This window comes from Bifidobacterium sp. LH_449 (assembly GCF_056356755.1).
This window is the reverse complement of record NZ_JBKEUV010000001.1, coordinates 115344-230686: the sequence shown is the minus strand read 5'-3', so window position 1 is coordinate 230686 and position 115343 is coordinate 115344. Positions and strand designations below refer to the sequence as shown.

General features: G+C 62.5%; 86 protein-coding genes, 2 tRNA genes, 1 other RNA gene and 1 pseudogene (2 of these 90 cut by a window edge). 64 read left to right on the top strand and 26 right to left on the bottom strand.

Going from position 1 to position 115343, the window contains the following annotated elements; all coding sequences use genetic code 11:
* From AC1AX7_RS00945 to AC1AX7_RS00895, 11 genes are all read left to right on the top strand, one after another.
* A protein-coding gene (locus AC1AX7_RS00945; protein ID WP_476508229.1) for an ABC transporter permease crosses the window boundary here: on the top strand, positions 1–91 show its final stretch. 866 nt of this gene lie to the left of the window's left edge; 91 of the gene's 957 nt are visible here — the last part of the coding sequence; the start codon falls outside the window, past its left edge; it ends in the stop codon at positions 89–91.
* 17 nt (positions 92–108) lie between these two features.
* Entirely contained in the window at positions 109–2319 is a 2211-nt protein-coding gene (locus tag AC1AX7_RS00940) for a dipeptide ABC transporter ATP-binding protein (RefSeq protein WP_476508228.1), read from the top strand.
* Between the two features lie 294 nt (positions 2320–2613).
* Positions 2614–4401 carry an ABC transporter family substrate-binding protein gene (locus AC1AX7_RS00935; RefSeq protein WP_476508227.1) on the top strand — a complete coding sequence of 596 codons (1788 nt, stop codon included), beginning with the start codon at positions 2614–2616 and terminating at the stop codon, positions 4399–4401.
* 180 nt (positions 4402–4581) lie between these two features.
* Entirely contained in the window at positions 4582–5442 is an 861-nt protein-coding gene (locus AC1AX7_RS00930; protein WP_476508226.1) for an exodeoxyribonuclease III, read from the top strand.
* 101 nt (positions 5443–5543) lie between these two features.
* Positions 5544–6383, top strand: a complete 840-nt coding sequence (locus AC1AX7_RS00925; protein ID WP_476508225.1) for a DUF3710 domain-containing protein — start codon at positions 5544–5546, stop codon at positions 6381–6383.
* Between the two features lie 3 nt (positions 6384–6386).
* Positions 6387–7109 (top strand): DUF3159 domain-containing protein, encoded by a 723-nt coding sequence (locus tag AC1AX7_RS00920; protein ID WP_476508224.1) that lies wholly within the window; start codon positions 6387–6389, stop codon positions 7107–7109.
* Positions 7109–8377 carry a class I SAM-dependent RNA methyltransferase gene (locus AC1AX7_RS00915; RefSeq protein ID WP_476508223.1) on the top strand — a complete coding sequence of 423 codons (1269 nt, stop codon included), beginning with the start codon at positions 7109–7111 and terminating at the stop codon, positions 8375–8377. Before AC1AX7_RS00920 ends, AC1AX7_RS00915 begins: the two co-directional genes overlap by 1 nt.
* Positions 8374–8943: a sugar ABC transporter substrate-binding protein gene (locus AC1AX7_RS00910; protein WP_476508222.1), complete on the top strand. Its 570-nt coding sequence runs from the start codon at positions 8374–8376 to the stop codon at positions 8941–8943. Before AC1AX7_RS00915 ends, AC1AX7_RS00910 begins: the two co-directional genes overlap by 4 nt.
* Positions 8944–9017: 74 nt before the next feature.
* A complete protein-coding gene (locus tag AC1AX7_RS00905) occupies positions 9018–11528 on the top strand; it encodes an HAD-IC family P-type ATPase (protein ID WP_476508391.1) in 2511 nt (836 codons plus the stop codon).
* 120 nt (positions 11529–11648) lie between these two features.
* The gene (gene acnA, locus AC1AX7_RS00900; protein ID WP_476508221.1) at positions 11649–14357 is read left to right on the top strand and encodes an aconitate hydratase AcnA; all 2709 of its coding nucleotides are present in this window, start codon (positions 11649–11651) and stop codon (positions 14355–14357) included.
* Positions 14358–14550: 193 nt separating this feature from the next.
* Positions 14551–16659, top strand: coding sequence for a GmrSD restriction endonuclease domain-containing protein (locus tag AC1AX7_RS00895; protein ID WP_476508220.1), 2109 nt, complete (start codon positions 14551–14553; stop codon positions 16657–16659).
* 123 nt (positions 16660–16782) lie between these two features.
* On the opposite strand, the gene AC1AX7_RS00890 is transcribed toward AC1AX7_RS00895, so the two are convergent.
* The 3 genes from AC1AX7_RS00890 to AC1AX7_RS00880 all read right to left on the bottom strand — a co-directional run bounded on the left by AC1AX7_RS00890 (position 16783) and on the right by AC1AX7_RS00880 (position 19715).
* Entirely contained in the window at positions 16783–17421 is a 639-nt protein-coding gene (locus AC1AX7_RS00890; protein WP_476508219.1) for a sugar O-acetyltransferase, read from the bottom strand.
* An 81-nt stretch (positions 17422–17502) separates the two neighbouring features.
* The gene (locus AC1AX7_RS00885; RefSeq protein ID WP_476508390.1) at positions 17503–18195 is read right to left on the bottom strand and encodes a response regulator; all 693 of its coding nucleotides are present in this window, start codon (positions 18193–18195) and stop codon (positions 17503–17505) included.
* A gap of 1193 nt (positions 18196–19388) precedes the next feature.
* Positions 19389–19715, bottom strand: coding sequence for a hypothetical protein (locus tag AC1AX7_RS00880; RefSeq protein WP_476508218.1), 327 nt, complete (start codon positions 19713–19715; stop codon positions 19389–19391).
* 260 nt (positions 19716–19975) lie between these two features.
* On the opposite strand from AC1AX7_RS00880, the gene AC1AX7_RS00875 reads away from it, so the two are divergent.
* Complete coding sequence (locus AC1AX7_RS00875) at positions 19976–20833, top strand: DUF5067 domain-containing protein (RefSeq protein WP_476508389.1); 858 nt, start codon at positions 19976–19978, stop codon at positions 20831–20833.
* A 106-nt stretch (positions 20834–20939) separates the two neighbouring features.
* Here the strand turns inward: AC1AX7_RS00875 and AC1AX7_RS00870 are convergent, their stop codons facing one another.
* Both AC1AX7_RS00870 and AC1AX7_RS00865 read right to left on the bottom strand, forming a co-directional pair.
* Positions 20940–21800, bottom strand: a complete 861-nt coding sequence (locus tag AC1AX7_RS00870) for a Bax inhibitor-1/YccA family protein (protein WP_476508217.1) — start codon at positions 21798–21800, stop codon at positions 20940–20942.
* A gap of 183 nt (positions 21801–21983) precedes the next feature.
* A complete protein-coding gene (locus AC1AX7_RS00865; protein ID WP_476508216.1) occupies positions 21984–22724 on the bottom strand; it encodes a GTP pyrophosphokinase in 741 nt (246 codons plus the stop codon).
* A 198-nt stretch (positions 22725–22922) separates the two neighbouring features.
* Between AC1AX7_RS00865 and miaB the strand changes: the two genes are divergently transcribed.
* On the top strand, positions 22923–24377 hold the full coding sequence (gene miaB, locus AC1AX7_RS00860; RefSeq protein WP_476508215.1) for a tRNA (N6-isopentenyl adenosine(37)-C2)-methylthiotransferase MiaB: 1455 nt from the start codon (positions 22923–22925) through the stop codon (positions 24375–24377).
* A complete protein-coding gene (gene miaA / locus AC1AX7_RS00855) occupies positions 24361–25386 on the top strand; it encodes a tRNA (adenosine(37)-N6)-dimethylallyltransferase MiaA (protein WP_476508214.1) in 1026 nt (341 codons plus the stop codon). Before miaB ends, miaA begins: the two co-directional genes overlap by 17 nt.
* Before the next feature lie 95 nt (positions 25387–25481).
* Here the strand turns inward: miaA and AC1AX7_RS00850 are convergent, their stop codons facing one another.
* Entirely contained in the window at positions 25482–26276 is a 795-nt protein-coding gene (locus tag AC1AX7_RS00850; protein WP_476508213.1) for a Fic/DOC family protein, read from the bottom strand.
* Positions 26277–26389: 113 nt separating this feature from the next.
* Between AC1AX7_RS00850 and AC1AX7_RS00845 the strand changes: the two genes are divergently transcribed.
* From AC1AX7_RS00845 to AC1AX7_RS00815, 7 genes are all read left to right on the top strand, one after another.
* A complete protein-coding gene (locus tag AC1AX7_RS00845; RefSeq protein ID WP_476508212.1) occupies positions 26390–29359 on the top strand; it encodes a DNA translocase FtsK in 2970 nt (989 codons plus the stop codon).
* Positions 29360–29480: 121 nt separating this feature from the next.
* The gene (pgsA, locus tag AC1AX7_RS00840; RefSeq protein WP_476508211.1) at positions 29481–30170 is read left to right on the top strand and encodes a CDP-diacylglycerol--glycerol-3-phosphate 3-phosphatidyltransferase; all 690 of its coding nucleotides are present in this window, start codon (positions 29481–29483) and stop codon (positions 30168–30170) included.
* A 56-nt stretch (positions 30171–30226) separates the two neighbouring features.
* Entirely contained in the window at positions 30227–30742 is a 516-nt protein-coding gene (locus tag AC1AX7_RS00835; protein ID WP_476508388.1) for a CinA family protein, read from the top strand.
* Between the two features lie 98 nt (positions 30743–30840).
* The gene (locus tag AC1AX7_RS00830; protein ID WP_476508210.1) at positions 30841–31356 is read left to right on the top strand and encodes a helix-turn-helix domain-containing protein; all 516 of its coding nucleotides are present in this window, start codon (positions 30841–30843) and stop codon (positions 31354–31356) included.
* Positions 31357–31400: 44 nt separating this feature from the next.
* Positions 31401–31634: a DUF3046 domain-containing protein gene (locus AC1AX7_RS00825; protein ID WP_476508209.1), complete on the top strand. Its 234-nt coding sequence runs from the start codon at positions 31401–31403 to the stop codon at positions 31632–31634.
* A 253-nt stretch (positions 31635–31887) separates the two neighbouring features.
* Positions 31888–33075, top strand: coding sequence for a recombinase RecA (gene recA, locus AC1AX7_RS00820; protein ID WP_476508208.1), 1188 nt, complete (start codon positions 31888–31890; stop codon positions 33073–33075).
* 5 nt (positions 33076–33080) lie between these two features.
* On the top strand, positions 33081–33761 hold the full coding sequence (locus tag AC1AX7_RS00815) for a regulatory protein RecX (RefSeq protein WP_476508207.1): 681 nt from the start codon (positions 33081–33083) through the stop codon (positions 33759–33761).
* Here the strand turns inward: AC1AX7_RS00815 and rnpB are convergent.
* Positions 33755–34122: RNase P RNA component class A (gene rnpB, locus AC1AX7_RS00810), an RNA gene on the bottom strand. The genes AC1AX7_RS00815 and rnpB overlap by 7 nt on opposite strands.
* Positions 34123–34144: 22 nt before the next feature.
* Positions 34145–36019 (bottom strand): DUF5696 domain-containing protein, encoded by a 1875-nt coding sequence (locus AC1AX7_RS00805; protein ID WP_476508206.1) that lies wholly within the window; start codon positions 36017–36019, stop codon positions 34145–34147.
* Positions 36020–36206: 187 nt separating this feature from the next.
* Between AC1AX7_RS00805 and hpf the strand changes: the two genes are divergently transcribed.
* Together hpf and secA are read left to right on the top strand one after the other, a co-directional pair.
* On the top strand, positions 36207–36872 hold the full coding sequence (hpf, locus tag AC1AX7_RS00800) for a ribosome hibernation-promoting factor, HPF/YfiA family (protein ID WP_476508205.1): 666 nt from the start codon (positions 36207–36209) through the stop codon (positions 36870–36872).
* An 880-nt stretch (positions 36873–37752) separates the two neighbouring features.
* Positions 37753–40677, top strand: a complete 2925-nt coding sequence (gene secA / locus AC1AX7_RS00795; protein ID WP_476508204.1) for a preprotein translocase subunit SecA — start codon at positions 37753–37755, stop codon at positions 40675–40677.
* Between the two features lie 201 nt (positions 40678–40878).
* On the opposite strand, the gene AC1AX7_RS00790 is transcribed toward secA, so the two are convergent.
* Positions 40879–41445 (bottom strand): hypothetical protein, encoded by a 567-nt coding sequence (locus AC1AX7_RS00790; RefSeq protein WP_476508203.1) that lies wholly within the window; start codon positions 41443–41445, stop codon positions 40879–40881.
* Positions 41446–41495: 50 nt separating this feature from the next.
* Here AC1AX7_RS00790 and AC1AX7_RS00785 point away from each other — a divergent pair, with 50 nt between their 5' ends.
* Positions 41496–42215, top strand: a complete 720-nt coding sequence (locus AC1AX7_RS00785) for a lysophospholipid acyltransferase family protein (RefSeq protein WP_476508202.1) — start codon at positions 41496–41498, stop codon at positions 42213–42215.
* 155 nt (positions 42216–42370) lie between these two features.
* On the opposite strand, the gene AC1AX7_RS00780 is transcribed toward AC1AX7_RS00785, so the two are convergent.
* Together AC1AX7_RS00780 and AC1AX7_RS00775 are read right to left on the bottom strand one after the other, a co-directional pair.
* Positions 42371–44644 carry a protein kinase domain-containing protein gene (locus AC1AX7_RS00780; RefSeq protein WP_476508201.1) on the bottom strand — a complete coding sequence of 758 codons (2274 nt, stop codon included), beginning with the start codon at positions 44642–44644 and terminating at the stop codon, positions 42371–42373.
* Positions 44645–44772: 128 nt separating this feature from the next.
* Complete coding sequence (locus tag AC1AX7_RS00775; RefSeq protein ID WP_476508200.1) at positions 44773–45849, bottom strand: polyprenyl synthetase family protein; 1077 nt, start codon at positions 45847–45849, stop codon at positions 44773–44775.
* A 194-nt stretch (positions 45850–46043) separates the two neighbouring features.
* On the opposite strand from AC1AX7_RS00775, the gene AC1AX7_RS00770 reads away from it, so the two are divergent.
* From AC1AX7_RS00770 to AC1AX7_RS00750, 5 genes are all read left to right on the top strand, one after another.
* Positions 46044–46739 carry a DUF4192 domain-containing protein gene (locus tag AC1AX7_RS00770; RefSeq protein WP_476508199.1) on the top strand — a complete coding sequence of 232 codons (696 nt, stop codon included), beginning with the start codon at positions 46044–46046 and terminating at the stop codon, positions 46737–46739.
* A gap of 177 nt (positions 46740–46916) precedes the next feature.
* Positions 46917–48251 carry an RNA polymerase sigma factor gene (locus AC1AX7_RS00765; protein WP_476508387.1) on the top strand — a complete coding sequence of 445 codons (1335 nt, stop codon included), beginning with the start codon at positions 46917–46919 and terminating at the stop codon, positions 48249–48251.
* Positions 48252–48256: 5 nt separating this feature from the next.
* Positions 48257–50536, top strand: coding sequence for a DNA gyrase/topoisomerase IV subunit B (locus AC1AX7_RS00760; RefSeq protein ID WP_476508198.1), 2280 nt, complete (start codon positions 48257–48259; stop codon positions 50534–50536).
* A gap of 84 nt (positions 50537–50620) precedes the next feature.
* On the top strand, positions 50621–51820 hold the full coding sequence (locus AC1AX7_RS00755) for an MFS transporter (protein ID WP_476508197.1): 1200 nt from the start codon (positions 50621–50623) through the stop codon (positions 51818–51820).
* A 79-nt stretch (positions 51821–51899) separates the two neighbouring features.
* A complete protein-coding gene (locus tag AC1AX7_RS00750; protein WP_476508196.1) occupies positions 51900–56624 on the top strand; it encodes a DEAD/DEAH box helicase in 4725 nt (1574 codons plus the stop codon).
* 28 nt (positions 56625–56652) lie between these two features.
* Here AC1AX7_RS00750 and AC1AX7_RS00745 read toward each other — a convergent pair whose 3' ends face one another.
* On the bottom strand, positions 56653–59379 hold the full coding sequence (locus AC1AX7_RS00745; protein ID WP_476508195.1) for a DNA gyrase/topoisomerase IV subunit A: 2727 nt from the start codon (positions 59377–59379) through the stop codon (positions 56653–56655).
* A 142-nt stretch (positions 59380–59521) separates the two neighbouring features.
* Between AC1AX7_RS00745 and AC1AX7_RS00740 the strand changes: the two genes are divergently transcribed.
* Positions 59522–60826: an alkaline phosphatase family protein gene (locus AC1AX7_RS00740; protein ID WP_476508194.1), complete on the top strand. Its 1305-nt coding sequence runs from the start codon at positions 59522–59524 to the stop codon at positions 60824–60826.
* Positions 60827–60884: 58 nt separating this feature from the next.
* Here AC1AX7_RS00740 and sepH read toward each other — a convergent pair whose 3' ends face one another.
* Positions 60885–62015: a septation protein SepH gene (gene sepH, locus AC1AX7_RS00735; protein WP_476508193.1), complete on the bottom strand. Its 1131-nt coding sequence runs from the start codon at positions 62013–62015 to the stop codon at positions 60885–60887.
* A 162-nt stretch (positions 62016–62177) separates the two neighbouring features.
* Here sepH and AC1AX7_RS00730 point away from each other — a divergent pair, with 162 nt between their 5' ends.
* From AC1AX7_RS00730 to AC1AX7_RS00720, 3 genes are all read left to right on the top strand, one after another.
* Complete coding sequence (locus tag AC1AX7_RS00730; protein ID WP_476508192.1) at positions 62178–62471, top strand: DUF4193 domain-containing protein; 294 nt, start codon at positions 62178–62180, stop codon at positions 62469–62471.
* Entirely contained in the window at positions 62471–62959 is a 489-nt protein-coding gene (gene dut, locus AC1AX7_RS00725) for a dUTP diphosphatase (RefSeq protein WP_476508191.1), read from the top strand. Before AC1AX7_RS00730 ends, dut begins: the two co-directional genes overlap by 1 nt.
* Before the next feature lie 107 nt (positions 62960–63066).
* Positions 63067–65385 (top strand): RelA/SpoT family protein, encoded by a 2319-nt coding sequence (locus AC1AX7_RS00720; RefSeq protein WP_476508190.1) that lies wholly within the window; start codon positions 63067–63069, stop codon positions 65383–65385.
* A 101-nt stretch (positions 65386–65486) separates the two neighbouring features.
* Here the strand turns inward: AC1AX7_RS00720 and AC1AX7_RS00715 are convergent, their stop codons facing one another.
* Both AC1AX7_RS00715 and AC1AX7_RS00710 read right to left on the bottom strand, forming a co-directional pair.
* Positions 65487–66233, bottom strand: a complete 747-nt coding sequence (locus tag AC1AX7_RS00715) for a carboxylesterase family protein (RefSeq protein ID WP_476508189.1) — start codon at positions 66231–66233, stop codon at positions 65487–65489.
* A 46-nt stretch (positions 66234–66279) separates the two neighbouring features.
* Positions 66280–67139 (bottom strand): annotated as a pseudogene (locus AC1AX7_RS00710) (aldo/keto reductase).
* 142 nt (positions 67140–67281) lie between these two features.
* Between AC1AX7_RS00710 and AC1AX7_RS00705 the strand changes: the two are divergent.
* Entirely contained in the window at positions 67282–67767 is a 486-nt protein-coding gene (locus AC1AX7_RS00705) for a MerR family transcriptional regulator (protein ID WP_476508188.1), read from the top strand.
* Between the two features lie 109 nt (positions 67768–67876).
* A complete protein-coding gene (locus AC1AX7_RS00700) occupies positions 67877–68503 on the top strand; it encodes a flavodoxin (protein ID WP_476508187.1) in 627 nt (208 codons plus the stop codon).
* Between the two features lie 126 nt (positions 68504–68629).
* On the opposite strand, the gene AC1AX7_RS00695 is transcribed toward AC1AX7_RS00700, so the two are convergent.
* Positions 68630–69166 (bottom strand): peptidylprolyl isomerase, encoded by a 537-nt coding sequence (locus AC1AX7_RS00695; protein WP_476508186.1) that lies wholly within the window; start codon positions 69164–69166, stop codon positions 68630–68632.
* A gap of 358 nt (positions 69167–69524) precedes the next feature.
* Between AC1AX7_RS00695 and AC1AX7_RS00690 the strand changes: the two genes are divergently transcribed.
* On the top strand, positions 69525–69878 hold the full coding sequence (locus tag AC1AX7_RS00690; protein ID WP_476508185.1) for a pyroglutamyl-peptidase I family protein: 354 nt from the start codon (positions 69525–69527) through the stop codon (positions 69876–69878).
* Between the two features lie 226 nt (positions 69879–70104).
* Here the strand turns inward: AC1AX7_RS00690 and AC1AX7_RS00685 are convergent, their stop codons facing one another.
* Positions 70105–70950, bottom strand: coding sequence for a Cof-type HAD-IIB family hydrolase (locus tag AC1AX7_RS00685; protein ID WP_476508184.1), 846 nt, complete (start codon positions 70948–70950; stop codon positions 70105–70107).
* Between the two features lie 321 nt (positions 70951–71271).
* Between AC1AX7_RS00685 and AC1AX7_RS00680 the strand changes: the two genes are divergently transcribed.
* From AC1AX7_RS00680 to AC1AX7_RS00595, 18 genes are all read left to right on the top strand, one after another.
* A complete protein-coding gene (locus tag AC1AX7_RS00680) occupies positions 71272–72138 on the top strand; it encodes a MetQ/NlpA family ABC transporter substrate-binding protein (protein WP_476508386.1) in 867 nt (288 codons plus the stop codon).
* Between the two features lie 112 nt (positions 72139–72250).
* Positions 72251–73471: a methionine ABC transporter ATP-binding protein gene (locus AC1AX7_RS00675; RefSeq protein WP_476508183.1), complete on the top strand. Its 1221-nt coding sequence runs from the start codon at positions 72251–72253 to the stop codon at positions 73469–73471.
* A gap of 145 nt (positions 73472–73616) precedes the next feature.
* Positions 73617–74216, top strand: coding sequence for a methionine ABC transporter permease (locus AC1AX7_RS00670; protein WP_476508385.1), 600 nt, complete (start codon positions 73617–73619; stop codon positions 74214–74216).
* A gap of 111 nt (positions 74217–74327) precedes the next feature.
* Complete coding sequence (locus tag AC1AX7_RS00665; protein ID WP_476508182.1) at positions 74328–76025, top strand: NAD+ synthase; 1698 nt, start codon at positions 74328–74330, stop codon at positions 76023–76025.
* 194 nt (positions 76026–76219) lie between these two features.
* Positions 76220–78595, top strand: a complete 2376-nt coding sequence (gene pflB, locus AC1AX7_RS00660; protein WP_476508181.1) for a formate C-acetyltransferase — start codon at positions 76220–76222, stop codon at positions 78593–78595.
* Between the two features lie 299 nt (positions 78596–78894).
* A complete protein-coding gene (gene pflA, locus AC1AX7_RS00655) occupies positions 78895–79776 on the top strand; it encodes a pyruvate formate-lyase-activating protein (protein WP_476508180.1) in 882 nt (293 codons plus the stop codon).
* A gap of 216 nt (positions 79777–79992) precedes the next feature.
* Positions 79993–80562, top strand: coding sequence for a DUF3000 family protein (locus tag AC1AX7_RS00650; RefSeq protein WP_476508179.1), 570 nt, complete (start codon positions 79993–79995; stop codon positions 80560–80562).
* 52 nt (positions 80563–80614) lie between these two features.
* Positions 80615–81832 carry an HRDC domain-containing protein gene (locus AC1AX7_RS00645; protein ID WP_476508178.1) on the top strand — a complete coding sequence of 406 codons (1218 nt, stop codon included), beginning with the start codon at positions 80615–80617 and terminating at the stop codon, positions 81830–81832.
* A 53-nt stretch (positions 81833–81885) separates the two neighbouring features.
* Entirely contained in the window at positions 81886–83265 is a 1380-nt protein-coding gene (gene tig / locus AC1AX7_RS00640; RefSeq protein ID WP_476508177.1) for a trigger factor, read from the top strand.
* Positions 83266–83421: 156 nt separating this feature from the next.
* A complete protein-coding gene (locus AC1AX7_RS00635; protein WP_476508176.1) occupies positions 83422–84804 on the top strand; it encodes a chloride channel protein in 1383 nt (460 codons plus the stop codon).
* A gap of 33 nt (positions 84805–84837) precedes the next feature.
* Positions 84838–85461 carry an ATP-dependent Clp protease proteolytic subunit gene (locus AC1AX7_RS00630; protein WP_476508175.1) on the top strand — a complete coding sequence of 208 codons (624 nt, stop codon included), beginning with the start codon at positions 84838–84840 and terminating at the stop codon, positions 85459–85461.
* A gap of 1 nt (position 85462) precedes the next feature.
* Positions 85463–86164, top strand: a complete 702-nt coding sequence (locus tag AC1AX7_RS00625) for an ATP-dependent Clp protease proteolytic subunit (protein ID WP_476508174.1) — start codon at positions 85463–85465, stop codon at positions 86162–86164.
* A 95-nt stretch (positions 86165–86259) separates the two neighbouring features.
* Entirely contained in the window at positions 86260–87591 is a 1332-nt protein-coding gene (clpX, locus tag AC1AX7_RS00620; RefSeq protein ID WP_476508384.1) for an ATP-dependent Clp protease ATP-binding subunit ClpX, read from the top strand.
* Between the two features lie 185 nt (positions 87592–87776).
* A tRNA-Arg gene (locus AC1AX7_RS00615) sits at positions 87777–87850 on the top strand.
* A gap of 48 nt (positions 87851–87898) precedes the next feature.
* A tRNA-Arg gene (locus AC1AX7_RS00610) sits at positions 87899–87972 on the top strand.
* 287 nt (positions 87973–88259) lie between these two features.
* The gene (locus AC1AX7_RS00605; RefSeq protein WP_476508383.1) at positions 88260–89444 is read left to right on the top strand and encodes a MalY/PatB family protein; all 1185 of its coding nucleotides are present in this window, start codon (positions 88260–88262) and stop codon (positions 89442–89444) included.
* A 186-nt stretch (positions 89445–89630) separates the two neighbouring features.
* Positions 89631–91022: a Na+/H+ antiporter NhaA gene (locus AC1AX7_RS00600; protein ID WP_476508173.1), complete on the top strand. Its 1392-nt coding sequence runs from the start codon at positions 89631–89633 to the stop codon at positions 91020–91022.
* A 43-nt stretch (positions 91023–91065) separates the two neighbouring features.
* Entirely contained in the window at positions 91066–91773 is a 708-nt protein-coding gene (locus AC1AX7_RS00595) for an LOG family protein (protein ID WP_476508382.1), read from the top strand.
* A 124-nt stretch (positions 91774–91897) separates the two neighbouring features.
* Here AC1AX7_RS00595 and AC1AX7_RS00590 read toward each other — a convergent pair whose 3' ends face one another.
* The 7 genes from AC1AX7_RS00590 to AC1AX7_RS00560 all read right to left on the bottom strand — a co-directional run bounded on the left by AC1AX7_RS00590 (position 91898) and on the right by AC1AX7_RS00560 (position 100280).
* Positions 91898–92569 carry an O-methyltransferase gene (locus tag AC1AX7_RS00590; protein ID WP_476508172.1) on the bottom strand — a complete coding sequence of 224 codons (672 nt, stop codon included), beginning with the start codon at positions 92567–92569 and terminating at the stop codon, positions 91898–91900.
* 24 nt (positions 92570–92593) lie between these two features.
* A complete protein-coding gene (locus AC1AX7_RS00585; RefSeq protein ID WP_476508171.1) occupies positions 92594–93523 on the bottom strand; it encodes a succinate dehydrogenase/fumarate reductase iron-sulfur subunit in 930 nt (309 codons plus the stop codon).
* Between the two features lie 65 nt (positions 93524–93588).
* Positions 93589–95451 (bottom strand): FAD-binding protein, encoded by a 1863-nt coding sequence (locus AC1AX7_RS00580; protein WP_476508170.1) that lies wholly within the window; start codon positions 95449–95451, stop codon positions 93589–93591.
* Entirely contained in the window at positions 95448–97097 is a 1650-nt protein-coding gene (gene dprA, locus AC1AX7_RS00575; protein WP_476508169.1) for a DNA-processing protein DprA, read from the bottom strand. Before dprA ends, AC1AX7_RS00580 begins: the two co-directional genes overlap by 4 nt.
* The gene (locus AC1AX7_RS00570) at positions 97094–98620 is read right to left on the bottom strand and encodes a YifB family Mg chelatase-like AAA ATPase (RefSeq protein WP_476508168.1); all 1527 of its coding nucleotides are present in this window, start codon (positions 98618–98620) and stop codon (positions 97094–97096) included. The genes dprA and AC1AX7_RS00570 overlap by 4 nt, the downstream gene beginning before the upstream one ends.
* The gene (locus AC1AX7_RS00565) at positions 98620–99057 is read right to left on the bottom strand and encodes a YraN family protein (protein WP_476508167.1); all 438 of its coding nucleotides are present in this window, start codon (positions 99055–99057) and stop codon (positions 98620–98622) included. The genes AC1AX7_RS00570 and AC1AX7_RS00565 overlap by 1 nt, the downstream gene beginning before the upstream one ends.
* A 350-nt stretch (positions 99058–99407) precedes the next feature.
* On the bottom strand, positions 99408–100280 hold the full coding sequence (locus AC1AX7_RS00560; RefSeq protein ID WP_476508166.1) for a PfkB family carbohydrate kinase: 873 nt from the start codon (positions 100278–100280) through the stop codon (positions 99408–99410).
* Positions 100281–100627: 347 nt separating this feature from the next.
* On the opposite strand from AC1AX7_RS00560, the gene AC1AX7_RS00555 reads away from it, so the two are divergent.
* From AC1AX7_RS00555 to AC1AX7_RS00545, 3 genes are all read left to right on the top strand, one after another.
* Complete coding sequence (locus AC1AX7_RS00555; protein WP_476508165.1) at positions 100628–101941, top strand: O-acetylhomoserine aminocarboxypropyltransferase/cysteine synthase family protein; 1314 nt, start codon at positions 100628–100630, stop codon at positions 101939–101941.
* 203 nt (positions 101942–102144) lie between these two features.
* A complete protein-coding gene (locus AC1AX7_RS00550; RefSeq protein WP_476508381.1) occupies positions 102145–103008 on the top strand; it encodes an ABC transporter ATP-binding protein in 864 nt (287 codons plus the stop codon).
* 14 nt (positions 103009–103022) lie between these two features.
* Complete coding sequence (locus tag AC1AX7_RS00545) at positions 103023–105674, top strand: ABC transporter permease (RefSeq protein WP_476508164.1); 2652 nt, start codon at positions 103023–103025, stop codon at positions 105672–105674.
* Between the two features lie 155 nt (positions 105675–105829).
* On the opposite strand, the gene AC1AX7_RS00540 is transcribed toward AC1AX7_RS00545, so the two are convergent.
* Both AC1AX7_RS00540 and AC1AX7_RS00535 read right to left on the bottom strand, forming a co-directional pair.
* Positions 105830–106594 (bottom strand): response regulator, encoded by a 765-nt coding sequence (locus tag AC1AX7_RS00540; RefSeq protein ID WP_476508163.1) that lies wholly within the window; start codon positions 106592–106594, stop codon positions 105830–105832.
* Between the two features lie 88 nt (positions 106595–106682).
* Positions 106683–109220, bottom strand: a complete 2538-nt coding sequence (locus AC1AX7_RS00535) for a sensor histidine kinase (protein ID WP_476508162.1) — start codon at positions 109218–109220, stop codon at positions 106683–106685.
* Between the two features lie 266 nt (positions 109221–109486).
* Between AC1AX7_RS00535 and AC1AX7_RS00530 the strand changes: the two genes are divergently transcribed.
* The 7 genes from AC1AX7_RS00530 to AC1AX7_RS00500 form a co-directional block, all read left to right on the top strand.
* Positions 109487–110836, top strand: a complete 1350-nt coding sequence (locus tag AC1AX7_RS00530) for an alpha/beta fold hydrolase (RefSeq protein WP_476508161.1) — start codon at positions 109487–109489, stop codon at positions 110834–110836.
* A 59-nt stretch (positions 110837–110895) separates the two neighbouring features.
* Entirely contained in the window at positions 110896–111708 is an 813-nt protein-coding gene (proC, locus tag AC1AX7_RS00525) for a pyrroline-5-carboxylate reductase (RefSeq protein ID WP_476508160.1), read from the top strand.
* 75 nt (positions 111709–111783) lie between these two features.
* On the top strand, positions 111784–112878 hold the full coding sequence (gene ychF, locus AC1AX7_RS00520) for a redox-regulated ATPase YchF (protein WP_476508159.1): 1095 nt from the start codon (positions 111784–111786) through the stop codon (positions 112876–112878).
* A 236-nt stretch (positions 112879–113114) separates the two neighbouring features.
* Positions 113115–113750, top strand: coding sequence for a haloacid dehalogenase-like hydrolase (locus AC1AX7_RS00515; RefSeq protein ID WP_476508158.1), 636 nt, complete (start codon positions 113115–113117; stop codon positions 113748–113750).
* A 24-nt stretch (positions 113751–113774) separates the two neighbouring features.
* A complete protein-coding gene (locus tag AC1AX7_RS00510; protein ID WP_476508157.1) occupies positions 113775–113984 on the top strand; it encodes a zinc ribbon domain-containing protein in 210 nt (69 codons plus the stop codon).
* 96 nt (positions 113985–114080) lie between these two features.
* On the top strand, positions 114081–115058 hold the full coding sequence (locus AC1AX7_RS00505) for an AEC family transporter (protein WP_476508156.1): 978 nt from the start codon (positions 114081–114083) through the stop codon (positions 115056–115058).
* 49 nt (positions 115059–115107) lie between these two features.
* Positions 115108–115343 carry the 5' end (the start) of a LysR family transcriptional regulator gene (locus AC1AX7_RS00500; RefSeq protein WP_476508155.1) on the top strand. It continues 589 nt past the right edge of the window, so 236 of the gene's 825 nt are visible here — the first part of the coding sequence; its start codon is at positions 115108–115110; its stop codon lies off the right edge, out of view.

Genomic DNA, 115343 nt, shown 5'->3' with positions numbered 1-115343 from the left:
CTTGCTGACCTTCAGCCTGCAGCTGATCGGCGACGGCCTGCGTGACGCACTCGACCCGAACTCCGCAGCAAGCGGACAGGTATCCGCCTGATGTTCAGAAAGACGACTATGAGCAAGAAGAACAAGAACAAGGTCACCGAAAGCATCCTCGCGCATGCCAGCGGTGAAATCGTGCGTGACGACATTCTGAAATACGAACTGCTGGAAGGCCATGGCCCGAAGGGCGCCCCGCAGGGCGATCCGATCATGCAGGTCCGTGACCTGCATGTCTCCTTCGCCACCGAAGCCGGCGTCTGCCGTGCCGTGCGCGGCGTGAACTTCGACCTGTGGCGTGGCCGTACCCTCGGCATCGTCGGCGAATCCGGTTCCGGCAAGTCCGTTACCGCATTGAGCCTGATCGGCCTGCTTGACGACAACGCCAAGGTCGAAGGCTCCATCAAGATGAACGGCGTCGAGCTGGTCGGCCGCTCCGACGAGGAGATGAGCACCATCCGCGGCGAGAACATCGCCATGGTTTTCCAGGATCCGCTGTCCGCATTGACCCCGATGTTCAGCATCGGCGATCAGATCGCCGAATGCCTGACCACGCATCATCCGGACATGACCAAGCAGCAGATTCACGACCGTTGCGTCGAACTGTTGGAACTGGTCGGCATCCCGCAGCCGGAAGAGCGTCTGAACAGCTTCCCGCACCAGTTCTCCGGCGGTATGCGCCAGCGTGTGATGATCGCCATCGCCATCGCCAACGAGCCTGATGTGATCATCGCCGACGAACCGACCACCGCTTTGGACGTGACCATCCAGGCCCAGATTCTTGACGTGCTGGCCAAGGCCCAGAAGGAAACCGGTGCCGCCGTCGTGCTGATCACCCACGATTTGGGTGTTGTGGCAGGTGCCGCCGATGACATTCTCGTCATGTATGCGGGCCGTCCGGTCGAACGCGCCAGCATCGACGATATTTTCGAAAAGCCGTCAATGCCGTACACGATGGGCCTGTTGGGCGCCGTTCCGAAGCCGCATGTCGCGGCCAATCAGCGCCTGGTGCCGATTCAGGGCAATCCGCCGTCGCTGGTTGATATTCCGAAGGGCTGCCCGTTCTCTCCGCGATGTCCGTTGGCGACCCCGGAATGCTCCATGGCCGAGCCGGAATTGTCGTTGGTCGATGAGACCCAGGGGCATCTGGCTTCCTGCCGTCGTCTCGACGAAATCATCGGCAAGAACATGAAGTATACGGACGTCTTCCCCATTCCGGACTTGCTGCCCGCCGAGTGGGCCGATGTACCGCGCGACCAGCGCCCGGTGACGTTGGAAGTCGAGCATCTGCGCAAGACCTTCCCGTTGACCGGCAAGGGCCTGTTCCGTCGCACTGTGGGCCGCGTCGCAGCCGTCGATGACGTCACGTTCAAGATTCGTCAGGGTGAAACCTTGGCTTTGGTGGGTGAATCCGGTTCCGGCAAGTCCACCACGCTGATGGAGATCATGAACCTGATGAAGCCGGAAGACGGCAAGATCGTCGTGCTCGGCCATAATCTGGCCGAGATGAAGAGCAAGGCCGAACGCAGGGCGCTGCGCAAGGACCTGCAGATCATCTTCCAGGATCCGATGAGCTCCCTCGACCCGCGTATGACCATCTATGACGTGCTCGCCGAGCCGTTGAAGGTCCACAAGTGGAGCAAGGAGCAGATCAACAAGCGCATCGCCGAATTGATGGACCTGGTCGGCATCAACCCCGACTATGTCGATCGTTTCCCGTCGCAGTTCTCCGGCGGCCAGCGTCAGCGTATTTCCATCGCGCGTGCTTTGGCCACCGATCCGAAGGTGCTGCTGCTCGATGAACCGATCGCATCCCTCGACGTGTCGATTCAGGCTGGCGTGATCAACCTGCTCGAAGACCTGCAGGCCAAGCTCAAGATCTCTTACCTGTTCGTCGCGCATGATCTGGCGGTTATCCGCCACATCTCCGATCGCGTTGCGGTCATGTATCTGGGTCAGGTCGTCGAACTCGGTGAAACCGAAGACGTCTTCAGCCATCCGCGTCACCCGTACACCCAGGCGTTGCTGTCCGCCATCCCGGTGCCGGATCCGCGTATCGAACGTACGCGTAACCGCATCATTCTCAAGGGTGATCTGCCGAGTCCGGCGGAACACCATCCGGGATGCCGTTTCGCCTCCCGCTGCCAGATCAAGCTCACGCTGAGCCCTGAACAGCAGAAGATGTGCGAAGGTACGCGACCAGTGTTGAAGTCCGACGCACAGAATCCGACGGAGTACGCCTGCCACTTCCCGCTGGATGTGACCGAAGACTCCAAGCCGTTCTAAACGCGCGCGATTGACCATAATGTAAAGGTCCTGCAGATTTTTTATCTGCAGGACCTTTTGCGTATACGCCGTTGCGGGCGGTTTTCTGCTGTTTATCTGCAAATATTACGATTCGGTTACGAAGCCTGAAGCTTCGTTTCGCAATTCCCTGTAATATCGCCTGTTTCTCGATGTGGACAAAAAAGACGGAGACGTAAACACGAGGTGTACAATCTCCTTCCAGTTGCTTTTACAACTAGGAGAGATTTGGCATGCGCAACTCATGCCAAGCAATCGAGAGGAACGCATTTCATTATGCAGAAGAACATGCGTAAGGCCCTTGCGCTGATCGCTTCCGCCGCAGCGGTTGTTTCGCTTGCGGCTTGCGGCGGCAACGGCAACGACACCGCAACCGACAACAGCACCACGTACACCACCGAGCCTCAGGAAGGCACCCCGACCAGCTACACCGGCACCCTGCCGATGCCGGAGACGGACAAGGCCTACAACAATCCGCAGGATCGCGAAAACCTGAAGCAGGGTGGCACCCTGAACATGGCCATCTCCGAGATCGGCCCGGATTGGAACAACTTCAGCGCCAACGGTGGCACCACGTACATGTCCGGCCTGTGGAACCTCTACATGCCGTTCCTGTGGGACTATGCGGTCGATGGCAGCACTGCCACCCCGAACCCGAACTATCTAACCTCTGTGGAACTGACCTCCGAGGATCCGGAAGTCGTCACCTACACCATCAACCCGGACGCAACCTGGAATGACGGCACCCCGATCACGTGGAAGGACTTCTACTCCACGTGGAAGGTCAACAACGGCGAATCCGAACTGCTGACCCCGTCCATCACCTTTGGCTATGAGTCCATCGCCAGTGTCGAACAGGGCGAGAACGAGAAGCAGGCCGTCGTGACCTTCTCCGAGCAGGTCTACCCGTATGAGGCCGTTTTCCAGCGTCTGTACCCGTCCATGGCGTATGACGAGAACGATATGGAGAAGACCGCCGACACCTTCGCTCAGGGCTGGCAGAACGACCCGCACGCCGACGAATGGGGCGCAGGCCCGTACACCGTCAAGAGCGTGTCCGATTCCGAAGTCATCTTCGTGCCGAACGACAACTGGTGGGGCGACAAGCCGCTGCTTGACCAGATCAGCCTCAAGCAGATGGAAGACTCCGCTATGATCAACGCCTTCAAGAACGGTGAGATCGACATCACCGTCGGCGGCCTGAACTCCGACAACCTGGCCACCGCCAAGTCCGTTGAGGGCGCCTACATCCGTCGTGCCTACGATTCCGGCGTGTCCACCTACACCATCAACACCAAGTCCGAGAACGCCAAGGACCTTGCCCTGCGTAAGGCTTGGGTCCAGGCTGTGGACCGCTCCACCCTCGCTCAGATGAGCTTCGATGGCCTGGAATGGGAAGAGGAAGTTCCGGGCTCCGTCATCATTCCGCAGTTCCAGAGCGGCTATGAAGACAACATGCCTGAGGATTCCGGCTACTCCACCGAGAACGCCAAGAAGACGCTCGAGGACGCCGGCTACACCATGGGTGATGACGGTTACTATCAGAAGGATGGCAAGACCGCCGAAATGACGTACACCACCTTCTCCGACTCCGCCCGTACCAAGGCAAGCGCCCAGGCCATGCAGAAGATGGCCAAGGACGCCGGCATCAAGATCAACATCGACATCAAGGCCTCCAGCGAATTCTCCAATACCGTCACCTCCGGTAGCTGGGACATCATCGGCCTCGGCTGGGGTGCTACCGATCCGTTCGGTTACTCCTCCAGCTCCTACCAGCTCTATGGCTCCGACTCCAGCTCCAACTATGGCTACATCGGTTCCGCCGACGTCGATGCCAAGCTGAAGGAAGTCACCAAGACCGCCGACACCAAGGCCGCCATCGAACTGTTCAACGAAGCCGAGAAGGAATATATGGAGAACTACGCCCAGATTCCGATCTCCAACGGCGTGCTGATCTATGCCGCCAAGGAAGGCCTGGCCAACATCGGCCCGGCTGGCTACTCCGCTGAATCCAGCCGTACCGGCATCCCGGTCCACTCCGAGAACATCGGCTGGGAGAAGTGAGTTCGCTCGTTACCCGGTAACGACTGAATAACCTTCCTTCAAGACCCGTCGCCTACAAGGCGGCGGGTCTTTTCTTATTGCGTCTGCGCATACCGCGCATGTGTGCCTCCTACACGCGCCGCAGTCATTGCACGAAATGCACATGTATACGGTATCGGGCCGCTGGTAGTCTCATACCACATGAGCATCACCATCACCACGTCAAACGTCAACGGCATCCGAGCCGCAAAGCGCAAGGGCATATCCGCATGGGCCGGCGCCAGAACGCCGGACGTGTGGTGCATGCAGGAAGTGCGTGCGCCGCAAACCGAAATCGACCCCATCGTCGGCGAGCTGGCCTTCGAATACGTCACGGCGGGGAAGATCGCGGCTCCCGACGAATTGGATTCCTTGAACGAAGTCTGCCGCGTCAAAGGCCGCGCGGGTGTCGCATTGCTTTCCGACCTAGCCATCGAAGAACGCCGCTACGGCCTTCCCGGTCTCGAAGAAGACGTCGACTCCGGCCGCTGGATTGAAGCGGATGTACGCACGCCGCAAGGCTATCTCATCACCATCGCCTGCGTATACGTACACGCCGGCAACACCGACGACCCGGTCAAAATGGAACAAAAATACCGCTTCCTCGACACCATGCTGGTACGTATGGGCCAGTTGCGCGACGAAGCGGCCAACGGAGGTCGTCAAGCCCTGCTCTGCGGCGATTTCAACATCGCACACACGCCACTCGATATCAAAAACGCGAAATCCAACGAAAAAAGCGCCGGCTTCCTGCCTGAAGAACGCGCCTATATCGACCGTTGGCTGGGCGAATACGAATTCGTGGACGTGATGCGCAATCTCGCCGGCGACATCCAAGGCCCGTACACATGGTGGAGTCAGCGCGGCCGTGCCTTCGATAACAACACGGGTTGGCGCATCGACTACCAGTTCGCAACACCGGAATTGGCGGAAAGCGCCCGCGGATTCATTATCGATAAAGCTCCCACCTATGATGCGAGATGGTCGGATCACGCGCCGCTGACCATCGAATACGATGTGTGAGCGACATCAATTCAGTGACGTTCCGTGACGTGCCTTCCAGCTGTTATTAAGCGAAGGTGTTAGGCTAGTCAACGATTGTAACCGCGCAGAAACGAGGAAACATGGGATTGTTCGGATTCGGGAAAAAGAAGAAGCACAACGACGACGCCGTCGTTGAAGACTCCAAGCAGGCCGACGAAGTCGTCGACACCGCCGCCGACGAGCAGGAAGCGGCACAGGAAGCCGAGCTGCCGCAGGCCAGCGCAGTATACGAAGGCCGCGGCGACGAGCGCGGCCCGTGGGATGTGAAGGACGAGAACGTTCCGGACTACGACGAATACCTCGACATGGGCGCCTACTACCTGCCGTTCCTGCAGGGCATCGGCCTGCACGTCAAGGCGAACCGCGCCACCCGCCAGGTGCTCGGCACCACCATCACCTACGGCGCTTCCAGCCTGGAAATCGAAGCTTTCGCCGCTCCGAAGACGATGAGCCTGTGGGATGACGTGCGCTCCGACCTGAGCGGTGCCAACGACAAGGCCGAAGAACGCGAAGGCGTGTTCGGCACCGAACTGATGCTGCCGGTTACCGTTAAGGGCGGCCGCAGCGTGATGACGCGTATTGTGGGCGTGGACGGCCCTCGTTGGATGCTTCGCGGCATTTTCTCCGGCAAGGCCGCGCTGCTGCCGGACGACCCGGAGACCCAAGCGCTGAACAAGTTCTTCGCCGATATCGTTGTGGAACGCGGCGAAGAACCACTGGCTCCGCGCGATCTGATTCCGATGCATCCGCCGGTCGCCCCAGCACAGCGCAAGGCCATGGCCGCAGCCGCCGAACAGCAGGAAAACGGCGAAGGCACCATGCAGATTCCGGACAAGCCGAAGGGCCCGTTCGATTCCGACCAGCAGACCGAAGTCAAGACCACGCTGTCGCGCGGCCCGATGTTCTCCGAAGTACGCTGATCCATGACATCATCAACGCAACCAACACAGCCGGCGAAACGCACCGGATTGAATGCTTTGACCGGTGCCGGATCGGATGACGATTTTTCCATTATCGAAGCGATAGGCGGCCCGCGCGGCGTTATCGAATCAATGCTGCCGGGCGTACTGTTCGTGGTGATGTTCGTCATCACCTCCGACGTGCAGCTCACCGTTATCGTATCGGCTGTGTTGGCGGTGTTGCAGGTGATTATTCGCCTGCTGCAACGCCAATCGCTGATGGGCGCATTAAGCGGCCTGATTGCGGTCGGCATCTGCCTGGTATGGGCATGGCAAAGTCATGAAGCCCGCAATTATTACATGTTCGGATTCCTGACCAACGCCTTCTATATTGCGCTGCTTACGGTTTCACTGTTGGCACGCATTCCCGGCCTAGGATTCATGGTTGAATTCCTGCGCACCATGCCAACCGAACATTTTGGCGCATGGCTGCGCGGCTGGAAGTCCGATCGTGCGCTGTACCGCGCATATCAGATCATCACCGGCCTGTGGATCGGCGTATTTTCGCTACGATTACTAGTACAGGTGCCGCTGTATCTGACCGATCAGGTCGGATGGCTGGGCACTGCACGATTGCTGATGGGCATTCCCTTCTGGGCCTTGGCCATTTGGGTGTCTTATCTGATTATCGCCACACCGCTGCATAGGCATAAGCAGCAGGAGGCGCGCGTGGAGGAGAGCGAATAATGGAAGCGACCATTCGTATTGAACGGTATGCCGATCAGGGCCGATGCGTCGGCCATATCGACGGGCGTGTGGTATTCGTGCGTTTCGCGTTGCCGGGAGAACTGGTGCGCATTGTTTTGGATGAACCGCATGACCGCGAAGATCGCTTCTGGACCGGCGAAGTGGTCGAAGTCATTGAAGCCAGCGAAGACCGCGTGGAACCGGTATGGCCTTTGGCGGGCCCCTTGGCGGCCGGCGGTGGTGTCGGCGGCGCCGACCTGGTGCATGTCAGCCTTGAAGGCCAGCTCAAATGGAAGTCGATAACCGTCTACGAGCAGATGCAGCGTTTGGGCCATGTCGATGTGGATGTGCCGATTGAACGCATGCCGGGCGATATTGAAACCGATGGTCTGCATTGGCGTACCCGCATTGAAATGATCGTCGACGACGAAGGCCGCCCGTCGATGCGCCGCCGCGGCTCCCACGTGCGCGTGCCGATTGACACGATGCCGTTGGCCAGCGAAGCGCTGCTGAGCGTGGCCGAACGCGAACACGTGTGGGATGGCGGTTTTACGCCGGGATCCCAGATTCGTCTGTCTGTTCCGGAGCCTCGCGACGAAGCCCACGAGGTGGGCGACAATTACGCGATGCTGGTCGACGGTGAATTGCGCGCCGGCAGCGAATTGCTCACCGAACGCGTTACCGTGGGGACTCGCGAATACGAGTACAATGTTGACCCTGCAGGCTTCTGGCAGATGCATCGTCAGGCGCCGCTCGCATTGCCGAATCATGTGCTTTCCTTGGTGCAAGGCGAATTGGATGGCCTGGTCAACGCTTGCGTGTGGGATCTGTACTCCGGTTCCGGCCTGTTCACTTTGCCGTTGGCCACGCAGGCCGCGGAACGTGTGCGCATGCTCAGCGTGGAAGGCGGTCGCATCGCCGTGGCGAACGCGGTGAAGAATCTGCGCCGCCTGAATTTGGACAATGTCGACGCGCGCGTCGGCGACGTGTCGAAGGTGCTGGCGAATGTGCGCAATGATCTGGCGCATCCGGACGTCGTCGTATTGGATCCGCCTCGTGCGGGCGCCCGCGCCAAAGTGTGCCGTCAAATCGCCGAAGCCGGCGCATACTCGATCGTGTACATCGCCTGCGATCCGGCCAGTCTCGCACGCGACACCGGCACCCTATGTTCGCTTGGATACGAAGTCAAGGACGTACGCGCCTTCGACATTTATCCGATGACGCATCATGTGGAAACGGTGGCCCTGTTCAGAAAGACGCAGCGATGAGCGCACGTCGTGCGGCGGCATTGCTGCTGACGACGGGAATGCTGATTGCAGCCTCGTCCTGTACGCCTGCCGGCAGAGCCGTTGGCGATACGCAGGATGAGGCTGATGCGATTGTTCATGACGGTCTTGATTATGGCGATGCGATTGTCGGTTTGATCGGATCCGAATATACCGACACGGATCGCAGCGTCCTCGCAGCATGCGACAGCGTCGGATTGAAGCCGATATATGTGCCTGTGATTGACGTTAATGATGCTGACGCCGCCGCACAGCAAGGCGTTAAGGATTTGTCGCATCGTCAGGCCGACGTTATTGTCGTTACATCCATTGATGCATCGCATGATATGCAAGGCTGGGATGAGGCGTTGCGCACTGCGCGTGAAGCCGGCGTCCCCGTCGTATTGCTCAATCCCGTATCGTCACCGGACAATGAATTGCTATATGCGGCGACGTTGACCATTGACAATCAAGCGTCGGAGTCGACGTCGATTGTCGAAGCGATTATGACGGTTGCCGACGATGATCCGCATGAGCGGAACATTACAGTATCCACTATGCGTGAATAATCGCAGATATCGTCCGATAACGCGGATAATGACGGTAGGCTGTGCATATGGGAACAAGCGAAACGACAACATCCATGCCGGCAATGGCCCAATACGGGTTGCGTGACGACGACGTGCGCGCCCGCGTCGAAGCCGGGCAAACCAATCATGTCAAGGATTCTTCGTCGCGTTCGCTGGTGGATATCGTTCGCGAAAACGTGTTCACGCTATTCAACGGCATTATTCTCGGCGCGATGCTGCTTGTTCTTTTGACCGGATCATGGAGGGATTCGGTTTTCGGCTTTGTTGTTATCATCAACACCGGCATCGGCATCGTAACCGAACTGAAGGCGAAGCGCACACTTGACAAACTGTCGATTCTGGTCGCCTCTACATTCCTGGTCCGCCGTGAAGGCCGCGATATCGAAATACCAGGCAGCCAAATCGTACTTGATGATCTGATGTGGATTCGCGCTGGGGAACAGGTTCCGGTGGATGCGCAGATTATCGAAACCTGGGGTTTGGAATTGGATGAGTCGATGCTGACCGGCGAATCCCGCACAGTGCGCCACAAAGCAGGCGAAACCATTTATTCCGGCTCCACCGCAGTATCCGGCATGGCGTTCGTCCGCGTCACCGCAGTCGGCGAGCACAGTTATGCGGCCACCCTGACCGCGCAGGCGAAAGTGTACAAGAAAACCATTTCCGACCTGAACAAGGGCATCAATACGATTCTTAAATTCATGACGATTCTGGTTATTCCGCTGTGCATTCTGCTGATCCTTTCGCAAATGCATACGGTCGGCGGTTGGGCGTACGCCATCGAAACCGGCCAATGGCGTGATGCCGTCGTCTCCGCCGTATCCGGCGTGGTCGGCATGATTCCGGAAGGCCTGGTGCTGCTCACCTCGCTGAATTTCGCTTTGGCGGCGATCCGGCTCGCACGCCAGAACACGTTGGTGCAGGAATTGGAATCCGTCGAAACGCTGGCCCGCGTCGATTGTCTGAATCTTGATAAAACCGGCACCATCACCGACGGCGGCATCGCATTGACCGATGTCGTCATCCTCACCGACGCCACCGATACTCCCAGCGACGACGCCATCGCAACGGAACGCGCCACCAAACAAGCGCTGTACGATCTGTCCAACGAATCACAGCCGAATGCAACAGGCGAGGCGATTCTGGAAGGCCTGCGCGCCGCCGGCTTCGGTCCCGGCGCAGTGCAGGCGCGTATCCCATTCTCTTCAGCCCGCAAATGGAGCGCCGTCATCGCCGAAAACGCCGTATGGTATATGGGCGCGCCGGAAGTGATTGTGGCGGCATTGCAAGGCAATCACAACGCACTGTTGAATCATGTCAACGAATATGCCGAAATCGGCAATCGTGTGCTTCTGGTCGCACATTGCACGCTGCAGCAGGCCGGCATTATGCAATCCGGCGATATCGAGAAATTCGGCGACAATCCGATGCTGCCGGCCGAAGCAACGCCAATCGCACTGGTGTTGTGTGCCGAACGAATTCGCTCAGATGCAAAGGACACCCTCGCATGGTTCCGCGAACAGGGTGTGCGCTGCCGCATTATTTCCGGCGACAATCCAGTCACCGTTGGTGCAATCGCGCGCAAAGTCGGCCTTGTCGGCGAGCGTGATCCGCAGATTATGGACGCTCGCACACTGCCGGAAGGCATCGTCGAATTGGCCGAAACCTTGGAACATGTCGACGTGTTGGGACGCGTGCTGCCGGAACAGAAAAAGGCGATTGTTGATGCACTGCACCTGAGCGGACATGTGGTTGCAATGACCGGCGACGGCGTCAACGATTCACTGGCCATAAAAGAAGCCGATCTGGGCATCGCCATGGGCAATGCCGCGCCCGCCACCAAAGCCGTTTCCCAAGTGGTGCTGGTCGATTCGAAATTCTCCCACCTGCCCGACGTTATGGCCCGCGGCCGCCAGGTTATGGCGAATATGGAACGCGTCGCCAGCCTATTCCTGACCAAAACCGTGTATTCCGCGCTGATTTCGCTTGGCGTGGTGCTCACACAAATCCCATACCCGTATCTGCCACGGCATATCACCTATGTGGGCGCCCTGACCATCGGCGTGCCGGCCTTCGTGCTGGCGCTTGCGCCGAACACACGCCGCTATATTCCGGGATTCCTCAAACGCGTCGTCCGCTTCGCGCTACCCGGCGGCATCGCGATTGCAGTGTCGACATTGCTTACGGCATGGCTGCTGCCTGAGGTGATGGACTGGAACGTGTTCGATTCGAACGCCGACCTGCTTGATCTGCGCTCCACTGTGGCCATCGTGCTGTTCGTGCTTGGCATATTCGTGCTGGCACGCGTCGCCACGCCGTTACGCTCCTGGCGTGGCGCATTGGTGGCGGTGTTTGCGGCCGCTGGCATCATCGGCATGTTCATTCCGTTCGTCGCGGATTTCTTCGCGCTGCAGGTTCCGAGTGGGCGTGTGCTCCGGGCCACGGCGGCGGCGCTGGTGATTTCCGCGATTGTGTTCGCGGCCTGCGTCATCGCATTGCCGAAGGCGGTTCATGCCGTCACCGACCGAGTCGAGGAATGGATGAATCGTCGGGCAGGCCGCTAAAGGCGTGGGGCAGTATCTCACATGACAAACAGACACGCCAGAGGTCTCTTTGCAAACGGGTAACGTTGGCGGCGGATAATCTCACGATATTGTCCATCTCTGAGCTTGGAAGGGAGCAGCATGTCCATGCGCGACGACCGACTGGCGGTATTGAACGCTGCCGGCAAGGACTATCGTTACTATGCAATCGCAGGCCTGCCCGGCATCGAACACCTGCCGTATTCGTTGAAGGTGCTGGTTGAAAATCTGATTCGCAATATTGATGGCGCCAATATCACCGACGATCATGTGCGCGCGCTGCTCGATTGGGATCCTGTAGCACAGCCGAGCCATGAAATCCAGTTCACGCCGTCACGCGTGGTTATGCAGGATTTCACCGGCGTGCCGTGTGTCGTCGATCTGGCCACCATGCGTGACGCCGTCAAGGCGTTGGGCGGCGATCCGAAGGTGATCAACCCGCAGGTCCAGTCCGATATGATCATCGACCACTCCGTGCAGATCGACCGCTACGGCATCGCCGACGCACTGGAACAGAATATGGACATCGAATATCAGCGCAACGGCGAACGCTACCAGTTCCTGCGCTGGGGCCAGCAGGCATTCGACAACTTCCGCGTCGTGCCGCCGGGAACGGGCATCATCCACCAGGTCAATATCGAATACTTGGCCAAAGTCGTGATGACAAAGAACGAGTCGGATGATGCCACGCCATTGGCATATCTTGATTCCTGCGTCGGCACCGACTCTCATACCACCACCGTTAACGGTCTGGGCGTACTCGGCTGGGGCGTGGGCGGCATCGAAGCCGAAGCGGCTATGCTCGGCCAGCCGATCTCCATGCTGGTGCCGCGCGTCGTCGGATTCAAGCTCACCGGTTCCATTCCGGAAGGCGTCACCGCCACCGACGTGGTGCTGACCATCACCGACATGCTGCGCAAGCATGGCGTTGTCGGCAAGTTCGTGGAATTCTACGGCGAAGGCATCGCCTCCGTGCCGCTGGCCAACCGTGCCACCATCGGCAACATGAGCCCGGAATTCGGCTCAACTTGCGGTATTTTCCCGATTGACAACGTCACATTGGATTATCTGCGACTGACTGGCCGCTCCGACGAACAGATCGCATTGGTCGAAGCGTACGCCAAGGTCAACGGCCTGTGGGGCGACGCTTCTGACCCGGATTACGTCGAACCAAGCTATTCCGAATACCTGGAGCTCGACCTGAGCACGGTCAAGCCGTCCATCGCAGGCCCGAAGCGCCCGCAGGACCGCATCGAACTGAGCCAGGCCAAGCAGGTTTTCGAAGAAACCCTGCCGTCCTACACCACCGACGCCACCGCAACCGAACCGGTTGCCGTTTCCACCGACTTCCGTGGCGACTTCGAACTGAGGAACGGCGATGTGGCCATCGCCAGCATCACCAGCTGCACGAACACGTCGAATCCGTCCGTCATGATCGCGGCGGGCCTGATCGCCCGCAACGCCGTCGCCAAAGGCCTGAAGCCCAAGCCGTGGGTCAAGACCTCGCTGGCGCCCGGCTCCCAGGTCGTCGCCGACTATCTGAAGGCCGCCGGTCTGCAGGACGATCTGGATGCGCTCGGCTACCAGCTGGTCGGCTTCGGCTGCGCCACCTGCATCGGCAACTCCGGCCCGCTGCTGCCGGAAATCTCCGAAGCCGTCAACGCCAACGACCTGACCGTCACCGCGGTGCTCTCCGGCAACCGCAACTTCGAAGGCCGCATCAGCCCGGACGTCAAGATGAACTATCTGGCCTCCCCGCCGCTGGTCATCGCCTACGCGCTTGCCGGCACGATGGATTTCGATTTCGAAACCCAGCCGCTCGGCGCCGACGCCGACGGCAACGACGTGTATCTGAAGGACATCTGGCCTACCAACGGCGAGGTCGAAGCCGTGGTGAACGGCACGGTCAACCGCGACATGTTCCTCAAGGATTACGCTTCCGTCTTCGACGGCGACCGCCGTTGGCGCGGGCTCGACGTGCCGCAGGGCGAACTGTTCGCATGGGACGATGCCTCCACGTATGTGCGCCGCCAGACCTTCTTCGACGGTATGAGCGCCGAACCCGAGCCGGTGCACGATATCGCCGGCGCCCGCGTGCTCGCCCTGCTGGGCGATTCGGTGACCACCGACCATATCTCCCCGGCCGGCGCGTTCAAGGCGTCCAGCCCGGCGGGCCGGTATCTGACCGAACGCGGCGTCGAGCAGAAGGACTTCAACTCCTACGGCTCCCGCCGCGGCAACCATGAGATCATGGTCCGCGGCACCTTCGGCAACATCCGCCTGCGCAACCAGCTGCTCGCCTCCGTCGGCGAGGAGGTCACCCCCGGCGGCTTCACCTACGATTTCATCGCGGACGAGCCGACGACGATCTACGAGGCGTCCCGCGACTACATCGGACATGATGTGCCGCTGGTCGTGCTGGCGGGCAAGGAATACGGCACCGGCTCGTCGCGCGACTGGGCCGCGAAGGGCACGGCGATGCTCGGCGTCAAGGCCGTCATCACCGAAAGCTTCGAACGCATCCACCGTTCGAATCTGATCGGCATGGGCGTGCTGCCGCTGCAGTTCCCGGCGGGCGAATCCTATGCGTCGCTGGGCCTCGACGGCACCGAAACCTACGACATCGCCGGCATCGAAGCGCTGAATTCCGGCAGGACGCCGGAAACCGTGCAGGTGACCGCCACCCGCACGGACGGCAGCACGGTGGAATTCGACGCGGTCGTACGCATCGACACCCCCGGCGAAGCGGACTACTACCGCAACGGCGGCATCCTGCAGTATGTGCTGCGCAATCTGATGAAACGACGCTGATGAAGCGCCGCCGAAGCGATGCCGGGCCGACGGCATCGCGCAACAAGCCGGGCCCGTCTCCCATGGTCTACACTGGAAGGCGGGCCCGGCCCGTATCCGTCGTGACGGAACCGCGACGGATCGGCATACGCAGGACGACGGCCTGTCGAACGGATGCCGTTCGTCCGTTTCCGCGACAGATGAAGGGGATCATATGGCAATCAGCGCATCGGAAAAGCCATTGGGAAAAGTGCTGACGTCGGATTATCGCTTTACGATTCCCTCATTCCAGCGCGCCTACACATGGCAGGCCGAGAACATCGTGCAATTGGTCGCGGACATCCAGGACGCCTGCGCCACCCCCGAAATCCCGTATTTTCTGGGATCCCTGATTCTCGTGCATGACGGCGGCGCCAAATACCAGGTCATCGACGGACAGCAGCGGCTGATCTCGCTGTCGATCATCATCGCGGTGCTGCGCGAGCTTGAACAGGATCCCGAACTGGTGCGCCTGCTGAACGAGCTGATTTTGGAGCCGGGCGACAGGCTGCGCGGCATCACCGCCGAACCGCGTCTGCGACTGCGCGACAGGGATACGGAATTCTTCCGCGAATACGTGCAGGAGGGCGATCTGGAAGGCCTGTTCGATTTGCGCGACTCCGATATCGAAACGAATGCGCAGCGCAACATCGCCGTCAACGCGCGGCAGACCTATGACGCGCTCGCCCGCATGAGCGAGGAGGAACGTCGCGGCTTCGCCTCATATCTGGTCAATCAGGTGATGCTGGTCATCGTCGTCACCGACGACCTGGCCGGAGCGCATCGTATCTTCGACGTGATGAACATGCGCGGCGTGCCGCTGACCGCGTCGGACGTGTTCAAGGCGAAATCGATGGCGGCGCTGTCTCCCGCCGCCCGCAGCGCCTACGCTTCGCGCTGGGACGACATCATGGATCCGCTCGGCGACGATCCGCAGCGTACGGAGACCTTCTTCGCCTGCCTGCATCTGATCGTGTCGCATCGCATCGCCTGCTCGCAGCTGCTGGCCGAATTCGAAAACGACGTGTTGAAGCCGTATTTCGCCAAACAGAACGTCATCGGATTCATCGACGAGGTGCTGGCGCCGTATGCGAACGCATGGCGCATTCTCGAACGTCCTTCCGAAACGACCCTGCCGGACGACGTCGTCGCGCGGCTGGTCGCGTTGAACGATTACCAAAGCGACGATTGGAAGCCGGTGGCCATGTGGGCGCTGGTCCATTCGATCCGCAATCTGGGCGAGCCCGATGTCGTCGTGTTCTCCCGTCCGGGCGTGCATACGCCGGGCGCGAAGCATCGCGGCGAATCCGGCTATCCGATGCAGCTGCATGACGTGGACCGCCTGAACGAAATCCTGACCGCATTGGAACGCGTCACCGGCATCGACACGTTGAACAGGCAGGGCGCCATGCAGCGCCGTACACGTGCGGCCAGCGCCATCCGCGATTTCGACAAAGGCCTCACGTTGGCGCAGGCCAACGGCATGCATGTCAGCGACGACGACCGTCGCGCCGCGCTCGCGCATCTGCGCGGAGAACTGCAGGCTTCGCCGGCGTTGAAGCGTCTGCTGCTGGTCCGTGCGAACGAACAGAAGGCGGGATACCGCATCACGCGCCCGCGCAGCCTCAACGCGCTGCCGATCATGCCGCAGAAGGTGAAGGCCGATTCCGCGTTCGCCGCATGGCCGGAGTCCACGCGCGACTATTGGGCCGACCGCATCGGCAATCTGGTGCTCAGCCAGGCCAATGAAGGGCAGTTGGAGGGATTCTCCGGCTATGCGCAGCGTCGCGAACGCATGCTGATGTCGGCGAGCTCACGCAGCTTCCCGCTGACCGCGCAATTGGAGGACATCGCCGAAATCACGCCGGAGACATTGCAGTGGCGCCAGGATGAGACGGTGCGGCTGATCGCGGAGTATTGGAATATCCGCTATGACGCCGAACACGTCGATCTGTCGACGTTGAGCGAGGAGCACCTGACGCGGAAGGTCGCCGTGAAATCGCCGAATTCCAAGCGTGTGACGATTCTGCAGGTCCTCAAGGCCGGCCTGCTGATTCCGGGGGAGACCCTCGTGTGGGAGCGTCCCCGAAAGGGCGAACGCTGGGTGGCGACGGTGACCGCGGAAGGCCGTCTGCGTCTTGACGACGGCAGCGAATACGCGTCGCCGACGGCGGCCGCCCGCGCCGTGGGCGGATCGAACGCCGGCCTGAATGTATGGAGGCGTACGTCCAACGGGCAGAAGCTGAGCGACATCTGGAAGACGTACCGTATGAAGACCGTGTGACGGCCCGGCCCGGGGCATCGACGAAAAAGGCCTGTCCGACCGGAGCCATATGACGCCCCGGGCGGACAGGCCTTTTCCGCGCTTTCGTCCATCGGCGGCGCCGCATGCGCCGCCGTCTTACGGTCAGGCGGTGACGCCGTCCTTCCATGCGCGGTATTCCGCGGCCTTGGCCTGCCAGTGATCGCGGTCCTCGTCGGTGATGGGACGGATGACGCGGCAGGGGTTGCCGACCGCGACGCTATGGGAGGGGATGTCCTTGACGACGACGGAGCCGGCGCCGATCACCACATCGTCGCCGATCGTCACGCCGGGGGCGACGACGACGTTGCCGCCGAACCAGACGTCGTTGCCGATGGTGATGGGCAGCGCGCCCTCCAGCTGAGCGTTGCGCACGTCGGCGTCGATCGGATGGTACGGCGTGTACAGGCCGACGCGCGGTCCGAAGAATACGTTGTCGCCGATGGTGATGCGGGCGACGTCCAGGAAGATGCAGTCCATGTTGGCATAGAAGTTCTTGCCGATGAACGTGTTGCATCCGTAGTCGCAGTTGAACGGCGGTTCGAGGAACGAGCCTTCGCCCAATGCGCCGAACAGTTCCTTGAACAGTGCGGCGCGCTCGTCGAACGCGTCGTAGGCGGAGGTGTTGATGGCCTGGACGAGGCGGCGTTTGCGCATGTTCAGCCGCTGCAGCTCGCCGTCGGCGGCGACGTAAAGCTCGCCGGCCGCCATACGGTCCTTCTCTGATGCGTATGTGGTTTCCATACGAATATCAAAGCGTTTTTCGCCGGATGACATGCCGACATGATGACATCGTTTGCAAAAATCCGGATGCGGCGAAGGCTTCTACGATGATCGCGGCAGGTCGGCGCGTTCCACAAGACGCGCCATCTGCACGCGTCCCATGCATAATTTGTCGGATGCGGACGACAGGTGCGCCTTCGCGGTGCGTTCGGAGATGAACATATGCTGTGCGATCTCGGCGTTGGTGAAGCCTTCGGCGGCGAGCAGCACCGCTTCGCGCTCGCGTTCGGGCAGGGCGTCCAACAGGGCGCGCGCCTCGTCGCGGCGCGATTGGGGGCGTTGCCTGTTGAGGTCTCCGATAAGCTGGCGCTGGCTGGAGGGATTGAATTGCGGGTCGCCCTCGCATACGCCGATGATGCGCCGGATGATGTCTTCAGGGGCGTCGGTCTTCGACACGAATCCTTCGGCGCCGGCCTCGACGGCTTTTTCGACGGTGTTGCGTGGACTGAGCGAGGTGAGGATAAGCACATGCGGGGCGTGGGGGAGCGCGCGCAGCCGCCGCGTCGCTTCGATGCCGTCCATATCCGGCATGGCGATGTCCATCAGCGCCACGTCCGGCTGCTCGTCCTTCGCGTGGGCGATCGCGTCCCGCGCATTCGTCGCGGTGGATGCGACGACGACGCGTCCCTCGGAATAATCGGTAAGAATAAGACGCATCGCCTGACAGATCATCGGATCGTCATCAACGATGCTGACCGTTATCGGCTTGCTGCTCTCTCCTGGCACGCGTCCCATTGTAGCCGTCCGACGGCGTGCCCGGAACGGCGGCTTCGGCGTCGGTCCCGTCCGGGGAGGCCAGCCACGGCAGGCGGATTTCCAGATGGAAGGTCGCCCGATCGTCGCAACCGTATCGGCATGTGCCCTGCATCTGCTGCACCCTCGCGGCAAGCCCGGGCAAACCGTTGCCGCCGGTTTCCGCCTGCTTCCGCGCGGGGACGCCCCCTCACGGTCCGCGTCACCGTTCGGCGACGCCGTCGGATTGCTGACGTGAATCAGCACTCCCCGCTGAGGCGACGCGTCGATCTGCAGGGCCACCGGCGTACCCGGCGCATGACGCCGCGCGTTCGTCAGACCTTCCTGCACGGCGCGATATGCGATTTTGCCGATGCGCTCATCCAGGCCGCCGAGTTGCCGGATGTCGATCCACGTGTCGATGCCCATGCCGGCGGCGCGCGCGTCGCCGATCAACGTTTCCAATGATTCGCGCGTCAGCGACGTCTCATCCGACGGCGCCAGCTGCAGGCGCGCCTGTTCCGGATGCCGTAGCATATCGATGATGCCGTGCGCCTCGTCCAATGCGCCGGCGGCCTGCCGTCGGATGTCGCGCGCGGTCAGGGCAAGGGACTGCGCGTCGCTGCGCCAATCCCGGGACGTTTCATCGGCTTCGTCCTCGTCCTGCGCCGCAGCGTCGATGGAGGACGCCAATTTTGACGCCTGCGTCTGCAGCGCGCTCGCGTTCAGGGCCAGCAGCGACAGCGAATGCGCCAACGTATCATGCGCCTCCGCGGCAATGGCGTCCGCCAGATGCTGGTTGTTCAGATCGTCCTGCAACACCGCCGCATGGTCGGCGGCGGCGCCGGCCTTCGCCTGCGTCGTCTGCAACGTCGCATGCGAACGAATATGCAGGCCGGCCAGCGTCGCGATCGCCGTCATCGCCAACGCCGCGACGATGGCGGTTACCGTGATGGTCGTCTCATCGGCCATCATCGCCAGCCCGGGCTCTCCCACGCCTCCCGTATCGGGAACGGCGAAGATCTCATGCCACAGCGAGGAGCCAGCGGGCTGCAGCGCATCACGCACCTGCGAAAACAACGTCGTCGCGGCCCCGACGATGATCGTGCGGAACGTTACCGTCTTGCCCGCGCGGCGTGCCAGCAGCGCCGTCATCGCCATCAGCGCCAGCATGGAATCGAACGGAAACAGCAGCGTCAACGCCACGGACGCCCAAAAACCGTCTGCGGGCATGCGGAACGCGCCACCAGCAGCATGCCCGAACACAAGGCCATGAACGTGCCGAACACCATCCACAGAAAATACGGATGGTTCTCGGGCACGCTTTGCGCATGAAACGACAACTGCACAAGCGACATCACGCTGGCGCACGGCACCATGACCGCGGTGCACCACTGGCGTGTGCGCACCGGCACTTCCACCGTATGCTCGACCGACGCCGCGGAATGCGCGGAAGGCGCGGAACGGTCCGGTCCGTACGGCTTCGCTGCGAATGGCGGCATGGAGGGCCTCATATTGCTCATAGCAACCATTATCGGCATGCGCCGGCGTCACGCCATTGTCCATCAGGGCGTGTTCCGACCCGCGCCCATGCCCGATAGGGCAGGAAAGCATGGCCGTTCGTCCACTGTCGCGTTCGGGCCGCCCGCCATATATTCGAAGGCATGACGCCATTCCCGGCGCATCATGGCCCGCGCCATGCACCCAAACGCTATGTCCCGAGTTTCCGAACATCACGAAAGCATAGCGGAGAGCATAACGGAGAAGGAAGAACAACATGACCATGCCCAACAACCAGTCCGGTTCGCCGACGCAGCCGAACGCCCCGCAGGAAACCGGCATGCCGATGCAGCCGGGCGCGCCTCGGCGGGAGCCCGCACAACCGGATCCGCAGCAGCCACGGCACATCACGATATGCGGCATCATCGGCCTGGTCCTCGGCATAATCGCATTGCCGCTGAGCTTCATCCCGATCATCAACAACATCGCCACGGTCCTGGGCTTCATCGGCGCGGTCCTCGCGATCATCGCCCTGGTGGGCACCTTCCGCGGCAAAAAGCAGGGCAAGGCGCTCGCCGTCGTCGCCGCGGCGCTGTCGGTGCTGTCCATCGTGATCACGCTGGCGATGCAGCAGGCCGCCGTCGACGCCATCGACGAGGCGGTGAACGGCAATGCGATCAGCCGGCAGGATACGCAGGATGATGCACAGAACGCCGACGACGCCGCGACCCCGGGTGACGCCGCGCAATCCGACGGCGCCTCCGGCATGCAGGACACGGAAGGCGATCTCGCCAATACGCATGTCGCGATCACGTCCGCGGCGCGCAGCGACAATGATTATGAAGGCCGGCCCACCGTGCTGGTGACGTATACGTGGACGAACAATTCCGACCAGAACGCGTCGTTCCTGGGCGTGCTGCAGGCTTCGGCCTTCCAGAACGGACAGGAACTGGAAATGGCCGTATACGGCACCGATCCGGCCGGATACGATTCCGGCTCCTCATATGCCGAACTGCAACCGGGAGCGACCGGTACGGCGACGATCGGCTACGTGTTGAAGGACGATTCGCCGGTCGATGTGGAACTGGCGGCGCTGTTCTCCCTTGACGACGCCAAGGTCGGCCACACCTTCGAGCTGTGACGGGCTTGCGGCTCCGCCATGGCGAAGCCGCATGACAATGAAAAGGCCCGCACAAGCGTGACGCTTGTGCGGGCCTTTTCATTGTCATGGTTCGGCGGCCGCGCGACTATTCGCGATTGCCGAGCATCTGCAGCAGATACAGGAACATGTTGATGAAATCGAGATACAGGTTCAGCGCGCAGACGATCGAGATCTTCCGGATCATCTCCGGGCCGGCGGAAGCATACTGCTGGAAGGCCGCGCGCGTGAACTGCGCGTCATGGACGGTCATGCCGGCGAACAGGACCAGCCCGAGCGCGGAGATCAGCATCAGCGCGGTGTCGCCGGGGAAGAAGATCATCAGCACCACCTGCGCGACGATCAGCACGATCAGGCCGACCAGCAGGATCGGGCCGGCTTTGAGCATGTCGATCTTCGTGGTCATGCCGAACATCGTCAATGCGAAGAAGAAGCCTGCGCACAACGCCAGCGCGATGCCGATCGTGCCCAGGTCATAGGCGCTGAAGATCGTGCTCAGCGTCACGCCCATCAGCGCGGCATAGACATAGAACATCGCGCGGGCGGCGCCGACGCTGATCCTGTGGATGCGGGCGCTGAGCGACACCGCCAGCACGATCTGGATGATGGCGAAGCCCCAGATGCCGAGGACGCCGGCCGTCTGGATGAACGCGATATACAGGCCGCTGACCTGCGTCGCGATCGCCACCACGGCGGTCAGCAGCAGGCCGAGCGTCATCTCTCCGTAGGCCTTGGTGACGGATACGCGCTGGGCGCGCTCGTAGGCGTACGCGGTCTGCGCGTCGATGGCCGGAGCCGCCGCGACGTAGCCGTACTGGCCGTTCTGCTGGAACTGGCCGTAGGACTGCTGGCCGTAAGGCTGCTGCGCATTGTACTGATATTGATATTGGCTGTCGTTGAAGCCGTTGCCGGGGCCGTTGTCGCCCCGGGGCTGCTGTCCGAATGTCATGGTTGCTCCTTGATCTGCCGGCGGGCCGGTATCCGTGCGTCTCATCGTAGACGATGAAGGTCGGGAAAACCGGTGAAGACCGGCGTCCTATGCCGTGGGCGTCACGGTGCCGCGGCGCCCGTGTGGTTTTCGTTTCCGTCCGTTCCGCGTCGGAATCATGCGGAATGCTTCGACGCGAAGGAATCAGTGGTCCGCTTTCGGCGCCTCGCCGACCTGCGGCGCGCCGTTGATGTCGCGGTGGATGTTCTGCATCTGCGTCTCGATGTTCTGCAGGGACCGGGCGCAGTCGAGCAGCGTCTGCGAATGCTCGGCGAGCTTGTTGTCGGGCAGGTCGGTCTTGTAGCGCAACGCATGCTCGAGGCTCGCCCAATAGTCCATGGCGATGGTGCGGAACTGCACTTCGACCGGCGTGTAATGCGCGCCGGAGGACAGGAACACCGGGACCGCGTAGATGACGTGCAGCGAACGGTAGCCGTTCTGCTTCGGATTCCTGATGTAATCCTTGACCCGCAGCACCTGGATGTCGCTTTGCGCGGACAGATAGTTCGATACGGAATACACGTCGTCGCGGTAGTTGCAGATGACGCGGATGCCGGCGACGTCGAACAGGTTGTCGCGTATGGAAGTGATCTCCAACGGCAGGCCCTTGCGCTGCAGCTTGCCGAAAATCGATTGCGTGGACTTCAGCCGGCGCTCCATATGATGGATCGGATTATGCGAGAAGCGCACGCGGAATTCCGAATCGAGAATCTCCAATTTGGTGCTGATCTCATACATCGCACCCTCATACACCTGCATCAGATCGATGAATTCGGTGATCTGCTCGTTGGAGAACATATGACCGCCTTCGGCCATGCCTCTGAGCCTTGCCGAAAGGTCCGTGGTATTGATGCGGCTTTGTCTGTCAAGTATCACATTGCCCATATTAGCCAACATGCTGCTGATAAACTGGGAAAAAGCTGGGTCGCGGATGATTCCGCATGGTTTCGGACGGCCGTCCGACGGTTTTCGGCGACCTTCCGGCGGGCCCGAAAGGCCGGGGACGACGCGATGCGTCCCGGCGGATATGGCGACGGTAGGGGTGGAGTCGCCTGTACCGCCCCTGACGTTAGCATGGGACGCATGAATGAAGACATGATGACCGAGGACGAACGCGCCTCGAAACCGGGTGAACACGTCGAAGGCGCCGCCCCGCTGCGTGGCAAAGGCGTATACCACATCCACACGCTCGGCTGTCAGATGAACGTGCATGATTCCGAACGCATCGCGGGCGTTCTGGAGGAGGACGGCTATGTTCCCGCCACCGAGAAGCAGGTGGCCGACAAGGACATCGACCTGATCGTCATGAACACATGCGCGGTGCGGGAGAACGCATCCGAACGCATGTACGGCACCGTGGGCCTGTGGGCGGATATGAAGCGCAGCAATCCGAACCTGCAGATCGCGGTGGGCGGATGCATGGCGCAGCTGGACCGCGAGAAGATCGCGAAGAAGGCGCCGTGGGTCGACGCCGTGTTCGGCACGAAGAACATCGGCTCGCTGCCCCGTCTGCTCGACCAGGCGCGTCTGGAGGGCCGCGCGCAGGTCGAAGTCAAGGAGAACCTCGGCTATTTCCCCAGCCAGCTTCCCACCGTGCGCGCCTCCAAGGTGTCGGCGTGGGTGGCGATCTCCGTCGGCTGCAACAACACCTGTACGTTCTGCATCGTGCCGACCACGCGAGGCAAGGAGCATGACCGCCGTCCGGGAGACATCCTCGCCGAGATCCGGCAATGCGTGGACGAGGGGGCCAAGGAGGTCACGCTGCTCGGCCAGAACGTGAACTCCTTCGGCTACGGCATCGGCGACCGTTTCGCCTTCTCCAAGCTGCTGCGCGCCTGCGGCGACATCGAAGGCCTGGAACGTGTGCGTTTCACCTCGCCGCATCCGGCGGCCTTCACCGATGACGTCATCGAGGCGATGGCGCAGACCCCGAACGTCATGCATCAGCTGCATTTCCCGCTGCAGTCCGGCTCCGACCGCATTCTGCGCGCAATGCGCCGTTCGTACCGTGCCGAGAAGTTCATGACCATTCTGGGCAAGATCCGCGAAGCGATGCCCGACGCGCAGGTCTCCACCGACATCATCGTCGGATTCCCGGGGGAGAGCGAGGAGGACTTCCAGGAAACCCTTCGCATCGTGGAAGAGGCCCGTTTCGCCTCCGCCTTCACGTTCATCTATTCGCCGCGCCCCGGCACGCCCGCCGCGACGATGGAACAGGTGCCGCATGAAGTCGCGCAGGACCGTCTGGAACGTCTGGTCGCATTGCAGGAGCGCATCACCGAAGAGAATCTCAAAACCTTCGAAGGCCGCGACGTCGAAGTGATGATCACCGGAACGCAGGGGCGCAAGGACGCCGCGACGCATCGCTACACCGGCCGCGAACGCACCGGCACGCTGGTGCACATCGGCGTTCCGGAAGGCTGTCCGGCGCCGCGGATCGGCGATTTCGTCACCGCGACCGTCACCCATGCCGGACGTCATAATCTGATCGCCGACCCCGATCCGAAGAACGGCCAGACCTATGACATCCGTCACTGAGCGTTCCCCGATGCGCGACGCCTCGCCGGCGCCGCGCGTCGTCAGCATCGTCGGGCCCACCGCATCAGGCAAAACCGGTCTCGGCGTCGCCATCGCAAAAGCCCTGGCGGCGCGCGGCGAGGCGGCGCAGATCGTCAATGCCGACACCTATCAGATGTATCGCGGCATGGACATCGGCACCGCGAAGGCCACCGCCGAAGAACAGGCCGCCGTGCCGCATCATCTGATCGACGTCATCGATCCCGACGACACCATGTCGGTGGCGCGCTTCCAACGGATGGCGCGTGAGTGCATCCATGATCTGCGGTCACGCGGCATCCGTCCGATCCTGGTCGGAGGATCCGGTCTGTATGCGCGCGCGGCCATCGACGACATCTCCTTTCCCGGCACCGATCCGCAGGTGCGCGCGCGATTGGAGGAGCGTGAACGCACGGAAGGCGCCGGAGCGTTGTTCGACGAACTGAAGGCGAAGGATCCCGAAGCGGCGTCCCACATGGATCCGCGCAATCCGCGCCGCACGATACGCGCGCTTGAGGTCATCGAAGTGACGGGCCAGCCGTATTCGGCGAACCTGCCGCGATACCGGTATGTGATTCCGACCGTGCAGATCGGCCTCGACCTGCCGCGTGAGGAACTGGACCGCCGCATCGACATCCGTACGCGGCGCATGATGGACGAAGGATTCGTCGAGGAGGTCGAACGCATCCGCCCGTATCTGGGCACCACCGCCGCGCGCGCATTGGGCTACCAGCAGGTCATCGACCATCTGGACGGCCTGCGCGACCTGGACGAGACATGCGCCGACATCGCGCAGAAGACGAAGCGTCTGGCCCGCAAGCAGATGGGCTGGTTCGGCCGCGACCCGCGCATCCACTGGCTGCAGGCGTTGAATCCGAAACTGCTCGACAACGCGCTGGCCATCATCGAACATGCGGATGCGGGCGACTACGACGCCATCGACGCGCATGCCGACGAATACGTCCAGCATCATCTGGGCGATATCGGCTGAAACCGATCGGACGGGCGATGCGACCGGCCGGATCCGAAGCGGACGATAACGCTGTTCGGATCCAACCGATTCCGTAATCGGGCAGGTCTCCGCAATCAGTGCGCGGGCCCTTGATCCCAGCCGGCGATCAGGAACACACGTGTGGGATTCACGGGCCTCACGATGGAGACGAACAGGCGCTCGAAGCCGCTTGTATCCCCGCGATACGCCGCATGCTTCGCCTCCTTGTAGCCTTCGCGCGTCACCGGGCCCCAATCGAGGTCCCAGCCGGCATCATGCGCAAGACGGGAGGCGAATATGCGCAGCGTCATCGCATTGCCGCCGCGGAAAGGATGCAGATAGCCCAATTCGTCATAGACCGTGGCGAGCCCATGCACGAAATCATCGCGGTCCAGACAGCGCAGATTGCGTTTGTCGGCCAATTCCAACGCGATGTTATGCGCGCCGGTCTCAATGAGCGAAGCGGGGAAGAAGGCCTCCGGATCATGGGCGCGCCGCTTGTCGTCGGTGGCCTGACGCGTCGTGTCCGATACGCGCAGGCGCCCCGCATCGGCGAACACGCCGTCGAACAGGCCCCGATGAATCGCGGTCAGCTCGTCCAGATCGCCCGACATGCGCCATCGGCGTTCCGCCAGCAGCACCGTACGCGCGAACACGCTGGACGCGTATAGCGTCGCATGATCGTCAAGACTGCCGTCGGCCAGCTTCGCGATCGACGAAGCCAGTCGGGCGACCTCATCGTCGGCCGTCTCGATCAGCGCCCTCACATCGATGTCGCCATGTTCGTATCGCGTCGCGGCGAGCATCGTCGCTTCGCCCGGGGTCATCGCTTCCAATGCGCAGTTCTTCAAAGCGAATGCGACTGCGCTCGCACGTTCGGCTGGTGTCATGTTCCCATGGTAGCCGCAATCGACCGCGCCGGCGGCATGACGTGTCCGGCCGGCGAAACGTGTTGCGGCGGGCCCGATGAAAATAACCACGGTCGGGTAGAATCTAAGCCGTTATGGCACAAACAACATCGTCGCGAAACACGAAATCCTCGAATGCGGGCGCACCCAGGCGTTCCACGTCGGCCAAGGCCGCGAAACCCGCCGCCTCCGTGCAGCCGGACCATGAGCCGTGGTGGAAGAAGACCCTGCTGGCCGTACCGCGCGCATTGGGCGGCATGGTGCGGTCCGTCACCGGATCGGGGCGGTACGACCCCGCCTATCGGCGCGATGGCCTGTGCTTCATCATGCTGGTGTGCGCCGTGTTCTTCTGCGCGTCGGAATGGTTCCGCGTCGATGGCGCGATCAGCGTGTTCCTGCATGGCCTGGCGTCGGGTCTTCTGGGCGTGATGAGCGTCGTGCTGCCGGTGCTGCTTGCCATCGTGGCCATTCGTCTGATGCGCAATTCCGGTAAGGAATCCGGCAATTCCAGCGTGGTGTCCGGCTGGTTTCTGCTGCTGTGGTCGGTGTGCTCGATCATCGACGTCGTCATCGCGTCGGACGTGCAGGGCTTCGACATCGCCGTCCTGCAGCAAGCGGGAGGATTGCTGGGATTCGTGCTCGGCTCCCCGCTGGCCTGGGGACTTTCAAAAGCGTTTGCGATCGTGGTCTTCGTCGTCGTCGCGTTGTTCGCGATGCTGCTGATCACGCGTACGCATGTGACCGAGATCCCCGAACACCTGTCCGCGGCGCGGGAGCGTCTCGGCATCGCGCATGACGCGCGCGACGCCGAGACGGGGAACGTGAAGGCGGCCTCGGATGACGAGACCGTGCAGTTCCCGAACGAAGTGCGTATGGGCGACGAGACGCTGTCCTTCGCCGAAGGCGTGCCATCGCATGACGGCTCCGATGAGGACGGGGATCGGCGGATCGAGGCGCGTAAGCCGGGACTGCTGGCCCGCCTGTTCGCGAAGCGGCGCGGGGGGCGCGATGACGCGCAGGATCCCTCGTTGGACCGGTATGCGGGCGACGACCCGTTCGCGAATGCGGCAAGCCGGCATGGTGACGCCGCGGAAACGTCGCTGCTGGATACGGCGCAGCCGGGCGGGCGTGTGGTGTCCTCGGCCGGCGGCAATGCGTATGACGTCGCGGGACGGTCCGCCGCCATCGCCGCGGCTGCCGGCGCCGCGGGGCGTACGGTCGCCTCTTCGCCGCGAACGGCGTCGTCGGCGTCCGCGACTTCGCCGGACGCCGCATCGGACGCGGCGTTTGCCGGAGCCGCCGACGGCCGCACCAGGATGATGCCCGCCGGCGGCATGACGGGCGCCGATGCGCCGGTGCCGTCCGAAGCGCTCGGCGACGACCCCTGGGGCGCCATCGCCGAAAACGGCATGGTCGATGAGGCCTCGTCGATGATCGTCGACCCCGCGACCGGCGAGATCCTCGATGAGGCGGCCGGCGCATCGGCCGTTTCCCTGCAAGGCGTCGGGGCTCCGGCCTCGGGTCCGGGGATCGAAGCGCCGTATCGGCTGCCGGACCTGGGCATGCTGGCCAAAGGCATGCCGCATGCGACGCGCACCCCGGCCAACGACAACGTGATCCGTGCCCTGACTTCGACCTTCCAGCAGTTCAACGTGGACGCGAAAGTCGTCGGATTCCTGCGCGGACCTTCCGTCACGCAGTATGAGGTCGAATTGGGACCGGGCGTCAAGGTCGAAAAGGTCACCAATCTGCAGAAGAACATCGCCTATGCGGTGGCCAGCTCGGATGTGCGCATCCTGAGCCCGATCCCGGGCAAATCGGCCATCGGCATCGAAATCCCGAACGTCGACAGGGAAATCGTGCATCTGGGCGACGTCCTGCGCTCCGACAAGGCGGTGGGCGACGCCAACCCGATGCTGGCCGGCATAGGCAAGGACGTGGAAGGCAAATTCGTCACGGCCGATCTGACCAAAATGCCGCATCTGCTGGTGGCCGGCGCCACCGGCTCCGGTAAGTCAAGCTTCGTCAACTCGATGCTGACCTCGATCATCATGCGCGCCACCCCGGAACAGGTGCGCATGATCCTGGTCGACCCCAAGCGCGTGGAATTGTCGGCGTATGCGGGCATCCCGCATCTGCTGACGCCGATCATCACCGATCCGAAAAAAGCCGCGCAGGCCCTCGAATGGGTGGTCAAGGAAATGGACGCGCGCTACAGCGACCTCGAATTCTTCGGATTCAGGCATGTCAAGGACTTCAACGAAGCCGTGCGCGCCGGCAAAGTGCATGCGCCCGCAGGCTCGAACCGCAAGGTCGCGCCGTATCCGTATCTGCTGGTCGTCGTCGACGAAATGGCGGATCTGATGATGGTCGCCAAAAACGATGTCGAAAGCTCCATCCAGCGCATCACGCAGCTGGCGCGCGCCGCCGGCGTGCATCTGGTCCTGGCCACGCAGCGCCCGTCCGTCGACGTCGTCACCGGCCTGATCAAAGCGAACATCCCATCCCGACTGGCGTTCGCGACATCGTCCGCCACCGATTCACGGGTCATTCTCGACACCACCGGCGCCGAAACGCTGATCGGACAAGGCGATGCGCTGTTCCTTCCGATGGGGCAGGCCAAGCCGATCCGCGTGCAGGGCGCGTGGGTGAACGAGTCCGAAATCCGCAAGGCCGTCGAATTCGTGCGCACGCAGCGCAAGCCGCATTACCGCGAGGACATCGAACAGATGGCCAAGGAGGCGGAGAAGCGCGCGGTCGAGCCGGACGAAGACATCGGCGGCGACATGGACGTACTGCTTCAGGCGGCCGAACTGGTCGTCAGCACGCAGTTCGGCTCCACTTCGATGCTGCAACGCAAGCTGCGCGTCGGCTTCGCCAAGGCCGGTCGACTGATGGACCTGCTGGAATCACGCGGTGTCGTCGGCCCCTCGGAAGGCTCCAAGGCCCGCGAAGTGCTGGTGCAGCCGCAGGATCTGCCGCAGGTGCTGGCGTTCATCCGCGGCGAAACCACGTCGTTGACCTCCTCGGCTTCAAGTGAAGGCGACGGCGTCGGGGAAATCTGACGTTTTCCGTGATTCCGCCGGCGATTCCTGCCTGCTATAGGCGGATGGCTTGGCGGATGCTCGGGCGGATGACGGGGGAGCCGTCATCGCAAGGTAGGGTTATCGAGGTAACGTGAACGGTATGGAAAAGCAAACAGAACGTAAATCATCGCTGCTTGATGGCTGGAATGCGCCGCCGAATCTGGTCACGTATTCGCGTATCGTGCTGGTCGTGATCTTCCTTGGCCTGTACATCGCCGCAGGCCCGTGGGGCATCGGGTCGCCCGACGATCCCGATACCGGCAAGCTGCCGCTGCGCTGGGCTGCGGCCATCATCTTCATCATCGCCGCATCCACCGATAAGCTTGACGGCTGGATGGCCCGCAAATACAATCAGGTCACCGAATTGGGCAAGCTGATGGATCCGATCGCCGACAAGCTGCTGATCTGCGGCACGCTCATCGTGGCGGCGGCCTTCAACGAATTCGGCAATATCGTGGTCGGTTGGATCGTGACCGCCCTGTTCGTGATCCGTGAACTCGGCATCACCATAATGCGTTTCTTCGTCATCGATACCGGCGGCAAGGTGATTGCGGCCTCGCAGGCCGGCAAATACAAGACGCTGACGCAGTGCGTCGGTCTGGCGGGCCTGCTGCTGCCGGTGTGGTCGTTCGACATCCGTCAGACCACGCCGCTGTGGATGACCGGCTATTACGCGCTCGTCTATATTCTGATCTACGTGGCGCTGGTGCTGTGCCTGTATTCCGGCGCGGAATATCTGATCGGCGTGTTCGGGCCCCGCAATGCGGCGAAATCGAAAGCCGGGAACTGATATCGAGGATCGAACGGCATAACATGCAATCCGAACGGACGATGACGGCCGAAGCCATGCGCGCGCAATGCGACGCGATGGCTTCGGCCTTTCTTGAAACCTGTGTGAAACGCGATTGGAAGATCGCCTGTGCTGAATCCCTTACCGGCGGCCTGCTGGCGGACGCGTTCATCCGCATTCCCGGCGCTTCCAGGGTGATGCTCGGCTCGGCCGTCACCTATGACATCGCCGCGAAGGCGTCGGTATTGGGCGTGGACGCGGATCTGCTGAGGCGCGAAGGCGCGGTGCATCCCGAAGTGGCCCGTCAGATGGCGGCCGGAACCGCGCGGCTGTATGCCCAGCCGGAATACGGGGGCGGGATTCTGGGCCTGTCCACCACGGGGGTCGCGGGTCCCGGCCCCGACGGCGACAAGCCCGCCGGACTGGTGTATGTCGGCGTGTGCATGCCCGAGGGTGCCGCTTGCGGGGCGGAGCCTCATGTTGAGGCCCATGAGCTTCGTCTTCATGGCGACCGCGAGCTTGTCCGGTTGGGTACGGTATTGCGCGTTTTGCAAATCGTCAGCGTATTGTGAGCGTATTCACAGGAATACTTTTCTTCTGGCCGGTGTTGACCTAGTTAGGAATGGCAAGGCGACAGTGCAGAGCACGAACCGATCAGGAGGGTATCCGCATGGACATGATGACGCTCACCAAGGAACAGGCTGAAATGCAGCAGAAGGCGGCGGCCGTCTCACGTCCCGCCCCCGCGCGTATGCGTGAATTGACGCCGGCCCAGCGGCGTGCCGTGATGTTCGCCCAGCAGCAGGTGCTGCGTGCAAGGGCCGCCAGGAAGGCGAAGGACGAGCGTCAGGCCGCGTTGAGCCGCATGTGGCAGGAAGAGGATTCCGACGTGGCATCGACGCGTGCGGCCGCGCCCCGTCGGACCGAAACGGCGACGGAGCAGAAGGACATGTCGTTGCGTGAGGCGATCGGCCGTGTCCTGCGTGATCTGCGCACCCAGGACCATAAGACGCTGCGCGAGGTCAGCGAGAAGGCCGGCGTGTCGCTCGGCTATCTTTCCGAAGTCGAACGCGGGCAGAAGGAGGCCAGCTCCGAGCTGCTGTCGTCGATCTCCAAGTCCCTGGGGCTGAGCACGGCCCAGATGCTGCGCAAGGTCGCCGATTATCTGGATGAGGTCAAGGCGTAGGGGAAGGCGCCAAGGTGCACGGCGCGCGTGTACACTACGGTGTCATGCGTGAACGTGAATTCTGGGAATTGCTGGAAGAGGTCTTCGGCCGCGTATACGGCCGGAGCCTCGCCAGCGATCAGCGGTTGGACCGTCTTGAGGGGATGACGGTCGTCGAGGCGCTGGCCGCGGGGGAGGAGCCCCGCGTGGTTTGGAACGTGCTGTGCGATCAGATGGACGTTCCGGACTCTCGGCGTTGGGGAAGCGACCATGCCGCGCCTCCGATGCCGGTGCGCTGAATGCGAAACACGCATATTCGAACAAATGTTCGCATCATGATGTATGGTTATCCACAACGGAACCACGCATGCCGATGCGGAGTGAACCGGAGCTTGGGTCGCAAGGCCTGAAAAGCCAACGGTTTTGCGTTCTCGGCGTGTCGAAATGGCGTCCATTCGACCACATGTGCCCTCCGGGCTTGCCGATTCGGCGGCTTTGGCCATACGGTTGGAATGCAGTCATTGGCAGGCGTTCATCATGAAGGAGTGAAGCATGGCACAGCAAGGCGCCACGGCAAAGGAAGCAGCGCAGAAAACCGGTGCACCGGCCATCGACCCCCGTCGGCAGGCGGCGTTGGAAACGGCGCTGGCGCAGGTGGAGAAGAGCTTCGGCAAAGGCTCTGCCATGCGCTTGGGCGATAGGCCCGAACAGAATGTGGAAGTGATCCCGACCGGTTCCCTCGCGCTTGACATGGCATTGGGAATCGGCGGCGTGCCTCGCGGCCGAATCGTTGAGGTATACGGTCCGGAATCCTCCGGCAAAACGACGTTGGCGCTGCATATCGTCGCCAATGCCCAGAAAAAGGGCGGGGTGGCCGCCTTCATCGACGCGGAGCACGCGCTCGATCCGGTGTATGCGCGCAAACTGGGCGTCGACACGGACTCCCTGATCGTCTCCCAGCCCGATAACGGCGAGCAGGCGTTGGAGATCGCGGATATGCTGATCCGTTCGGGCGCCTTGGACGTCATCGTCATCGATTCGGTTGCGGCGCTGGTGCCGAAGGCGGAAATCGAAGGCGAAATGGGCGACAGCCACGTCGGCCTGCAGGCCCGTCTGATGAGCCAGGCGCTGCGCAAGATGACCGGCGCGTTGGCTCAGGCGAATACCACAGCCATTTTCATCAACCAGCTGCGCGAGAAGATCGGCGTGTTCTTCGGCAACCCCGAAACCACGACCGGCGGCAAGGCGTTGAAGTTCTACGCGTCCGTCCGTATGGACATCCGTCGCGTCCAGACCCTGAAGAACGGCGACGAGGCCGTCGGCAACCGCACCAAGGTGAAGGTCGTCAAGAACAAGATGGCCCCGCCGTTCAAATCCGCGGAATTCGACGTGTTGTACGGCGAAGGCATCTCGCGCGAAGGCTCGGTGCTTGACATGGCGTTGCAGGCCAACGTCGTCAAGAAATCCGGCTCCTGGTTCACCTATGAGGGCGACCAGCTGGGGCAGGGACGCGAGAATGTCCGCAAGTTCCTCAAAGACAATCCCGCCATCACCGAAGAGCTTGAGAACAAGGTCAAGGCGGCGTTCGGTCTGATCGAGATCCCGGACCAGTTGGCCGAAGGCGGCGACGATGCGGGAGCGGCCGATAAGGCTGCGGACGATGCGAATGCTGCGGGAACGGCGGAGCCGGCGAAGACCGCCCGAGGGGCCGCGAAAACCGCTGACGCCTCGAAGTCCTGAGCATCATGATCGACGCGGAGGAATTCATCGGGCGTCATGCACCCGTGATCATGGCGGATGAGGATCGCCGCATGGCGCAGGCCGTTGGGCCGGAGCGGGCCGCCATGCGGAAGCGTCCTGTTCCGCATGGCGGCATGGCGGACGGAAAACCTTGCCTGAACGGGGACGATGCGCCGGCTTCTGGCGTTCCGTCGACGGCGGACGATACGGCCGACGGAACGGACGATATCGACGCCTGCCGTGAAGCGGCGCTGCGGCTGCTTGACGCCGCGCCCAGACCGTCAGGCGCGTTGCGCGATCGGCTGCTGTCGAAAGGCTATGCGGAAGAAACCGTCGACGAAGTCATAGAACGGCTGATCAGGGTGCAGCTGATCGACGATGAGGCGTATGCGCAATCGGCGGTGCGGTATTGCTGCGGTCGTCTGATGGGGCGCCGCGCCACGATGATGGAACTGACGCGTAAGGGCGTCAGCAGGAATCTTGCCGAACGCGCCTGCATGCAGGCGCAGGAGGCCGGGGCCTTCGAAGATGCGGCGTGGGAATTGGGTCGGAGAATCGCGCGCAAAACGGCTGGTCTGGATCCCAAAGTGCGCAAGCGTCGTTTCTGGTCCGCCGGAGGGAGAAAGGGCCATGACGGGGAAACCCTGAGCCGTGTCGCGCGATGCGTGCTCGAAGAAAGTGAGTGAGACCTCCGATACCCCGGGTTCTGTCATACCGTAAACGGTATGGATGGCCATCCATCTCGACCTGACGTTACCGCCAGGCTCTAGCAGCCTACCCGAAGGCATTGGGCGAGCAGCCCTCAAACGCCTTCTGCTTGGCCTTGCTCCCGATGAGGCTTGCCATGCGGCCCGCTGTTACCAGAGGCCCGGTGGTCTCTTACACCGCCGTTTCACCCTTACCGGCCCGAAGCCGGCGGTCTGTTCTCTGTTGCGCTATCTCTCAGGTCGCCCTGGGCGGACGTTATCCGCCATCGTGCTCTGTGGAGCCCGGAAGTTCCTCAATCGCATCGCAAGCGATGCAAATCGCGGCCATCTGGAGGTCTCAGACAACACAGTATACACATGCCCTAGTCGATGGAGTATGTCTGGGCGGCGAAATCAACGGTGACGCTTGTGCCATCGGCGAATGTGGAACGCTGCACCGCGGTGTCGCCGCCAACGAATTCAAAATCCGTCATCTCCAGCATGCCGACGCGCTTGTGCAGCGCGCACACCGTGCGGCAGCGTGCGATATCATCGATCAGATCGTGCTGCGCCGCATCGCCCAAATCGCCGTCGACGCCGGCATATGCCGCGTCTCGGATCAGATACGGGGCGCCGCCGTTGAGCAGGGCATACAGCATGTAGTCCTCGCCGCCGGCGACCCGATCCATCATCCACGGTTCGATGACGCAATCATGGTAGACGAGATTGTGCAACGGCACAGGAACGCCTTCGCGCGGGGCGTTCGGATCGCGCATCTGAAAATCGTACGGGGCGTAATGGCAGAACACCAATGACGGCATCGCCCAATCCGACACCTCCTCGGAAGAGGTGAGAACGCCTTGCGACAGCAGCCATTCGAAACAGCGGCCACGCATCCGCAGGCATTCCCTCCGGCTCATCCGATGCTCCGGCGCGAAGCACTCATCGCCCTCATTGCAGGTGAACACGTCAAGATACGTGCAATCCAGGTCTATGTCGTGTTCGGACAACGCACGGTAGTTGCGTTTGACATAATCCGGCGCCAGCATCGCGCACAGATAGCTTTGCCTGCCGCCGGCCCACATCGCATGCTGCGGAATGGAACCGTCCGCCAAACGCACGGCGTTTCTCTCGTCGAAGCTGGAGGCGCGGAAATGATAGTCGCGATATTGGTCGTGCAGGCCGAACATGAAACCGCAATCATGCGCGGTGTCGACCAGCGACTTCAGCCCGTCCCATCCGCCGGCCTCACGGCAGGCGGGCAGGACGTCGGGATGTTCGTTGTCGTAGCCGGGCTCGCCCCAACCGTCAAGGTGCATGAACACATTGTCGACGCCCATGCCGTGCAGCTCCCGCAGCTGCTGTGCGCGCTCGGCGAACGTCGCCAGTCGGCTGTTGCGCTCCGGATGCCCTGCGTCATACATGCGCGAGTCGGGTCGTACTGCGGTTTTGGCGCCGACATGCATCCACATGCGGCCGGTCAGATCGGCGACGCTCGGATTGCGTACGGCCTTCTCCCTAAGCGTGCGCAACAGGCCACGCTCATCGGCCCAACGGCGGTAGGTTTTCGCGACGGACGTGACGTTGGCGTCGTCAATCAGCGTGAAGCGGATGGCACGACGGTAATCCATTCGGCCCAACGACGGCTCCAGCCAAATGCCGATATGCGTGTAGGGACCGCCCTGCGGATGTTCGATGCGGTATCCGGCGTTCCACGGCGTTTCGCAGATCGCGATATAGCCGTCTCGGCCGCGCATCTGCGCGAACCAAGGCATATAGCCGCCTTCGGTTTCGAAACGTCCTCCGAACGGAATATCGGATACCGCGACGGGCCAGTCGTTGGGAATCATCGTGCCCTGGCAATGCGTGATCAGCGTGCGCCAATCATTGCGCGCCTCGTCGAAAGACATCGGGCCGGGCCAGCGTACGGCGGCGACGTCAAGTCCGGATTCCTCCAGTGGGATCCATTCGAATATGACGTCGCCGGTCGTCGCTTCGACGCTGATCGACGTCGAAAAGGCGTAAGGCGTGCCGTTGAAGCCCCGGAATGTGGAAATCATGGAAACGCCGGTGCCGGTCTGGCGCCGCTCATGCGTGATGGCGTCCGCGTCCAACCATCGTATGCTGCCGCCGTCGGCAAGTTCGATACATGGAACGAACTCGCTCATCGTGCGCCAAGACACGCCATTGCGCTCCAATGCGACGGCGAGCGTGTCCTCGTCGTACTCCACGGTGGTATCGCTTGCTACGCAACGCATTCGAGTCCCCCTCCCGGCTTGCCGGCTCGGCCATGCACGCCTGCATGACGATGAAGTTTCCTGTTTTCCGCGATTCCTATCGGCGAAAACACAATATGTCTACTACAATAAAACGTACCCGGTCAGCGAAGACGCTGGAAGGGACGCACATAGCGGTTCAGCCGCTTGAATATTTAGGGAGGTCCACATGGAAATCGTCGTTACTGGACGTCATACGCAGATCAAGCAAAGGTTCCGTGACGTTGTCGAAGGGAAGATGAATCGTGTGACCGCTATCGCCCCGGATGCGCAGCGCGTGCAGATCGTTCTGTCGCATGAGGGCAACCCGCGCCAGGCGGACACCGCCAAGCGCGTGGAGATCACCGTTATCGCAGGCCGTACCGTCGTGCGCGCCGAGGCCTCCAGCACTGACGAGTTCAGCGCGCTGGATATGGCTCTCGACAAGCTGACGCTTCGTCTGCGCCGTACGCGCGATCGCCGTAAGGACCACCGCCGCGGCTACACCAATCCGGTGCCGGTCGACATGGGCGTCGTGGAGCCTGTTGAAGAAGAGGAGCCGATCGTCGAGGACGAGCCGAACAACAGCCCGCAGGCCGCGGTCGCTTCCGATCTCGGTCCCGGTGAATCGGTTGAAGTCCAAGTCGGCGACACTCCGATCGTCATCCGCCGCAAGCTGCACATCGCCGAGCCGATGAGCATCGATGAGGCGCTGTATGAGATGGAGCTGATCGGACACGACTTCTTCCTGTTCGTCAACAAGGAAACCGGCCGCCCGTCCGTCGTCTACCACCGTCATGGTTGGAGCTATGGCGTTTTCGAAATCGATACACCGGAAAACGTGAAGAAGGGATGACGGGCCGAGGCTTGCCCCGCTGACCCGTCAAATGGCCCGCACTGCACAGTGCGGGCCATTTTTCATGCGTGGACCTTCTCTTCCTCGTGCGGTCTTATATGCGTGGGCCAATCCGTGTTGGTTCTTCATGCGTCGGTTCTATATGTATCGGACCTTTATGTGTGGGCCTATATGCGGTCCTATAGGCCGTGGGCTTTTATGCGCGGGTGTGTGCGAAGTGGGGGTATGTACGGGCTTTTATGTCGTGGCTTACATGTTGCGGGCCTATATGCGGGGCTTTGTAATGCGGGCTCTATGCGCAGGCCTTTCATGCCGGGTGAGCGTCGTCCCGCATAAGGCTTTCTTCCGTCGCGCATGTCCCTCCGTCCCCTTGCGCTGCCTTCCTCTGACGCTTTTGACCGCGGACTCCGGCGTGTTGCGGTCAAAAGCGTCAGTGGGTGGTGTGTGTTTGTGGTTTGCCGATGGCGGGCGGTCTCCTTCTTGACGGTTTTGGTCGCGGATCCCGGCGTGTTGCGGTCGAAACCGTCAATCGTGGTGGTTGAATCCTGTGTTCCACCGCCCTTCTTTGACGCTTTTGACCGGTGTTCTCGGCGTGTTGCGGTCGAAACCGTCAATCGTGGTGGTTGAATCCTGTGTTCCACCGCCCTTCTTTGACGCTTTTGACCGGTGTTCTCGGCGTGTTGCGGTCAAAAGTGTCAATTTGGGGAGGTGTCGAGCGGGATGCGGGAGGAAGGACGATGCGGTGAAAGGTGGCGTGAGGCAAAGAGAAAGGGCGTTGCGCGAAAATTACGTAATTAGGACGGTATTTACCGGCTGATGGCTCGAGGCTCCGGTAATCTCTTATACGGAAACACTCGAAATCATATTCAAGGGAGCGAATGTGGTAGATATCGTTGACAAAGCCCTGCGCATGGGCGAAGGTCACCAGATCAAGAAACTCGAAGGCGTAGCCAAGGCCGTCAACGACCTGGAGGACGAGATCTCCTCGATGAGCGATGAGGAGCTCAAGGGCCAGACGGGCAAGTTCAAGCAGCGCATCGACAACGGCGAAAAGCTGGACTCCATCATGCCGGAAGCTTTCGCCACGGTCCGCGAAGTGTCCAAGCGCACGCTGGGCCAGCGCCACTTCGACGTGCAGCTTATGGGCGGCGCCGCCCTGCACTGGGGCAACATCGCCGAAATGAAGACCGGCGAAGGCAAGACCTTGGTCGCGACCCTGCCAAGCTATCTGAACGCGCTGGAAGGCAAGGGCGTCCACGTCGTCACCGTCAACGACTATCTGGCCAGCTACCAGAGCGAGCTGATGGGCCGCATCTACCGTTTCCTCGGCCTGAACGTCGGCTGCATCCTGACCGAGCAGAAGCCGGCCGAACGCCGCAAGCAGTACAACGCCGACATCACCTACGGCACCAACAACGAATTCGGCTTCGACTACCTGCGCGACAACATGGCATGGGAGAAGTCCGATCTGGTGCAGCGCGGCCACCACTACGCCATCGTCGACGAAGTCGACTCCATCCTCATCGACGAGGCACGTACCCCGTTGATCATCTCCGGTCCGGCCGAAGGCGACGTCACCCGCTGGTACCGCACCTTCGCCAAGCTGGTGTTGAAGCTCACCCGCGAAGAGGACTACGAAGTCGATGAAAAGAAGAAGGTCGTCGGCATCCTCGATCCGGGCATCGCCAAGATCGAGGACTTCCTCGGCATCGACAATCTGTACGAGCCGAGCAACACCGCCCTGATCGGCTATCTGAACAACGCCATCAAGGCCAAGGAACTGTTCCTGCGCGACCGCGACTATGTCGTCACCCACGGCGAAGTGCTGATCGTCGACGAACACACCGGTCGTATCCTGCCGGGCCGCCGCTACAACGAAGGCCTTCACCAGGCCATCGAAGCGAAGGAAAACGTCGAGGTCAAGGCCGAAAACCAGACCTTCGCCACCATCACCCTGCAGAACTACTTCCGTATGTACGACAAGCTCGCAGGCATGACCGGCACGGCCGAAACCGAAGCCGCCGAATTCATGGGCACCTACAAGCTCGGCGTGTTGCCGATCCCGACCAACCGTCCGATGGTCCGCGTCGATCAGGACGATCTGATCTTCCGTACCAAGCGCGAAAAGCTCGCCGCCATCGTCAAGGATGTGGCCAAGCGCCACGCCAAGGGCCAGCCGGTGCTGCTGGGCACCGCCTCCGTCGAATCCTCCGAAGTGGTCTCCTCGCTGCTTGATGTGGCCAACATCCCGCATCAGGTGCTGAACGCCAAGCAGCATGAGAAGGAAGCCGCCGTCGTCGCGGTGGCCGGCCGTAAGGGCGCCGTCACCGTCGCCACCAACATGGCCGGTCGAGGCACCGATATCATGCTCGGCGGCAACGTCGAATTCCTCGCCGACGCCAAGCTCAAGTCCGAGGGCTATTCCCCGGAGGACACTCCGGAAGAGTACGAGAAGCGTTGGCCGGGCACCTTGGCCGAAATCAAGGAGCAGGTCAAGGACGAACATGAAGAGGTCGTCGAGCTCGGCGGTCTGTATGTGCTGGGCACCGAACGCCACGAATCCCGCCGTATCGACAACCAGCTGCGTGGCCGTTCCGGCCGCCAGGGCGATCCGGGCGAATCCCGCTTCTACCTGAGCCTGGAAGACGATCTGATGCGCCTGTTCAACACCCAGCTGGTGGCCCGCATCATGGCCAAGGGCATGCCGGAAGGCGAGCCGATCGAGGCCAAGAGCGTCTCCAAGGGCGTGCGCACGGCGCAGAAGTCCGTCGAATCGCGCAACTTCGAAATCCGTAAGAACGTGTTGAAGTACGACGATGTGATGAACAAGCAGCGTACCGTCATCTACGCGGAACGCCAGGCCGTGCTCAAGGGCGAAGACGTCCACGAGGACATCCTGCGCTTCATCGACGATACGGTCAGGAGCTACGTCGTCGGCGCCAACAAGGGCTCCGATAAGCCGAAGGATTGGGATTGGGACGGCCTGTTCAAGGCGTTGAAGTCCATCTATCCGATCGCCGTCGAGCAGGAAGCGGCAAAGGATGCGGTTTCCGCGCTCAAGGGCGAGAAGGCCGTCGACGCGCTGGTCGAACTGATCGTCGCCGATGCCAGGGAACAGTACAACGAGATCGAAACGAAGCTCGGCGAAGAAGGTCTGCGCCAGCTCGAACGTCGCGTCGTGCTGGCCGTGCTCGACCGCAAGTGGCGTGAGCACCTGTACGAGATGGACTACCTCAAGGACGGCATCGGCCTGCGCGGCATGGGCCAGCGCGATCCGCTGGTCGAATACCAGCGTGAAGGCTACCAGATGTACAACTCCATGATCGAGGCGATCAAGGAGGAGACCATCCAGCTGCTGTTCCACATCGATATCGATCGCGTGGCCCAGACCGAGGATCTGGACACCGAATCCGATGAGGACAAGGCCGTCGAATCCGCAGAAGCCGAAATGGGTCTTGAAGGCCATGCGACCGCAGTCAAGGCCGAGGCGGAAGGCGAAGAAACTGCCGAAGCCGCCGACGAGGCCAAGGGCGAAGATCCGCAGGTCTCCGAAGAGGAGCGCGAAGCCATCGCCGAATCCGCCAAGGCTTCCGAGGCCGGCGAAGCGACCTCGTCCATCGTCGGCCCGGCTCCGATCAGCCACGCCGAAGGCAAGGTGCCGAACGCCAAGCGTCCGAAGAGCGAGGAGCTGCACTCCCCGTGGGCCGACGGCCGCACGTTCCCGGGTACCGGCAAGAACGCCCAGTGCCCGTGCGGTTCCGGCCGTAAGTACAAGATGTGCCACGGTCAGAACGAAGAGGCCTGATCGCCTCAGAGCAGGCCTCGATGCCGAAAGGGTGCCGGAAAACGCCGCAACGGCTTTGCCAGTAGCGGCATCGTCCGGCACCCGAGATAAGGCGCATCAATGAGGGCGGCTCGTCCTTCGCCGATATCGGCGAAGGACGAGCCGCCCTCATCCATATGCCGGATGTGCCATATGGCAATCACATGCATATTCGGTGCGGCGTCATACGCGTGCGCCGTCGTCGAACACGTCATCGCGCGTCTGCGTGTGCCCCTTATGCTTCGCCAGCAGTCCGGCGCCGCCGATCAGAATGCAGATGCCGGAAACCGTTCCCAGGATTGCGGCCAAAGCGGGGAAGAACGCCGAAGCGATGACGCCGGCGACACCGATGACCAGCAATCCCCAAAACAGCGCTTTGGCCGCCGGAACATGGCCGATCTTCGGATTCGGCGGCACGAAGTCGTCGCCGTAACGGTCCATCACATCGTCCGTGTCCAGCCAGCTCGATCCGGTGAAATCGCGGGGGCCCTTGCGCCTGAAATCATCGGTGAACGTGCCGCGATCCAGGTCGTTGACGGAAAGCAGCGCTTCCTTCTCCTTGCGCTGCGCATGCTTTTCGAAACGCTTCGCATTGCGTGACTGCGCGACATGCCGCAGGTCATCGGCATGCTCCTGCTCGAATCGGGCCCAAGCCGCATCAAAATCGTTCTGCCCGGCGCCTTCATGCCCGGAACCTGATTGGAAGCTTGGCTGTTCGTCATTGGCGTTGCTATTGTTGAGCTCAGTCATACATACCACTGTAGCCAGATGGCATGCCATCCGACGGGAGGACCGAAAAGATGCTGTATTGGTTTTTCGTGAAGGGGTTCGGCTTCATCGCCATTCATCGGATGAAGCCCACTGCGAAGGGATTGGAGAACATCCCTCGCGAAGGGGGAGCGATTATCGCGGCCAACCATCTTGCCGTCATCGACGATGCGCTGCTGCCGCTGACGTGCCCGCGCATGATCCATTTCATGGGCAAAGCCGAATACTTCGAAGGCAAAGGCATCAAAGGCAGATTCAAGAAATGGTGGTTCACTTCCGTGGGCGTGTTCCCGGTGGACCGTTCCGGCGGCTCCAAATCGTTGGGCGCGCTTGCGCATGCACGTGAGATTCTGGAGGACGGCCACCTGTTCGGCATCCACATCGAAGGCACCCGCAGCCCCGACGGACGCCTGTACAAGGGACATACCGGCGCCGCACGTCTGGCGTTCGAAACGGGATGCCCGATCATCCCGACGGCGATCATCGGCTCGCGCGAACTGCAGAAGCCGGGACAGGTCATTCCGGGCAAGGGACATACGACCGTCATCTACGGTAAGCCGATCCCCGTCGAACGCAAGACCGCCGACGAGATCACGCATCAGGATCTGCGCGAGCTGACCGACCGCGTGACGATGGAGATTCGCCGCATGTCCGGCCAGGAATATGTCAATGAGTATGCGCAGAAGGTCAAGGAGCAGCTGAAGGCTCAGGCCGCGGCGCAGGATGATGCGCACAAGCCGGCGCAGCGGTAGGCGCGGTAACCCGATAGGCGGTAGGCGGATATGCCGACGATCGCCGCCGCATGGCATATGTTTCGACGTGTGGATTTCGGCATCGGAATCCACGCGTCGAATGGTTTCAGGGCTGTGTCGTGCCGCCTGCCGCACAGCCTCCGGCGTTTCGGGAATCAGACGATCGTCAACGTCAGCACTGTCGCGTTGCCGTCTTCGTCACGAAGCCGCACGGTGCCTCCGTCGGATACGGACGAGCCGTTGTAGTCGATGTCGCGCACGGTGCCGAACAGGCCGCCCAGAATCTTATTGGTCTGCACCTTGAATCCGAGCTTCTGCAGCTGTTTGGTGACCTCGCCCTCCTGTTTGCCGACCAGACCGCTCGGGATCGTGGCCGTTTCCGGTCCCTTGGAGACGACGACGTCGACAGAGTCGCCCCAATGCAGCTGGGCGCCGCTGTTCCGCGACGAGGAGATCACCTGACCGGCCGGAATCGCGTCGTCGAACGCTTCGCTCCAGTTGGCCTTCAATTTGGCTGCGTCCAGCATCGCAGCCGCTTCGTCACGCGTCACGCCGACGATCTGCGGCATCGCCACAGGCATCGGGCCTTTGGACAATGTGACGGTGATCTGCGCATTATGATCCATCGTCGTGCCCGGATCGACGGAAATGCTGAGCAGTGCGCCTTGCGGAACGGTTTCGGAGAAGTCGTCGCCGGTCTCGTCATGTCTGATGTTGGTGAAGCCGGCGGCGGCCAATGCGTCAAGCGGATTCCTGCCGTTGTCCGAATCCGTGTCGGTGATGTCGTCCGGCACGGTGGCCTGCCGTATGCCCTTGGAGATGGTGACGGTGACGGCGCCGTCGTTGTCGGTGATGCGGTCGCCGACGTTCGCCGGATCGGTGGAGATGACACGCCCCTCGTCGATGGTGTCGCTGAACGCTTCATGCGTCGTGTACGCGATGTTCGACACTTCCAGCGTGCTCTTGTAGTCGGACCAGTCGACGTCGGTGATGACGCATGCGGTGTCTTGCCTGCAGGTCAGATCCGTCGGCTGCGGCATCAGCGTGTAGCTGCCGGGGCCGAAATAGTGCCACCATGCGAAGCCCGCAACGCCGCCGGCGACAAGGACGCCTGCGATCGCGGCGATGACGATCTTCCCCGTACGCCCGATGCCGAAGCGGGACGTTGCCGTTCGCGTCGCCCCATCGTCGTCCGATACGGCCGTAAGATCGATCGCTTCGGTCGTCCGCGGCGCCGTCTGCGCGGACAGGATCCGCGTTTCCTGATTATCGGTCGCCTGATTGTCGGTCGGTGCGGCCGATGGTTCGTGCGGCGGCAGGGGAACGGTGTTCAATAGCGTCGGCGCGTCGTCGGGTGCGAGCACGGATGTCGCGGTCGCAGTGGTCTGCGCGATTGCGGTCGTATCGCCGGCCGCATCATCGGCTACGGTGTCGGTCGTGGCGTTGATTGCGGTATTGATCGCGGCGTCGGCCGCGATACCGGCGATGCCGGCGGCTCCGGACACGTTATCGACGGTGTCGTAGGAGCGTGCGGGATCCGACGTCTCCGGCTCCTTGCGGTAGTGCCATGCGTCCATCGGCAGCTTCGCCATGATTCCATGCAATTCGTCGCGCGCCGCGATCGCATCCGCCGGGCGGGCGTCCACCGAGCGAGCCGTCAGATGCGCGATGAAGCCGGCCATGCCCGCATCGATGCCGGGGCAGAACGTGGCGACGGACGGCACGTCCTCGTGGACATGTTTGAACACCAATGTCACCGGATTATCGGAGACGAAAGGAACGGTGCCGGTGAGCATCTCCCATGCCATGATGCCGACGGAGTAGAGGTCGCCTTGGGGGACCGCCTGATTGTTTTCGATCATTTCCGGCGCCAGATAGGCCGCCGTCCCCAGCAGCATGCCGGTCGAGGAAAGCGTGGCCTGGGACACGGCCCGGGCCAGACCGAAATCGGTGATCTGCACGCGGCCCCGGTCGTTGAGCAGGATGTTTTCCGGCTTGATGTCACGATGCACGACGCCGACGCGATGCGCCGCGGCCAGGCCATCGATGATTTCGGCGATGATGCGCAGGGTCTCGCGCACGCTGAACGTGCCCTGCTCGTTCATTTCATGACGCAGATTCACGCCATGGACGTATTCCATGACAAGATAGTCGAGCCCTTCGAATTCCCCGGTGTCGTACACCTGCACGATGTGCGGATTGGCGATCGCCGCGGCGGATTTCGCCTCACGGTGGAAACGTTCGACGAACTGGTCGCGATGCGGGCCTTGCGCCAGCTGGGTATGCATGATCTTGATGGCGACGATGCGTTCCAAACGTTCGTCTATGGCCTGGTAGACCGTGGCCATGCCGCCGTCCGCGATTTTCTGGGTAATGCGGTACCGGTTCTCGATAATCAGCCCTTCGGGGGCGTTTGCGGCTTCACTCATGGTTGTGCGTACGGTTCCTTAACGGGTTCTCGCGAATTGTCGTTCTGTCTTTCCAGCACCAAGTTTACAAGTCATGCTGCCTAGCGGACCGCGGTTCTGCCATATCCGGCCGTATATCCACATAAGGATTACGCCAGCACCGTTTCCGGGATGAAGCGACGGCAGGCTTCAATCAGCCTGTCTTCGGCCTCCCCCTCGTATGCGGATCCGATGCGCCGCACGGTGGACTGCCATAGCGCGCCGATGCGTTCGTATGACCGGGCGACGGCACCGGTGTCGTTGAACAGTTCAATGGCACGGGCGACCTGTTCGTCGCTGCGCTCGTCCTGCTCCCAGAATTCCAGAAGTTCGGCGCGCTGCGCGCCGTCGGCCGCCTGCAATGCGTCGGCGAGCAGTACGGTGCGTTTGCCTTCGCGTATATCGCCTCCCACCGGCTTGCCGGTGGCGTTGCTGCTGCCGACCACATCAAGCAGATCGTCGGCCAGCTGGAAGGCGAGGCCAAGCGGCTGCCCGATGGACAGCGCGTCGGCGCGGGCCTGCCGCGCGGGCAGACCCGCCGCCAGCAATCCGAATTCAACCGGCGCGATGGTGGTGTAGCTTGCCGTCTTCCATCGGAAGACGTTCAATGATGATTCCGCCAGCTGCCGCGGGTCGTCCATGGAGGACATTTCGATGGCCAGATCGAGCACCTGTCCGATTTCGACTTCGCGATGCATCGTCACAAACGCCTTGTTCAGCGCGGCTGATTGCGGCAGCGCGGACGCCGCCTGCTGCGCGATCAGCACGCTGGCGGTGGCCAGCATGTCGCCGAGCATGATGCCCAACCCGTTGCCGATGGCGTCGTTATGCATGCTCTGCGACAGCACGCGATGCGCGGAGGGGCGCCCCCGACGCAGCGGCGAATCGTCGATGATGTCGTCATGGACCAGCGCAGCCGTCTGGAACACTTCGATGCCGCATGCGAAATCCAGCATGGCGTCGCGATATGCGGGCGCGTCATGCCGGGCGAAGATATCGAATACGTCAAGGGCGAGCCGGGCGCGCAGCCGCTTGCCGCCCTCTCCGGAGGCGATCGCCTGCGCGGCGACGTCGTCGGCGATGCGCGCGCATACCGGGTCGGTCGGTTCTTCGTCGATCGACATGAAATCCCCGACAAGGTCACGGATTCGCGTTTCGATGCGTGCAAGGTCATTCGAACTGGTCATAGAAACAGTTATCCACAGCCTTTCGACAAGAGGAAAACATAATGGTTGCAACGCTTTTGAAGGCTGCGGGCGCTCACGAAACGCCGAGGGCGCGTCCATTCGACCACAGGGGCGGGAAACCTGCGGGTGTTTCGCTCTGATGGTGCATAGTGGAAGGAAACGTGGGCGAGGGGCGTGGAAATGTCAAGGAGGACATGATGCAGGATATGAGAGTGAAGCGATTCCGGTGCGACATGCCGCCGGATGATGACGAATCGCGGTTTGAGCCGATGAGCGAGACCGACCTGAACCGGCTGCGTGATCGTTTCCGAAGGGACTGTCGGGAATTCGGGGCGGGAAAGGCCTGCGCGCAGTGGGCCGAAGGCCCGCTGGACGAGTGGCTGGCCGGCCTTGAGCGCAGGCCCGACGCCGCCGAATGGGCGTTGGGCCGTGCCACGGTCGGTGCGCTGGCGGTGGGCGTGAACGAAGTGTATGCGATCCGCGACGCGATGATCATGTCGATGATCGTCGGACCGGAACGCTGCCCGAAGTCATTGCTGATGGATTTTGCGGCTCGTCCTCATGTGCCGCGAATCGTCGGCCGGATGGATGAATTGCTCAATCTGGCGTTCGAGGAGGGCGTCGGCGGGAAGGTCGAGCGCCGGTGCCTGTCCGGAATCGTCATGCTGAAAGACATGATTCATGTGGTGCCGGAGCGTTTCCAGGTGCATCCGTTGGCGATGGCCGCGTACGGTTTGTGGTGGCTGGGCGATGATCAGGCCGCGATATACGCGTTGCACGCGTTGTCGCTTGACGACGATTGCTCGTTGGCCGCCATCGTGTTGGGCGCGGTGGACCGGGGAATCCGTCCGTCAAGACGCGGCGGATGCGGGGAAGGCGACGACGGTTGACGTCGGTCGCTTTTGCGTCGGCTTTTTATGATGGCATTCGGGAATAATCGTCCTTGCAAGATGGTTTACTCCAATAGTTAATGATTTATACTTGCCAGAAGTGTGCTTATATGGTATGCGTCCCGACAGGTTCATGCAGGAGGAGTAAGTTTGGCCACCAAGAAAACCACGGCAGCGATGGAACAGACTGATACCGAAAAGACGACCTCCGCCAAAAAGCCGGCCACCCGTAAAACCGCGACGAGGAAGGCATCCAAGCCGGCGTCCCGCACCCTCGAAGGGAAGAAGGACGCCATCGAGCAGGAGGATTCCCTCGACGACGCCAATCTGCTTGACGATGACGATAAGCAGGCGGATGAGGACGGCCTCGACGATTTCGACGCCGATCTTGACGATATGGACGGCGTGGAAGACGACCTGGATGACGACGACGCGGATTCGATGGATTCCGAGCCCGAGGAAGACGAGGATGAGGAAGACAAGCCCAAGGAACCCGAGACCCCGAAGGAGAAGGGCGCTTTCGTCGTGCGGGACGATGACGACGACGACAATCTGACCCCGTCCGGCAATCCGAAGCGTCGCGTCATCGCCGCCGGTGCCACGGCCGATCCGGTCAAGGACTACCTCAAGCAGATCGGCCGGGTCAGCCTGCTGAACGCCGAGCAGGAGGTGGATCTGTCCGAACGAATCGAAGCCGGCCTGTACGCCCAGCATCTGCTGGATACCGAAGGCGATCAGCTGGAGTTCAAGCGCAAGCGTGAGCTCAAGTGGGCCGCGGCCGACGGCAAGAAGGCCAAGGACCATCTGCTGGAGGCGAACCTTCGTCTCGTGGTGTCCCTCGCCAAGCGCTATACGGGCCGCGGCATGCTGTTCCTCGATCTGATCCAGGAAGGCAATCTCGGTCTGATCCGCGCGGTCGAGAAGTTCGACTGGAAGAAGGGCTTCAAGTTCTCCACGTATGCGACGTGGTGGATCCGCCAGGCGATCACCCGCGCCATGGCCGACCAGGCGCGTACGATCCGCGTGCCTGTGCATATGGTCGAAGTGATCAACAAGCTTTCCCGCGTGCAGCGTCAGATGCTGCAGGATCTGGGCCGTGAACCCACGCCGGACGAGTTGGCGCGAGAGCTCGACATGCCTGTCGAGAAGGTGCAGGAAGTGCAGAAGTACGGCCGTGAGCCGATTTCCCTGCATACTCCTCTGGGCGAGGACGGCGATTCCGAGTTCGGCGATCTGATCGAAGACACCGATGCCATCGCGCCGTCCGACGCGGTCGCATTCTCCCTGCTGCAGGAGCAGTTCAGGCAGGTTCTGGAAACGCTGTCCCCACGCGAGGCGGGCGTCATCAAGATGCGTTACGGCCTTGAGGACGGCCAGCCCAAGACGCTGGACGATATCGGTCGCGTGTATGGCGTGACGCGTGAACGCATCCGTCAGATCGAATCGAAGACCATGTCAAAGCTGCGCCACCCGTCTCGTTCGCAGACGCTGCGCGACTTCCTTGACCAGTGAGGATTATGGCAGACAAAGAGAACTACGGCGCAGACAGTCTTACCGTTCTTGAAGGTCTGGACGCTGTCCGCAAGCGCCCGGGCATGTATATCGGCACCACCGATAGCCAGGGTCTGATGCACTGCCTGTGGGAGATCATCGACAATTCCGTCGACGAGGCTCTCGCAGGCGCATGCGATCACATCATCGTGACGCTGCATGACGACGGTTCGGTCGAAGTGGCCGATAACGGTCGCGGCATTCCGGTGGACATCGAGCCGAAAACCAAGTTGACCGGCGTCGAAGTCGTATTGACCAAACTGCATGCCGGCGCGAAATTCGGCAACTCCTCATACAATGCGGCCGGAGGCCTGCATGGTGTGGGCTCGTCCGTGGTCAACGCGTTGAGCGCCCGACTGGACATCGAGGTCGACCGCGACGGGAAAACGCATCATATGGCCTTCCATCAAGGCCATCCGGGCGTGTATTCCGATGCCGATCCCGCGCATCCTTCGCCGGATTCGCCGTTCAAGCGCACGCGCAAGAACCGTCCTACCGAGCTTGAGATCATCGGCAGGGTCTCGCCGAAAACCACCGGCACCCGCATCCGCTACTGGGCCGATCCGGAGATCTTCAACGACACCGCGCGTTTCAGCTACGAACAGCTGATCGATCGCGTACGCCAGACCAGCTTCCTTGTGCCGGGCCTGCGCATCACCGTCATCGATGAGAACGTGCCGGAAACCGGCGACGAATCGATCGACGAGATGCTGGAAACCGACATGCCCATCCAGGCCTTGTCCGAAGACGACGGCGCCGTCGACGGCGATACCGTCGAAGCGTCTTCGTCCGGGACGGGCGGGTCGGCGGAATCCGTCGAAAACGTCGTCGATCCCGATGCCGCCTCTCGACCCGATCATGCGCGCGTCGTGGAATTCCTGCATACCGGCGGCGTCAGGGATTTCGTCGACTTCCTGTCCAGAGGCGAAGCCGTATCCGATATCTGGCGCATCACCGGCGAAGACACGTATGAGGAGGAGACGCAGGCCGTCGGCGAAAACGGCGAATTGCATGCCGTCAACGTGACGCGCGATTGCAACGTCGACATCGCCATGCGCTGGGTCAACGGCTACGACACCGTCATTCGCAGCTTCGTCAACGTCGTGGAGACCCCCGGCGGCGGCATGCATGTGGACGGTTATCTGCTGAGCCTGACCAAGCAGGTGCGCAAGGCCGTCGAAGACAATGCGCGCAAGCTGAAGGTCAATCTCAAGGACGCGAACATGCGCGTCGAACGCGATGACATCATGGCCGGACTGGTGGCCGTCGTGACGGTGCGCATCGCCGAACCGCAGTTCCAAGGGCAGACCAAAGACGTGCTCGGCACCGCGCAGGTCAAGCCGATCGTCACACGCATGACCGACCGCCAATTCGGCGAGATGATCTCCGGCTCCAAACGCGGATTCAAGGAACAGTCCGGCCGTGTGCTGGAGAAGATCGTCGGCGAGATGCACGCCCGCATCCAGGCGCGTAAGACCAAGGAGGTCACGCGACGCAAAAACGCGTTGGAATCCGCTTCGATGCCGCCGAAACTGTCCGACTGCCAGCCGGGCAACGACGATGTGGCCGAACTGTTCATCGTCGAGGGCGATTCGGCGTTGGGCACGGCCAAAGCCGCACGTAATTCCGGCTTCCAGGCGCTGCTGCCGATCCGAGGCAAGATCCTGAACGTGCAGAAGGCGTCGCTCAGCCAGATGCTGTCGAATAAGGAATGCGCGGCCATCATCCAGGTGATCGGCGCGGGTTCGGGCGCGAGCTTCGACATCGACCAGGCGCGGTACAACAAGGTCATCATGATGACCGATGCGGACGTGGACGGCGCGCATATCCGCATTCTGCTGTTGACGCTGTTCTACCGGTACATGCGTCCGCTGATCGAGCACGGCCACGTGTATGCGGCCGTGCCGCCGCTGCATCGCATCGCGCTGACCGGCTCTCATAAGGGCGAATACATCTACACGTATTCGGATGATGAGCTGGCCGGCAAGCTGGCCGATCTGGATCGCATGCGCATCGGCTACAACGCCGATATCCAGCGTTACAAGGGTCTGGGCGAAATGGACGCCGACCAGCTGGCCGACACCACGATGGATCCACGCACGCGCATGCTGCGGCGCATCCGTATGGAGGACGCCGAAGAGGCGAGCCGCATCTTCAGCCTGCTGATGGGCGATGACGTGCCGCCGCGCAAGCAGTTCATCGTCGACAACGCCGACGATTTCGACCGTTCCAAGATCGACACGTGATGGTTCGGCGAGGCTGATTACCGTTTGGTAGCTATTGATGGTTAAATAGTTGCGGAAGGTAAGAAAACCTGAAAGGTGACTCTTATGGTGAATCTGCTGCTCGCCGTCATCTATTTGGCCTTCATCAGCCTCGGCCTGCCCGACGCCATGCTGGGCGCCGCCTGGCCGCCGATGAGCCAGGATCTGAACGCCGACGTCTCCTGGGCCGGCGGCATTTCGATGACCATCGCCGTCGGCACCATCATCTCGGCGTTGCTGAGCGACCGTATGACGTTGCGCTTCGGCGCAGGACGCGTGACCGCCGTATCGGTCGGCATCACCGCCGCCGCGCTGATCGGCTTCTCGTTCGCGCCGAACTACTGGGTGCTGATACTGCTCGCCATTCCATATGGCCTGGGCGCGGGCGGCGTGGACGCCGCGCTGAATAATTACGTCGCCATCCATTACGAAAGCTGGCATATGAGCTGGCTGCACTGCATGTGGGGCGTCGGCGCGCTGATCGGCCCCTATGTCATGGGGTACGCGCTTTCCTCCGGCCAAGGATGGCCTTGGGGCTATCGCTATATCGGCATACTGCAGATCGTGCTGACGGCGTTGCTGATATTCAGTATGCCGTTGTGGAAAACCCGTGACAAGGCCGATGCTGATTCCGCCGCGACGGGGAAGTCGGAGGGGCAGGCTGCCGTCGAACCCCGTAAGCCGTTGGGGCTCAGGGGCGTGCTTGCCATCCGTGGCGCAAAGGAAATCCTGTTGATGTTCCTGTGCTACTGCGCCATCGAACAGACGGCGATGCTGTGGGGCAGCAGTTTCATGGTGCTCGGACACGGCATTGACGAAGTGACCGCAGCCCGTTGGGCCAGCCTGTTCTGCATCGGCATCACGGTGGGGCGCGCGCTCAGCGGCTTCCTGACGATGCGTTTGAGCGATCCCGCGATGATCCGCCTCGGGCAGGCGCTGATACTGATCGGCGTGATATCGATGTTCCTGCCGCTGCCCGGCAATGTAGGCGTGCTGGCCGGGTTGATGATCGTCGGGCTGGGATGCGCGCCGGTGTATCCGTGCATCATTCATTCGACGCCTGCCTACTTCGGCGAGGAGAATTCACAGGCGATCGTCGGCGTGCAGATGGCGTTCGCCTATCTCGGCACATTGCTGATGCCGCCGTTGTTCGGCCTTATCGCGCAGTACATCAGCATCGATCTGTTCCCGGTGTATCTGCTCGTCTTCCTGGCGTTGATGATCGTCATGCACGAAATGCTTCGCCGGAAGCGTGCGATGGCATGATGACCGAGGCCGCCTTCAACGGGGCGGCCGTTGTTTTCCGGCGTTTCGCTCGTCTGACCCACATGGGATAATCGAACATATGTACGAATGTTTGAATGTGTTTTCGGAGCCCACCCGGGAATGGTTCAGGCATGCGTTCGACCGGCCTACCGAAGCGCAGTCTTTGGCGTGGCCGGCCATCCGCCAGGGGCAGAACGTGCTGGTGGTCGCGCCCACCGGTTCGGGCAAAACGCTTTCCGCATTCCTTTCGGCGATTGACCGTCTGATGGTCGATGACGCCGGCCGTTCCCGTCCCTCGGACGAGCGTTCCGCTTCTGGCCGTCGTAAGACGCGCGGCGTCAGGGTGCTGTACATATCCCCGTTGAAGGCCCTGGGCGTCGACGTCGCCAAAAACCTGAACGTTCCGCTGGAGGGGATCGCGGCACGATGCAAGGCCGAAGGCGTCGGCGCGCCGGATATCCGCGTGTCCATACGCAGCGGGGACACCACGGCGAAGGAACGGCGGGCCATCGTCTCCCATCCGCCGGACATCCTGGTCACCACGCCGGAGTCACTGTATCTGATGCTCACCTCGCAGGCCCGCCGCATACTGTCCACGGTGGAAACGGTCATCGTCGACGAAATCCACTCGTTGGCGGGAGGCAAACGCGGCGCGCACCTGGCGGTAAGCCTTGAACGACTGGAATCCTTGGCGGGGCGCAGCGTCCAACGTATCGGACTGTCCGCCACCGTCAGACCGGCATCCGAAGCGGCGCGTTTCCTGGCAGGGGACAGACCTGTACGCATCATCGACCCGGGAACGCGTCCGGCCATGCATATCGAGGTCGTTGAACCCGTGCGGCATATGCGCGACCTGCAGTCGACGAACGTGAAACACCGCAGCGGCGGCGTGGACGGAGAACGGCCCGGAACGCCGCATATCACCGGAGTGACGCCGGCGATGCGGCGCGCCGCGCAACGACGACAAACATCCTCCAAGGATTCCATCGACATGGTCGGGGCCGCAGGGGACGGCGTTTCCGGATCGGTATGGCCGCAGGTGGAAAGCGATATCCTTGACAGGATCCTGGCCCACCGCACCACGCTGGTGTTCGTCAATTCGCGTGGCATCGCCGAAAAACTGACGGCGAAACTCAATGACCTGTATGCGCAACGTTGCGGTGGAGGTCCTGGCGCATCGCAGGAGCGAAGCCAGCGCCATTATCATTGCGCATCCGGGCCCACCACCGCGATGGTCCCCTCGCATGACCGGGACACGACGATCGCCATGGCGCATCATGGCTCCGTATCGAAAGACCGTCGCAAATACATCGAAGACAGCCTGAAACAAGGGCGTCTGCGCTGCGTGGTGGCCACCAGCAGCCTTGAATTGGGCATCGACATGGGCTCGGTGGATCTGGTCATCCAAGTGGCGCCGCCATTGTCGGTGTCCTCCGGCCTGCAGCGCGTCGGACGTGCTGACCATCATGTCGGCGGGGTCTCTCATGCGGTGCTGTATCCGCTGACGCGCGCCGATATCATCGCTGCGGCCTCCAGCGTCGAAGGCATGCTGTCAGGGCTAATAGAGCCGCTGCGCATCCCCTCATGCCCATTGGACATATTGGCGCAGCAGACTGTGGCCGCGGCCTCCTTGGACGATCTCGAAGCGGACGCATGGTATGGTCTGGTCCGCAGATCAGCGCCGTTCCGAGGTCTCGACCGCGGCATATTCGACCGTGTCGTCGGCATGCTGACCGGTCTCTACGATGATGAGGAATTCTCCGCGTTCAGACCGCCCTTGATGTACAACGAGAAGGACGGCGTCATCTCCGCCCGTCCCGGCGCGCAGCGTCTTGCGGTCACCAGCGGCGGCACCATACCGGACAGGGGCCTGTATACGGTGGTCCTGCCGGAGGGGGAAGCGGGCTCCGGACCGCGACGCGTAGGCGAACTGGATGAGGAGATGGTGTATGAATCGCGTGTGGGCGACATCATCACCCTGGGTACGTCCACATGGCAGATCCAGCAGATCACCCGAGACCGCGTCATCGTCACGCCCGCTCCGGGCCGTAGCGCACGACTGCCGTTCTGGCATGGCGAGGGCAATGGCCGCGATTACGGATTCGGATGCCTGACGGGCCGCTTCATCCGTGAAATCAGCGCAGGATTGAACGAACGGCAATTCGACGACAAGACCCGGAAACGTTTGACGGAAGACGGCCTGGACCGCAACGCCATCGATAATCTGGGCGCAGTGCTCGGCGAGCAGCGCGCCTCCACGACGGTGATCCCCGACGACCGGCATATCGTCGTCGAACGATGCCCGGACGAGGAAGGCGATTGGCGGATCATCATCCACACGCCGTTCGGCCGCCGGGTGCACGAACCATGGGCGCTGGCCATTAACGCAAGGCTTAGGCGGCGCTACGGGTTCGACGGTCAGACGTACGCCGCCGACGACGGCATCGTCCTGCGGCTGCCCGACGGCGATGCCGACATCGCATTGCACGACATGGTGATTTTCGAACCCGACGAACTGCGGCGCACCATCGAGGAACAGGTCGACCAAACCGTGCTGTTCGCCGCGCGATTCCGCGAAATCGCCGCACGGTCGCTGTTCCTGCCGCGAATGAACCCCGGGAAACGTGTGCCGTTATGGCAGCAGCGTCTGCGAGCCGCGCAGCTTCTGGCGGCGGCGCACACCAAACGTGATTTTCCTCTGATCCTGGAAACGATGCGCGAATGTCTGCAGGACGTATACGATCTGCCATCATTGAACGAAGTCATGCAGGCGTTGGCGACGGGAACCATCCATCTGGTCGAACGCACCACGCGGATCCCCTCGCCGTTCGCGGAATCCCTGCTGTTCGGCTATGTGGGGGAGAAGCTCTACCAGTATGACGTGCCGCAGGCGGAACGCAACATGCATATGCTTTCCGTCGACCCGCGTATTTTGGAAAAGCTTCTTGGCGTCACCGACCTGTCGGGCGTACTCGACCCCAAGGCGATCGAGGAGATCAGCGACGAGGTCGGCAGGCGGAGGTTCTGGAATGAGCTGGCCGCAGACGATATCGTCGGGCGAGTCGCCCGATATGCGAAAACGCATGGGCCGTTCACCGCCGATGCGATGATCGCCGATCTGGGCGTTGACGCGGTGCAGGCGGTGCATGCCCTTGACGATATGAAACGGCAAGGAACGCTGCTCTACGGCTCCTTCCTGTCGGCATCGTCGGACGAACCGGGCCCCGGCGCCGCAGACGGTCAATGGCTGCACAGGGACGTGTTCGGACGCATCCGCGCTCGCTCGCTTGCCATGACGCGTAAAGCCATCCAGCCTGTCGGCATGCGGGAATACCAACGGTTCCTGATCGGAAAGCAGGGCATAGGTCCTACCGGCGGCGAAGCCTATGAGGGCGCGCAAGGCGTGATGCGCGTCATCGAACAGCTTGAGGGCATGTGTTTCCCCGTCTCCGTATGGGAACGATCCATATTCCCCGCACGGGTTCGGGACTACAGTCCGATGATGCTGGACGAACTGCTCGCATCCGGGGAGGCGCTGTGGATCGCAGGCAATGACGACGGCAAAACCGCCGCCAGCGGGCGAATCGCCTTCCATCCCGTCGATTCGCCGCTGATCGCCGGCGAAAGGACCTGCATGCAAGGCGCGGGCGTATCCCCGACAGGCGGGGAGGGGGACGGGAGCGGAAACGGGAAGGGCGATGCGACGCCGGCCATACAGGACGCCATCATGTCCGTGTTGGAAAAGGGCGGCGCCTTTCCCGCGTGGCAACTGTCCGATTCGGCATGCCGTTTCTTCATCGGTCATGCCGAACCGCAGATCGACGAGGAAACCGGTGAGATCCTGTACCCGACGTGGTCGGAGAGTCTGTTCGAACAAAGCCTGTGGCAGTTGGTCTGGCAAGGCAAGGTGACCAATAGTTCGCTTGCAGCGATACGCGCTGTGGAACAGCCCGTGAAACCAGTGCGTAGTTCGTCCCATATGTCCTACCGGTCGTCGCGTCGCCGATCGCGGACACGTAAACCGGCATCGGCCACGATGAGCGGACTATGGTCTGCGGTAAACGGCCATAGTGCGGTCCAAAGCGAGGAATCGCCCGCAACCGGACGGACGCGGGCGGTCGAAGGGCATGCCTCATCGGCAATGGGCGAGACGTCGTCGGCGATACCGCACTCATCGCGGCCTGCAGCTGCTTTTGCATCGACGTCCCAAGCCATGGCGTATGTCGAAATACTGCTGGACCGCTATGGTGTCATCGCGCCGCAGCTGGTCGACGCGCATTTCGTGCCGGGCGGCTTCTCCTCCGTATATCCTGTGCTCGCCGGCATGGAAGAACGCGGCATGCTGGTGCGCGGCATGTTCGTCGAAGGCCTGTCCGCAACGCAATTCGCATATCGGGAAACGGTGGACGCGCTTCGCGACGATACGCAAAGGCGCGGCTCGTCCGCGATCATGCTGGATTCAACCGACCCGGCAAATCTGACCGGCTTGGCGACCGGCTGGCCCGACCGTGGCGCGGACGGCGGCAAACCCATGCGTAAGGCCGGCAATTTCGTTGTTCTGGTCGACGGCGGGCCGGTATTGTATGCGGCCCCACGCTCCAGAAAGATCACCGCGTTCGTCGATGACGAAGCCACGCTTGGCGCGGCCTGCCGCGAATTGGCGTATGCGCTGCCGCGCCGGCATCAGGGCGGCGTCACCTTCTCGCAGATGAACGGCGTGCCGCTGACGCAGCGCAGCGAATACACCCGCATCCTGCATGCGGCGGGATTCCTGCCATGCCCGCAAGGCATGAAACTGTACTGACGATCGCTTTGCGGGCATGCGGCGCATATCAGCCGGCGAAGGCGATGGGCGCATCCAATTCCGTTCCGGACCCGTCGCGGCGCATATCCGGCTCCGGCAGCGCAACAGGATTGCCGGAACTCGTCGCCGCATTGATGGGGTAGAGGCCGACATAGGCGAAGATCAGCGTATTCTGGCCCTTCAGGAAACGTTGCGAACGGACTCCGCCGGTCGCGCGGCCCTTGGTCGGGTACAGGTCAAGCGGCGTGACCTTGGCCGAACCATTGTCGGTGCCCTCAAGCGCCTCATCATCACCCGCAACCGTCAATACCACGGCTCCGGAGGCGGCCACGGCGTCTCCGTCATCGCCTTCAACGGCGTCGGTCCACGCCACGTCGGAGGAGGCGACGACGCCGAACGCGATCGCCCTGCAGCCATCCGCCAGACGAATGCCCGCCATGCCGCCCGCGGTGCGTCCCTGCGCCCGCACATTGCCGGCGTCGAACGTCAGCAGCGACGAATCGGAGGAAACGAATACCAGACGATCCTCGTCGCGAGCCGGAGCGGCCGCGATCACCGCGTCATCATCCTTCAGATCGATGACGCTCCACGAATCCATCGTGGTCGGCGACTCGCGGTTCCAACGCTTCACCACGCCATTGCGCGTACCGATCGCCAACGGAGCGGCCAGCAGCGCAGCATCGAACGGGTCGGTGCCGGACGAATCGGCGTCAGCGGAATCCTCGTTCGAAGACGGCATCGGAATCGCGGCGACCACACGTTCGCCCGGCACGGGATCGGTGTTCTGCGTCAATCCCAGCAATTCCGTCGCATCAATGCCGCCGGAGACGCTCAAACCGCTTTCCGGCAAGGCGATCGACGGCAATTCCACCGCATGCGCCAGCACCAGACGGCCGGCAGACGTGATCAGCGCATATTGCGAGCGCGTCGTCGTGCGGAAAATCGACGCGATCTGATCGTCCGGATGACGCTTGTCATCGGCACGACGCGCACGCCACACGTCAAGGGCGGCCGGCGACGTGCGCGCGATCAGACCGGTGGCGCTTAGCATGACGGCGCACGGCTCGTCGTCGATCTGCAACGCCGCTGCGGCGGCCTCATCCTCACCGGCCTTGCGGGCGGCTGCGGCCGCGGCGACGTCCGCGGCCGCGGAAGACACCGTCGCGGCCGAACGGGCGGCCGCCAACGCGGTGTCGGAAACCGTGTCGTCGCCATGGGCGAGCACGGGGACCAGCGAACCGTCCGACGCCTGATCCAACAGCACGGTGCGGCGCGGCGTGCCATAATCGGCGACGACCTTGTCCATCTCTTCGACGACGACCCGATCCAATGCGGCGTCCGAAGACAGGATATGCTCCAATTCCTCGATACGACGCTTCAGATCGTCACGTTCCGCTTCAAGCTCGATGCGGCTCATGCGCGTCAGACGGCGCAGACGCAGATCGAGGATGTACTGCGCCTGAATCTCATCCAGGTCGAAAACGGCCATCAAACGGCTTTTCGCCGCGTCCGCGTCATCCGACGAACGGATCACCCGGATCACTTCGTCGATATCGACCATGGCCAGCAGCAGGCCTTCGACCAGATGCAGGCGCTCCAGCGCCTTGTTACGGCGGAATTCGCTGCGCCGGCGCACCACCACGCGGCGATGGTCGATCCAGACCTGCAGCATTTCGCGCAGTCCCATCGTATGCGGGCGGCCGTCGACCAACGCGACGTTGTTGATCGTGAAATTGTCCTGCAGCGGCGTGTGCTTGAACAGCTGCGCCAGCACGGCGTTCGGATCGAAGCCCGTTTTGATCTCGATGACGATACGCGTGCCGTTATGGCGGTCCGTCAGATCGATCGCGCCGGAAATGCCTTCCAGCTTACGGCTTTTCACACCTTCGGAAATACGTTCCAACACGCGTTCCGGCCCGACCATATACGGCAGTTCGGTGACGACGATCGCCTTCTTGCGGGCGGTGACGTTTTCGACATGCGTCACCGCCCTTGTGGTCAGCGCGCCGCGCCCGGCGGCATAGGCGTCACGAATGCCGTCGCGGCCGACGATCACGCCGCCGCCGGGCCAATCCGGGCCGGGAACATATTGCATCAGCTCTTCCAGCGAGGAATCGGGATGCCTCATCAGATGCTTGGCCGCGGCCACGACCTCGCCGAGATTATGCGTGGCCATATTCGTCGCCATGCCGACGGCGATGCCGGTGGCGCCGTTGACCAGCAGATTCGGAATCGCGGCGGGCAGCACGGTCGGCTCGGACAGCTTGTTGTCGTAGTTCGGCGTGAATTCCACGGTTCCTTCGTCGATGTCGGCGTTCATCGCCAACGCCGAGGGGGCAAGACGCGCTTCGGTATATCGGGAAGCCGCGGGCCCGTCATCAAGGGAGCCGAAATTGCCGTGGCCGTCAACCAGCGGCAGCCTCATCGCAAACGGCTGGGCCAGACGCACCATGGCCTCGTAGATCGCGGAATCGCCGTGCGGATGCAGCTTGCCCATGACTTCGCCCACCACGCGGGCCGACTTCATGTACGGGCGGTCCGGCGTCAGATTCATCTGACCCATCTGATAGATGATGCGGCGCTGCACCGGCTTCAGACCGTCGCGGGCGTCCGGCAGCGCGCGCGCGTAGATCACCGAATACGCGTATTCGAGGAACGATTTGCTCATCTCCTCATTCAGCGGCGTATCGATGATGTTCTCTTTGACCGTGCGCGGGTCGAAGGCCGGCTGCGCCGGTTTGCGATGCGATGCCATACGGATCTCCCTAACGCGCGTCACGGATCCGCCGTGAATCCGCGCATATTCGTAACTCCAACCGCACCATATTACCCAACCGGCCTACCCAAGGCCTCGTCCGATGTCCTATTCGTTGGCCTCCGGTGCTTCAATGGGAGGCATGAGTATCGAAGTGCCGCCAATGAACGAACTGCTGCAATTCGCGTCCGACGGGAAATACGGGGACGAGACGCCGTCGCCGAATCCGTTGCACGGCAGCGGTCATACGGAATCCGGCGGCGGCGGGAACGGCGGCGCCCACGCGGGCGGCAACACGAGCATCCGGCGCGGCGGCGCGCTGCACCTGTCATCCATCCTTCCGGCGCTGTCGGCAAGTCTGGGCTCGCCGATCGAGACCGCCATCCACCATGACCCGCGCGCATTGCAACACGCGCTGGGCCTGCCGGACGCGCGTTCGGCGATCGTCGTCCTGGTGGACGGCCTGGGATACTGGAACCTCAACATGCGGCTCGGGCATGCGCCCTATCTGCGTTCGCTGATGAACGATTCGGTCAACCAGCGGCCTGTCGCGACATGTTCGCCCAGCACCACGGTGGCGGCCATGGGCACGTTCGGCACCGGAACCTGTCCGGGGCTGACCGGCATGGCCGGCTATACGCAGCGCAACCCGCAGACGGGCGCGTTAAGCCAGCTGATCCAATTCCGCGACGCGATCGATCCGCACGAATTGCAGACGCAGCCGACGATATTCGAAGCGTTGCAGGCACGCGGCATGCGCGTCACCAGCTGCGGACTGCCGAAATTCGCGCATTCGCCGCTGACGGAAGCGGCATTGCGCGGAGCCGACTACATAGGCCAGACGCAGCCGAAGAACCGCATCCTCTCCGCATGCAAGGCGGCGGCCTCGGACGGCCTCACCTACGTGTATCTGCGGGATCTGGACAAGGTCGGCCACGCCTACGGCTGGGACAGCGACCAGTGGATCGGCACATTCGAACGTCTCGACGGCCAGCTCGCCATGCTGCGGCGCAACGCGCCGAAAGACACGCTGATCGTCATCACCGCCGACCATGGCATGATCAGCGCCGACCCCGAACAGCGCATCGACATCGCGCTCGATCCACGCCTGAGCGAAGGCGTTGCGATGGTCGGAGGCGAGCCGCGCTCGCTGATGCTGTACGCGCAGCCGGACGCCGACGTCGACGATATCGTGCGCCGCTGGCGTTCGGTGCTGGAAGACCGTGCGATGGTGCGCACACGTGACGAGATCTTCGCGCAAGGCGTGCTGGGGCCGGTACGTGACGATGTGGTGCCGATGATCGGCGACGTCATCGTTTCGGCTGCGCGGTCGGTGACCTTGGTGGACAGCCGCATCCAGAAGGATCAGGCGACCCGTCTGCCCAGCGTCCACGGCTCGTTGAGCCGTCTTGAAGCGGATATCCCCTGCCTGGTGGACGTCGTCTGAGGCGCGGATCCCGGACTTCGGATCGGTGCCGCTGCGGGCCGATCCGAAGAGTTTCGCCTTATTCGCCGAACAGAATCTCATCCCAGCTGGGCACGACGGAACGGCCGCCGCGGCGTTTCGCGGATTTCTGCGACGTTTTGTTCGCGGTATTCGCCTTGGTCGCGGTTTCCTTCACATTCGGCGTGTCCGGTGTGTCCGGAGCGTTCCTGGTGCTCGCGGCGTCTCCGGTATTCCCGGATTCGCCGTTCGCGCCGGCCGTCGCGCCATTCGCCGCACCTGTCGGAGCGGCGGTGTTCCGCGCGGTGTCGGCGGCGGGAACCGCGTCGTTGCGATTGATTTCGGATGCCGCGGCAGCGCCGTCGACGGTTGGCTTGTCGTCGGATGACGCTGCGTTTGCTGATGCGAAGGCTTCCGATTGCGTGGCTTCCGTCATCATCGAATGCGCCTGCAGATCGATGCGGACCGCCGGCATGGACGGCTTCGGCGCGGCCCATGCGGAGACGGCCTGCTCGATGCGGGCCGAGCGCGCGGAGTCGCCGGGCAGGGAAGTGGTCACAAGAAAGTCGTCATCATCGGCGTTGCCTCGGTAATCGGCGGAATCATTGCGGTTGACGGCCTCGCCGATAAGTTTTTTGGCGAGCGAATTCAGGCAGGTCACCGCATTGTCATGCATGTTCCAGGTCCATTCGGCGCGTGCCCGACGCTCGGACACGGTGAAGGAGGCCATGATCTTCCACGGTTCGAGACCACGGCGCGTGGCCTGCCATACCACATCCTCCGGGCGGATGCGCGCCGCGGCGAATGTGCGGTCGATCAGCTCGGACAATGTCCTGACGCGGCTTTCCTTAGGTGCCGGGACGGCGAGGAACTGTTCGATGGCATACTGCTTCTCCGTCTCCACCGCGGCGGAGAAACGACGGACCAGGGCTTCGCTGAGCCCATAGCGTTGCGCCACCTGTGAGGGATTCGCGCCAGCGCGAATCAACGCTTGGATCTGGGAGATCGGCAAGGTCGCGGAAGTGCGCTGTTTCTCCGAGGACTCGGATTTAAGCTGCTTCGCTTCCAGAATCGCATGTTCCAGCGTGTCGTCGACCTGTACCCGGAACCGGGTGGCGCCGGCGAGGAAGACAAGCTCACCGGTCTCTTCGACATGGTCGAATCGGGCTTCCTCGAACGCATTATCAGTCATCGGCGCACCACTTTCATCTTCCTGTGGGTATTACTTTCATTGTGCCCCACGTGTCGGATTTTACAGCTATTTCAAATCGTGTACCCTTAGCGGGTGAAAAGTCATGTATTCTATGGCGCATAAGGCCGTATCGATGGCCTTGACGATGAGAAAGGACTTCACATGGCACAGGACTACGATTCTCCCCGCAACAAGGATGAGGACGAGGAGTCGCTGCAGGCCCTCGGCAAGAGTTCGCAGAACTCCTCCAACGATATGGATGACGATGAGAACGCCATTGCGGAAGACTATGAGCTGCCGGGCGCCGATCTGAGCAATGAAGACGCTTCGGTGACCGTCATTCCGATGCAGGGTGACGAATTCATCTGCTCCGAATGCTTCCTGGTCAAGCATCGCAGCCAGCTCGCCTACACGACCGACGACGGCCAGCCGGTGTGTGAGGAGTGTGCCGCCTGATGACGGTTGATGTGGCGTACAACGAACCGGAAACCATCGAGGTTCTCGTCAAGTCCGTGGACCCGGATTATCCGGCCGAGCTGTTCTACGCTCATGCGGGCGATGCCGGTGCGGATCTGATCACCACCGAGGAGGTGACGCTCAAGCCGTTCCAGCGGGCGCTGGCGCCGACCGGCGTGGCGATCGCGTTACCGGCGGGGTACGTCGCATTGGTGCATCCTCGTTCCGGTCTTGCGGTCAGACAAGGCGTTACCGTGCTGAACGCCCCGGGAACCGTGGACGCCGGATACCGCGGCGAAATCAAGGTGCCTCTGATCAATCTCGATCCCGAGCATACGGTGACGTTCCATCCGGGCGATCGCATCGCGCAGCTGGTGATCCAGCGTTACGCTGAGGCCCGCTTCATTCCGGCCGAGACGTTGCCGGGATCCGATCGCGCGGAGCGCGGATTCGGTTCGACAGGAGTCGGCGGCGGCGTGAACGGCTGACGGAAGCCGATCGCGGTGTCGGCTGAAAGGAAACGCGCGGGCATGCATGGCGATGATGCCATGCATGGGTAGGATTGGAAACGCAGTACGTGAGGGAGGCGATGGTTATGACCGAAGCGGAAGACGAAGTCAATTCGGCTCACATGTTGGGATGTGAGATCAGCTCGAATCTGCTTGACCCTCTCGAGCCCATCATGCGCATGTGCGAATACCACCATCCGGGCGAAGACATGGGCATTCTGGATCGCGCCTACGAACGCGCGGTCGAGCAGCATAGCGCCCAGCGCCGTAAATCCGGCGAGCCGTACATCATCCATCCGTTGGCGGTGGCGCAGATCCTCGCCGATTTGGGCATGGGCCCCGTCGTCGTGGCCGCAGGCCTGCTGCACGACACGGTCGAGGACACCGATTACACGCTTGACCAGTGCCGTGCGGAATTCGGCGATACCGTCACCGGTCTGGTCGACGGCGTGACCAAGCTGAGCAAGATGGAATACGGCGATTCCGCGCAGGCCGAGACCATCCGCAAAATGGTCGTGGCGATGAGCCGCGATGTGCGCGTGCTGGTCGTCAAGCTTGCCGACCGTGTGCATAATGCCCGCACCTGGCGTTATGTGAAGCCGTCGAGCGCCCAGAAGAAGGCTCGCGAAACGCTGGACGTGTATGCGCCGCTGGCGAATCGTCTTGGCATGAACGCCATCAAAACCGAGCTTGAGGAGCTCAGCTTCAAGGTGCTGTATCCGAAGATCTACAACGAGATCGTCGTATTGGTGTCCCGCCGCGCCGGACAGCGCGACGTGTATCTGAAGCAGATTCTGGCCGAGCTCAACGAGGATCTGGAAAATCAGAACATCAAGGCGTACGTGACGGGCCGTCCGAAGGATTATTTCTCCATCTACCAGAAGATGATCGTCCGCGGACATGAGTTTTCGGACATCTACGATCTGGTCGGCGTGCGCATCATCGTCGATACGATTCAGGACTGCTATGCGGCGCTTGGCGCGGTGCATGCGCGTTGGAGCCCGGTGCCGGGCCGTTTCAAGGATTACATCGCCATGCCCAAGCTCAACATGTATCAGAGCCTGCACACCACGGTGGTGGGGCCTGGCGGCAAGCCGGTCGAAATCCAGATCCGTACCTGGGACATGCATCGTCGTGCCGAATTCGGCATCGCCGCGCATTGGAAGTACAAGGCGAACGGCCAGGCCGGCCGTGCGCTGAGCACGCCGGACAAGTCGGATCGCGTGCGCGACGAGAATCAGGGACTGGGCGAGGCCGACAACCTCAAGTGGATCCAGCAGTTGGCCGATTGGACGTCGGAGACGCCGGATTCGAACGAATTCCTCGGTTCCTTGAAAGAGGATCTGGGCTCAGCGGAAGTGTACGTCTTCACGCCCAAGGGCAAGATCGTCTCATTGCCGGCGAAGGCGACGCCGGTCGACTTCGCCTATTCGGTGCACACCGAAGTCGGCCACCGCACGATGGGTGCCCGCGTCAACGGCAGGCTTGTGCCGTTGGACACCACGCTGGACAACGGCGACACCGTTGAGATCCTGACCTCGAAATCCGACAACGCCGGCCCGTCACGCGATTGGCTGAGCTTTGCGAAAAGCCCGAAGGCCCGCAATAAGATCCGCCAATGGTTCACGAAGGAGCGCCGCAGCGAATCCATCGAAGAGGGCCGCGATGAGCTGACCCGAGCCATGCGCAAGCGCAATCTGCCGGTGAGCGCGCTGCTGACGACCGAAGCGCTGATCGGCGTCGCCGACGAACTGAACCGCTCTTCGGTCGATAACCTGTTCTCCGCCATCGGCGACGGCCAGATCTCCACGCAGAACGTCATCGCGCATCTGGTCAAGGATGCCGGCGGTGATGAGGTCAATGAAGAGGTCGAGCAGGAGGTGCTGCCGCTGCGCACGCCTGAACGGCCGAAGACCACCAATGCGCTGGGCATTTCCGTCCAGGGCGTCGGCGACATCTGGGTGAAGCTGGCACGTTGCTGCATGCCGGTGCCGGGCGATGACATCATCGGCTTCATCACGCGCAACCAGGGCGTGCCCGTGCATCGTGCCGACTGCCAGAATATGATCGATCTTCAGAAGCGCCAGCCCGAACGTGTGGTCGACGTGCAGTGGACCAGCACGAAGGGCCTGTTCATGGTCAAGGTGCAAGTCGAGGCGCTGGACCGCCCGCATCTGCTGAGCGATGTGACCCGGGTGCTTTCCGACCATGGCGTCAACATCATTTCCGGCAACATCTCCACCGGCAGCGATCGCGTCGCAACCAGCCAGTTCAGTTTTGAAATGGCCGACCCGCAGCATCTGAACCGTCTGCTGGCCGCGGTGCGCAAGATCGACGGCGTCTTCGACGTCTACCGTATCACCGGTGCTAAGGATTCCGCGGAGCCGCGTCTGCGCAAGATGTGACGTGCCGGCGCGTTCGCATGAACGGCAAGGATGCCGGACGGCCTGAAGGCCGTCCGGCATCCTGATAAGAGACGCTTAGGGGAGAGGCGTCCCCCTCCCCGTCACCAGCGGTATTCCGGATCGAGAAGGTTCATCAGCGTCGTGTCATGGTTGTGGACGAGCATGCTGTTCGTGTCCAGTATCATCGTCGCGCCGCCGAACTGTCCGATGTTGTCGCGGATCCATCGCAGGGCGGCCACGATGTCGGTGATGCCGACGTTCGCGGAATCCCTGTATTCATCGCCGTATGCGGATAGGTCCAGATGTCCGAACAGGTTGAGTCGGTGGTTGACCGTCACCACGACGACGTTCCCGCTTCTGCTGAGGCTTTCGCCGTTGTACATCTGCTCGTTGCCGGAACCGGTGGAGAATCCGCCGCCGTGCAGCCAGACCATCACCGGGCGCTTTCCGTCGTCGTTGATGCCTTGGGTCCGGATATTCAGATTCTGGCAGTCGTTGTCGGCATTGGCGTTGGATTGTGAAGCCTGCGGCGAAATCGGCCCGTAGTCGACGGCGTCCGGCACGCCGTCCCATGGGGACGCCTCTTCGGCGGGCATGAAGCGTCTGGTGGCTTGGGCGTAGGGAACGCCGAGATAACGGTATGTACCGTCATCGAGCGTTCCCCGGATCGCGCCCGCGTCCGTTTCGACGACGGCGTCCGAGGAGGGGGTCAGGCTCCGGAACGCCGGCGCCGCGGGGAACGTGTTCCTGTATACGACGTACCCGACGGTGCCGACGAGTGCCAGGACCGCGATGATGGCAGTGATGACGATGGCCGCCTTTTTGGCGCGTGGTTTTCGGATGCCCATTGAAGTTCCTTGTGCTGTGCTGTCTGTCGGGTCGACGAGGCGTCGGTCAGGCCTTGCCGTGGCGCGCGGCGAGCAGATTGACGAACATGTCGACGGTCTGCGGCGCGTCATGGTCGAAGAACAGGCTGGCCTGGCCGTCGAGTCCGGCGATGTCGGCCATATCGGCGTCATCGAGCTCGAAGTCGAAGATGTCGATGTTTTCAGCCATGCTCTCCTTGTGCGTGGACTTGGCCAGCGCCACGACGTCACGCTGCATCAGCCAACGCAGCACGATCTGCGCCACGGACTTGCCGTGCTTCTCCCCGATGCGCGCGAGCACCGGATTGGTGAACATGCCGTTGCGTCCCTCGCCGAACGGGGCCCACGCCTCATGCACGACATGGCGCTCCGTCATGGTGTCGTGCGCGAAGACCTGCTGGTGGAACGGATTGGTCTCGACCTGGTTGACCATCGGGGCGACGTCGTTGAAGGCGGCGATGTCGGCGAGGCGTCCCGGGTTGAAGTTGCTTACGCCGATGGCGCGCAGCTTGCCGTCGCGGTAGGCCTCTTCAAGCGCCCGCCATGCCCCGTAGTGGTCGGCGAACGGCTGGTGCAGCAGCATCAGGTCGTGTAGTCGGTGCCGAGCTTGTCCAACGAGCGTTCGATGGAAGCCTTGGTGTTTTCGTAGCCGTAATGCTCCACCCATACCTTCGAGGTGATGAACAGGTCCTTGCGGTCGATGCCGCTGCGGCGCACGCCTTCCCCGACGCCTTCCTCGTTCATGTAGGACTGTGCGGTGTCGATATGGCGGTAGCCGGTTTCGATGGCGTCGCATACGGCCTGTGCGGTGGTCTCCGGCGGGATCTGGTATACACCGAATCCCAGCTGGGGGATTTCCACGCCGTTGGACAATGTCAGTGTTCGCATTTCATCTCCTTGTTGAATGCTTGTATGATATTCGTTGATGCTATAAACCGGTAGTTGATACCGGTCAAGTTATTCTGACGGAAAAGTGTGTCGTGTCACCGTCGCCGACGCACATGCCGTTTGGACAGGCCGAAGGGGAACCATGTATCACTCGATGAAGGAAACATGCGAATCAGTGAACATGAGCTATGAGACGCTGAAGTTCTATTGCAAGAAGGGTCTGGTGCCGAACGTGCACCGCGACGCCAACAACCGCCGTGTGTTCAGCGATAAGAACATCGCCTGGATCAATAGCGTGAATTGCCTGCGCGCCTGCGGCATGAGCCTCGACGAGATGAAGGAGTACCTGGACCTGTGTCTGCAGGGGGACTCCACGATTCCCGTGCGCAAGGAGATCCTGGCCGCGCGGCGCAAGGCCTTGCTTGAGCAGATGGCGCAGATCCAGCGCAGCATCGATTACATCGACATGAAACAGGATTACTACGATGGCGTACTTGAAGGACGATATGCGTACTTCAGCAATCTGACCGACGATGACGGGCCGGCGAAGCCGCTGCCGGGGGAGCTGTCCCCCTTTGACGGGCCTGACATCCCCTCGGAGCGCATCCTGACCTCGACGGCCGTGTGACGGCGAATATGGAGCGCTGCGACAGGGGCGGTCCTCCGATTTGACCGGTAACGACTACCGGATTTTATGGTGATATCATCGGTCGAATGATGATGAAAGGATGACCGCCATGAAACGTTCCCTCACAAGCGCCATCAGCATACTGCTTCTCGCTGGCCTGACGGCATGCGGCGGCGGGGGGCAGCCGCAGGATACGAATGACGCGCCGGCCCCGGATTCCGGGGCGGCCGCCACGGACGATGCCGCACGCGGCGGCGACACGTTGGTCGTCTACTATTCCGCGCAGGGACATACCGAAAACGTGGCCGACGCCATCGTCGAAGCGACAGGGGCCGATGTCTTCGCCATCGAGCCCGCCGAGCCTTATACGGACGAGGACCTGAACTGGAACGACCCCGACAGCCGGATCTCGCGCGAGCATGATAATCCCGACGGGCGTGATGTTCCGCTGACGACTACGGAGGTTCCGAATTGGGACTCCTATACGACGGTGTTCCTCGGCTATCCGATTTGGTGGGGCGTGGAGGCCTGGCCGGTCGACTCATTCGTCAAGGCCAATGACTTCACCGGCAAGACGGTGATCCCGTTCTGCACCTCGTTAAGCTCGGGCCTGGGCGACAGCGCGACGAACCTGGAGGAGCTCGCCGGAACCGGCGATTGGCAGGAGGGGCAGCGCTTCAGCTCTTCCGCGTCCGACGATGATGTCCGTGACTGGATCGAATCGCTGAATCTGTAGTCCGAACCCGCACGGGCGGAGACATATGCGAATGGGGGTGGGAACGTCCAGTACGTTCCCACCCCCATTTCGTTCAGTTTCGGACGCCGGCGCCGCCGACGTCGACGGTGCCGGCGCGCCTTCGGGCTACAGCACTTCGACGGAGATGATGCCTGCCGGCTCCATCGGTCGGTCGGAACGGTCGGTCGGCAACGCTTCCAGCTTGTCGACCACGGCCTTGGACTCGTCGTCCGCGACCTCGCCGAAAATCGTATGATGGCCGTTGAGCCATCCCGTCGGCACGGTTGTGATGAAGAACTGGGATCCGTTGGTGCCGTGAATCCTGCCGTCGATGCCGCGGCGCAGGCCGGCGTTCGCCATGGCGAGCAGATACGGGCGGTCGAAGGTCAGTTCGGGAACGATCTCGTCGTCGAAATCATAGCCCGGGCCGCCGGTGCCGGTGCCCAGCGGGCAACCACCCTGGATCATGAAGTCCTTGATGATGCGGTGGAAGGTCAAACCGTCATAGAACGGTTCGTGGGACGGCTGGCCGGTCATCGGATCGGTCCATTCCTTGTCGCCCGTGGCCAGGCCAAGGAAGTTCTTCACGGTCACCGGGGCCTGCTCGTCGAACAGGTCGATCTTGATGTCGCCTTCGGAAGTATGCATGATAACTGTGGTCATGACGTCCGATTTTCCCACAGGCGCGGGACCACGCGCGGATGCCGGGCCTTCGCGGCGCCGGTTTCGGCAAGCGTGCATGGTGATGGTCGTCGTGATGCGGGCTCCATATGTTCGCAACCGCGCCGCCGGACCGTCCGGTGGCGCGGTTGCGGAACGGCATGGGCATCCGCCGACATCGGAACAAGCAGAGAGGAAGGGATGTCATGGATTATCTGGTGCTTGTCGGCATCGGCGCCCCGTTCGTCCTGGCATACGGGGCGGATCCTGCGGCCGTCGGCCGCAGCGCGTTGACCGTCGAGAAGGTCGCCATCAAAATCTGGCCGAAGCCCGGATTCCCGACAACGACGGCGAACAGCCGTTGGATACGCCGCTTCGTCAGGACGGCGACGTCGCGTATTTCGCCTCCGTCCCGGTCAAGGCGATGGTGGCGAACGTGCGCGGGCATGGTCTGCCGGCTTCCGTGTCGTATACCGCAGGCACGTTCGTATGCAACAGCATCATGTACCACCTGCTGTATCTGATCGACCGCAGATTCCCCGGCATCCGCGGCGGATTCATGCATGTGCCGTACGCCACGGGCCAGGTCGTCGACAAGCCGGAAGGCACGCCGTCCATGTCGCTGGCGGATATCGCGAAGTCGTTGGAATACGCGATCGAAGCGGCCGTGCGCGGCGACGTCGATCCGGACACGGCGATGGGGCGGACGCGCTGAACCATATCGGCGTCCGGCTGGCGTGACGGGGAATCGCCTTCGGCGTGGGCGCCGCCAACTGATCCTTACGGGCACAGGCTTTTCCATCCTTGCGCCTGCTTTTCTTTGACGCTTTTGACCGCAGTCTTCGGCGTGTTGCGGTCAAAAGCGTCAAAGGGCCGGCCGCAGCTGTGACGACAGCCACGGCGGCGGGTGAGAGGCCGCAGGGGAGGGGCGGCTTAAGCCCTTACAGCACGTTGAAATGCCTGAGGGCGTTCAGGATGCCGTCATGGTCGACGTCGTCGGTGATGTAGTCGGCCGCGGCCTTCGCCGGTTCGGTGGCGTTGCCCATGGCCACGCCGATGCCGGCGAAGGCGAGCATATCCGCATCGTTGCCGCCGTCACCGAAGGCGATGACCTGATCGGCGGTCCAACCGTAACGCTTCATGAAACGCTTGATGCCCTCCGGCTTGCCGCCGTCTGCGGGAATCAGATCGGTGAAGTCGGGATGCCAGCGCACTCCCTTGACGTTCTTGCACAACGCGACGATCCGCGCTTCGACCTCCGGCGTCACATAGGGGCTGATCTGGAAGAACTCGTGGTCGTCGAGACGTTCGCGCGGATCGTCGATCTCCACCTTCGGGGCGGTTTTGCCCAGCTTCTTCCAGGTGTCGCGCAGACCCTCATCCACATGATTGAAGTACACGTGATCCTCTTCGCAGAAGTTCACCACGACATCCGGATGGTCGTCGCACCAGTCGAGCAGCGTGCGCACATCCTCCTTGAGCATGGCATGCTCTTCGAAATAGCCGCCGTCGTCGAAGCAGCATTGGCCGTTCAATCCGACGACGCCGTCGAAATGCACGGGAATGGTGTCCAATACCACGCCCATGTATTTCGGGGCGCGTCCGGTGCAGATGAACACCTTGACGCCTTCGGCCTGCAGCTGATGCAAGGCGTCGACGGTGGACTGGGGGACGGCATGCGTGGTGAAGCTGGTCAGCGTGCCGTCGATGTCGAAAAACGCGGCCTTGATGTCCGGCGTGGCCGCAGTCCGCGCGGCCGTTGATGACGTGGTCATGGGTGTAGTCATATCGCCACTATAACGCCACGGCCGGCCGGCGCGACCACGGTCGGGCCGCATCCTTTCGATGGCGCGGGCGATACGGAAGGCGATGTTGATCGCAGGCTATAAGCAACGTCGATAATCAAACGCCCGTCCGGGCTGGATATTGCCGATCCGTTCCCGTATCGTGGTGCAGGCGCCGCCGGCGCAGCAACATTGCGCTTGTCACACGACGATGGCAGGAGAGCCGACATCATGGAAAAGCCTAATCCGAAACTGTTCGATTACGATCTGGAACCGGTGCGCGTCAACCATACCGCACGCAACATCGTCATCGCGGTCATGGCCATGGCGCTCGTCGCCGCTTCCATCATCGGACTGCGACTGCTGCCGGACGCGGATGCGGCCGTAAAAGGCAGCGCGGCGAATCCGGTGAAAATCGGCGTCGTCGGGGCGACCGACCCGCATTGGGTGGAGTTCAAGAAGATCGCCGAAAACAACGGCATCCATGTCGACATCATCGATTTTCAGGATTACACGTCCGAAAACCCGGCCGTCGCGACCGGCGAGCTGGACCTCAACCAATTCCAGCATCTGCTCTACCTTGCGGACTACAACGTGAAAAACGACCAGGATCTGCAGCCGATCGGAGCGACCGCCATCTATCCGATGGGCGTATACAGCGAACAATACGGCGACATCGGCTCGATCGAATACGGGCGGACCGTCGCCATCCCCAACGATGAAACCAATCAGGCGCGCGCCATCGGCGTGCTCAACGCCGCAGGACTGGTTACGATGAAGGACGAATGGACGCCTTTCGTCACCCCGCAGGATATCGACGAAGCGGCGTCGAAGGTCAAAGTGGTGGCGCTGAAGGCGGAACAGGTCGCCAACGCCTTGAAGGATCCCCAAATCGCGGCGGGCGTCATCAACAACGACTACATCGCGGATGCCGGCATCGATCCCGATGACGCCATATACAAGGACGACGCCGAATCCGAAGAGGCGAGGCCGTACATCAATGTTTTCGTCACACGCAAGGCGGATGCCGACAACGACCTGTACCGGCGGCTGGTATCCCTGTATCAGACGCAGCCGGTGCTGGACAAATTGCAGGAGCAATTCGCCGGCACCGCCGTGCTCGCGACAGATTTCACCGCAGGCCAGCTGCAGGATTACCTGTCGGACATCGAAGGCGGCATGCGCGAATGAAACAGGCGCGCTTCGCGACCTTCGAAGCGGCCGACGCCGCGAACGCGCGCGACGGCTTTCCGATAACCGGTTTCCGGAACGATCCTCACAGCAGCCAGAACGAACGGACAACATGACAGACAACAATCCCATCATCGTCTTCGACCATGTCAGCAAACAATATCGGAAGAACAGGCGCGGCGGCGGGCCGGCATATGCCGTCGACGACGTGAGCCTCACGATCGACGAAGGCGAGATCTTCGGCATCATCGGCCACTCCGGCGCCGGCAAATCCACGCTGGTGCGCATGATCAACGCGCTCGAGAGGCCCACGTCGGGCAGCGTGCGCGTGCTCGGCACCGAAGTGAGCTCGTTGGGCGAAGCGAAACTGCGCCCCATCCGACGCGATATCGGCATGATCTTCCAGCAGTTCAACCTGTTCTCCTCCAAAACCGTGGCGCAGAACGTCGCCTATCCGATGCGGCTCGACCATTGGCGCAAGGACTTCCAGGAGCGGCGTGTCGGCGAACTGCTCGACTTCGTGGGGCTGCGCGACCACGCCGACAAATACCCCAGCCAGCTTTCCGGCGGGCAGAAGCAACGTGTCGGCATCGCCCGCGCGCTCGCGACCAGTCCGAAGATCCTGCTTGCCGACGAGGCGACCAGCGCGCTCGACCCGCAGACCACCACGGAGATCCTGACCCTGCTGCAGCAGGTGAACCGGCATTTCGGCGTCACCATCGTGCTGATCACGCATCAGATGGAGGTCGTGCAGCGGTTCGCCGATCGCATCGCCGTCATGAGCGACGGCCGCGTCATCGAAACGGGCGACGCGTACGACGTGTTCGCGGCGCCCCGGCATGAGGTGACGAAGCGTTTCGTCGGCGCCGCCCTGCACGGCGTGCCGGAGGAGGAGCGCGTCGAAACCTTGCATGAGCAGTGGAAGGGGCGCATCGTGACCGTGCTGGTGCGCCAGCAGGCCATCGGGGGAGCCGGCGACGGCGAAAACGGCGGCGCGCGGGCCGCCGGCTCCCACGTCATCGGCACTTCGGGGCAGAACATTTCCGAACTGATCGCCAAGCACCATATCGCCAGCAGCCTGCTGTACGGCGGCATCGACACCGTCAAAGGCTCCGCGGTCGGCGCGATCACCTACGAATTCCCCGGTCCGAAGCCGCAGGTGGACGCATTCCTGCGCGAACTCGCCGAACACAGCGACATCGTCGATTTCGGAACGGCGGACGAACCGGTGCCGTATATGCAGGCGGTGGCGAACGCCGCCGTGGCGGCCGGCGCCGATACCACGGAAGACGATACGACGGGCGACGCCGATACAGGCGTCGAATTAAATTAGGACGGGATAGACGGGAACGACAATGACGACGACGATTACTTTGGCCGCCGCCGCTGCCGGCGGCGCGGCTCAGGCGTTGACGCTGCAAGGCGATTGGACCGTGCTCGGCCCGCTGCTGGTCGAATCGGTCGGGCAGACGCTGCGTATGGTGGCGACCACACTGCTGGTGGGCGGCGTGCTGGGACTCGTTCTCGGCATCGTCCTGTACGGCACACGCCCCGGCAACCTCTTCGCCAACGCGGTGGTCTACCGTATTCTCGACGTGCTGATCAACATCATCCGCCCGGTGCCGTTCATCATTTTCCTCGCCGCGATGCAGCCGGTGACCATCGCCGTGACCGGCACGTCCATCGGCACCACCGCCGCGATCTTCCCGATGAGCCTGATGTGCACGGTCGCCACCGCACGACTGGTCGAACAGAATCTGGTGCCGGTCGACCCCGGCATGATCGAAGCGGCACGCGCGATGGGCGCCTCGCGCCTGACGATCATCCGCACCGTGCTGATCCCCGAAGCGTTGGGCTCGCTGATCCTCGCCTACGCGTTCCTGTTCGTCGGTGTGCTCGACATGTCGGCGATGGCCGGCTACATCGGCGGCGGCGGATTGGGCAATTTCGCCATCGCCTACGGTTATCAGAAGTTCGATCCCGTCGTGACATGGGCGGCCGTGGCCATCATGATCGTGCTCGTGCAGGCGGTGCAGGCGCTCGCCAATGTGATCGCCGCACGTCTGCCGCATCGCTGAACCCATCGCGCCGGCGACCCGGCGTGCCGGTGAAGCCGACACGGCGGTCAATCCGATACCCCCGCAAAGCCGGATGCGTTGGCCGATGCGAATCGGTGCTAGATTGAAGCCATGACTCAGATTCGTTTCGCACTCGCACAAATCGATACCTGCGTCGGCGCGCTTGACGCGAATGCCGACAAGGTCATGCGCTTCTCGCATGCCGCCGCCGAAGACGGCGCCCAGGTCGTCATCTTCCCGGAAATGACGCTGACCGGTTATCCGATCGAAGACCTGGCTCTGCGCGGCACATTCCGCAAGGCCGCATGGCGGAAGTCCGACGACTTGGCCGCGCAGCTCGCCGACGAAGGGCTCGGCGGCCTGTACGTGCTGGTCGGCACCATCGGCACCGATCGTGCCGACGGGCGCCCGCGCAACCGACTGGTCGTACTGCACGAGGGCGTGGTCCGGTCCGGCTACGACAAGCATTTCCTGCCCAATTACGGTGTGTTCGACGAATTCCGCATCTTCTCCTCCGGCGATCGCCCGATGATCCTCGACGTGGACGGCGTGCGTGTCGGCGTGGCGATCTGCGAGGACATCTGGCAGGACGGCGGCCCGGTCGCCGAACTCGCCGATAGAGGCATCGACGTGTTGGCCACGATGAACGGCTCGCCGTATGAGGAGGGCAAAACCGGCGTGCGCCGGGAGCTCGCCGTGCGTCGCGCCGCCGAAGTGGACGCGCCGCTGATCTATGTCAATCAGGTCGGCGGCCAGGACGATCTGGTCTTCGACGGCGGCAGCTTCGTCGTCGACCGTGACGGCACATTGCTGGAACGCTCGCCGATGTTCATGGAATCGTTGGAATACTTCGACTTCGACACGACCGCCCCGTCGCAGCGGGTCGGGCATGTCGAGCCGGAGCTGGATCCGGACGAGGAGGTGTACACCGCCTGCGTGCTCGGCCTGAAGGACTACATGGCCAAGAACCGTTTCCGCGGCGTATGCCTCGGCCTGTCCGGCGGGATCGATTCCGCGCTTGTCGCGGCGATGGCGGCCGACGCCTGCGGCGGCGGGAACGTGTACGGCATTTCGATGCCGAGCATGTATTCGTCGGACGGGTCGAAGGACGACGCCGCCGACCTGGCCGCCAACATCGGCGCCCACTATGATGTGCAGCCGATCGAGCCGTTGTTCGCGGCCTTCCAGGATCAGCTGACGCTGGACGGCGTGGCCGCGGAGAATCTGCAGGCGCGCATTCGCGGCGTGATCGTGATGGCCTATTCGAATTCGAAGGGCCTGCTGGCAGTCGCCACCGGCAACAAGTCGGAGCTGGCCTGCGGCTATTCGACGATCTACGGCGACGCCGTCGGCGGCTATGCGCCGATCAAGGACCTGTTGAAGACCCGCGTGTGGGAGCTGTCGCGCTGGCGCAACCGCGCCGCCGCCGCCGGCATGGGCATCGGCGGATTGCATATCGTCGGCAATGAGCGGGGCGGCACCGGCATTCCGCTGCCCGACGGCGTGATGATTCCCGTCAATTCGATCGAAAAAGCGCCGAGCGCGGAATTGCGCCCCGGACAGAAGGATTCGGATTCGCTGCCGGAATACGGGCTTCTTGACAAGGTGTTGGCGGCGTACATCGAGCATGCGCATGGGCGCGCCGACTTGCTGGCCGACGGTTTCGACGAGCAGACGGTGGACACGGTGATGCGTCTGGTGGACCGTGCGGAATGGAAGCGCCGCCAGTATCCTTTGGGGCCGAAGGTCACGGCGTTGGCGTTCGGCCGGGATCGCCGTCTGCCGGTGACGAACAGCTTCCGGGAATAGCGGATTGGACGATGCCGCCGATGACGCGCTGACGCCATAACGATGCGTGGCGGGCGCGGCTTGAAAACGCGTATGGAATGCCGTGTGATGAAGGTCACACGGCATTCCAGCTTGTTGTCAGAAAACCACGTCTACAATCGGAAACCAACGACGACGTAACGATGCGTCGGGAAAACACCGATAAGGAGTGGACAATGGCAGCAGTTGATGCAACCGCGGTCTCTCAGGAAGAGCTGAACGCTCAGGCTTGGGACGGCTTCATCGAAGGCGACTGGCAGAAGGACATTGATGTCCGTGACTTCATCCAGAAGAACTACACCCCGTATGAGGGCGACGAGTCCTTCCTCGCCAACGCTACCGACAAGACCAAGCACCTGTGGCAGTATCTGGACGACAACTATCTGGCCGTGGAACGCAAGCAGCGCGTCTACGATGTGGACACCCACACCCCGGCCGGCATCGACGCCTTCCCGGCCGGCTACATCGACTCCGCCGACGTCGACAACGTGATCGTCGGCCTGCAGACCGATGTTCCGTGCAAGCGCGCCATGATGCCGAACGGCGGCTGGCGTATGGTCGAACAGGCCATCAAGGAAGCCGGCAAGGAGCCGGATCCGGAAATCAAGAAGATCTTCACCAAGTACCGCAAGACCCACAACGACGGCGTCTTCGGCGTGTACACCAAGCGCATCAAGGTCGCCCGTCATAACAAGATCCTCACCGGTCTGCCGGATGCCTACGGCCGTGGCCGCATCATCGGCGATTACCGTCGTGTCGCCCTGTACGGCGTGAACGCCCTGATCAAGTTCAAGCAGCGCGACAAGGATTCCGTCCCGTACCGCAACGACTTCACCGAGCCGGAGATCGAGCACTGGATCCGCTTCCGTGAAGAGCATGACGAGCAGATCAAGGCCCTGAAGCAGCTGATCAACCTCGGCAACGAATATGGCCTGGATCTGTCCCGCCCGGCGCGGACCGCCCAGGAAGCCGTGCAGTGGACCTACATGGGCTACCTCGCTTCCATCAAGAGCCAGGATGGCGCCGCAATGTCCTTCGGTCGCGTGTCCACCTTCTTCGACATCTTCTTCGAGCGTGACCTCAAGGCCGGCAAGATCACCGAAACCGACGCCCAGGAGATCATCGACAACCTGGTCATGAAGCTGCGCATCGTCCGCTTCCTGCGCACCCAGGACTACGACGCGATCTTCTCCGGCGACCCGTACTGGGCGACCTGGTCCGACGCCGGCTTCGGCGACGACGGCCGCACCCTGGTCACCAAGACCTCCTTCCGTCTGCTCAACACCCTGACCCTCGAGCACCTCGGACCCGGCCCGGAGCCGAACATCACCATCTTCTGGGATCCGAAGCTGCCGGAAGGCTACAAGCGCTTCTGCGCCAAGATCTCCATCGACACCTCGGCCATCCAGTACGAGTCCGATAAGGAGATCCGCTCCCACTGGGGCGACGACGCCGCCATCGCATGCTGCGTCTCCCCGATGCGCGTGGGCAAGCAGATGCAGTTCTTCGCCGCTCGCGTGAACTCCGCCAAGGCCCTGCTGTACGCCATCAACGGCGGCCGTGACGAAATGACCGGCATGCAGGTCATCGATAAGGGCGTCATCGAGCCGGTCGCTCCGGAAGCCGACGGCTCCCTGGACTACGAGAAGGTCAAGAACAACTACGAGAAGGCCCTCGAATGGCTGTCCGAGACCTATGTGCAGGCTCTGAACATCATCCACTACATGCACGATAAGTATGCATACGAGTCCATCGAGATGGCCCTGCACGACAAGGAAGTGTACCGCACCCTCGGTTGCGGCATGTCCGGCCTGTCCATCGCAGCCGACTCGCTGTCCGCATGCAAGTACGCCAAGGTCTATCCGATCTACAACAAGGATGCCAAGGATATGCCGGGCCACGAGTACGAGTACGTCGAGGGCGCCGATGACGATCTGGTCGTCGGCTACCGCACCGAAGGCGAATTCCCGCTGTACGGCAACGACGACGACCGCGCCGACGACATCGCCAAGTGGGTCGTATCCACCGTCATGGGCCAGGTCAAGCGTCTGCCGGTCTACCGCGGCGCCGTTCCGACCCAGTCCATCCTGACCATCACCTCCAACGTCGAGTACGGCAAGAACACCGGTTCCTTCCCGTCCGGCCATCAGAAGGGCACCCCGTACGCTCCGGGCGCGAACCCGGAGAACGGCATGGATTCCCACGGCATGCTGCCGTCCATGTTCTCCGTCGGCAAGATCGACTACAACGACGCCCTGGACGGCATCTCGCTGACCAACACCATCACCCCTGATGGCCTGGGCCGCGACGAGGACGAGCGTATCGGCAACCTGGTCGGCATCCTGGACGCCGGCAACGGCCATGGCCTGTATCACGCCAACATCAACGTGCTGCGCAAGGAACAGCTCGAAGACGCCGTCGAGCATCCGGAAAAGTACCCGCACCTGACCGTGCGCGTCTCCGGCTACGCGGTGAACTTCGTCAAGCTCACCAAGGAGCAGCAGCTCGACGTGATCTCCCGCACCTTCCATCAGGGCGCTGTCTGCGACTGACCGGAAGCCCGAAACGTCGAACACCGCCGTTGACAACGGCATGACGGCGTAGGCGACATGAACGAGGCGAAAACCCGATGAAGGTTTTCGCCTCGTTTCCTTTATGACGATGCCGTGCCCGCTCGCATCCGTCCGCGTGCATCTTCCTGCTCGGTTCCCCGCGGCCTTACGGCGAAGGCCCCTCACCGGTAAGGCAAATCACAGTTTTGACGGGCGAGTCCCGGCGCGGGCTTCCGCAGGTTTTGCTATGGTCGAATGCAGTTACATCACAAGAGCAGTTCGCTTCAAGGAGGACGACGATGTCTGAGATCCGGCAATTCCGCACGACGACACCCCACATGCTCAAAGCGTCCAAGGAATACGCCAGCCAGACGCTGATGGGCGGCCTGTCCGGTTTCGAATCCCCGATCGGCCTTGACCGCCGCGACCGCATCAACGCGCTCAAGACGGGCGATATCGGCTTCGTCCATTCGTGGGATATCAACACCTCCGTCGACGGCCCCGGCACGCGCATGACCGTCTTCATGAGCGGCTGCCCGCTGCGCTGCCAGTACTGCCAGAATCCCGACACCTGGAAAATGCGCGACGGCCAGCCCGTCTACCTGCAGGCGATGATCGACAAGGTCGCACGCTACGCCGACCTGTTCAAGGCAACCAAAGGCGGCATCACGTTCTCGGGAGGCGAATCCATGATGCAGCCGGCCTTCGTGTCGCGCGTATTCCGCGCCGCCAAGGAGATGGGCGTGCACACGTGCCTGGACACTTCCGGGTTCCTGAACAAGAACTACACGGATGAGATGATCGAAGACATCGACCTGTGTCTGCTCGACGTCAAATCCGGCGACGAACAGACCTATGCGAAGGTGACGGGCGGCGTGCTGGCGCCGACCATCGAATTCGGCCAGCGCCTGGCGAAGGCCGGCAAGAAGATCTGGGTGCGTTTCGTGCTGGTGCCCGGCCTGACCAGCTCCGAGGAGAATGTGGAGAACGTCGCGAAGATCTGCGAGACCTTCGGCGACGCCGTCGAGCATGTCGATGTTCTGGGATTCCACCAGCTCGGTCGTCCGAAGTGGCACGAGCTGCGCATCCCGTACCCGCTGGAGGACCAGAAGGGCCCGTCCGCCGAAATGCGCAAGCGCGTGAAGGAACAGTTCGAATCGCACGGCTTCGTCGTGTACTGACGCACGTCGTACGGCGGATATCGCATGCGAAACTTCTTCCACGTATATGTCCGATATGTGGAAGAAGTTTGCGTTATATCGGCGGTCCGCGCGTGTACTACCGTAAAAAACGCGACGCTGCCTTAGCCTTGGAGCATGGCGGATATATTTGTATTTCCGGCAAAGAGGCCGGGGGACGAACATGTCCGGGCCACAGCGTCGTTGGCTCCGGACCCAATGTTCGAACGCCCTGACGGCCTGCCGGATGAGTTCTGGAATGCCGTATGCTCGGTGCATCGGATGCCTCATATTCGAGGCGTCTCCTATCAGGAGATACCTGCACCTGTGTCGGGCGCGGACCATGGCATCTCCGTTGCGTTGGACGTCGCCCAGGATTCGGATGAGCCGCGCTACGCGGCATCCGGCTGGATGACCGTGCTGTATGCCGCCGACGGGCGTTTCCGGGGAGGGCGTCGCTGGCGTTGCATGGCATTCGCGTCGATTCCGAAAAACGATGATGACGGCCGCTTCCTGACTCCCTCGACATGCTGGAGGAAAATGCTCGAATACGTCGAAGGCGTGTGCGAAGGGGAGCCGGCGGGAACGGTGACGCTTACCAGGAATACGCCGTTCGGGGATTTTTCGGCCAGTGCGCATGAGGGCTGCGAGATTCGTGTGTCGTGGACCCCGTTAAACTATGCCGAGGAAGATGAAGAGGAATGCGATGCCGGAGCCCAGGTGGCCGCATGGGCGTCCTTCCTGAAATCCACGGTGAATCACGAGGAGGATCATCCCGTTGAATGCTGAGCCCAGGCTGCTGGCGGAACCGCACGAAGGCGTACCCGACGTCATCGATTCAATGTCGGAATTTCATGCGTACTGCGAGGCGCTGGCATCTGGGCGAGGGGCGCTGGCGGCCGATGCGGAACGGGCGTCCGGCTTCCGGTACGGCCATGAGGATTGGTTGGTGCAATTCAAGCGCGAAGGCGCGGGCATCGCACTGATCGACCCGCAGGCGCTGGCGATGCGGGGCGTTGACTGGAATGAATTCAACGATGCCGTGGGCGACGCCACATGGATTCTGCATGATGCGATGCAGGACCTTCCCGGTTTTCATGATTTGGGGCTGAGGCCGCGCCGTCTATTCGATACGGAAGTCGCCGCGCGACTGCTCGGCCTGCACCGTTTCGGACTTGCGGCGGTGACCGAGCATTTCCTTGGCGTGACCTTGGCCAAAGAGCATTCCGCGGCCGACTGGTCGTATCGTCCGCTTCCGCGTGATTGGCGCAACTACGCGGCCTTGGACGTGGAACTGCTCGCCGAGCTTGAAGAGCGCATGGCCGCCGAGCTCAAGGCCCAGGGCAAGGACGGATGGGCCGAAGAGGAATTTGCCTACGTGCTGTCGGAAGGATTGCAGCCGCGTAAGGAGCATCCCGTGCCATGGATGCGCATCTCCCGCATCAACACGATCAGCAAGGACCCTCGGGCGTTGGCCGTCGCCAAAGCCTTATGGGAGAAACGCGAAGAGCTCGCCAAGGCCAACGACATCGCGCCAAGCCTGCTGCTTGCCGATTCCTCGATCATCGAAGCGGCGCGGATCCGCCCGCGCAACGCCCGCGAATTCCGCATGGTGCGCTCCCTGAACGAACGCGTGCGCATCCATACCGGCGGCGCGCAGGACAAAATGTTCGAACGGTATGCGCCGATCCAACGCTCCATCAAGCCACGCGTATGGAAGGACACGATTCAGGAGGCGCTGGCCCTGCCTCGCGGCAAATGGCCGATGCCGCAGGGCGGCGCGCAGGACGGCCAGGGCAATGCGCCGCGTTCGATGAAACAATGGCAGCGCCATCCCGACCGGTACGAGCGTCTTGAGAAGGTTCGCGGCGTCGTCAACCAGATCGCGCAGGATACGAGAACGCCTGCGGACGTGATCATCAAACCGCAGTATCTGCGTAATCTGTGCTGGTCGGACGATCCCGGCCGTGAGGATGTGGCGCAATATCTGAAGGAGCAGGGCGCGCGCGACTGGCAGGTCTCGTTGGTCGCCGCGTCCGTAAGTCGCGCTATCATGTAGAGGTTGCCTAACGGCAGATAAGTTGAAGAACCGTATTTTTCAGGAGCGCAAGCGTGAAAATCAGCGTCAGGAACCTCGAGCCGACCAAGGTGAAGCTCACCGTCACCGTCGAACCGGAAGAGTTGAACCCGTATCTCGACGAGGCCCGCAAGGAAATCGCCAAGCAGGTCAACATCCCCGGTTTCCGTAAGGGTCATGTGCCCGGCAAGATCATCGACCAGCGCATCGGCTTCGCGGCCGTCGCCGGCGAAGCGGTGAACAACGCCGTCCCGGAGCTGTATTCCAAGGCCATCGAAGAGAAGAGCATCCGTCCGATGGCTCAGCCGGAGCTGGACGTTCAGGAAGTGCCGCAGTCCGCCAAGGACGAGACCAAGCTGAAGTTCACCGCCACCGTCGAACGCCGTCCGGACTTCGAACTGCCGGAGGTCGAAGGCATGGAGATCGAAGTCGCCAAGGCCGAAGTCACCGACGAAGATGTGAACAAGCGCCTCGAATCCCTGCGTCAGCGTTTCGGCACCCTGGTCGGCGTGGACCGCCCGGCCGCCAAGGGTGATTTCGCCAACATCGACCTGACCGCCGAAATCGACGGCGAAACCGTCGATTCCCAGGAAGGCGTGAGCTACGAACTCGGCTCCGCCACCATGCTTGACGGCATGGATGAGGCCCTCGAAGGCCTGTCCGCCGGCGAGGAGACCTCCTTCGAAGGCACTCTGGAAGCCGGCGACCACGCTGGCGAAAAGGCCCTGATCAAGGTCAAGGTCAACTCCGTCAAGGCCGAAGAGCTGCCGGAGCTGGACGATGACTTCGCTCAGGACGCTTCCGAATTCGACACGCTCGACGAGCTGAAGGAAGACATCCGCAAGGCTTGCGGCCGCGACGCCGAAGGCCGTCAGGCCACCGACGCCCGCGACGCGTTCATCGCCAAGCTGCAGGAAGGCCTGGAGATCCCGGTTCCGAAGGGCGTCAAGGCCGAAATGGTCGAACAGCAGCTCAAGAACGTGACCGCCGATCCGGCCAACGCCACCGACGAGCAGAAGAGCGAAGCCGAGCAGACCGTCGAAAAGGAACTGCGCGACCAGATGGTGCTCGACGCTCTGGCCGAGAAGATGGACGTCAAGGTCTCCCAGGCCGACGTGTTCAACTTCCTCGCCTCCATCGCCCAGCAGTACGGCATGGACCCGAACGCCTTCATCCAGGCCATCATGCGCAACGGCCAGCTCGGTTCCGCCGTGCAGGAAGTCGGCCGCTCCAAGGGCCTGCTCGCCGGCATGCGCGCCGTCGTGTTCAGGTCCGAAGGCGAGACCCTCGACCTGAGCGCGTTCCTCGGTGAGGAAGCCGAATCCGAAGAAGCCGAAAGCATGGAAGCCGCTGCCGCCGCCGCTGCCGTGGCCGACGAGCTGTCCGAGGAGGCTCCCGCTGAGGACGCCGAGTAAGCATAACGCTTTTCGTTTAGCGTAACCTCATGATCAAAGGCTTGGAATCATCCGATTCCAAGCCTTTTTTGATCGGGCGGGGAATCGTCGGCGTGAAAACACTCGGGAAACACGCAGCCTGCATGTATGAAGGGCTGTAGGGGAGGGAAACGCGATATGCATCGGGAAACAGGCTGGCGACGCCTGGCATGGCTTGCCGCGGCGACGCTGATTCTTGGCATGCTCATCGGCGTCGGAGCGGGATTGCTGACCCTGCTGCTGTACGGTGTGGAACACGTGATGCTCGGCTACGTCGAAAGCGCAAGCCTTCCGGGCCCGTTCCACGTGCCGGCGATCCGCCGCGTGGCATCGGTGACCTTGGGCCTGTCCATCGCCGGCGCCAGCTGGTATCTGCTGCGTGCGAAAACCGTGAAAGTGCCGTCGGTCGAACAGGCGGTCGACGGCGAACGCATGCCGGTCTGGCAGACGGTCACGCATGTGCTGCTGCAGATCTTCATCGTCGGATCCGGCGCATCCATCGGACGTGAGGTCGCGCCGCGCGAACTCGGCGCAATGCTGGCGCAGCGTTTCTGCGATCTGTTCCGCATCGGCCGACGAGCGGGCCTGACCGTCGTCGATCGTCGCATGATCGTGGCCGTCGCCGCAGGTGCAGGCCTTGGAGGCGTCTACAATGCGCCGCTTGCCGGCATGTTCTTCGCCATCGAAATACTGCTGGCCGACATCACGCTGGGGAAGGCCGCGTTCGCGCTCGGCATGTCGGAGGTCGCGGCATGCGTGGCCACCGCCGTCAAAGGACGCCACATGTTTTACGACATCACGGCAATGCAAACCGATTCGACGATCACGCTGATGATATTCGCCATCATCGCCGGCGTCTTCTGCGGCATCGCGGGCGCGCTGTTCCGCAAAGGCTCGCAATGGGCCGGCGCACACAAGGCGAAAGGCGCGGCGTTATTGTGGATGATGCCGCTGGCGGGCCTGCTGACGGGCCTGATCGCGATTGCCGCGCCGCAGGTGATGGGGAACGGCCGCGCCGCCGCACAGCTGGGACTCAGCACGGGCCGGTACGAAACGTCATCGCCGTGGGCCTTGCTCAATATCGATTCCGACGTCGGAGTGCCGCTGATGCTTGCGATCCTCGTATTGACATTCGCGGCGAAGGCTGCGGCCACGTTGATGACGATGCGCGCGGGCGCGTCTGGCGGCGTGCTGCAGCCGGGCATCGCATTGGGCGCGACGTTGGGAGCGATACTGGGCATATTGTGGGCCGCGGCGTTTCCGAATGATTCCCTGACGTCCTGCGCGCTGATAGGCGCCGCCGCATTGCTGGCGGCCTCGCAGCAGGCGCCGTTGATGGCGATGTGCCTGGTGATGGAACTGACCGGCGCGCCGATAGGCTTCTTCGTGCCGGTCGGCATGGGCGTGGCCGTTTCGGCGCTGGTTTCGCGGACGGTATTGCCTGATGCGCGCGTGGGCTTTCCGGTACGCAGTGAGCGCAAACTGCGCGGGCCGGACCTTTCCGTCGCTTCAAACGGGTAAAGTAACCAACGTAACGTAATGTGAAAAGGAGACATGGTGGCAGATTTGCTGACATCCTCACCGCGCATGGGCGAGGGCGAGGCCCCGTCCATGGTGGACCCGATTTTCAATAGGCTCCTCAAAGACCGCATCATCTGGATGGGCGAGGAGGTCAAAGACGACATGGCCAACCGCATCTGCGCGCAGATGCTGATGCTGGCGGCCGAAGATCCGAAGAAGGACATCTGGCTGTACATCAATTCCCCGGGCGGCTCCATCACCGCCGGCATGGCCATCTACGATACGATGCAGCTCATCGAACCGGATGTGGCGACCGTGGGCCTGGGCATGTGCGCATCGATGGGTCAGTTCCTGCTGAGCTCCGGCACTCCGGGCAAGCGCTATCTGACCTCGCACGCCCGCGTGCTGATGCACCAGCCGTCCGGCGGCATCGGCGGCACCACCACCGACGTGCGCATCAACGCCGAACTGATCATGGACATGAAGCGTACGCTGGCCGAACTGACCGCACAACAGACCGGACACACTGTGGAGGAGATCTATCGCGACAACGAGTACGATCACTGGTTCACGGCAGACGAGGCGTTGGCCTACGGTTTCGTGGACAAGATCGTTTCCACGCCGGATACGATTCAGAACGAGAGCAGGGGGGAGTGACATGGCAAGCGAAGAAGCGAAGTTCGTAGCCCGCGCCGAACGTCTGGCCGGTCCGACGGGTGTCGTCGGCTTCATGCCGTCCGCCGCCCGTGAAGCCGCGTTCGCGCCGCAGGACCGTTATGTTCTGCCGCAGTTCGAGGAGAAGACCCCATACGGCTACAAACGTCAGGACCCGTACACCCGCCTGTTCGAAGACCGCATCATTTTCATGGGCGTCCAGGTGGACGACACTTCCGCCGACGACATCATGGCTCAGCTGCTCGTGCTGGAAAGCCAGGATCCGAACCGTGACGTCATGATGTACATCAATTCCCCGGGCGGCTCGATGACGGCCATGACCGCCATCTACGACACGATGCAGTACATCAAGCCGGACGTGCAGACCGTATGCCTGGGTCAGGCCGCATCCGCCGCGGCGATCCTGCTCGCCGCCGGCGCCAAAGGCAAGCGCCTGATGCTGCCGAACGCCCGCGTGCTGATCCACCAGCCCGCCATCGACCAGGGCTTCGGCAAGGCCACGGAAATCGAAATCCAGGCCAAGGAAATGCTGCGTATGCGCGAATGGCTGGAGAACACGCTGGCCAAGCATACCGGCCAAGACGTCGAGCGCATCCGCAAGGACATCGAAGTCGATACGTTCCTGACCGCTCCCGAAGCCAAGGAATACGGCATCGTGGACGAAGTGCTCGAGCATCGAGACTAAACGATGCCGCGGCATGCCGTCGTCTGAATACCCCTGGCGCATCGCGTCAGGGGTTATTGTTATATGACATGATTCTTTGAACCGAAAGGGGCATGATGGGACGCGTGGTGAGCTATGGCGACGACATGCCCATATGCACGTTCTGCAATAAGACGGAGCAGCAGGTCCGCAAGCTGGTCACCGGTTCGGGGGCCGCCATCTGCGATGAATGCATTGCGCTGTGCGTCGACATCATATCGGAAGAATATGCGAAGGACGCCAAGGACCAGGTGGCGCGATTGCCCAAGCCGATGCAGATCAACGAATATCTCGATCGTTTCATCGTCGGGCAGGATGCCGCCAAACGTACGCTGTCGGTCGCCGTATACAATCACTACAAGCGCGTCGGCATGGAGGCGCGCGAATCCGCGGATATCTTCAAGTCCAGGCAATTCGCGCGCTTGAACCTTTCCCGCGCGTCCGACCCGCTGGCGGATGTCGAAGTCGCCAAATCGAACATTCTGCTGCTCGGTCCCACCGGTGTGGGCAAAACATATCTGGCGCAGACGCTGGCCAAAGTGATGAACGTCCCCTTCGTCATCACCGATGCCACGACGCTGACGGAAGCGGGATATGTCGGCGACGACGTCGAAACCGTGTTGCAGCGCCTGCTGCAGGCCGCCGACGGTGACGTCGAACGTGCGCAACAAGGCATCGTCTACATTGACGAAATCGACAAGATCGCGCGTAAAAGCGGTGAAAACACATCAATCACCAGGGATGTGTCGGGCGAGGGCGTCCAACAGGCCCTGTTGAAGATCCTGGAAGGCACCGTCGCCTCCGTCACGAATGAAAGCGACCGCAAACACCGTGAGCAGGACAGCCTGCAAATCGATACGCGTGGAATCCTGTTCATCTGCGGCGGCGCCTTCGTCGGATTGACCGACATCATCGCACGTCGTTTGGGGGCTCGTGAAAGCGGTTTCGGCGCAGCCTGGCACGACCATGAAGTGCCGCATGAGGAATTGCTGGCGCAGGTCACCGCCGACGATCTGGTGGAATTCGGTTTATTGCCGGAATTCATCGGGCGTTTGCCTGTGGTCAGTGTGCTGCGCGAGCTGGAGGAAAAGGATCTGTCGGCGATTTTGACGAAACCGGAGAATTCGCTGATTCGCCAGTATCAGAAACTGCTCGCCATTGACGGCGTGGAATTGTCGTTCACGGATGATGCGGTCGCCGCGATCGCGCATACGTCGATCGAGCAGGGGACCGGCGCGCGCGGGCTGCGCTCGATCATCGAAAAGACGTTGGAGGAGACGATGTTCCGTCTGCCCAGCATGGACGATGTGTCGCAGGTGATCGTGGATGAGTCGGCGGTTCTGGGCATGGGCGCGCCGAAACTGCTGCGATCGGTGACCGAGGAAATACCTCGGCGGCGTCGCGCATAGGAATCTTTCAGTCCGCTGCAAAGGCTGAAGACATGCGGAGTCGGCGTATTCTCGTGGAGTCGTTATCGCGATCCTGCATTGTTTGGTGGCCGCGGCCGACGGTTGCCCGGCAAAGCGCGACACGCCGATTTGCGCTTCGGTGAGAATGGATGTATCTTATTCGAGTTGCCTGACGCGGGCAACATGCGCGAGTAGCCCAGCGGATTAGAGCAGCTGACTACGGATCAGCAGGTCGCAGGTTCGAATCCTGTCTCGCGCACCCGCCATTATGGCGCATACGGTTTCGGCCGTATCTTCATGATGGACTGCGCGAGTAGCCCAGCGGATTAGAGCAGCTGACTACGGATCAGCAGGTCGCAGGTTCGAATCCTGTCTCGCGCACTTCCCGCTCCTGTGGTTTCGCATTTGTCATTCCTATGGTCTTTTCATCTTTTTGCAATGTACTTTGTTTTCGTGTGTTTGCACGCAACGTTGTTTCATGATTATCCCATCACCCTCCTTCTGCGTTTTTTGCTCCTGCCTTTCCTCTTGACGCTTTTGACCGCCGGCTCCGGCGTGTTGCGGCCAAAACCGTCAGGAAGGGAACGGCGGTAAGGCATGTTGGCATGACCGACGTATCATATTCACGTTTTGTTTATCCGCACATATTCGATGAGGAGACTGAGGCAGTGTACGATTTCCAATCCTTCGTGGAACGCCGTGGCACGACGTCGGCCAAATGGCACATGATCGAAGACGAAATGGGACCGGGCAATGAGGATGTGGCCGCCCTGTCCGTGGCCGATATGGAATTCAAGCCGGCGCCGCAGATCGTCGACGCTCTGGTGTCGGCCGCACAGCACGACATCTTCGGCTACGATTACGCGCCTGAAGAATATTTCGATGCGCTGGTCTCCTGGATGCATCGTCGTCACGGCTTCGACATCAAGCCCGAATGGGTGACGCTGTCCGATGGCGTCATGCCGGCCATCAACACGGCGCTGCGTGCGGTCACCCACCCCGGCGACAAGGTCATCATTCAGGGACCGGTCTATTATCCGTTCAAAGCCGCAGCCGAACATAACGGTCTGACGATTCTGGACAACCAGCTGCTGACGGACGCTGACGGCCGTTATTCCATGGATTTCGACGATCTGGAGCAGAAGGCCTCCGATCCGCGATGCGCCGCGATCATGCTGTGCAATCCCCATAATCCCGTAGGCCGCGTGTGGACCGCCGACGAACTGCGCCGCCTTGGCGATATCTGCATCGATAACGGCGTGGTCGTTCTGGCCGACGAAATCCATGCCGATTTCTCCTATCCGGAGCATCCGGTGACGATGTTCGGCACGCTGGGCGAAAAGTACGCGAATCATTGCTACGAATTCACCGCCCCGACGAAAACCTTCAATCTGGCCGGCCTGCTGTGCTCCAATGTCGTCACCGCCAATCCCGAACTGAAGAAGGTCTTCGACATCGCCGCGGACAACATCGCAGGCCTGACCGTCAGCCACTTCGGTCTTGTGGCCTGCGAGGCCGCCTACAACAATGCGGAATCCTGGCTGGACGAATTGATGGATGTCCTGGCCGGCAACCTCGCCTTGCTGCGTGATTTCGTCGAAAAGACCCCGGGCATGCGGTTGGTGGAACCGGAAGGCACGTATCTGGCATGGGTGGATTGCCGAGGCCTCGGCTTCGCGACGGCGGACGAACTGCGTGATTTCATGCGCAACGAAGCCCGCGTCTACTTCGATGAAGGCATCATGTTCGGTGAATGCGGCGCGGGCTTCGAACGCGTGAATCTCGCCTGCCCGAAGGCGATGCTCGCCGAAGTGCTGGATCGCATCGGCAAGGCGTTGACGGCACGCTCCTGACGCAACGCGCGGACGATCGCCGATCGCCGGAGCCATCGGACGGACGTTTTCCGATTGCGCCCAAGCCGTTACGTTACAAACTGCGGGTACAATGAGAACCATGATATAGTCCGTCGCCGTAAAGGCGGCGGGCATATTTTTGCGAAAAAGCAATAGGGCGTAAGCCAGCAAGGCAGGGGAGCGTACATGGGCAGGAACAGGCGTGGAATTTGGGCGATGATACGTCATATTGCGGCATCGGACCGAATTTCCGGCCTTATCATGCTCGGTTTCGCATTGGCGGGCCTGATCCTCGCCAATCTGCCGGCGACCGCCCACCTTTTCGAAACGATCGCCGAAACGTATATCGGCATTCCGTACACGAACATCGATCTGCCGATCGGCCATTGGGCGCAGGACGGCCTGTTGACGGTGTTCTTCCTCACGGTGGGCCTTGACCTGAAGCAGGAGCTCACCACCGGTTCGCTGGCCAATCCCAAATCCGCGGCGGTGCCGATGCTGTGCGCGGTGGGCGGCATGCTGATGCCGCCCGTGCTGTTTCTCATCGTCACGATGCTGTTCGCCCATTTCGGTGCGGGTGGATTGGACAACATCGTCATCGCTTCGGGCGAGGTCATTCCGTTCACGGATGCGGCGCAGGGATGGGCGGTGCCTACCGCAACCGATATCGCCTTCTCCCTGGCCGTGCTCGCACTGTTCGCGAAGGGCCTGCCAGGCTCGATCCGCGCGTTTTTGATGACGCTCGCCACCGTCGACGATCTGCTGGCCATCATTCTGATCGCCGTGTTCTTCTCATCGGTGAACGCATGGTACTGGTTCATCGGCATCGCCGTGTGCGCGGCGATCTGGGCGGTGCTGGTGCGCCGGCAGCGTGTGCCGTGGATCGCCGTCGGCGTCATCGGCATTCTGGCCTGGGTGATGATGTTCGAAGCCGGCGTGCACCCGACATTGGCCGGCGTTCTGGTCGGTCTGCTGACGCCTGCGCACGAAGTGTACGGCGAGCAGTCGCCGCGCGCGGAACGGTACGCGAGCAAGCTGCAGCCGTTCTCTTCGTTGCTGGCGTTGCCTATTTTCGCATTGTTCGCCACAGGCGTGCATTTCGAATCGATCACGCCCGCACTGCTGGTCTCTCCGATCGTGATCGCGCTGATCGTGGCGCTGGTGATCGGCAAACCCCTGGGCATTATGATCACGGCATGGATCGCCACGCATATCGGGCGTCTGAGCATGCCTAAGGGCCTGCGCGTGCGCGACATGCTTCCGGCGGCCTGCGCCTGCGGCATCGGCTTCACCGTCGCCTTCCTCGTGGCCTCCCTCGCATACACCGATCCTGAATTGTCGGCGGAAAGCCGCTTCGGCGTGCTTGTGGCGTCGCTGATCGCGGCGGGGCTGTCCGGCGTGCTGCTGCACCTCCAATCCAAGAAGTACGAGCGTGAAGCCGCGTTGCAGGCGCAGCGGCCGCACGACGACGACCAGGCGTCGCAGGATGAGGAAACCGAATCCGTGCTTGCCGACGGCAGCATCGTGTTCAGCCAGATCATTCGCAGAAGGAGGCATCGTGGAAACGAACGACGCTGACACCTCGCCTTTGGGCCAGACCTATCAGCGCGGCCCCGTCATCATGCGCGGGTCGATGATTCCGAAAGACAACACCACCGGCAACCTGGTCAGATCCGACCAGTCCGCCGATTGGCTGCATATGGATCCGTGGCGTGTATTGCGCATCCAGGCGGAATTCGTCGACGGCTTCGGCGCTTTGGCGGAACTTGGGCCCGCCGTCAGCGTCTTCGGCTCATCCCGCACCAAGCCGGAGGATCCCGCGTATCAGGCCGCATGCCGTATGGGCGAGCTCATCGCGGGCGACGGCGTCGCCGTCATCACCGGCGGCGGGCCCGGCATCATGGAAGCGGCCAACAAAGGAGCTGCGCTGGCCGGCGGCAAATCGGTGGGCCTCGGCATCGAACTGCCGCATGAGCAAGGCATCAACCAATGGGTGAACCTGGGCATGAACTTCCGCTATTTCTTCGTACGCAAAACGATGTTCGTCAAATATTCGTCCGGCGTGATCATCTGTCCGGGAGGCTTCGGCACATTGGATGAGATGTTCGAACTGCTCACCCTGGTGCAGACGCATAAGGTGACGTCGATGCCGGTCGTGCTGTACGGCAGGGACTACTGGAGGGGACTGCTTGATTGGATCGGCGGAACGGTGCGCGACCACGGCATGATCTCGCCGCTGGACCCCTCGTTGGTGACGTTGACGGACGATGCGCGGGAGGCGGCAGAAATCGCGGTCAGCGGCATCATGTCGCGTCAACGGGACCGTTAGAGTCCCACGGTTTTTCGCCTCATACGGCCGCATATGATCGTGGCCCGCAGATGTGTCGTCTGCGGGCCACGATCATATGCGCTTCGATTCCTCGCATGTTCGCACGAATCGAAGTCGACGCGGATCAGCGTTTGACGGCGAGCAGCAATCCCGATCCCGTCGGCGTCAGGGTCGTGACGAAACGTTCGTCCTCTTCCACGGCATTGATCAGATCGCGCATGGCGACGGCCTTATCACTGCGGTCCGCGGGATTCAGGACGCCGCCGTTGGTGTGGGCGGACGCGAATGCCAGCACGTCGGTGAATGCGATGATGCCGTGGGCTTTCAACAGACGATGCGCCTGATTGAACGTGGCATCATAGTTGGCCGCGTCGCCGCCGACGACGATCAGATCGTATACGCCGCCGTTGAGACGGGGCAGGAACACGCCGGGATTCGCATTGACCGCGCGCAGCGAGGTCTGCGTGGTATCGGAGATCCGGGCGAACAGGCGGCGCACCAGCGCGATGCCCTGCGCGGAGGAGTCCACGGCGGTGAGCTGGCCGTTGCCTTCCATGCCTTCGATCATCTGCAGCGTTTCGATGATCGACCCTGTGCCGACCGAAATGACGGACGTGGCGGAAGTGACATGCACGAGAGCCTGCAACAGGTCGCCTTGTGCGGCGGGGCCTTGCGGGATGCCTGATTCCTCGGCCCATGCGCGCACTTCCTGGGCCAGTGGCGACTGGCGTGCAAACGCATGATCCTCAACATATTCCCAAGCCTGTGCCCTTGTAGTGTATGAGGTTTTATCCATGATCGTCGTTTCCCCCAGCGCGCCTTACCGTTCTTTGACCTTGGAGATGAGCTGCCAGATCTCCTCGCCGACGTCGATGCCGCGCGGGCATTCCCGAGTGCAGGCGCGTACGGACTGGCAGGCGGTGATGCCATCGGCCGTGTCGATCGCATCAAGACGCTCATCGGCATGCGTATCGCGGGAATCGTTGATGAAACGCGATGCCGTGATCAATGCGGCCGGTCCGACGAACGCTTCGCCGCCGGCGTACACCGGGCAGCTGCCTTCGCATACGCCGCAGGCGATGCAATTGCTCAACAGCTCGTATTTGGCCAACTGTTCAGGATTCTGCAGATATTCGAATACGTCGACCTTGCCGTCGGAGGTGACGGCAAGCGCGCCCTCCGCCTGCAGATACGGCTTCAGACGCTTGATCTGCTCCAGCATCGGATCGATGTCGGCGATCAGGTCGCGCAGCGGAGGGAAGCCCGGCAGCGGAGCCAGTTCGATGACGCCCAGCGACGAGGATGCGGCGTCTTCCGCTGCATCCTCGGCCTGCTCTTCCGTCGGTTCGCCTGTACGACGGAACCCTTCATCATCGACCTGCGCGAAAGCGTTCTCCGGCTTCGCCCATTCGCCGACCGTGGCGGTGCACAGCAGCGTGGGGGAGCCGTTGATGGCGACCGCGTCGGATCCGCACATGCCGTGGCCGCAGGAATAGCGGAACGCCAGCGTCGGATCGATCTTGCGTTTGACCGTCAGCAGGCAGTCCAGCACGGTATCTTCAGGACGGGCCGGAACCGTGTATTCCTGCACCCACTGGCGGCCGCGCGGGCGGCGGCGGGCGGCCGCGCCGGAATCGCCGAACGGCGAGCTTTTCCTGGCGAACGGGCTTGCGGAACGTTCGCGGCTGCGCTCGGCGCGCGGAGTGAACCTGTTCACTTTCAACGTCACCGTCTTCACACCGTGTTCCATACTTCACCTGCCTGCCTGAATATAACAAAACGTCATATAGTGTGCCATAAGCCGTGCCCTCCTTATCAGTACGTGCGGGCCTGCGGCGGCATGTCGACGATGTGCACGGGCTGCCATGCGACATCGCCGTTCGTGTCGGTCATCGAATGGGCGAGGAAGCGCGCATCGTCGCGTTCCGGGAAGTCCAGACGCTTCAGGGAGCCTCGCGATTCCTCACGGGCCGCGGACGCCGACAACACCGCTCCGCCCAAGTCCAGCAGATGGCGGATCTCCCAGATCGCGGTGATCTCCTGATTGAACATGGCGGTGGCGTCATGCGCATGCAGCGCCGCGGCTCGAGGAAGCAGACTCTCGCGCACGACCTCCAGTGCGTCGGCGATGCCGGCCGCATCGCAGCGGACGGCCACGGCACGTTCCATCGCGGCGCCCAGATCGGCCATCAGACGGTACGGATTGTCATCGGCGCCATCCGTATGCGCGGCGGCGTCGGCGGCATCGCCAAGCAGCGCAGCGACTTCGTCGCGACGACGTGCGGCGGCGTCTTCGACCGCGTCCTCGACGGAGCCGTCCTCTTCGCGCATCGGATCGTTGACGGGATCATCCGCGATGCGCCGCGCCAACGCCTCGCCGGCGCGGGTGCCGAACAGGCAGGCGTCCAGCAGCGAATTGCCTCCGAGACGGTTCGCGCCATGCACGGACACGCAGGAGCATTCGCCGGCTGCGAACAGGCCGTCGACGATACGGCGCTCGCCGTCCGTCCAACGATACGCCTCGCCGTCCGTGGTGATCGGAATGCCGCCCATCGTATAGTGCGCGGTCGGTTTGACCGGCACATAATCCTTCGTCGGATCGATGTTCGCGTATTCGCGGATGGTTTCGACCACCTGCGGCAGCACATCATGCATATGATCGGCGTCGATGCCCGTCATGTCAAGCCATACGCAGTCCTTCGGCCCGTCCGGATCCTTCGGGTCGGCGACGCCGCGTCCGGCATCGATTTCGGCCATGATCGAACGGCTCACCACGTCGCGGGCGGCCAGATCCGCATGCCCCGGCGCATAGCGTTCCATGAACGCCTCGCCGTCGGCGTTGCGCAGCACGCCGCCTTCCGCACGCGCCGCCTCGGAAAGCAGAATGCCCGTATGCGCCAGCCCCGTGGGATGGAACTGCACGAATTCGCAATCCTCAAGCTGCAGGCCGGCCTGCAAGGCGAGCGCCATGCCGTCGCCGGTCAGATCCCAGGAATTCGACGTCGTATGGAACAGCCGGCCTGCACCGCCGGTGGCAAGCAGCACGTTATTCGCATGAATCGCATGAGTGACGCCGGCATGCGTATCGAAGGCGACGATGCCGCGTACGGCGGAACCATCCTCGGACAGCACCAGATCGGTCACATACCATTCTTCGGCGAACTGCACGCCTTCGGCGACGCACTGCTGCCAGAGCGCGTGCAGGATCTGATGGCCGATGCGGTCGGTCGCATAGGCGGCACGGCGCACCGGTTCGGCGCCGAAGTCCTTGGTATGCCCGCCGAAACGACGCTGCGCGATACGCCCGTCATCGGTACGGGAGAACGCCACCCCCGAACGTTCCAGATCAATCACCGTGGCGGGGGCCTGCTGTGCGAGCAGCATGGCAGCATCCTGGTCGACCAGCCAGTCGCCGCCCTTGACGGTGTCGTAGTAATGCCAATGCCAGTCGTCATGCTCCACGTTGCCCAATGCGGCGGCGATGCCGCCTTCGGCGGAGCCGGTATGCGAGCGCAACGGCTGGAGTTTGGACACCACGAGAATGTTCGGTTCGATTCCCGTGTCTTTCAGGTTTTGCATGCGCTCGCTGCGCAGGCATCCCAACGCCGCGGACAGGCCGGCCGCTCCGGCGCCGACGATCACCGCATCATACAGATCTTCAACATGCTTCGGACTCATACCCTTGATTGTCGCACAGGGCGGGACGAAAGTCGGTATGTCTGGGTGCCGTCGACGACGGTGACGTCGCCGCCCATTTCGAGTTCGCCGAGTCCCTGCATGATGTCGCCGATGGTCGGGCGGTCGCGTCGCGCATCGTTGAGCAACGCGCATAGCGTGTCTGCGGTGGCGGGAATGCGTCGGCGCTCGCAGATGCTGATGGCGTGCAGTATGGCGTTTCGTATGTCGTGCCGCGTGCTGTCGTTCGATGCCGCCGCGTCGCCGTCTGCGACGCTGTCCTGTGGCTTGGCGGCGTCCGCGGCGGCGTTTCGCGATTGTGCGGCATCGCCGTCGTATCCGGCGTCGCCGTTCGGAGCGTCGCCGTCGGCGATGCCGATGTCTTCGGCGTCGTCTTCATCGCCGTTTGCGATGTCGCCGTTGCCGGTCGCGTCGTCGGTTTCCTCGTCTTCGCCGCCAAGACATGTATGCGCCGGCATATGCGCTTCATGATTGAAGATGCCGTTGTCGTTGCATGAGCACAGGATGATGGCTTTGCCCTCTTCGATGAGCCGATTGCATCCGGTGTTGTTCGGCATGGTGATATCGCCCGGCACCGCATACAGTTCGCGATTCAGCTCGTTGGCCCAACCTGCGGTGTTGAGCGCTCCGGAACGCGCCCGCGCCTGCACGATGACCACAGTGGATGACAGTGCGGCGATGATGCGGTTGCGCAATAGGAATCTTCGTGCTTCGGGAATGGTGTCGGGGCAGTGTTCGCTGATGAGCGCGCCGTCGTTGGCGATGATCCCGTCGAAGAGATGCTGGTTGATCTTCGGTCCGATGTGGTTGAGCCCGCCGGCGAAAACGGCGACGGTTTCGCCGGCCGTTTCAGGTGAGGAGGCTTTGACGCCCACCGCGGTCCAATGTGCCGCCGCGTCGATGCCCATGGCGCCTCCGGATACCACCAGATGCCCGTTCCGGGCGGCATGTCGTGCTATCTCCTGCGCGACCTGACGTCCGTAATCGTTGGCGCCGCGTGATCCGACGATGCCGATGGGCTTCGGACAGCTGACCAAAGCCGCCGGATTGCCACGGCCCCATAGGCATAGGGGAGGAGCCCAGTTGGTGCGTACGGTCAGATCGTCAAGCTGATGCGGCCAGTACGGGCTGTTCGGCGCAATGATCCACATCGTGCCGTTGCCGCTCAGCCAACTCACCAAGGCCCGCCCTTCCCTATAAGGCATCGTCGTCAGTCGTCGCCGCCATGATGCCAGCGCATGATGGAACGAAGTCATGCCGCGCGGCGTTGCCTTGCGCCCCCATCTGGCCAAACCGGTGACGAACGCCTCGTCCAAAGCGCGCGTCGCGGCACGCGACACCAGCGAATCCGCATCGGCGTCGCCGTCGATCATCAGCTGCAACGCCGTCCCCGCACCGCCCGTGCCTTTCAGCAAGGCATGCATCATCGCATCGGCGCCGTCAAGGCAATACGTCAGCACGGCTCTCGCCAGCGTCTCATCATCAAGCGGAACATGGCCGCATCGTGCATCCTCGCCGGCCGAGGCATCGCCCGCCGTGACGTCGCCGGTCATGATGCCGCCGGGCGTGGCGCCCTCTGTTGCGAAGCCGCCCGTCATAACGTCGTCGCCTGCACAATCGTCGTTCATGATAATCGCGTCCTCATCGAAATGCCCTGCGCCATCTCCTCCGTGCCGGGCGACACGCGCCCCGCCAGATCGGACAGCGTCCACGCCAAGCGCATCGCCCTATCCGCGCCCCTCAAACTCAGCCGTTCGCTTTCCAACGCGTGATTGATCATCGTCAGCGCTTTGGCCGAAGTGTTCGCGCGCAGCCACGTGCCGGTCGCCTGCGCATTGCACGACCAGCCCCACTCGCGATATCGTTCATGGGCCGCACGCTTCGCTGTGACCACCTGAGAACGAATATCCTCGCTCGACCGGCGAGGAGCCATGCTTTCCACGTCAAGACGCTCCACCGGAGGCACCATCACCTGAATGTCGATCCGATCCAGAATCGGACCGGAAAGACGATTGAAATAGCGGATACGGTCACGCTCACGGCACGTACAGCGCTCGCCCGTACCGTAGGCGAAGCCGCATGGGCACGGATTCGCCGCCATGATCAGCTGGAAGCGCGCCGGATACAGCGTCGTGCCCTTCGAACGGGACAACGTCACATACCCGCATTCCAACGGCTCGCGCAGCGTCTGCAGCACGCGCGCGGGGAATTCGGGAGCCTCATCCATGAACAGAATGCCGCAATGCGCCCGCGTAATCGCCCCGGGGGCGGCCAAACCGGAGCCCCCACCCACCAAAGACGCGGTCGACGCCGTATGATGAGGCGCCTCAAACGGCGGGACATCGGTAATGCCATACTCGGACAGCGTGCCGCACAGCGAACGGATGGACGCCACCTCCAACTGCTCATCCTCATTCAACGGGCACATGATGCTCGGCAGGCGCGAAGCCAGCATGGTCTTGCCCGTACCGGGAGGACCGACCATCAGCAGATGATGGCCGCCGGCGGCCGCCACCTCAAGCGACCATTTCGTCTGCTCCTGACCGACCACATCGGCCATATCGCCCACGTCATGCGTAAAGCGCTTCCCGTCGTCCAGGTCACGGTCGATCTGACCGTCAGGCAGCCGATATCTGGCATCGCCGCCGAACATCTCGATCAATTCGCCGACATGCCGTACCGTGACGATCTCGAGCCCCTCGACCAGATCGGATTCGTCGGCATTCGCGGCTGGAACGATGATGCGACGGATGCCACGCTCACGCGCATGCAGCATGATCGGCAACAGTCCATGAATCGGCAGCACCGTACCGTCAAGATTCAACTCGCCCAACACGATCGTATCGGCCACGCAATCCACGGGGATCATGCCCGCCGCGCTCAGCACGCCCGCGGCGATGGCCAGGTCATGCGAAGAGCCGCGCTTGGGAAACGACGCAGGCGACAGATTCACCGTGACGCGGGTCTGCGGCCAGGAGAAGCCACTGGCCTGGCATGCCGAACGAACGCGCTCGCGGGCCTCCGACAAGGATGTGTCGGGCAGGCCGATGATGGAGAAATACGGCAGGCCGGGGGAGATGAACGCCTGCACTTGGATCGTGAAGGCCTTCAGACCAATCAGGCCCACGGAAAGAGCGCCTCCGATGGCCATCAGAACGCCCCTTCGATGTGATGCACCAGGGGCGTGCCGCCGCGGACGACGATCGTCACCACGTCGAAGCGCACCCCGTCGTGTGCGAAACGATGCTCCGGTTCCAACAGCCATTGCACCGCCGCATGGCGAAGATTGCTCTGTTTGGCGTGGTTCACCGCTTCTTGCGGAACCCCGTAGCGCAGGGTTCTGCGTGTCTTGACCTCGACGAATACGATGATGCGATCCGGCGTCAGGGAAACGACGTCCAATTCGCCGAAACGCGACCGCCAATTACGGTCCAGCGTCCGCCACTGCCGTGATTCCAACCATGCCGCGGCGTACTGTTCGCCGATCTCGCCCAGCTGCCGGGCGGTCAGCGTGCCGTCATGCAGGCGCTGCTCCAACTCGTCGATTCGCCGTTGAATCGTATCGTCTTCATGATTCCTCGTATCCATATATCAAGTGGAACAGAGCGCGGCATGTTCCGGCAAGGACGACCGGGCATTGTGGACGAATGGACGACCGCCGGGGCGTGTCGTGGACGGAATGTGGACAATTTCCGCTTATCCACACCGACTTGTCCACAATGCGTTCCGACGGATCCGACGCCGCCGAGCGTCGGAGAATATCGGACGGGGCGGCAAGATCGCCGGCGAAACCAGGCGATGCGGAGCGGAACCAATCGCGGCGGCACCGCGGAACAGGGCCAATGCAGGACAAAACGGATGCGGCGCCGCTCCGTTATCCGGAGACGGCGCCGCATGAATATATCGAAAATATGCCGAAAGGCTGATTCGCGCGGTTTTCAGCCGACCAGCGAGGTCAGTTCGCCGAGGTTCAGTTCGAAGCTGACGCCGCGATCCTCATGGTGCGGCTGGTTCTGCGTGCTGATCATCGCGTGGCGCACGAATTCGCCGGCCACGCGTGCGGCCTCATCCAGGGAACGGCCGGCCATCACGGCGCCGCACAGGGCGGAGGCGAACGCGTCGCCGGTGCCGTGGGACATGAACGGCAGCTTCTCATGGGCGAGCTCGATGCGGCCCTGCGCGCCGGATTCGGCGGAGGCCACATAGTTGCGCAGCATGCCGTCCCCGCGGTCGATGCCTTTGAGCACGACATGCTTCGCGCCCAGACCGAGCAGCGCGTCAAGCATGTCGGCGACCTGGCCGTCGTCGAGGTTCTGCCCCGGATATTCACGGCCGGTCAGAATCGAAGCCTCGGTCAGATTCGGCAACAGCACGTCGGCGCCATCGGCGAGCGCGCCCATCGCCTCGCACAGTTCCGGCGTGTAGGTCGCGTAGATTTCGCCGGCGTCGCCCATCACCGGGTCGACCAGACGCAGCGCGTTCGGGTATTCGCCGTACAGCCGCTGGATCAGGGCGACCTGTTCGGCGGAGCCGAGGAAGCCGGAGTAGACGCCGTCGAGCTCGACGTCCTCCTTCCTCCACGCGTCAAGATAGCCGGAAAGGATGTCGGTGGTGTCGTGGAAGGTGAACACCTCGTAGCGCGTGTGCGCGGAGAACAGCGCGGTCGGTACGGGGCATACGTCGCAGCCGGCCGCGGAAAGAATCGGGATCGCGGCGGTCAGCGAGCATTTGCCGTATCCGCACATGTCGTGCACCGCGGCGACGCGCGGAATGTAATGAGGGTCACGCTGGTAAAGCGTCATGTCGGTCATGGGATGTCCTTTCCTCTCGTTTCACGAGGCCACCGTTTTCGGATCGGTCGGCCGTTGCCGTGAAGCTGCATACGACTTTAGTCCCAAACTTGGGAACGGGATTGCAATTGTTTGCATATGGGACGCGGTCCGTGCGGCATAGAACGTCGTTTCCGGGCGTGTCGCCGAGTCGGGGCGGCGTGGCGCGCGCCCCTCGGCATGGCGGAATCGTCTCCGGCGACGCCGTTCGATAGGCCGTTATAAGGAAGAACGATAACGATTTTCTTGCGCATGGCCTGCCGCGTTCCGTATCGTCGTCGTCAACGTCGCGCCGACGACGTCTGGAAATACGAGGAAAGGACATGCGGATGACTCGATTCGAACGGCGGCATTTTGAAACCCTGCAGTTGCATGCGGGACAGGAGCGGGCCGATCCGGCCACCGATTCGCGCGCGGTGCCGATCTACCAGACCGCGAGCTACGTGTTCCATGATTTCGACCATGCCGCAGCGCGTTTCGCATTGTCGGACCCGGGCAACATCTATGGCCGTCTGACCAATCCGACGCAGAGCGTGTTCGAGGAGCGCATCGCGGCTTTGGAGGGCGGCGCCGCGGCATTGGCCGTCGCCTCCGGCGCGGCCGCCGTCGAATATGCGGTCCGCAACATCACCCAGGCGGGCGACCATATCGTCGCGGCCCGCAACATCTACGGCGGCACCTACAACCTGCTGCGCCACACGCTGCCGCGTGACGGCGTGGACACGACGTTCGTGCCGGCCGACGACCCGGACGCCTTCGAAGACGCGATCCGGGGAAACACGAAGCTCATCTATGCGGAGACCTTCGGCAATCCAAACGCCGACCTGTGCGACGTCGAGCGTTTGGGCGAGATCGCGCACCGCCATCATCTGCCGCTGGTCGTCGACAACACGTTCGCCACGCCGTATCTGTTCCGCCCGCTGGAGCATGGCGCCGACGTCGTGGTCGAATCGGCCACGAAGTTCATCGGCGGGCATGGCACGACGCTGGGCGGCGTCATCGTCGAAGGCGGCCGGTTCGACTGGTCGGCCGTGCCGGGCAGGTTCCCGACGTTGAGCGAGCCGGATCCGAGCTATCACGGCCTCGTGTTCCATGAAGCTCTGGGCGCCTGCGCGTTCGTCACCCGCATCCGTGCGGTATTGCTGCGCGACACCGGCGCGACGCTGTCGCCGTTCGCCGCGTTCCTGCTGCTGCAGGGCACGGAGACGCTGTCGCTGCGCGTCGAACGTCATGTGTCGAATGCGTTGCAGGTCGTGGAATATCTGCGCCGGGTGCCGCAGGTCGTTTCGGTGTCGCACCCCTCCATCGAAGGGCGTGCCGATAACGCGCTGTACCGCAGGTATTTCCCCGACGGCGCATGTTCGATCTTCACCTTCGACATCGCCGGGGGCAAGGATGCGGCGCGTGTGTTCATCGACAACCTGCACCTGTTCAGCCTGCTCGCCAACGTGGCCGACGCCAAGAGCCTGGTGATCCACCCCGCCTCCACCACGCATGCGCAACTGAATGAGCGGGAATTGGCCGAACAGGGAATTTCGGAAGGGACGATCCGCCTGTCCATCGGATTGGAGCATATCGACGACATCATCGCCGACCTTGACGGCGCGTTCGACGCGGTGCGCGCCGCAGGCCACGGAGCATAGACGGCCGGCAGCAGCGGGCATGGTCCGCCGTCGGGCGGATTGGGCCGCTCATCCTCGAGGATGAGCGGCCCTTCGCATTCCATCCCGCCGCACGATGCCGTCGGCGACGGATGTTCCATACGCTGGAATCATCGGCCGGGCGAAATCGGTAACGTCCGGCGCGTTTCACGACAGGGGAAGGAACAGCCATGCAGGAAAGCAGCATGAATCCCGCATATGCAGGCGATCGGACGGACGTCCGCGAGACGGGCGTGCCGGTCGTGCGCCCGGCGGCGATCGAGGCGATCGGACTGAAAAAGGACTATGGCCGCGGGGAAGGCGTCGTGCATGCGCTGCGCGACGTGAACATCAGATTCGAAAAAGGCCGGTTCACAGCCATCATGGGGCCGTCCGGCTCGGGAAAATCCACACTGATGCACACTTTGGCGGGGCTGGATTCGGTCACGGCCGGGCACATCATGTTCGACGGGGCCGACATCACCGTCATGAACGACAACCAGCTGACGAAGCTGCGCCGCGACAAGATAGGCTTCATCTTCCAAAACTTCAATCTGCTGCCCATGTTCACCGCCGAACAGAACATCGTCATGCCGTTGACGCTGGCGGGCCGCAAGGCGGACCGCCAATGGTTCGACATGCTGGTCTCCACGCTGGGATTGAAGGAGCGTCTGAACCACAGGCCCAACGAACTGTCCGGCGGCCAGCAGCAGCGCGTCGCCATCGCCCGCGCTCTGATCGGCAAGCCGGCCTTGGTGTTCGCGGACGAGCCGACGGGAAACCTCGATTCGGTCTCCAGCGCGGAGGTGCTCAGCTTCCTGCGGCATTCCGTCAAGGAGCTGGGGCAGACGATCGTCATGGTGACGCATGATGCGGTCGCGGCCTCCTACGCCGACCGTGCCATCGTCTTCGCCGACGGGCGCATCGTCGCCGATGAGGACGCCCCGTCCGCCGAACGGATGAACGAGCTGCTGATGGCGGAGCGGGAGCGCGCCACACGCGCCGCCACGCCGTCCGACCCCACGCCGTTCTCCGGAGTCCAGGGCGCATCGGCCCGCCACGCCCGCTGAAAGGAGGATCCGACATGTGGTCAATCACCGTGAAACTCATGCGCAAAAGCCTCAGAATGCTCATTCCCGCGGGAATCGCCATTCTGATCGGCACCGCGTTCATAGCCTCGACCTTCCTGCTCGGCAATGCGATGGACGACTCCCTGCGTCGTCAGCTGACCGCGCAGTACGGCGACGCGAACTATTTCGTGACGACCGAAAAACTGGAAGGTCTGAGCGACGAGGAAATCAACGAAGTCTATACGAGGACAGTCGGTGATTTCCGTCTCGACGGCATCCGGGCCGTACAAGGCGTCAGATCCGTGCGGGCCGACGCGTCGAACGAACTCGACGTGACCACGACGGACGGACGCCACGCCAACGGCTACGCCGTCTCCACCGCGGACGAGCCCGGACTGCTTCCCGTCGATATCACGGAAGGAGACCAGCCGGCCGAAGACGACGAAATCGCACTGCCGAAAGCCATGGCGGGCCAGCTCGGTATCTCCATCGGGGACACCGTCGGCGTCGACTCGCAATGGGCATACCACGAGAACGGCGGCACGGACGACTATGAAGTGCGCGTCGTCGGCCTGACGGAGGACACCGGCGGCGCCTACGGCTATTACGGCGGCGCCGCGGTATTGTCCGACAACGTGCTGGCGTACATCAACGGCGTGGCCGATTTCAACGACGCCACCGTCACCATGCTGCTGCTCGACCTCGATGACGACGACCAGCGGACGCTGGACGACGCCATCTCGCAGATCGAAACGATGCTGCCGGAACACTACATCGTGGAAAGCCGTCAGGTGCTGGGCGACATGGCCATGGACGCGCTCAGCGCCGGTCAGACCGACATCGTCACCACCTTCCTGATGAGCTTCGGCATCCTCGCCATGATCGTCGCCGCACTCGTCATCGCCAACACCTTCCAGGTGCTCGTCGCCCAACGCCGCCGCATCCTCGCGTTGCTGCGCACCATCGGCGCGAGGAAGGGACAGCTGTACGCCTCGGTGCTGTTCGAAGCGGGCCTGCTTGGCCTGGTCGCATCCCTGCTGGGCGTGGGTGCCGGCATCGGCCTGATGGGCCTGGTCTGCGGATCCGACGTGATGAAGGCCAACGGCGCTGACCTGCGGCTGATCCTCACCTGGCCGGTGTTCATCGTTCCGGTGTCGTTCGGCGTCGTCATGACGGTGCTCGCCTCCATTGGTTCGGCGCGGCTCGCCACGTCCGTCACCGCCTTGGAAGCGCTGCGCCCGCTCGAATTGACGGACAGGCGCAAGACCGGCCGCGTGCGCGGCATCGTGGGCGTGCTGTCCATCATCGTCGGCATCGCGGCCGCCGCGATCTGCGTACAACGACTGACGGCCGGACTGGACGGCGACGACACCATCCTCAACGACCAGTACAGCATCATCCTGCTCGGCGCGATAGCGGGCGCGGGACTGATCTTCCTCGGCGTCGTGCTGACCTCCCTCTTCTGGATGCCCGTCCTGATGAAAGGCGTCGGCGCGCTCGTCGCCCACGCCGGACCATCCGCGACGCTGGCGCATGCGAACATCCAGAAGAACCCGCGTCGCATCGCGGCCACGGGCGCGGCCCTGCTGATCGGCGTGACACTGGTCTCCACCATCGCCACCGGAGCGGCCAGCGCCAAGGAAACGATGGGGGACGCGCTCGACAGCCGCTACAGCGTCGACATCGTCGCGTCCGGCGTCACCCCGAAGGAAGCCGAAGCCATCGCCGGCATCAAGGGCGTCGCCGGATCCCTGTACGCGCCCACCGAAAACGCCATCGTCAAGGACCAGGACGGGCAGGAGCTTTCCGCCCTGCTCGTGGGAGTCGACGACATCAACGAGCTCGCGGACGTCATGCAGGCGGACCTGTCCGGCGTCACGCTCGGCCCCGACGCCATCCTGCTGCCCCGATACACCGCCAACACGGGCAAGGAGCTCGCCTACGAGGCCGGACAGGACATCGACGTGACGATGCTCGACCAGCCCACCGGCGAAAGGAAGGATACCGTGGCGTTCGCGCCGCAGCAGGCGGACTATCGTCGCGTATCCAACTCCTACAGCGTCGTCGCCTTCATCGACGCCGAACGTTTTACGGACGGAGAGCTCGACACAAGCGGACATCTCATGCTGATCGACGTCGACGAAGGCTCGGACGCCACGCTCAACGACGTGTTCCTCGACGTGCAGCGGCAGACCGAAGACAACGGTGACGTCACCGTATCCGGCCCCATCGCCGAACGCGCCGAATGGGACCAGATGATCGACTCGATGATGCTGCTGCTGGTCGGGCTGATCGCGGTCGCCGTGTTCATCGCGCTTATCGGCGTCGCCAACACGCTGAGCCTGTCGGTGATCGAACGCACCCACGAATCCGCGACGCTGCGCGCCATCGGCATGACACGCGGCCAGCTGCGACGGTCGCTGGCCATCGAAGCGCTGCTCATCTCGATCGTCTCCGGCGTCTGCGGCATCGTGCTCGGCACGCTGTTCGGCTGGCTCGGCTCCTATATGGTGTTCAGCCTGTACGCCGAAACCGTGTTCCCCATCGAATGGGAATACGACGGCATCATGCTGGCGGTGGCCGCGATCGCGGCCCTGCTCGCCAGCATCCTGCCGGCCCGCCGCGCCATCAAGACGCCGCCGGTCGAAGCGCTGGCCGAAAGCTGACGCCGTAGAAGACGCCGGCGGCCATCCTCGTGACGGCATTGGGGCGGAACCCGAAACGGGTTCCGCCCCAATGCCGTCACTGCGTATTCCGGACGCCCGGGCAACCGAAACGCGCGGCCATTGCCCACACGCCGCGCCGTCGGCCCCATATACGGTCAGACCAGATGGTTCTCATAGGCGAACACCACCGCCTGCACCCGATCGCGGGCATTGATCTTCGACAGAATATGCGCCACATGCGTTTTGACGGTCGGCAGGCCGACGAACAGCTTATCGGCGATCTCCTGATTGCTCAGGCCATGGGCGATCTCGATCAGCACCTCGCGCTCGCGTTCGGTGAGCGTATCCAGCTCCGGGTCGGTGTATGCGGCCGGCTCTCCGTCGCATGGCCCAAGCGGGGCCCCGGCCTGGCCGCCATCCGCGCCGGGCGTGTTCCTCGTCAGACCGTCGGCCATCATCTTTTCGATAAGGCGCTTCGTCGCGGACGGCGCGATGATCGCATTGCCGTGGAATACGGTGCGGATGGAATTGAGCAGCGTCTCCGGCTCCGTGTCCTTGAGCAGGAAGCCGGAAGCGCCCGCATTGATCGCGGCCATCACGTATTCATCCAGATCGAACGTCGTAAGGATGATCACGCGGGTGCGTGCAGGACGATCCGGCGCTCCGTCGGCGTCCTCGCCGTCGGCATGCATGGCGCTGATGCGCCGGGCCGCTTCGATGCCATCCATGCCGGGCATGCGCACGTCCATCAGCATCACATCGGGATGCGTCGTCCCGGCCAGCGCCACGGCCGTTTCGCCGTCCCCGGCCTGCCCCACCACCTGCATGTCCGGCTGCGAGCCGATCACCATCGAGAAGCCGACGCGTACGAGTTCCTGGTCGTCGGCGATTGCCACCCGAATCCTTTGCATGTCGTTCATAGGCCCCACACTAGCCGACGGCCGCGGTCTCAGACCGGTGCAACATACCCTGAATCCGACCCTGAGCGCACCCGGGGGAGCGTATGGCCTACCGTTGCGGGGCGTCCGGCGTCGGAGCCGTATCGCCGGCGAAGTCCTTCAGCTGCTCATCCAAGGATTTCACGGGGTGCAGCTGCATCTGCGGCGCGGCGTCCCGTTGCGGGGCGTCGCTGAATTCCGTCTGGCGCAGAACGCCGAGCAGCCGTCGCATATGCGCCAATGCGGCACGTCCCTGATCGCCGATCGCCTTGAACGCCGCCGTGATGTCTTCTCGGGAGGGGGACCGTCCGTCAGCGGCGCATTCGTCCAGCATCCGCAGGCCGTCCGCGGCCTGATCGATGACGGTGGTCAACGTGCGCGTGACCTCCTCCTGAATGCGTGCGCCGATGCGGTCGCGTTCCATATTCGCCGCCAGCAGCTTCTGCTTCTCCTGCTCGGCGCGCAACGCCTCCTCGCGGGCCCGCAGCACCAGCACGTTGGTCCCGCTGGAGCGGGTCCAACGCGCCGCCGCGATGACGCCGAAGCAGACCATGGCGGTGCTGACGGCCCACATCACCGCGGTCAGTCTGGAAAAATAGGGCATCGGCATGCCCAGACGCAGGCCCCGCAGCCAATCGAACAGCGTCACGTACCCCCTGACTTCGACCCCCACTCTCAGACCGACGAGCCCCGCGTCCACGATCGCTGCGGCCCCGGCCCAGCGCCAGGCATGCTCCCGTCCGTACAGCACCGCGGAATACAACGAGCACAATGCCAGCAGATTCACGGTGATGATCGACCCGGGGAGGAAGGCAAGCTGGAACGCGGCGGATACGGCCACGACGGCGGCGCTTGATTCCGGGAACCGGCGTCGGAACGCCAGCGGCGTGACCATCATGACGATGACGAGCATGTCGGCCAGATACTGCCGCATCGTAGGCGTATCCAGCATCCAGAACGCGACATCGCCATAGGAGGACGACAGCAGGCGGAGCGATACGACCAGCATCAATGCGGCGGACAGCGAATCGACGAGCATGTAATGCCGTTCCGTCCACTGCGACAGGCGCTCCACGGCATTGGAACGCTTCCCGCCGTCCAACGAGGCCTGGTCTATCGGACGGGAACGGAATTTCGCGAATAACGACGTCACGGCGGACAGCGACGGCATGGCAAGACGCACGGATGGGGCCGCCGGCCTCTCGGCCTCCGCCCGGCGACGCTCGGCCGTCGGCTGCGCAACGCCGTCGTGCGGGGCGTCGCCTGGCACGACGACGGCGGACTCCACATCCGCAGAGTCGCCCGTGCGTTCCGCGGCGTCATCGCCGTCCCCGTCGGATCGCCGAGACCCAAGGGGCACTTCGGCGGCCACCGCGTATCCGCCGTTCAGCCGTGGCCCGCTCGACACGCGGCCTCCGACCGCCTCGACGCGTTCGCGCATGCCCAGCAGGCCGTATCCGCTCGTATGCCCGTCCAATGAGGCGGCCGCGCCGCGTCCGTCGTCCTCGATGACGATGCGCAGCATGTCGTCGCCCCAATCCTCCCGTATCGTCACGGTGACGCGCGGTCCGGCGTATTTGCGGACATTCGTCAGGGATTCCTGCACGACGCGGTATATGGCGACGCCCGCCGGTCCGGACAGTCGGGAAGGGGCCGGGGCGCCGTGAACGACCCGGGTGAACGTGCAGTCCGGCGCCGTGTTCGTGGCCTGTGTGACCAGCGCGTCGATGTCGGCGTAGTCGGCATGCCGGGAACCGCCGAACACGCCCAACAGGCATTTCATATCGTGCAATGCGCGCTCCGCCTCATGGCGGATCGTGTGCATCGTGGCGCGGGCGATGTCCGGGTCGTCCGCGCCCGCATACCTTCCACCGTCGGATTGGATGATGATGATCGACAGGGTGTGGGCGACGACGTCATGCATATCGCGGGCGATGCGTGCACGTTCGGCCAGGGCGGCGATATGGCGCTCCTCCTGCTCGCGGGCCTCGATGGCGGCGTTGCGTTCCCTCATCATGCTGACGGTGGCCAGGCGTGCGCGCTGCCAGTACGCCATGACGATGGTGGACAGCAGACACAGGCAGATCAGCATGTAGAGGAACAGGGAACTGCCGATGATCGACACCCAGAACGACGGATCCGTCAACGCCTCCCGGATCGGCACATACTGTTCCGCATACACCGGTCCGGGGAACCGCGGGCCGATGACCGACACCCATCCCATCATCGAAGCGGCCACGGCGCCCATGCCGAACGCCAGGACGATGTACGGACGCGTATGCCGGGGCTCGTCGTACACGATCACCGAATACAGCATCGGAAGCGCCAGAAAATCGGTAAGGGTCATCATCGGACCGACGATGAGCTGCGCGATGGCCAATGCGACGAACAGCAACGCCGCCGTACGCGGACGCCAGCGGCGCATCGCCAACGGCACCAGTTGCACGCACGTCCATACCATCTGTCCGGACGTGGAAACCATGAACAGCAGACCGGGGGACCGTCCCAGCGACGAAGCGGTACCGAGGAACAGCAACGCATACAGCAGGGCATACGCGGTGTCCTTCACCAGTACGTTGCCCCGGACCGCATCAACCAAGCGTGCCATCAATCCCATGAAAGAACAGGCTAGCGCGAAGTCCCCACGGCGGCCATCATACGCGGGGATGAGCGGGCGCGCCCATGTGCATGCCGTACGGCGGAACAGGGACGCCGCGCCGAACGCGGACGCTTCATCACGGCAAGGAGACCGCCCGATTATGCTATGACGGGTAAAGGATGCTGCGCGCGGGTCGGGAGGATGCGCGCGCGGGCGTGAATCCCGTGATCTCATGCAACATGACGCCATGGGACAGTGAAGGAAGGTGGAAGGCGATGACGTTGCTCGCCGAATACTATGTGCCGGGACTGCATATCGAGGACCGCTCGATCATGGTCCCGTTCGATTGGACAGGCCGCAAGCCCGGGCAAGGATTCGCCGGTGAAAGCGTCAACCTGTTCTACCGCGTCGTCACCGCACCCGAACACGTGCACGACGACATGCCGCTGCTGATCTTCCTGCAAGGCGGCCCCGGCGGCGCCGGCCCGCGTCTGAACAGCCCGCAATCCGACGGTTGGATCGAGGAGGCCGTCAGGCATTTCCGCGTCATACTGCCCGACCAGCGCGGCACAGGGCGTTCCTCGCGCATCGATTCGCATATCATGAACCGGATGGACGCCGCCCAGGGAGCGGCCTACCTGAAGAAATTCCTCGCCGATTCCATCATCCGCGATTTCGAGCATCTGCGACTGACCGAATTCGAAGGCCGGCGTTGGGTGACGCTCGGCCAAAGCTACGGCGGCTTCCTTACGTTGACGTACCTTTCGCTGTTCCCGGACGGCGTCACCGCAAGCTTCACCACCGGCGGCATCCCGCATGTGCCGGCCGACGCCACCGAAGTGTACGAACATACCTTCCCGCGCATGGAAACGAAAACGCGCCGGTATTATGAACGCTACCCGCAGGACGCCGAACGCGTGGCGGCGGTGGCCGACATCATCGAAGCCGCGGGGCCGGAAGGCATCGCGCTGCCCAACGGCGATATGCTGACCGTCGAGCGCCTGCAGACGTTGGGCTCCGACTTCGGCATGAAACCGAGCTTCGAACGCGTGCATTGGATCATGGACGACGCCTTCCTCGACGGGGACGGCTCCGCTTCGGCCTCGTCGGAGCTGTCCGACGAATTCCTGTTCAAGGTGATGACGGCGACCGCGTCGAAACCGCTCTACTGGCCGCTGCAGGAATTCATCTACGCGAACGGCGAGCTGGACGAGCCGATCCGATGGGCCGCGCAGCGCGTACGCGACGCCATGCCGCAATTCGGCGCGGACCGCCGTCCGCTGACCTTCACCGGAGAGGCGATGTTCCCGTGGATGTTCGAACAGGAGAAGGCGCTGCGGCCATTCAAGCCCGCAATGGACCTTCTGATGGAGGACACGCGTTTCGGCGTGATCTACGACGCCGACCGGCTGGCCCGCAACGAAGTGCCGCTGCAATCCGCCGTCTACTTCGACGACATGTACGTCGACTCCGGCATGCAGCTCGACACGCTCAGCCGCGTCGGACGCTCCCACTATTGGGTGACCAACGAATTCGAACATGACGGGCTGCACGGTTCCGTCGTGTTCAGACACCTGTACGACGAGGCGCTCAACCGCGGCGACCTCGAGGAACTGTTCCGCTGATTTTCCCCCACCGCCGGATTCCCATCGAAACAACACGGACAAGACTTAAGGAGACACGCATGAACGGCAACACCACCCGGCCGACGATCGGCTTCATCGGCTACGGCAACATGGCCCAGGCCATCGCGCAAGGCATGGTCGCGGCGAACGCCGCCGACGGCGACCGCATCGTCGCCTGCGCCGCGCACTTCGACAAACTGCAGCGCAACGTGGAACGCATCGGCGCCCATGCCATGCATGACGCGAACGAAATCGCGCAGACCGCCGACGTCGTCATCATCGCCATCAAACCGCACCAGATCGAGTCCGTGATCGGCCCCCTCGCCGAAACGCTGGCGGCACGCGGCACGCTGGTCGTCTCCATCGCGGCGGGCTGGAACCTGGAACGATACCGGGCCCTGTTCGGCGACGCCGCCTCGCGCGTTCACCTGCAGTGCACGATCCCGAACACGCCGATGGCCGTCGGCAAAGGCGTGCTCGTCACCGAAACGGACAACACGTTGGACGAGGCGCAGACCGGTCTGTTCGAATCGTTGTTCGCCCCGATCTCGCTGATCGAACGCGTCGACGCCGCCCATATGGACATCGCCATGGTCGTCGCCGGCTGCGCGCCCGCCTTCACCGCGATGTACATCGAGGCATTGGGCGACGCCGGCGTGAAATACGGCCTGTCCCGCGCCGCCGCCTATCGCCTGGCGGCCCGCATGGTCGAAGGCGTGGGCGCGTTGTATCTGAACGACGAAACGCATCCGGGCGCGATGAAGGACGCGGTCTGCTCGCCGGGCGGCACCACCATCCGAGGCGTCGCCCGATTGGAGAAGGACGGATTCCGCGGAGCGGTCATCGACGCGGTGGACGAAATCGTCGGCTGAAGCGGCGGCGGCTCGCGACATCAGCGGAACGCAGCACGATACGTGTTGACGTGGCTGGAAGGTAGGCTAACAGGCATGTCTCTTACTATCGGAATCGTCGGACTGCCGAACGTCGGCAAGTCCACCATGTTCAATGCGCTGACCCGCAACAACGTGCTGGCGGAGAACTATCCGTTCGCCACCATCGAGCCGAACACCGGCATCGTGCCGCTGCCGGACGACCGTCTGCCCGTGCTCGCCGAACTCGTGCACACCGAAAAGATCGTGCCGGCCACCGTCACCTTCGTCGACATCGCCGGCATCGTCAAAGGCGCGTCGGAAGGCGAAGGCCTGGGCAACAAGTTCCTGGCCAACATCCGCGAGGCGGACGCGATCTGCGAAGTCGTGCGCGCCTTCGAAAACGACGACATCGTGCATGTCAACGGCAAGGTCGATCCGTCCGACGACATCGAAACGATCAACACGGAGCTGATCCTCGCCGATCTGCAGACCATCGAAAACGCGCTGCCGAAGCTCGAAAAGGATCTGCGCGGCAAGAAGATCGAACCGTCCTATATGGAGGCGGTGAAGAAGGCCAAGGAAATCCTCGAGGCCGGCGAAACCATCGACCATGCCGCCCGCGAAGGCCGTTTCGACAAGGACGAGGTCTACGACCTGCATCTGATGACCGCCAAGCCGTTCATCTACGTGTTCAACGTGGACGATTCCGAACTGGCCAACGACGAGCTCAAGGCGAAGCTGGCCGCCTCCGTCGCCCCGGCGCAGGCCATCTTCCTCAATGCGCAGTTCGAAGCCGAGCTGACCGAGCTCGATGAGGCGGACGCCCGTGAAATGCTCGAAGACGCCGGCCTGAAGGAGTCCGGCCTCGACCAGCTCGCCCGCGTCGGCTTCGACATCCTCGGCCTGCAGACCTTCCTGACCGCAGGCGAAAAGGAAGTGCGCGCATGGCAGATCCATAAGGGCTGGACCGCCCCGCAGGCCGCCGGCGTCATCCATACGGATTTCGAAAAGGGCTTCATCAAGGCCGAAGTCGTCTCCTACGACGATTTCGTCGCCGCCGAAGGCAGCATGGCCAAGATCAAGGAGGAAGGCAAGCTCCGCCTTGAAGGCAAGGACTACGTGATGCAGGACGGCGACATCGTCGAATTCAAGTTCAACGTGTCCAAGTAGGGCCCCGTAAAGCCTCAAACCCATTCCGAAAGCGGCGTGGCTCCGATTATCGCTCACCGCGTATCGCAGGAGCCGCGCCGCTTTCATAAGCCTTGCGGCGGATGTGCGGTCCGCCGTCGAATCGGTGAACGGCGGATGTACGTTCGACGTATTTGCGGCGTGCCGGCGTCGTTTCTTGTGAAGGATGACGTGCGCGATCCTTACAATGGTCACAGAAGCGATGAAGTGGAGGGTGCGTGCGCGTATTCGATTTTGACGGAACGATCTACGACGGCGAAAGCCTGTTCGACCTGTATCTGTTCTCCGCGCGTTACGATCCGCGCGTGTTCCGCTATATCGTTCCTGTCGCGCATTACGGACTGCGCTACAAGCTGGGGCGTGCGACGCTGGAGCAGATGGAGGCCGGCGTCGGCGATGTGGCGATGCGCTATCTCGATGCCCTGTCGCGTTCCCGCCTTCTGGAGCGTCGCTTCGGCGACGGACGGATGGCGGCGGTCGCAGGCGCTGGCGGGGCGGATACGCTCGGCATGATGGTGGACGCATTCTGGGACCGGCGCATGAACCGCATCAAATCATGGTATGAGCCGCGGCCTGACGATGTGATCGTCACCGCTTCGTTCGATGTGACGGTGGGTGAGGCCTGCCGTCGGCTGGGGCTGTCCAATCTGGTTTCAAGCGAAGTCGATATGGCGAACCATCAGGTTGCATATTTGAATTTCGGGGCCAACAAGGCGAGAAAATTCCGTGAGATATACGGCGACGACGCGCATATCGACGAATTCTATACCGATTCGAAATTCGACCAGCCGATGATCGACATGGCCGAACGCGCGTTCATGGTGAAAGGTGATACAGTTGCCCGCATCAAATGACGTCGTGCCGCAAAGGAGTTTCGTATGGTGCAGCAGCAGTATGTATGCGTGAAATGCGGATGCCGCGAGTATGACGGCGACCAGCTTCAGGCCACCGGCGGCAACGTCGCCAAACTGTTCAACGTGCAGAACAAGCGGTTCGTCACGATTGCGTGCAGGCGGTGCGGATATACCGAACTGTATCGTGCCGATAGCGATACGGCCATGAACGTGCTTGATTTCTTCGCCGGCTGACGGCGATGTTCGGGCGAGGCCGTTTTCGTGCGGCGTGCGACGATGGGCGGAAAAGCGGAAAGGCGACCGGAAGAGAAGCGCAGGTGGGCAGGTAGTATGCAGCAGTTCGGCGTGGTGTTGGATCAGCTGATCGGCATGGCGGTGATGATGGGCATCGGCGCGGTGTGCGTGAAGGCGCGCCTGCTGGATGAGAGGATGCTGAACGGCATCTGCCAGCTGATCTTGAAGGTCGGCATTCCGATGCTGGTGTTCGCCAATGCGGTGTCGGGCGCGACGAGGTCGGATCTGCTGCATTCGGGCGCGATGATCTGGGTGACGTTGCTGGTTTATGCGCTGCTGATCGGTTCGATGTGGCTACTGTCGAAGCTGCTGCGCGTGCCGGGGGAGCGCGGCCGCCTGTTCCAGGCGTCGTTCATTTTCGGCAATGCCGGTTTCATCGGCCTGCCGCTGGTGTTGGCGTTGTTCCCGGAGCGTGGCGCGTTGTATTTCGCGTTGATGTCGCTGGTGGACCAGTGCCTGCTGTGGACGTACGGCGTGTGGATCACGAAGCCGCTGTCGAATCGCAGCGGTCGGTTCGACGAGCGCCCCGCCCGTTCGTGGCGGGATCGTGTGTCCGGTCTGGTCAGTCCCGCGCTGGTGTCGGTGGCGTTGTCGATTCTGGTGATTCTTCTTGGCGTTGACGTGCCTGAACGGGTTCTGTCGCCGATCCGTTCGTTGGGCGGCATCTCCACGCCGCTGTCGATGCTGTATCTGGGCGGTCTGCTGGTGTTACGCGATTGGTCGGGCGTGCTGCGCTGCCCGGAATTGTATGCAGGCGTCGCATTCAAAATGCTGCTGGTCCCGGTCGCCCTGTGCGCGCTGCTGACGTATGCGCCGGTTTGGTCGGGGCTGCCGGCGCTGCCTGCGGACATGGTGCATATGATTTCGCTGGTCGCCGGCTTGCCGACGATGAGCGCGCTGGTGATGTTCGCGGAGCGTGAGCGCAATATGCCGCAGTATGCGGTGGGCATGGTGCTGGTGACGACGATTGCGAGCCTGTTCACGTTGAGCGCCGTGTCCTACGTGATGTTCTGATATGACGTCTGCCGTCTTCTATGGCGGCCCGCGGCGGTAGTGTGTTGCCATGTTCCCTTTGCTTGAGACGCTGGTCGCGGTGTATGAGACGGGCCAGTTCACGTTGGCCGCCGACGAGCTGAAGATTTCGCAGTCCACGGTGTCGTCCCGCATCGCCGCGCTGGAGCGCATGGTGGGCGCGCGGCTGTTCGTGCGCAACGCGAAAAGCGATGTGGCAGCCACCGAGGCCGGCAGGATGCTCTATCAGACGGCGATCCGCATCGGTGGGGATTGGCGGGAGGCGTG

What these genes read in the sequence shown, in the direction of transcription:
- AC1AX7_RS00940 (WP_476508228.1), top strand. Translation starts at nt 109, where the DNA reads ATGAGCAAGAAGAACAAGAACAAGGTCACCGAAAGCATCCTCGCGCAT.
- AC1AX7_RS00935 (WP_476508227.1), top strand. Translation starts at nt 2,614, where the DNA reads ATGCAGAAGAACATGCGTAAGGCCCTTGCGCTGATCGCTTCCGCCGCA.
- AC1AX7_RS00930 (WP_476508226.1), top strand. Translation starts at nt 4,582, where the DNA reads ATGAGCATCACCATCACCACGTCAAACGTCAACGGCATCCGAGCCGCA.
- AC1AX7_RS00925 (WP_476508225.1), top strand. Translation starts at nt 5,544, where the DNA reads ATGGGATTGTTCGGATTCGGGAAAAAGAAGAAGCACAACGACGACGCC.
- AC1AX7_RS00920 (WP_476508224.1), top strand. Translation starts at nt 6,387, where the DNA reads ATGACATCATCAACGCAACCAACACAGCCGGCGAAACGCACCGGATTG.
- AC1AX7_RS00915 (WP_476508223.1), top strand. Translation starts at nt 7,109, where the DNA reads ATGGAAGCGACCATTCGTATTGAACGGTATGCCGATCAGGGCCGATGC.
- AC1AX7_RS00910 (WP_476508222.1), top strand. Translation starts at nt 8,374, where the DNA reads ATGAGCGCACGTCGTGCGGCGGCATTGCTGCTGACGACGGGAATGCTG.
- AC1AX7_RS00905 (WP_476508391.1), top strand. Translation starts at nt 9,018, where the DNA reads ATGCCGGCAATGGCCCAATACGGGTTGCGTGACGACGACGTGCGCGCC.
- acnA (WP_476508221.1), top strand. Translation starts at nt 11,649, where the DNA reads ATGTCCATGCGCGACGACCGACTGGCGGTATTGAACGCTGCCGGCAAG.
- AC1AX7_RS00895 (WP_476508220.1), top strand. Translation starts at nt 14,551, where the DNA reads ATGGCAATCAGCGCATCGGAAAAGCCATTGGGAAAAGTGCTGACGTCG.
- AC1AX7_RS00890 (WP_476508219.1), bottom strand. Translation starts at nt 17,421, where the DNA reads ATGGAAACCACATACGCATCAGAGAAGGACCGTATGGCGGCCGGCGAG.
- AC1AX7_RS00885 (WP_476508390.1), bottom strand. Translation starts at nt 18,195, where the DNA reads ATGGGACGCGTGCCAGGAGAGAGCAGCAAGCCGATAACGGTCAGCATC.
- AC1AX7_RS00880 (WP_476508218.1), bottom strand. Translation starts at nt 19,715, where the DNA reads ATGAGCAATATGAGGCCCTCCATGCCGCCATTCGCAGCGAAGCCGTAC.
- AC1AX7_RS00875 (WP_476508389.1), top strand. Translation starts at nt 19,976, where the DNA reads ATGCCCAACAACCAGTCCGGTTCGCCGACGCAGCCGAACGCCCCGCAG.
- AC1AX7_RS00870 (WP_476508217.1), bottom strand. Translation starts at nt 21,800, where the DNA reads ATGACATTCGGACAGCAGCCCCGGGGCGACAACGGCCCCGGCAACGGC.
- AC1AX7_RS00865 (WP_476508216.1), bottom strand. Translation starts at nt 22,724, where the DNA reads ATGGGCAATGTGATACTTGACAGACAAAGCCGCATCAATACCACGGAC.
- miaB (WP_476508215.1), top strand. Translation starts at nt 22,923, where the DNA reads ATGAATGAAGACATGATGACCGAGGACGAACGCGCCTCGAAACCGGGT.
- miaA (WP_476508214.1), top strand. Translation starts at nt 24,361, where the DNA reads ATGACATCCGTCACTGAGCGTTCCCCGATGCGCGACGCCTCGCCGGCG.
- AC1AX7_RS00850 (WP_476508213.1), bottom strand. Translation starts at nt 26,276, where the DNA reads ATGACACCAGCCGAACGTGCGAGCGCAGTCGCATTCGCTTTGAAGAAC.
- AC1AX7_RS00845 (WP_476508212.1), top strand. Translation starts at nt 26,390, where the DNA reads ATGGCACAAACAACATCGTCGCGAAACACGAAATCCTCGAATGCGGGC.
- pgsA (WP_476508211.1), top strand. Translation starts at nt 29,481, where the DNA reads ATGGAAAAGCAAACAGAACGTAAATCATCGCTGCTTGATGGCTGGAAT.
- AC1AX7_RS00835 (WP_476508388.1), top strand. Translation starts at nt 30,227, where the DNA reads ATGCGCGCGCAATGCGACGCGATGGCTTCGGCCTTTCTTGAAACCTGT.
- AC1AX7_RS00830 (WP_476508210.1), top strand. Translation starts at nt 30,841, where the DNA reads ATGGACATGATGACGCTCACCAAGGAACAGGCTGAAATGCAGCAGAAG.
- AC1AX7_RS00825 (WP_476508209.1), top strand. Translation starts at nt 31,401, where the DNA reads ATGCGTGAACGTGAATTCTGGGAATTGCTGGAAGAGGTCTTCGGCCGC.
- recA (WP_476508208.1), top strand. Translation starts at nt 31,888, where the DNA reads ATGGCACAGCAAGGCGCCACGGCAAAGGAAGCAGCGCAGAAAACCGGT.
- AC1AX7_RS00815 (WP_476508207.1), top strand. Translation starts at nt 33,081, where the DNA reads ATGATCGACGCGGAGGAATTCATCGGGCGTCATGCACCCGTGATCATG.
- AC1AX7_RS00805 (WP_476508206.1), bottom strand. Translation starts at nt 36,019, where the DNA reads ATGCGTTGCGTAGCAAGCGATACCACCGTGGAGTACGACGAGGACACG.
- hpf (WP_476508205.1), top strand. Translation starts at nt 36,207, where the DNA reads ATGGAAATCGTCGTTACTGGACGTCATACGCAGATCAAGCAAAGGTTC.
- AC1AX7_RS00790 (WP_476508203.1), bottom strand. Translation starts at nt 41,445, where the DNA reads ATGACTGAGCTCAACAATAGCAACGCCAATGACGAACAGCCAAGCTTC.
- AC1AX7_RS00785 (WP_476508202.1), top strand. Translation starts at nt 41,496, where the DNA reads ATGCTGTATTGGTTTTTCGTGAAGGGGTTCGGCTTCATCGCCATTCAT.
- AC1AX7_RS00780 (WP_476508201.1), bottom strand. Translation starts at nt 44,644, where the DNA reads ATGAGTGAAGCCGCAAACGCCCCCGAAGGGCTGATTATCGAGAACCGG.
- AC1AX7_RS00775 (WP_476508200.1), bottom strand. Translation starts at nt 45,849, where the DNA reads ATGACCAGTTCGAATGACCTTGCACGCATCGAAACGCGAATCCGTGAC.
- AC1AX7_RS00770 (WP_476508199.1), top strand. Translation starts at nt 46,044, where the DNA reads ATGATGCAGGATATGAGAGTGAAGCGATTCCGGTGCGACATGCCGCCG.
- AC1AX7_RS00765 (WP_476508387.1), top strand. Translation starts at nt 46,917, where the DNA reads ATGGAACAGACTGATACCGAAAAGACGACCTCCGCCAAAAAGCCGGCC.
- AC1AX7_RS00760 (WP_476508198.1), top strand. Translation starts at nt 48,257, where the DNA reads ATGGCAGACAAAGAGAACTACGGCGCAGACAGTCTTACCGTTCTTGAA.
- AC1AX7_RS00755 (WP_476508197.1), top strand. Translation starts at nt 50,621, where the DNA reads ATGGTGAATCTGCTGCTCGCCGTCATCTATTTGGCCTTCATCAGCCTC.
- AC1AX7_RS00750 (WP_476508196.1), top strand. Translation starts at nt 51,900, where the DNA reads ATGTACGAATGTTTGAATGTGTTTTCGGAGCCCACCCGGGAATGGTTC.
- AC1AX7_RS00745 (WP_476508195.1), bottom strand. Translation starts at nt 59,379, where the DNA reads ATGGCATCGCATCGCAAACCGGCGCAGCCGGCCTTCGACCCGCGCACG.
- AC1AX7_RS00740 (WP_476508194.1), top strand. Translation starts at nt 59,522, where the DNA reads ATGAGTATCGAAGTGCCGCCAATGAACGAACTGCTGCAATTCGCGTCC.
- sepH (WP_476508193.1), bottom strand. Translation starts at nt 62,015, where the DNA reads ATGACTGATAATGCGTTCGAGGAAGCCCGATTCGACCATGTCGAAGAG.
- AC1AX7_RS00730 (WP_476508192.1), top strand. Translation starts at nt 62,178, where the DNA reads ATGGCACAGGACTACGATTCTCCCCGCAACAAGGATGAGGACGAGGAG.
- dut (WP_476508191.1), top strand. Translation starts at nt 62,471, where the DNA reads ATGACGGTTGATGTGGCGTACAACGAACCGGAAACCATCGAGGTTCTC.
- AC1AX7_RS00720 (WP_476508190.1), top strand. Translation starts at nt 63,067, where the DNA reads ATGACCGAAGCGGAAGACGAAGTCAATTCGGCTCACATGTTGGGATGT.
- AC1AX7_RS00715 (WP_476508189.1), bottom strand. Translation starts at nt 66,233, where the DNA reads ATGGGCATCCGAAAACCACGCGCCAAAAAGGCGGCCATCGTCATCACT.
- AC1AX7_RS00705 (WP_476508188.1), top strand. Translation starts at nt 67,282, where the DNA reads ATGTATCACTCGATGAAGGAAACATGCGAATCAGTGAACATGAGCTAT.
- AC1AX7_RS00700 (WP_476508187.1), top strand. Translation starts at nt 67,877, where the DNA reads ATGAAACGTTCCCTCACAAGCGCCATCAGCATACTGCTTCTCGCTGGC.
- AC1AX7_RS00695 (WP_476508186.1), bottom strand. Translation starts at nt 69,166, where the DNA reads ATGACCACAGTTATCATGCATACTTCCGAAGGCGACATCAAGATCGAC.
- AC1AX7_RS00685 (WP_476508184.1), bottom strand. Translation starts at nt 70,950, where the DNA reads ATGACTACACCCATGACCACGTCATCAACGGCCGCGCGGACTGCGGCC.
- AC1AX7_RS00680 (WP_476508386.1), top strand. Translation starts at nt 71,272, where the DNA reads ATGGCGCTCGTCGCCGCTTCCATCATCGGACTGCGACTGCTGCCGGAC.
- AC1AX7_RS00675 (WP_476508183.1), top strand. Translation starts at nt 72,251, where the DNA reads ATGACAGACAACAATCCCATCATCGTCTTCGACCATGTCAGCAAACAA.
- AC1AX7_RS00670 (WP_476508385.1), top strand. Translation starts at nt 73,617, where the DNA reads ATGGTGGCGACCACACTGCTGGTGGGCGGCGTGCTGGGACTCGTTCTC.
- AC1AX7_RS00665 (WP_476508182.1), top strand. Translation starts at nt 74,328, where the DNA reads ATGACTCAGATTCGTTTCGCACTCGCACAAATCGATACCTGCGTCGGC.
- pflB (WP_476508181.1), top strand. Translation starts at nt 76,220, where the DNA reads ATGGCAGCAGTTGATGCAACCGCGGTCTCTCAGGAAGAGCTGAACGCT.
- pflA (WP_476508180.1), top strand. Translation starts at nt 78,895, where the DNA reads ATGTCTGAGATCCGGCAATTCCGCACGACGACACCCCACATGCTCAAA.
- AC1AX7_RS00650 (WP_476508179.1), top strand. Translation starts at nt 79,993, where the DNA reads ATGTTCGAACGCCCTGACGGCCTGCCGGATGAGTTCTGGAATGCCGTA.
- AC1AX7_RS00645 (WP_476508178.1), top strand. Translation starts at nt 80,615, where the DNA reads ATGTCGGAATTTCATGCGTACTGCGAGGCGCTGGCATCTGGGCGAGGG.
- AC1AX7_RS00635 (WP_476508176.1), top strand. Translation starts at nt 83,422, where the DNA reads ATGCATCGGGAAACAGGCTGGCGACGCCTGGCATGGCTTGCCGCGGCG.
- AC1AX7_RS00630 (WP_476508175.1), top strand. Translation starts at nt 84,838, where the DNA reads ATGGTGGCAGATTTGCTGACATCCTCACCGCGCATGGGCGAGGGCGAG.
- AC1AX7_RS00625 (WP_476508174.1), top strand. Translation starts at nt 85,463, where the DNA reads ATGGCAAGCGAAGAAGCGAAGTTCGTAGCCCGCGCCGAACGTCTGGCC.
- clpX (WP_476508384.1), top strand. Translation starts at nt 86,260, where the DNA reads ATGGGACGCGTGGTGAGCTATGGCGACGACATGCCCATATGCACGTTC.
- AC1AX7_RS00600 (WP_476508173.1), top strand. Translation starts at nt 89,631, where the DNA reads ATGGGCAGGAACAGGCGTGGAATTTGGGCGATGATACGTCATATTGCG.
- AC1AX7_RS00595 (WP_476508382.1), top strand. Translation starts at nt 91,066, where the DNA reads ATGCGCGGGTCGATGATTCCGAAAGACAACACCACCGGCAACCTGGTC.
- AC1AX7_RS00590 (WP_476508172.1), bottom strand. Translation starts at nt 92,569, where the DNA reads ATGGATAAAACCTCATACACTACAAGGGCACAGGCTTGGGAATATGTT.
- AC1AX7_RS00585 (WP_476508171.1), bottom strand. Translation starts at nt 93,523, where the DNA reads ATGGAACACGGTGTGAAGACGGTGACGTTGAAAGTGAACAGGTTCACT.
- AC1AX7_RS00580 (WP_476508170.1), bottom strand. Translation starts at nt 95,451, where the DNA reads ATGAGTCCGAAGCATGTTGAAGATCTGTATGATGCGGTGATCGTCGGC.
- dprA (WP_476508169.1), bottom strand. Translation starts at nt 97,097, where the DNA reads ATGAACGACGATTGTGCAGGCGACGACGTTATGACGGGCGGCTTCGCA.
- AC1AX7_RS00570 (WP_476508168.1), bottom strand. Translation starts at nt 98,620, where the DNA reads ATGGCCATCGGAGGCGCTCTTTCCGTGGGCCTGATTGGTCTGAAGGCC.
- AC1AX7_RS00565 (WP_476508167.1), bottom strand. Translation starts at nt 99,057, where the DNA reads ATGGATACGAGGAATCATGAAGACGATACGATTCAACGGCGAATCGAC.
- AC1AX7_RS00560 (WP_476508166.1), bottom strand. Translation starts at nt 100,280, where the DNA reads ATGACCGACATGACGCTTTACCAGCGTGACCCTCATTACATTCCGCGC.
- AC1AX7_RS00555 (WP_476508165.1), top strand. Translation starts at nt 100,628, where the DNA reads ATGACTCGATTCGAACGGCGGCATTTTGAAACCCTGCAGTTGCATGCG.
- AC1AX7_RS00550 (WP_476508381.1), top strand. Translation starts at nt 102,145, where the DNA reads ATGAATCCCGCATATGCAGGCGATCGGACGGACGTCCGCGAGACGGGC.
- AC1AX7_RS00545 (WP_476508164.1), top strand. Translation starts at nt 103,023, where the DNA reads ATGTGGTCAATCACCGTGAAACTCATGCGCAAAAGCCTCAGAATGCTC.
- AC1AX7_RS00540 (WP_476508163.1), bottom strand. Translation starts at nt 106,594, where the DNA reads ATGAACGACATGCAAAGGATTCGGGTGGCAATCGCCGACGACCAGGAA.
- AC1AX7_RS00535 (WP_476508162.1), bottom strand. Translation starts at nt 109,220, where the DNA reads ATGGCACGCTTGGTTGATGCGGTCCGGGGCAACGTACTGGTGAAGGAC.
- AC1AX7_RS00530 (WP_476508161.1), top strand. Translation starts at nt 109,487, where the DNA reads ATGACGTTGCTCGCCGAATACTATGTGCCGGGACTGCATATCGAGGAC.
- proC (WP_476508160.1), top strand. Translation starts at nt 110,896, where the DNA reads ATGAACGGCAACACCACCCGGCCGACGATCGGCTTCATCGGCTACGGC.
- ychF (WP_476508159.1), top strand. Translation starts at nt 111,784, where the DNA reads ATGTCTCTTACTATCGGAATCGTCGGACTGCCGAACGTCGGCAAGTCC.
- AC1AX7_RS00510 (WP_476508157.1), top strand. Translation starts at nt 113,775, where the DNA reads ATGGTGCAGCAGCAGTATGTATGCGTGAAATGCGGATGCCGCGAGTAT.
- AC1AX7_RS00505 (WP_476508156.1), top strand. Translation starts at nt 114,081, where the DNA reads ATGCAGCAGTTCGGCGTGGTGTTGGATCAGCTGATCGGCATGGCGGTG.